At 70.9% G+C, this 112,053-nt stretch carries 105 protein-coding genes and 1 pseudogene (2 of these 106 cut by a window edge); 49 read left to right on the forward strand and 57 right to left on the reverse strand.

Annotated features, from left to right (window positions below; genetic code table 11):
• On the forward strand, positions 1 to 44 hold the 3' portion of the coding sequence (locus L3Q67_RS37665; protein WP_499186181.1) for a TetR/AcrR family transcriptional regulator. The gene continues 544 nt to the left of window position 1, outside the view; 44 of the gene's 588 nt are visible here — the last part of the coding sequence; its start codon lies off the left edge, out of view; the stop codon is at positions 42 to 44.
• Here the strand turns inward: L3Q67_RS37665 and dmpG are convergent.
• Genes dmpG through L3Q67_RS37680 form a run of 3 tightly spaced genes read right to left on the reverse strand, consistent with a single transcriptional unit; the run spans position 14 to position 2,756 of the window.
• Positions 14 to 1,057, reverse strand: a complete 1,044-nt coding sequence (gene dmpG, locus L3Q67_RS37670; protein WP_499186182.1) for a 4-hydroxy-2-oxovalerate aldolase — start codon at positions 1,055 to 1,057, stop codon at positions 14 to 16. The genes L3Q67_RS37665 and dmpG overlap by 31 nt on opposite strands.
• Positions 1,054 to 1,959, reverse strand: a complete 906-nt coding sequence (locus L3Q67_RS37675; RefSeq protein WP_499186183.1) for an acetylating acetaldehyde dehydrogenase — start codon at positions 1,957 to 1,959, stop codon at positions 1,054 to 1,056. The genes dmpG and L3Q67_RS37675 overlap by 4 nt, the downstream gene beginning before the upstream one ends.
• An 11-nt stretch (positions 1,960 to 1,970) precedes the next feature.
• Positions 1,971 to 2,756, reverse strand: coding sequence for a 2-keto-4-pentenoate hydratase (locus L3Q67_RS37680; protein WP_499186184.1), 786 nt, complete (start codon positions 2,754 to 2,756; stop codon positions 1,971 to 1,973).
• A 40-nt stretch (positions 2,757 to 2,796) separates the two neighbouring features.
• Between L3Q67_RS37680 and L3Q67_RS37685 the strand changes: the two genes are divergently transcribed.
• On the forward strand, positions 2,797 to 3,549 hold the full coding sequence (locus L3Q67_RS37685) for an IclR family transcriptional regulator (RefSeq protein ID WP_499186185.1): 753 nt from the start codon (positions 2,797 to 2,799) through the stop codon (positions 3,547 to 3,549).
• On the opposite strand, the gene L3Q67_RS37690 is transcribed toward L3Q67_RS37685, so the two are convergent.
• From L3Q67_RS37690 to L3Q67_RS37700, 3 genes are all read right to left on the reverse strand, one after another.
• On the reverse strand, positions 3,546 to 4,493 hold the full coding sequence (locus L3Q67_RS37690) for a hypothetical protein (RefSeq protein WP_499186186.1): 948 nt from the start codon (positions 4,491 to 4,493) through the stop codon (positions 3,546 to 3,548). The genes L3Q67_RS37685 and L3Q67_RS37690 overlap by 4 nt on opposite strands.
• Positions 4,494 to 4,770: 277 nt before the next feature.
• Complete coding sequence (locus L3Q67_RS37695) at positions 4,771 to 5,955, reverse strand: glycoside hydrolase family 3 protein (RefSeq protein WP_499186187.1); 1,185 nt, start codon at positions 5,953 to 5,955, stop codon at positions 4,771 to 4,773.
• On the reverse strand, positions 5,952 to 6,638 hold the full coding sequence (locus L3Q67_RS37700) for a hypothetical protein (RefSeq protein ID WP_499186188.1): 687 nt from the start codon (positions 6,636 to 6,638) through the stop codon (positions 5,952 to 5,954). The genes L3Q67_RS37695 and L3Q67_RS37700 overlap by 4 nt, the downstream gene beginning before the upstream one ends.
• Before the next feature lie 193 nt (positions 6,639 to 6,831).
• Between L3Q67_RS37700 and L3Q67_RS37705 the strand changes: the two genes are divergently transcribed.
• Positions 6,832 to 7,305, forward strand: coding sequence for a carboxymuconolactone decarboxylase family protein (locus L3Q67_RS37705; RefSeq protein WP_499186189.1), 474 nt, complete (start codon positions 6,832 to 6,834; stop codon positions 7,303 to 7,305).
• 6 nt (positions 7,306 to 7,311) lie between these two features.
• Here the strand turns inward: L3Q67_RS37705 and L3Q67_RS37710 are convergent, their stop codons facing one another.
• From L3Q67_RS37710 to L3Q67_RS37720, 3 genes are read right to left on the reverse strand one after another with little or no spacing between them, the layout of a single operon-like run.
• A complete protein-coding gene (locus L3Q67_RS37710) occupies positions 7,312 to 8,046 on the reverse strand; it encodes an FAD:protein FMN transferase (RefSeq protein ID WP_499186190.1) in 735 nt (244 codons plus the stop codon).
• Positions 8,046 to 8,444: an FMN-binding protein gene (locus L3Q67_RS37715; protein WP_499186191.1), complete on the reverse strand. Its 399-nt coding sequence runs from the start codon at positions 8,442 to 8,444 to the stop codon at positions 8,046 to 8,048. The genes L3Q67_RS37710 and L3Q67_RS37715 overlap by 1 nt, the downstream gene beginning before the upstream one ends.
• An 8-nt stretch (positions 8,445 to 8,452) precedes the next feature.
• Complete coding sequence (locus tag L3Q67_RS37720; protein ID WP_499186192.1) at positions 8,453 to 9,805, reverse strand: ferredoxin reductase family protein; 1,353 nt, start codon at positions 9,803 to 9,805, stop codon at positions 8,453 to 8,455.
• A 131-nt stretch (positions 9,806 to 9,936) separates the two neighbouring features.
• Between L3Q67_RS37720 and L3Q67_RS37725 the strand changes: the two genes are divergently transcribed.
• From L3Q67_RS37725 to L3Q67_RS37735, 3 genes are read left to right on the forward strand one after another with little or no spacing between them, the layout of a single operon-like run.
• On the forward strand, positions 9,937 to 10,635 hold the full coding sequence (locus L3Q67_RS37725) for a response regulator transcription factor (RefSeq protein ID WP_499191739.1): 699 nt from the start codon (positions 9,937 to 9,939) through the stop codon (positions 10,633 to 10,635).
• On the forward strand, positions 10,632 to 12,071 hold the full coding sequence (locus tag L3Q67_RS37730) for a sensor histidine kinase (RefSeq protein WP_499186193.1): 1,440 nt from the start codon (positions 10,632 to 10,634) through the stop codon (positions 12,069 to 12,071). The genes L3Q67_RS37725 and L3Q67_RS37730 overlap by 4 nt, the downstream gene beginning before the upstream one ends.
• Positions 12,071 to 12,451, forward strand: coding sequence for a PPOX class F420-dependent oxidoreductase (locus L3Q67_RS37735; protein WP_499191740.1), 381 nt, complete (start codon positions 12,071 to 12,073; stop codon positions 12,449 to 12,451). The genes L3Q67_RS37730 and L3Q67_RS37735 overlap by 1 nt, the downstream gene beginning before the upstream one ends.
• A gap of 660 nt (positions 12,452 to 13,111) precedes the next feature.
• On the opposite strand, the gene L3Q67_RS37740 is transcribed toward L3Q67_RS37735, so the two are convergent.
• On the reverse strand, positions 13,112 to 13,825 hold the full coding sequence (locus tag L3Q67_RS37740; RefSeq protein WP_499186194.1) for an MBL fold metallo-hydrolase: 714 nt from the start codon (positions 13,823 to 13,825) through the stop codon (positions 13,112 to 13,114).
• Between the two features lie 61 nt (positions 13,826 to 13,886).
• On the opposite strand from L3Q67_RS37740, the gene L3Q67_RS37745 reads away from it, so the two are divergent.
• Complete coding sequence (locus L3Q67_RS37745; protein ID WP_499186195.1) at positions 13,887 to 14,918, forward strand: hypothetical protein; 1,032 nt, start codon at positions 13,887 to 13,889, stop codon at positions 14,916 to 14,918.
• A 77-nt stretch (positions 14,919 to 14,995) separates the two neighbouring features.
• On the opposite strand, the gene L3Q67_RS37750 is transcribed toward L3Q67_RS37745, so the two are convergent.
• Genes L3Q67_RS37750 through L3Q67_RS37775 form a run of 6 tightly spaced genes read right to left on the reverse strand, consistent with a single transcriptional unit; the run spans position 14,996 to position 21,689 of the window.
• On the reverse strand, positions 14,996 to 16,012 hold the full coding sequence (locus L3Q67_RS37750) for an N-acetylglucosamine kinase (RefSeq protein ID WP_499186196.1): 1,017 nt from the start codon (positions 16,010 to 16,012) through the stop codon (positions 14,996 to 14,998).
• Complete coding sequence (locus L3Q67_RS37755; RefSeq protein ID WP_499186197.1) at positions 16,009 to 17,289, reverse strand: 6-phospho-beta-glucosidase; 1,281 nt, start codon at positions 17,287 to 17,289, stop codon at positions 16,009 to 16,011. The genes L3Q67_RS37750 and L3Q67_RS37755 overlap by 4 nt, the downstream gene beginning before the upstream one ends.
• The gene (locus tag L3Q67_RS37760; RefSeq protein ID WP_499186198.1) at positions 17,286 to 18,161 is read right to left on the reverse strand and encodes a carbohydrate ABC transporter permease; all 876 of its coding nucleotides are present in this window, start codon (positions 18,159 to 18,161) and stop codon (positions 17,286 to 17,288) included. Before L3Q67_RS37760 ends, L3Q67_RS37755 begins: the two co-directional genes overlap by 4 nt.
• Positions 18,161 to 19,150, reverse strand: a complete 990-nt coding sequence (locus L3Q67_RS37765) for a carbohydrate ABC transporter permease (protein WP_423583508.1) — start codon at positions 19,148 to 19,150, stop codon at positions 18,161 to 18,163. The genes L3Q67_RS37760 and L3Q67_RS37765 overlap by 1 nt, the downstream gene beginning before the upstream one ends.
• 10 nt (positions 19,151 to 19,160) lie before the next feature.
• Positions 19,161 to 20,489 carry a type 2 periplasmic-binding domain-containing protein gene (locus L3Q67_RS37770; protein ID WP_499186199.1) on the reverse strand — a complete coding sequence of 443 codons (1,329 nt, stop codon included), beginning with the start codon at positions 20,487 to 20,489 and terminating at the stop codon, positions 19,161 to 19,163.
• Positions 20,490 to 20,522: 33 nt separating this feature from the next.
• Entirely contained in the window at positions 20,523 to 21,689 is a 1,167-nt protein-coding gene (locus tag L3Q67_RS37775; protein ID WP_499191741.1) for an ROK family transcriptional regulator, read from the reverse strand.
• Between the two features lie 173 nt (positions 21,690 to 21,862).
• Here L3Q67_RS37775 and L3Q67_RS37780 point away from each other — a divergent pair, with 173 nt between their 5' ends.
• Positions 21,863 to 22,705: a hypothetical protein gene (locus tag L3Q67_RS37780; protein ID WP_499186200.1), complete on the forward strand. Its 843-nt coding sequence runs from the start codon at positions 21,863 to 21,865 to the stop codon at positions 22,703 to 22,705.
• A 113-nt stretch (positions 22,706 to 22,818) separates the two neighbouring features.
• Here L3Q67_RS37780 and L3Q67_RS37785 read toward each other — a convergent pair whose 3' ends face one another.
• From L3Q67_RS37785 to L3Q67_RS37805, 5 genes are all read right to left on the reverse strand, one after another.
• On the reverse strand, positions 22,819 to 24,456 hold the full coding sequence (locus tag L3Q67_RS37785; protein ID WP_499186201.1) for an ABC-F family ATP-binding cassette domain-containing protein: 1,638 nt from the start codon (positions 24,454 to 24,456) through the stop codon (positions 22,819 to 22,821).
• A gap of 25 nt (positions 24,457 to 24,481) precedes the next feature.
• The gene (locus tag L3Q67_RS37790) at positions 24,482 to 24,850 is read right to left on the reverse strand and encodes an ArsR/SmtB family transcription factor (protein ID WP_499186202.1); all 369 of its coding nucleotides are present in this window, start codon (positions 24,848 to 24,850) and stop codon (positions 24,482 to 24,484) included.
• A 227-nt stretch (positions 24,851 to 25,077) separates the two neighbouring features.
• Entirely contained in the window at positions 25,078 to 26,592 is a 1,515-nt protein-coding gene (locus L3Q67_RS37795; protein WP_499186203.1) for an alpha/beta hydrolase, read from the reverse strand.
• 173 nt (positions 26,593 to 26,765) lie between these two features.
• Positions 26,766 to 27,449, reverse strand: coding sequence for an anti-sigma factor family protein (locus L3Q67_RS37800; protein ID WP_499186204.1), 684 nt, complete (start codon positions 27,447 to 27,449; stop codon positions 26,766 to 26,768).
• A complete protein-coding gene (locus L3Q67_RS37805; protein ID WP_499186205.1) occupies positions 27,446 to 27,997 on the reverse strand; it encodes a sigma-70 family RNA polymerase sigma factor in 552 nt (183 codons plus the stop codon). Before L3Q67_RS37805 ends, L3Q67_RS37800 begins: the two co-directional genes overlap by 4 nt.
• A gap of 204 nt (positions 27,998 to 28,201) precedes the next feature.
• On the opposite strand from L3Q67_RS37805, the gene L3Q67_RS37810 reads away from it, so the two are divergent.
• Positions 28,202 to 30,283 carry a bifunctional diguanylate cyclase/phosphohydrolase gene (locus L3Q67_RS37810; RefSeq protein ID WP_499186206.1) on the forward strand — a complete coding sequence of 694 codons (2,082 nt, stop codon included), beginning with the start codon at positions 28,202 to 28,204 and terminating at the stop codon, positions 30,281 to 30,283.
• Here L3Q67_RS37810 and L3Q67_RS37815 read toward each other — a convergent pair.
• Complete coding sequence (locus tag L3Q67_RS37815; RefSeq protein WP_499186207.1) at positions 30,271 to 30,924, reverse strand: heme oxygenase-like domain-containing protein; 654 nt, start codon at positions 30,922 to 30,924, stop codon at positions 30,271 to 30,273. The genes L3Q67_RS37810 and L3Q67_RS37815 overlap by 13 nt on opposite strands.
• Positions 30,925 to 31,126: 202 nt before the next feature.
• Here L3Q67_RS37815 and L3Q67_RS37820 point away from each other — a divergent pair, with 202 nt between their 5' ends.
• The gene (locus L3Q67_RS37820) at positions 31,127 to 31,528 is read left to right on the forward strand and encodes an SsgA family sporulation/cell division regulator (RefSeq protein WP_499186208.1); all 402 of its coding nucleotides are present in this window, start codon (positions 31,127 to 31,129) and stop codon (positions 31,526 to 31,528) included.
• A 7-nt stretch (positions 31,529 to 31,535) separates the two neighbouring features.
• Here the strand turns inward: L3Q67_RS37820 and L3Q67_RS37825 are convergent, their stop codons facing one another.
• Together L3Q67_RS37825 and L3Q67_RS37830 are read right to left on the reverse strand one after the other, a co-directional pair.
• On the reverse strand, positions 31,536 to 32,156 hold the full coding sequence (locus tag L3Q67_RS37825; protein WP_499186209.1) for a hypothetical protein: 621 nt from the start codon (positions 32,154 to 32,156) through the stop codon (positions 31,536 to 31,538).
• Positions 32,156 to 32,920 carry a bestrophin-like domain gene (locus L3Q67_RS37830; protein WP_499186210.1) on the reverse strand — a complete coding sequence of 255 codons (765 nt, stop codon included), beginning with the start codon at positions 32,918 to 32,920 and terminating at the stop codon, positions 32,156 to 32,158. The genes L3Q67_RS37825 and L3Q67_RS37830 overlap by 1 nt, the downstream gene beginning before the upstream one ends.
• An 866-nt stretch (positions 32,921 to 33,786) precedes the next feature.
• Between L3Q67_RS37830 and L3Q67_RS37835 the strand changes: the two genes are divergently transcribed.
• The 6 genes from L3Q67_RS37835 to L3Q67_RS37860 all read left to right on the forward strand — a co-directional run bounded on the left by L3Q67_RS37835 (position 33,787) and on the right by L3Q67_RS37860 (position 42,128).
• The gene (locus tag L3Q67_RS37835) at positions 33,787 to 35,202 is read left to right on the forward strand and encodes a family 2B encapsulin nanocompartment shell protein (protein ID WP_499186211.1); all 1,416 of its coding nucleotides are present in this window, start codon (positions 33,787 to 33,789) and stop codon (positions 35,200 to 35,202) included.
• A gap of 68 nt (positions 35,203 to 35,270) precedes the next feature.
• On the forward strand, positions 35,271 to 36,686 hold the full coding sequence (locus tag L3Q67_RS37840; protein WP_499186212.1) for a family 2B encapsulin nanocompartment shell protein: 1,416 nt from the start codon (positions 35,271 to 35,273) through the stop codon (positions 36,684 to 36,686).
• A gap of 16 nt (positions 36,687 to 36,702) precedes the next feature.
• On the forward strand, positions 36,703 to 37,722 hold the full coding sequence (locus tag L3Q67_RS37845; protein ID WP_499186213.1) for a polyprenyl synthetase family protein: 1,020 nt from the start codon (positions 36,703 to 36,705) through the stop codon (positions 37,720 to 37,722).
• 140 nt (positions 37,723 to 37,862) lie between these two features.
• Positions 37,863 to 38,618, forward strand: coding sequence for an aminotransferase class IV (locus L3Q67_RS37850; protein WP_499186214.1), 756 nt, complete (start codon positions 37,863 to 37,865; stop codon positions 38,616 to 38,618).
• 43 nt (positions 38,619 to 38,661) lie between these two features.
• On the forward strand, positions 38,662 to 40,614 hold the full coding sequence (locus tag L3Q67_RS37855; protein ID WP_499191742.1) for a hypothetical protein: 1,953 nt from the start codon (positions 38,662 to 38,664) through the stop codon (positions 40,612 to 40,614).
• Positions 40,611 to 42,128 (forward strand): hypothetical protein, encoded by a 1,518-nt coding sequence (locus tag L3Q67_RS37860; protein ID WP_499186215.1) that lies wholly within the window; start codon positions 40,611 to 40,613, stop codon positions 42,126 to 42,128. Before L3Q67_RS37855 ends, L3Q67_RS37860 begins: the two co-directional genes overlap by 4 nt.
• Positions 42,129 to 42,130: 2 nt before the next feature.
• Here the strand turns inward: L3Q67_RS37860 and L3Q67_RS37865 are convergent, their stop codons facing one another.
• Positions 42,131 to 43,234 carry a J domain-containing protein gene (locus L3Q67_RS37865; RefSeq protein WP_499186216.1) on the reverse strand — a complete coding sequence of 368 codons (1,104 nt, stop codon included), beginning with the start codon at positions 43,232 to 43,234 and terminating at the stop codon, positions 42,131 to 42,133.
• Positions 43,235 to 43,388: 154 nt separating this feature from the next.
• Between L3Q67_RS37865 and L3Q67_RS37870 the strand changes: the two genes are divergently transcribed.
• Complete coding sequence (locus L3Q67_RS37870) at positions 43,389 to 44,639, forward strand: SGNH/GDSL hydrolase family protein (protein WP_499186217.1); 1,251 nt, start codon at positions 43,389 to 43,391, stop codon at positions 44,637 to 44,639.
• A 458-nt stretch (positions 44,640 to 45,097) separates the two neighbouring features.
• Here L3Q67_RS37870 and L3Q67_RS37875 read toward each other — a convergent pair whose 3' ends face one another.
• Positions 45,098 to 46,372, reverse strand: a complete 1,275-nt coding sequence (locus L3Q67_RS37875; RefSeq protein ID WP_499186218.1) for a glycoside hydrolase family 16 protein — start codon at positions 46,370 to 46,372, stop codon at positions 45,098 to 45,100.
• Positions 46,373 to 46,575: 203 nt separating this feature from the next.
• On the opposite strand from L3Q67_RS37875, the gene L3Q67_RS37880 reads away from it, so the two are divergent.
• Positions 46,576 to 47,052 carry a universal stress protein gene (locus tag L3Q67_RS37880; RefSeq protein ID WP_499186219.1) on the forward strand — a complete coding sequence of 159 codons (477 nt, stop codon included), beginning with the start codon at positions 46,576 to 46,578 and terminating at the stop codon, positions 47,050 to 47,052.
• 5 nt (positions 47,053 to 47,057) lie between these two features.
• Here the strand turns inward: L3Q67_RS37880 and L3Q67_RS37885 are convergent, their stop codons facing one another.
• On the reverse strand, positions 47,058 to 47,249 hold the full coding sequence (locus tag L3Q67_RS37885; RefSeq protein WP_499186220.1) for a hypothetical protein: 192 nt from the start codon (positions 47,247 to 47,249) through the stop codon (positions 47,058 to 47,060).
• Positions 47,250 to 47,309: 60 nt separating this feature from the next.
• A complete protein-coding gene (gene ku / locus L3Q67_RS37890; RefSeq protein WP_499186221.1) occupies positions 47,310 to 48,167 on the reverse strand; it encodes a Ku protein in 858 nt (285 codons plus the stop codon).
• Between the two features lie 263 nt (positions 48,168 to 48,430).
• Here ku and L3Q67_RS37895 point away from each other — a divergent pair, with 263 nt between their 5' ends.
• The 5 genes from L3Q67_RS37895 (at position 48,431) to L3Q67_RS37915 (ending at position 57,543) form a co-directional block, all read left to right on the forward strand.
• Positions 48,431 to 49,330, forward strand: coding sequence for a P-loop NTPase family protein (locus tag L3Q67_RS37895; RefSeq protein ID WP_499186222.1), 900 nt, complete (start codon positions 48,431 to 48,433; stop codon positions 49,328 to 49,330).
• A gap of 3 nt (positions 49,331 to 49,333) precedes the next feature.
• Positions 49,334 to 50,047 (forward strand): hypothetical protein, encoded by a 714-nt coding sequence (locus L3Q67_RS37900; protein ID WP_499186223.1) that lies wholly within the window; start codon positions 49,334 to 49,336, stop codon positions 50,045 to 50,047.
• A 13-nt stretch (positions 50,048 to 50,060) separates the two neighbouring features.
• Entirely contained in the window at positions 50,061 to 51,239 is a 1,179-nt protein-coding gene (locus L3Q67_RS37905) for a sensor histidine kinase (RefSeq protein ID WP_499186224.1), read from the forward strand.
• Entirely contained in the window at positions 51,236 to 51,934 is a 699-nt protein-coding gene (locus L3Q67_RS37910; RefSeq protein WP_499186225.1) for a transcriptional regulator, read from the forward strand. The genes L3Q67_RS37905 and L3Q67_RS37910 overlap by 4 nt, the downstream gene beginning before the upstream one ends.
• A gap of 143 nt (positions 51,935 to 52,077) precedes the next feature.
• A complete protein-coding gene (locus L3Q67_RS37915; protein ID WP_499186226.1) occupies positions 52,078 to 57,543 on the forward strand; it encodes an ATP-binding protein in 5,466 nt (1,821 codons plus the stop codon).
• Here the strand turns inward: L3Q67_RS37915 and L3Q67_RS37920 are convergent.
• The 4 genes from L3Q67_RS37920 to dinB all read right to left on the reverse strand — a co-directional run bounded on the left by L3Q67_RS37920 (position 57,518) and on the right by dinB (position 62,260).
• Positions 57,518 to 58,564, reverse strand: coding sequence for a glycosyltransferase family protein (locus L3Q67_RS37920; protein ID WP_499186227.1), 1,047 nt, complete (start codon positions 58,562 to 58,564; stop codon positions 57,518 to 57,520). The two genes, L3Q67_RS37915 and L3Q67_RS37920, sit on opposite strands and share 26 nt — an antisense overlap.
• Before the next feature lie 93 nt (positions 58,565 to 58,657).
• Positions 58,658 to 59,311 carry a transcriptional regulator gene (locus tag L3Q67_RS37925; protein ID WP_499186228.1) on the reverse strand — a complete coding sequence of 218 codons (654 nt, stop codon included), beginning with the start codon at positions 59,309 to 59,311 and terminating at the stop codon, positions 58,658 to 58,660.
• Complete coding sequence (locus tag L3Q67_RS37930; RefSeq protein WP_499186229.1) at positions 59,308 to 60,522, reverse strand: sensor histidine kinase; 1,215 nt, start codon at positions 60,520 to 60,522, stop codon at positions 59,308 to 59,310. The genes L3Q67_RS37925 and L3Q67_RS37930 overlap by 4 nt, the downstream gene beginning before the upstream one ends.
• A gap of 541 nt (positions 60,523 to 61,063) precedes the next feature.
• Positions 61,064 to 62,260 (reverse strand): DNA polymerase IV, encoded by a 1,197-nt coding sequence (gene dinB, locus L3Q67_RS37935; protein WP_499186230.1) that lies wholly within the window; start codon positions 62,258 to 62,260, stop codon positions 61,064 to 61,066.
• Between the two features lie 258 nt (positions 62,261 to 62,518).
• On the opposite strand from dinB, the gene L3Q67_RS37940 reads away from it, so the two are divergent.
• Positions 62,519 to 63,175, forward strand: a complete 657-nt coding sequence (locus L3Q67_RS37940; RefSeq protein WP_499186231.1) for a VldE C-terminal domain-containing protein — start codon at positions 62,519 to 62,521, stop codon at positions 63,173 to 63,175.
• Here the strand turns inward: L3Q67_RS37940 and L3Q67_RS37945 are convergent.
• The 6 genes and pseudogenes from L3Q67_RS37945 to L3Q67_RS37970 all read right to left on the reverse strand — a co-directional run bounded on the left by L3Q67_RS37945 (position 63,141) and on the right by L3Q67_RS37970 (position 66,392).
• On the reverse strand, positions 63,141 to 63,638 hold the full coding sequence (locus L3Q67_RS37945) for a DnaJ family domain-containing protein (RefSeq protein WP_499186232.1): 498 nt from the start codon (positions 63,636 to 63,638) through the stop codon (positions 63,141 to 63,143). The genes L3Q67_RS37940 and L3Q67_RS37945 overlap by 35 nt on opposite strands.
• 18 nt (positions 63,639 to 63,656) lie before the next feature.
• Entirely contained in the window at positions 63,657 to 64,532 is an 876-nt protein-coding gene (locus L3Q67_RS37950; RefSeq protein WP_499186233.1) for an NAD(P)-dependent oxidoreductase, read from the reverse strand.
• Positions 64,533 to 64,661: 129 nt separating this feature from the next.
• Positions 64,662 to 64,949, reverse strand: a complete 288-nt coding sequence (locus L3Q67_RS37955; RefSeq protein WP_499191594.1) for a transposase — start codon at positions 64,947 to 64,949, stop codon at positions 64,662 to 64,664.
• Positions 64,950 to 65,019: 70 nt separating this feature from the next.
• Positions 65,020 to 65,283: pseudogene (locus L3Q67_RS37960) on the reverse strand (hypothetical protein); the annotation flags it as partial.
• A gap of 50 nt (positions 65,284 to 65,333) precedes the next feature.
• On the reverse strand, positions 65,334 to 65,810 hold the full coding sequence (locus L3Q67_RS37965) for a helix-turn-helix domain-containing protein (protein ID WP_499186234.1): 477 nt from the start codon (positions 65,808 to 65,810) through the stop codon (positions 65,334 to 65,336).
• A 78-nt stretch (positions 65,811 to 65,888) separates the two neighbouring features.
• Positions 65,889 to 66,392 (reverse strand): DedA family protein, encoded by a 504-nt coding sequence (locus L3Q67_RS37970; protein WP_499191743.1) that lies wholly within the window; start codon positions 66,390 to 66,392, stop codon positions 65,889 to 65,891.
• 641 nt (positions 66,393 to 67,033) lie between these two features.
• On the opposite strand from L3Q67_RS37970, the gene L3Q67_RS37975 reads away from it, so the two are divergent.
• On the forward strand, positions 67,034 to 67,687 hold the full coding sequence (locus L3Q67_RS37975; RefSeq protein ID WP_499186235.1) for a helix-turn-helix domain-containing protein: 654 nt from the start codon (positions 67,034 to 67,036) through the stop codon (positions 67,685 to 67,687).
• A 100-nt stretch (positions 67,688 to 67,787) separates the two neighbouring features.
• Here L3Q67_RS37975 and L3Q67_RS37980 read toward each other — a convergent pair whose 3' ends face one another.
• Positions 67,788 to 68,879, reverse strand: coding sequence for a S1 family peptidase (locus L3Q67_RS37980; RefSeq protein ID WP_499186236.1), 1,092 nt, complete (start codon positions 68,877 to 68,879; stop codon positions 67,788 to 67,790).
• Between the two features lie 250 nt (positions 68,880 to 69,129).
• On the opposite strand from L3Q67_RS37980, the gene L3Q67_RS37985 reads away from it, so the two are divergent.
• A complete protein-coding gene (locus L3Q67_RS37985; protein ID WP_499186237.1) occupies positions 69,130 to 70,113 on the forward strand; it encodes a sigma-70 family RNA polymerase sigma factor family protein in 984 nt (327 codons plus the stop codon).
• Here L3Q67_RS37985 and L3Q67_RS37990 read toward each other — a convergent pair.
• On the reverse strand, positions 69,996 to 70,589 hold the full coding sequence (locus L3Q67_RS37990; RefSeq protein ID WP_499186238.1) for a DinB family protein: 594 nt from the start codon (positions 70,587 to 70,589) through the stop codon (positions 69,996 to 69,998). The genes L3Q67_RS37985 and L3Q67_RS37990 overlap by 118 nt on opposite strands.
• 368 nt (positions 70,590 to 70,957) lie before the next feature.
• On the opposite strand from L3Q67_RS37990, the gene L3Q67_RS37995 reads away from it, so the two are divergent.
• The 4 genes from L3Q67_RS37995 (at position 70,958) to L3Q67_RS38010 (ending at position 76,657) form a co-directional block, all read left to right on the forward strand.
• Complete coding sequence (locus L3Q67_RS37995; RefSeq protein ID WP_499186239.1) at positions 70,958 to 72,316, forward strand: MFS transporter; 1,359 nt, start codon at positions 70,958 to 70,960, stop codon at positions 72,314 to 72,316.
• 142 nt (positions 72,317 to 72,458) lie between these two features.
• Positions 72,459 to 73,442 carry a LysR family transcriptional regulator gene (locus L3Q67_RS38000; protein WP_499186240.1) on the forward strand — a complete coding sequence of 328 codons (984 nt, stop codon included), beginning with the start codon at positions 72,459 to 72,461 and terminating at the stop codon, positions 73,440 to 73,442.
• 78 nt (positions 73,443 to 73,520) lie between these two features.
• Positions 73,521 to 74,960 carry a S1 family peptidase gene (locus L3Q67_RS38005; RefSeq protein ID WP_499186241.1) on the forward strand — a complete coding sequence of 480 codons (1,440 nt, stop codon included), beginning with the start codon at positions 73,521 to 73,523 and terminating at the stop codon, positions 74,958 to 74,960.
• Positions 74,961 to 75,049: 89 nt separating this feature from the next.
• Complete coding sequence (locus tag L3Q67_RS38010; protein ID WP_499186242.1) at positions 75,050 to 76,657, forward strand: amidase; 1,608 nt, start codon at positions 75,050 to 75,052, stop codon at positions 76,655 to 76,657.
• 67 nt (positions 76,658 to 76,724) lie between these two features.
• On the opposite strand, the gene L3Q67_RS38015 is transcribed toward L3Q67_RS38010, so the two are convergent.
• The 5 genes from L3Q67_RS38015 to L3Q67_RS38035 all read right to left on the reverse strand — a co-directional run bounded on the left by L3Q67_RS38015 (position 76,725) and on the right by L3Q67_RS38035 (position 80,507).
• Positions 76,725 to 76,922, reverse strand: coding sequence for a PspC domain-containing protein (locus L3Q67_RS38015; protein WP_209666274.1), 198 nt, complete (start codon positions 76,920 to 76,922; stop codon positions 76,725 to 76,727).
• A gap of 556 nt (positions 76,923 to 77,478) precedes the next feature.
• Positions 77,479 to 77,946, reverse strand: coding sequence for a nuclear transport factor 2 family protein (locus L3Q67_RS38020; RefSeq protein ID WP_499186243.1), 468 nt, complete (start codon positions 77,944 to 77,946; stop codon positions 77,479 to 77,481).
• Positions 77,947 to 78,012: 66 nt separating this feature from the next.
• Positions 78,013 to 78,561, reverse strand: coding sequence for a TetR/AcrR family transcriptional regulator (locus L3Q67_RS38025; RefSeq protein WP_499186244.1), 549 nt, complete (start codon positions 78,559 to 78,561; stop codon positions 78,013 to 78,015).
• A gap of 27 nt (positions 78,562 to 78,588) precedes the next feature.
• Complete coding sequence (locus L3Q67_RS38030; protein WP_499186245.1) at positions 78,589 to 79,686, reverse strand: acyl-CoA dehydrogenase family protein; 1,098 nt, start codon at positions 79,684 to 79,686, stop codon at positions 78,589 to 78,591.
• A 20-nt stretch (positions 79,687 to 79,706) separates the two neighbouring features.
• On the reverse strand, positions 79,707 to 80,507 hold the full coding sequence (locus tag L3Q67_RS38035; RefSeq protein WP_499186246.1) for an oxygenase MpaB family protein: 801 nt from the start codon (positions 80,505 to 80,507) through the stop codon (positions 79,707 to 79,709).
• Between the two features lie 76 nt (positions 80,508 to 80,583).
• Between L3Q67_RS38035 and L3Q67_RS38040 the strand changes: the two genes are divergently transcribed.
• Together L3Q67_RS38040 and L3Q67_RS38045 are read left to right on the forward strand one after the other, a co-directional pair.
• Entirely contained in the window at positions 80,584 to 81,189 is a 606-nt protein-coding gene (locus tag L3Q67_RS38040) for a TetR/AcrR family transcriptional regulator (protein ID WP_499186247.1), read from the forward strand.
• Between the two features lie 35 nt (positions 81,190 to 81,224).
• Positions 81,225 to 82,037 (forward strand): pentapeptide repeat-containing protein, encoded by an 813-nt coding sequence (locus L3Q67_RS38045; RefSeq protein ID WP_499186248.1) that lies wholly within the window; start codon positions 81,225 to 81,227, stop codon positions 82,035 to 82,037.
• A gap of 7 nt (positions 82,038 to 82,044) precedes the next feature.
• On the opposite strand, the gene L3Q67_RS38050 is transcribed toward L3Q67_RS38045, so the two are convergent.
• The 6 genes from L3Q67_RS38050 to L3Q67_RS38075 are packed head-to-tail and all read right to left on the reverse strand — an operon-like array spanning position 82,045 to position 86,768.
• On the reverse strand, positions 82,045 to 82,356 hold the full coding sequence (locus tag L3Q67_RS38050; RefSeq protein WP_499186249.1) for a hypothetical protein: 312 nt from the start codon (positions 82,354 to 82,356) through the stop codon (positions 82,045 to 82,047).
• A gap of 36 nt (positions 82,357 to 82,392) precedes the next feature.
• Positions 82,393 to 83,610, reverse strand: coding sequence for a phosphotransferase family protein (locus L3Q67_RS38055; protein ID WP_499186250.1), 1,218 nt, complete (start codon positions 83,608 to 83,610; stop codon positions 82,393 to 82,395).
• 48 nt (positions 83,611 to 83,658) lie between these two features.
• Positions 83,659 to 84,486: a phosphotransferase family protein gene (locus L3Q67_RS38060; RefSeq protein WP_499186251.1), complete on the reverse strand. Its 828-nt coding sequence runs from the start codon at positions 84,484 to 84,486 to the stop codon at positions 83,659 to 83,661.
• A 37-nt stretch (positions 84,487 to 84,523) separates the two neighbouring features.
• Complete coding sequence (locus L3Q67_RS38065; RefSeq protein WP_499186252.1) at positions 84,524 to 85,501, reverse strand: ABC-2 transporter permease; 978 nt, start codon at positions 85,499 to 85,501, stop codon at positions 84,524 to 84,526.
• Positions 85,498 to 86,376 (reverse strand): ABC transporter ATP-binding protein, encoded by an 879-nt coding sequence (locus L3Q67_RS38070; protein ID WP_499186253.1) that lies wholly within the window; start codon positions 86,374 to 86,376, stop codon positions 85,498 to 85,500. Before L3Q67_RS38070 ends, L3Q67_RS38065 begins: the two co-directional genes overlap by 4 nt.
• On the reverse strand, positions 86,373 to 86,768 hold the full coding sequence (locus L3Q67_RS38075; protein WP_499191744.1) for a GntR family transcriptional regulator: 396 nt from the start codon (positions 86,766 to 86,768) through the stop codon (positions 86,373 to 86,375). The genes L3Q67_RS38070 and L3Q67_RS38075 overlap by 4 nt, the downstream gene beginning before the upstream one ends.
• A 369-nt stretch (positions 86,769 to 87,137) precedes the next feature.
• On the opposite strand from L3Q67_RS38075, the gene L3Q67_RS38080 reads away from it, so the two are divergent.
• The 6 genes from L3Q67_RS38080 (at position 87,138) to L3Q67_RS38105 (ending at position 96,096) form a co-directional block, all read left to right on the forward strand.
• Positions 87,138 to 87,953, forward strand: a complete 816-nt coding sequence (locus tag L3Q67_RS38080; RefSeq protein ID WP_499186254.1) for a L,D-transpeptidase family protein — start codon at positions 87,138 to 87,140, stop codon at positions 87,951 to 87,953.
• Between the two features lie 91 nt (positions 87,954 to 88,044).
• Positions 88,045 to 88,740 carry a choice-of-anchor P family protein gene (locus L3Q67_RS38085; RefSeq protein WP_499186255.1) on the forward strand — a complete coding sequence of 232 codons (696 nt, stop codon included), beginning with the start codon at positions 88,045 to 88,047 and terminating at the stop codon, positions 88,738 to 88,740.
• A gap of 99 nt (positions 88,741 to 88,839) precedes the next feature.
• Positions 88,840 to 90,309 (forward strand): alkaline phosphatase family protein, encoded by a 1,470-nt coding sequence (locus L3Q67_RS38090; protein ID WP_499186256.1) that lies wholly within the window; start codon positions 88,840 to 88,842, stop codon positions 90,307 to 90,309.
• Between the two features lie 141 nt (positions 90,310 to 90,450).
• A complete protein-coding gene (locus L3Q67_RS38095; RefSeq protein ID WP_499186257.1) occupies positions 90,451 to 93,636 on the forward strand; it encodes a tetratricopeptide repeat protein in 3,186 nt (1,061 codons plus the stop codon).
• Between the two features lie 22 nt (positions 93,637 to 93,658).
• Positions 93,659 to 93,799 (forward strand): hypothetical protein, encoded by a 141-nt coding sequence (locus L3Q67_RS38100; protein ID WP_499186258.1) that lies wholly within the window; start codon positions 93,659 to 93,661, stop codon positions 93,797 to 93,799.
• A 62-nt stretch (positions 93,800 to 93,861) separates the two neighbouring features.
• Positions 93,862 to 96,096, forward strand: a complete 2,235-nt coding sequence (locus tag L3Q67_RS38105) for a helix-turn-helix domain-containing protein (RefSeq protein WP_499186259.1) — start codon at positions 93,862 to 93,864, stop codon at positions 96,094 to 96,096.
• Between the two features lie 284 nt (positions 96,097 to 96,380).
• Here the strand turns inward: L3Q67_RS38105 and L3Q67_RS38110 are convergent, their stop codons facing one another.
• Positions 96,381 to 96,941 (reverse strand): TetR/AcrR family transcriptional regulator, encoded by a 561-nt coding sequence (locus L3Q67_RS38110; protein WP_499186260.1) that lies wholly within the window; start codon positions 96,939 to 96,941, stop codon positions 96,381 to 96,383.
• Positions 96,942 to 97,047: 106 nt separating this feature from the next.
• Between L3Q67_RS38110 and L3Q67_RS38115 the strand changes: the two genes are divergently transcribed.
• The 8 genes from L3Q67_RS38115 (at position 97,048) to L3Q67_RS38150 (ending at position 104,090) form a co-directional block, all read left to right on the forward strand.
• On the forward strand, positions 97,048 to 98,232 hold the full coding sequence (locus L3Q67_RS38115) for a cytochrome P450 family protein (protein ID WP_499186261.1): 1,185 nt from the start codon (positions 97,048 to 97,050) through the stop codon (positions 98,230 to 98,232).
• 7 nt (positions 98,233 to 98,239) lie between these two features.
• A complete protein-coding gene (locus L3Q67_RS38120) occupies positions 98,240 to 98,455 on the forward strand; it encodes a ferredoxin (protein WP_499186262.1) in 216 nt (71 codons plus the stop codon).
• Between the two features lie 157 nt (positions 98,456 to 98,612).
• Complete coding sequence (locus L3Q67_RS38125) at positions 98,613 to 99,422, forward strand: ABC transporter ATP-binding protein (protein WP_499186263.1); 810 nt, start codon at positions 98,613 to 98,615, stop codon at positions 99,420 to 99,422.
• A complete protein-coding gene (locus tag L3Q67_RS38130; RefSeq protein ID WP_499186264.1) occupies positions 99,415 to 100,122 on the forward strand; it encodes an ABC transporter ATP-binding protein in 708 nt (235 codons plus the stop codon). The genes L3Q67_RS38125 and L3Q67_RS38130 overlap by 8 nt, the downstream gene beginning before the upstream one ends.
• 27 nt (positions 100,123 to 100,149) lie before the next feature.
• Positions 100,150 to 101,001, forward strand: a complete 852-nt coding sequence (locus L3Q67_RS38135) for a branched-chain amino acid ABC transporter permease (RefSeq protein WP_499186265.1) — start codon at positions 100,150 to 100,152, stop codon at positions 100,999 to 101,001.
• Between the two features lie 3 nt (positions 101,002 to 101,004).
• Positions 101,005 to 102,126, forward strand: a complete 1,122-nt coding sequence (locus tag L3Q67_RS38140; RefSeq protein ID WP_499186266.1) for a branched-chain amino acid ABC transporter permease — start codon at positions 101,005 to 101,007, stop codon at positions 102,124 to 102,126.
• A complete protein-coding gene (locus L3Q67_RS38145; RefSeq protein WP_499186267.1) occupies positions 102,123 to 103,442 on the forward strand; it encodes an ABC transporter substrate-binding protein in 1,320 nt (439 codons plus the stop codon). The genes L3Q67_RS38140 and L3Q67_RS38145 overlap by 4 nt, the downstream gene beginning before the upstream one ends.
• Before the next feature lie 36 nt (positions 103,443 to 103,478).
• Positions 103,479 to 104,090, forward strand: a complete 612-nt coding sequence (locus L3Q67_RS38150; protein ID WP_499186268.1) for a TetR/AcrR family transcriptional regulator — start codon at positions 103,479 to 103,481, stop codon at positions 104,088 to 104,090.
• Positions 104,091 to 104,099: 9 nt separating this feature from the next.
• Here L3Q67_RS38150 and L3Q67_RS38155 read toward each other — a convergent pair whose 3' ends face one another.
• Positions 104,100 to 104,582 carry a hypothetical protein gene (locus L3Q67_RS38155; protein WP_499186269.1) on the reverse strand — a complete coding sequence of 161 codons (483 nt, stop codon included), beginning with the start codon at positions 104,580 to 104,582 and terminating at the stop codon, positions 104,100 to 104,102.
• 107 nt (positions 104,583 to 104,689) lie between these two features.
• On the opposite strand from L3Q67_RS38155, the gene L3Q67_RS38160 reads away from it, so the two are divergent.
• The gene (locus L3Q67_RS38160) at positions 104,690 to 107,338 is read left to right on the forward strand and encodes an AfsR/SARP family transcriptional regulator (protein WP_499186270.1); all 2,649 of its coding nucleotides are present in this window, start codon (positions 104,690 to 104,692) and stop codon (positions 107,336 to 107,338) included.
• On the opposite strand, the gene L3Q67_RS38165 is transcribed toward L3Q67_RS38160, so the two are convergent.
• On the reverse strand, positions 107,328 to 107,726 hold the full coding sequence (locus tag L3Q67_RS38165) for an NUDIX hydrolase (protein WP_499186271.1): 399 nt from the start codon (positions 107,724 to 107,726) through the stop codon (positions 107,328 to 107,330). The two genes, L3Q67_RS38160 and L3Q67_RS38165, sit on opposite strands and share 11 nt — an antisense overlap.
• 88 nt (positions 107,727 to 107,814) lie before the next feature.
• Between L3Q67_RS38165 and L3Q67_RS38170 the strand changes: the two genes are divergently transcribed.
• Entirely contained in the window at positions 107,815 to 108,420 is a 606-nt protein-coding gene (locus L3Q67_RS38170) for a hypothetical protein (RefSeq protein WP_499186272.1), read from the forward strand.
• 981 nt (positions 108,421 to 109,401) lie between these two features.
• Here L3Q67_RS38170 and L3Q67_RS38175 read toward each other — a convergent pair.
• Entirely contained in the window at positions 109,402 to 110,250 is an 849-nt protein-coding gene (locus L3Q67_RS38175; protein ID WP_499186273.1) for a hypothetical protein, read from the reverse strand.
• Positions 110,251 to 110,361: 111 nt separating this feature from the next.
• On the opposite strand from L3Q67_RS38175, the gene L3Q67_RS38180 reads away from it, so the two are divergent.
• Positions 110,362 to 111,348 carry a C45 family peptidase gene (locus tag L3Q67_RS38180; RefSeq protein WP_499186274.1) on the forward strand — a complete coding sequence of 329 codons (987 nt, stop codon included), beginning with the start codon at positions 110,362 to 110,364 and terminating at the stop codon, positions 111,346 to 111,348.
• A 7-nt stretch (positions 111,349 to 111,355) separates the two neighbouring features.
• Here the strand turns inward: L3Q67_RS38180 and L3Q67_RS38185 are convergent, their stop codons facing one another.
• Both L3Q67_RS38185 and L3Q67_RS38190 read right to left on the reverse strand, forming a co-directional pair.
• Positions 111,356 to 111,670, reverse strand: a complete 315-nt coding sequence (locus L3Q67_RS38185; RefSeq protein ID WP_499186275.1) for a DUF1801 domain-containing protein — start codon at positions 111,668 to 111,670, stop codon at positions 111,356 to 111,358.
• Positions 111,671 to 111,706: 36 nt separating this feature from the next.
• Positions 111,707 to 112,053 carry the end of an acyl-CoA synthetase gene (locus L3Q67_RS38190; protein ID WP_499186276.1) on the reverse strand. It continues 1,258 nt past the right edge of the window, so the window shows 347 of its 1,605 coding nt (coding positions 1,259–1,605); its start codon lies beyond the right edge, outside the window — the gene reads right to left on this strand; its stop codon occupies positions 111,707 to 111,709.

Consider the following 112,053-nt stretch of genomic DNA (forward strand, 5'->3'; position numbering starts at 1 on the left):
AGCACCTGATCGATCACTGCGTCCGGCTGCTCACCCGCGCCTGATCCCGCTCCGCCACCAGCTTCAGCGCGATGTCGATGATCATGTCCTCCTGGCCGCCGACGTACTTCGCCGCGCCGACGCGGTAGAGGATCTCGTGCGCGGGCACGCCGTAGCGCTCGGCCGCGCGTTCGGCGTGCAGCAGGAAACTCGAGTACACCCCGGCGAACCCCTGCACGATCGACGACCGGTCCATCACCGGCAACCGCGTGATGTACGGCTTCACCACGTTCTCCGCGGCGTCCATCAGCACGTCCTTGTCCACGCCGGTGCGCACGCCGAGCCGTTCGAAGGTGGCCGCGAGCACCTCGGTCGGCGAATTGCCCGCGCCGGCCCCGAGTGCGGCGAGCGAACCGTCGATCTGGCGTGCGCCGGCGCGATGGGCGAGCACCGAATTCGCCACGCCGAAGCTCAGGTTCTGGTGCCCGTGGTAGCCGACCTGCGCGTCGTCGCCGAACTCGGCGACCAGTGCGGCCACCCGCTCCGAGGCGTCCTCCAGGATCAGTGCGCCCGCCGAATCCACCACGTAGACGCACTGGCAGCCCGCGTCCACCATGATCCGGCCCTGCTTGGCGAGATCGTCCGGCGTGGACATGTGCGAGAGCATCAGGAAGCCGACCGTTTCCAGGCCGATCTCCCGTGCCGCACCGAAGTGCTGCTCGGAGACGTCGGCTTCGGTGCCGTGCGTGGCGATCCGGACCGCACCCGCACCGAGATCGGCCGCCGCCTTGAGGTCGTCGACGGTACCGAGACCGGGCAGCAGCAGCACGGCGATCTTCGCGTTCCTGGCCTCTTCGACGGCCGCCGCGATGAGCTTGCGCTCGTCGACGAGCGAGAACCCGTAGTTGAAGGTGGAGCCGCCGAGCCCGTCGCCGTGGGTCACCTCGATCAGCGAGATGCCCGCGGTGTCCAGCGCACGCACGGTGTCGCGCACGTTCGCCTCGGTGAACTGGTGCGCCATGGCGTGGCTGCCGTCGCGCAGGGTGGTGTCGACCAGCCGGACCTCGTCGGAGCTCATGCCGAGACCGCCTTCCGCTGCGCGAGCAGTTCGCCGACGCGGGCCGCGGCGGCGGTCATGATGTCGAGGTTCCCGGCGTAACGCGGCAGGTAGTCGCCGTTGCCCGCCACCTCCAGGAACACCGCGACCCTGGCGCGGTCCTGCCAGCCCGGTCGCGGATCGTCGAACTGCGGTTCGGCGGTGAGCGTGTAGCCGGGCACGTACTCCCCCACCGCACGCACGATCTCGTGGATCGAGTCGGTGATCGCCCCCCGGTCGGCGTCGGGGTCGATGGCGCAGAACACGGTGTCGCGCATGATCATCGGCGGCTCGACCGGATTGATGATGATGATCGCCTTGCCGCGGCCCGCGCCGCCGACCTCTTCGATGCCGCGGGCGGTGGTCCGGGTGAACTCGTCGATGTTGGCGCGGGTGCCCGGCCCCGCCGAACGCGACGAGACCGACGCGACGATCTCCGCGTACGGCACCGGGGTCACCCTGGAGACCGCGTGCACGATCGGGATGGTGGCCTGGCCGCCGCAGGTGATCAGGTTCAGGTTCGGTGCCGCGAGGTGTTCGGTCAGGTTGACCACCGGGCAGGTGAACGGGCCGACGGCGGCGGGGGTCAGATCGATCGCCTGGATGCCCGCTTCGGCGTAGCGCGGCGCGTTCGCCTCGTGTGCTTTCGCCGAGGTGGCCTCGAAAACCAGCTCCGGCGGCTCGTCCTGGGCGAGCAGCCAGTCCACGCCTTCGGCCGAGGTGCGCACGCCGAGCGCGGCGGCCTTGGCCAGCCCGTCGGAGGCCGGGTCGACGCCGACCACGTACCGGACGTCGAGGTGTTCGCTGCGGCGGAGCTTGATCAGCAGGTCGGTGCCGATGTTGCCGGGACCGACGATGGCGGCGGTCCGCGCGGTGGTGGCCACTGGGCGCTCTCCTAGCTGAACACGGCGCTGACCGCGCCGAGCCCGTCGATGGTGCAGGTGACGTGGTCGCCGGGGGCGACCGGGGAGACGCGGGTGATGGAGCCGGACAGGATCACGTGGCCGGACTGCAGCGCGGTGCCCATCTCGCCGAGCTTGTTGGCGATCCACACCAGGCTGTTCAGCGGCGAGCCCATCACCGCACCGCTGTCGCCGGTCTCGATCACCACGTCGTTGAGGTGCAGTTCGCAGGGCGCGGCGGCCAGGTCGATGGCGTCCACCGGGACCGGCGTGGCGCCGAGCACCACCGCGCCGGAGGAGGCGTTGTCGGCCACGGTGTCCACAATGGAGATACGCCAGTCGCGGATGCGGGAGTCGACCAGTTCCAGCGCCGGCAGGATGTGGTCCACCGCGTCGGCCGCTTGTTCCGGGGTTACTCCGGGGCCCTGCAAGGGTTTCCGGAGCACGAAGGCGATCTCCGGCTCGATCCTCGGCTGTAGGAAGCGGGCGGTCGGGATGGGCTCGCCCTCGGCGTAGAACATGGTGTCGAGCAGGTGCCCGAAGTCCGGTTCGTCCACGCCGATCTGCCGCCGGGCCGCCTCGCTGGACAACCCGACCTTGTGCCCGCGCACCGCCGAGCCACCCGCCTGCCAGTGCCGCACCTGTTCCAGTTGCACGGCGTAGGCGTCTTCGACGGTGAGTTCGGGGTGGGCGTCGATCAGCGGCGGGATCGGTTCACCGGAGACGTAGGCGGCGAGCAGGTCTTCGGCGAGCGCCAGGTGCAGGGCGGTGTCGGGCATGGGACTCACCATCCACCCGCCGATGGGGCACACTCAATGCATGTGTCCCGCTGAGCGGAACGACGAAGGGGCCACCGCGGCCCGGCTGGCTCGGCTGCTGACCGCCTTCCGGCCCGGGGACGACGCGCTGGGCGTGTCCGAGCTGGCGCGGCGCACGGGCCTGCCGAAGTCGAGCACGCACCGGCTGATCGGGCACCTCGCCGGGCAGGGCCTGCTGGAACGGGACGGGACCGCGGTCCGGCTGGGCCTGCGGTTGTTCGAGATCGGGCAGCTCGCCGTCCGGCAGCGCGGGCTGGTCGACGCGGCGCGGCCCTACCTCGCCGATCTTCGCGAAGCCACGCACAACACCGTCCACCTCGCGATCCTGGAGGGCACCGAGGTGGTCTACCTCGACGTGCTGCGGGGGCCGGACGCACCACTCCTGCCGTCGCGGACCGGCGGGCGGTTCCCGGCCCACGCGACCGCGGTGGGCAAGGCGATCCTCGCCTTCTCCCCGGACAGCCTGGTGGAACAGGTGATCGCGGCGGGCCTCGGGCGGATCAGTCCCCGCACGATCACCGCCCCCGGCCTGCTCCGGCGCCAGCTCGCGAAGGCACGGGCCGACGGCGTCGCCTACGAACGCGAGGAATCGGTGCCGGGCGTGGTCTGCGTGGCGAGCCCGGTGCTCGACGCGAACGGCATCGCGGTCGCCGGGATCTCCCTGTCCGGCTGGACGAACCGGATGGGCACGGCCCGGATCGGCCCCGCCGTCCGGACCACTTCGCTGGCGCTTTCCCGAACCCTGCGCGGCTAACCTTCCTGGGACCACCGGAAGCCGTAGGCGAGACCGGGGAGCAGGCGGCGGAACTCGCCGCGGATTTCGCCGGTGGGGTCCGGGTGGACCGGGTCCCCGGTGGCGACCGGGTCGTCGAGGTCGCGCTGGAACCCGCCGGCCACGCGCCACACCGCCGCGGGCAGCCGGTCGGCGGGAAAGCGCACGCGCAGGTCGAAATAGTCGCAGCGTTGTTTCGGCACGCACGCGTAATGCGGCTGCATTGGCGCACCGGCTTTGAAACGCACCACGAATTCATGCGTCTGCCCTCGGCGCAAAGGGGCCGGTAGACGCAATTCGAAACCGACGCGATCGGTGGCTTGTTTCCGCGTGCCCGCCAGCCGCCCGCCGCTGAAGATGTCGATCTCCGGGCCGCCGTCGGCCGAGGTCACCGTGAACGCCAGGTCCAGCGCGCCGATGCCGTCGCGGTCGGCGACTACCCGCCGCACCTCGAAGGCTTCCGGCGCGGCGGGTTCCAGGTTCACGAAGGTCCGCAGTTTCTCGGTGTGCCAGCCGGGACCGGTTTCGCCGGGCAGGCCGGGCTCCGGCGGTTCGGGAGCGCGGCCGTCCACCAGTTCGGCGAGGTGCACGATGCCGTCGTCGATCCGCCGCCGCACGGTGCGCCGGTCCCGGTGCAACTGGTCGGCTACGCGGTCGATGCGTTCCTGGTAGAACGGCAGGCGCAGCCGGGAATCCAGCGCGTAGGCGACCAGTAGCAGACCGCCGAGGTCTTCGGGCAACTCCGCGATCGCGGCCGCCAGCGTGACGGTGACCTTCTCGCGGACCTCCGACGGCCGGTCGCCCGCGCGCACCCCGCAGCAGCGCCGGATCTCCGGCCCGATCCGCTCGTCCAGCTTGCCCGCGAGCACGCCACGGCCCTTGCGCAGCGCCTTCAGCTCTTCGACGAGTGCGCTCACCGCGGTCATTCCCCCTCCGGAATCGACGCCTTCCAGCCTGGCCGGGTCCGCACCCGCGCGCAAGCCGGGACGTCCACCCGGTGGCAAGCACCACGCGTTGTTTCCGTTTCCGGAAATGACAGGAAACAGGAAACCACTCCCTTTTCCGTACCCGAGGACGGATTCTCGAATCAGGGGAGAGGAAAGGAGGTGGACAGCATGCAGACCCATTCCGTGCTCGAATCGCTCATCAGCTGGCTGACCGCGTTCGGCGGCTGATCCGCCCCGGGTGCGCGGGGTGCCGCCACTAACGGCACCCCGTGCGCAGGCGGAGCACCCGGGTGAGCGCCTCCGCCACCCGCTCGCCGGGCAGTTCCCCGGAAGCCTTGGCCCGCGCCAGCCGGTCCAGCACCGGCCCCGGCGCGTCGTGGCCGGACCACAGCGCGAGGTCCGCGCCGGCGGTCACCGCGGCCAGCACCGCGTCGGGCAGGCCGTACCGGTCGGTGATCGCCCGCATCGCGCCGAGGTCGTCGGTCATCGCCACGCCGTCGAAGTGGTAGTCCTCGCGCAGCAGCCGGTACGCGGCCGGGCTGACCGAAGCCGCCTCGCCCTGGGTCAGGCCGGGGACGTCGAGGTGGCCGAGCATCACCACGGGCGCACCGCGGGGCAGCAGGTTCGCGTACGGCACCAGGTCTTCGGCCTTCAACTCCGCCAGGGCGGGCGTGCGCACGAGTCCCTTGTGCGAGTCGCCTTCGGCGCGGCCGTGGCCGGGGAAGTGCTTGAGCACGGGGATCACGCCGGCTTCGGTGAGCCCTTCGGCGAACGCCCCGGCGTACCGGGTCGCCACCGCGGGGTCGGTGCCGTAGGACCGGTCCCCGATCACCGTGGAGGCCGACGCCTCGCTCAGGTCCGCGACCGGCGCCAGGTTGACCGTCACCCCGCGGTCCTTCAGCTGACGGCCGCGTTCGGCGCCGAGCGCGCGGACCTGCTCGGGTGTGGCGGACGCGGCCTGTTCGCGCGCGCTGTCCAGCTCACCGTCGAGGTCGTCGATCCGCTGGACCCGGCCGCCTTCGTCGTCCACGGCGACCAGCAGCGGGTGCGGCGAGGCGGCGTGCGCCGCGTTCAACCGGCCGCCGGTGAGCACCCGTGTCGCGCTGCCGCCGACGAAGATGCCGCCCACGTGGTCGTCGCGGACCACCTTGACCGCGTCGCCCTCGTCCGCCGGGTTCACCCCGACCATCAGCAACTGGGCCAGCTGGTCGCGTTCGCTCATCCCGGCGGCGAGCCCGGCGCAGTCCGGCTGTTCCACGGCGGCGGTCGGCGACGGGGAGCCCGGGGCCACCGGTGCGCTTTTCGGCTGCGCCAACGGCGCCGGTGACGGCGGTACCGCGGGCACCGGTGCGTGCGGCACCACGACCATGATCACCGCACAGACCGCCGCCCCCGCGCTGAGCGAGAGCAGCCAAGCTTGGGTGCTGGCAGAACGTGTCATTTGCGGTTCAGTGTATTTCCTGCGTATCCGCCGCTGTGGGCCAGCCGTTTGGCGTAGCAGTCGTCCTTGCCGATGCCCTGTGTCCCACACCACTCGTTCGCTGCCACACCGGTGGCGAACCGCTCCGGCACCACGGTGATCCAGAAGTCGGGGTACTTGAAGCTGTCGAAGTCACCGGACCACAGCAGCAGCGCGGCCGGGTACCGCGACTTGTTCGCCTGGTGGTCCGCCCAGATGCTGTCGTGGTCCTGGGTCACCCCGCGCACCACCAGCCCCGGCCGCTTCGACGAAAGCTGCGGCATCCAGTAGCCGACCAGGCCCGAGACCTGCGCGCGATCCTCCTCGACCTGCGCGCTCAGCAGGGACAACGCCGAATTCCGGGTGGGCTGGGTGGTCGTGGCCCTGGGCGCGGTCGTGGTCGTGGTGGTCGCCGGCGGCGCGTACCCCGGTGCCGTCGCCGCGGGCGGCACGTAGACCGGGTACCGCTGCCCGGGTTCCGCGGCCACCACGTCCGGCCGCCCCTGCCGGACGAGCACCACGGTCAAGGTGATCAGCAGGCCGGCCACCAGCGTGATGGCCACCGCGGTGAGCGACTTCATCCCGGCGGTCCAGCCCGTCTCGTACGGCGGCGGAGCGGGCCGCATCTGCCAGTTCGGCTGCTGTTGTCCTCGCCAGTCATCCACCGGGGTTCCTCCATTCGTCGGTATGACGCACCGGTGGGAGTCGGCTGGTGGTGACCGTCGTTACGAGACCCGGATAAGGCCGGGGGTGGCTTCTTACCACCCGGGTGCGACGCGGGTCACATCCGTTGCTGTCACACCCCGCCGGGCTGCGGGGTCGAAGAGGTGTAATCACCAACAACCCGAGGAGCACCACATGGAAGCGCGACTGAACATTTTCGAGATCCCCACCATGACCAAGGCGTTCAAGGGGATCGTGGCCGCCGCCCGCGCGAGCGGGGACTCGTCCGTGCCCGCCGCCACGCTGGAACTGGTGAAGATCCGCGCCAGCCAGATCAACGGCTGCGGTGTCTGCCTCGACATGCACACCAAGGAAGCCGCGCACGCCGGGGAAACCTCGTTGCGGCTCAACCTGATCGCGGCCTGGCGGGAGGCCAAGGTGTTCACCGAGGCCGAGCGCGCCGCGCTGGAGCTGACCGAGCAGCTCACCCGCATCGCCGACGCCGCGGGCGGGGTCACCGACGACGCCTGGGCGAACGCGGCCAAGCACTACGACGACGAGCAGCTCGGTGCCATCGTGCTGGCCATCGCGATGATCAACACCTTCAACCGCATCAACGTCGCGGTCCAGCAGCCCGCCGGGGACTACCAGCTCGGCCAGTTCGGCTGACCCCGCTCAGCCGAGCGGCAGGTTCGCCGAACGGATGACGCGGTCGTCTTCGGTGACCGCGAACACCTCGCAGCCCGGTTGCGCGGCGGCCCATTCCGGGCCGTCCGCACCGAGCGCGAAGGCGGCGGTGGCGGTGGTGTCGGCGATGGTGAGCGTGTCGGCGACGACCGTGATGCTCTTCAGTCCGGTGGCCGGTTCGCCGGTGCGGCCGTCGAAGATGTGGTCACCTCGTTCGTACCGGCCAGAGGTGGCCACTGCGGCGTCTTCCACCGCCAGCACCGCGCACAACTGGTCGATCCGGTCCGGGTGGCGGATGCCGACGCGCCACGGGCCACCGGCGGCCACCACGTCACCACCGGCGTTGACGCAGAACCGGCGGGCGCCGGCGTCCATCAGCGCTTCGGCCGCCCGCTGCACCGCCCAGCCCTTGACCACCGCGCACGGGTCGAGGCCGCGGCCGGGCAGGCGGACGCTGAACGCGCCGCCGGAGCGTTCCTCGTACCGGCGGCACACCGCCAGCACCTCGATGAAGTCGTCGCTGAGCTCGGCCGGGGTCAGCTCGGCGCGGTTGAGCCTGCTCACTTCGCTGTCCGCGCGGAACGGGCTGAACCGCGCGTCGACCTCCCGCAGCCAGTCGAAGGCGTGGTCCACCGCGGACCCGAGCGGGCTGGTGGTGGCGCGGATGTCGACCGAGATCGGGAAGCCCATGATGTGCTCGACCCGGCGTGGATTCCCCAGCATCAGGCGCCCTTCGCGTCGAGAGCCGCCTGCAGCGACTCGGCGTAGGCCTCACTGGTCATGGTAGCTCCCGAGACCGTGTCGATTTCGGCGCTCTGCGCGTTCAGCGCTTCCTCCCGCAGCGTGGGCAGCGCCTCCTCGGTCGGCTTGGTGGCCGGGGCACGCAGGACCTGCACCTCGGTGATCGAACCGTCGGTCAGCACCACCTGCACCTGGACGATGCCGTGCCGTCCGGCGGCGACCTCGGTCCCGGTCAGCGTCCGCGTCGCCGAACCGGCGGCCGGGGCGGGTGCCTCGGCTTGCGCCACCACGGCTGTTTCGGTGTGCGGGGTGGGTTCGTACTGCCACAGCCAGATGAACCCACCGGCGGTGAGCAGCAGCACGGGAATGGTCTTCTTCATCTCTCTCCTCAACCGGCCAGGCTGAACCGCTCGGCGTGCACCTGCGCCGCGGGCAGGCCGAGTTCCTTGAGGCCGCGCAGGGCGGCTTGGGTCATTCCGGGCGGACCGCAGACGAAGACGTCGCGGTCGGTCACGTCGGGCACCAGCGCGGCCAGGTTCCGCGGCCCCAGCACCGGCCCGGCCGGACCGTCCTGATCGGACGGACCGGTGAGCAGCCGCAGCACCGCGCCCCGGGTGCGGGCGATCGCGGTCAACTCTTCGAGCAGCACGGCGTCGGTCTCGGACCGGACGCGGTAGAGCAGCACCACATGCCCGCGCACCTCCTCGAGCAGGGCGCGGATCGGCGTGATGCCGACGCCACCGGCGATCAGCAGCGCGTTCTCGCGGGTCTGGTGCGCGGTGGTGAAAGCGCCGTATGGGCCTTCGGCGAACACGCGGGTCCCGGGCCGCAGGCCGCGCAAGCCGGCGCTGCCCTGCCCCACGGCTTTGACGGTGAGCCGAAGCGTCCGGCCGTCGGGAGCGGCGGACAGCGAGAACGGATTGGCCTGCCACCAGCGATCGCGGCTGAGGAAGCGCCACAGGAAGAACTGACCCGCCCGCACCGGCAGTTCGTCGAGCTTCTCCCCGGTGATGTAGACCGACACCACCTCCGGCGATTCCGGGACCACCGCGGACACCCGGAACCGGTGCTTGAGGTTGCGCCGCAAGGGAAGCACCACCCGCCCGGCGACCACCGCGGCGAGCGCGGCACCCCACAGCGTCCACCAGTACGCCCGCGCCGCCGGGGAGTCCACAAAGGATTCCCCGACCGCGACCTGGTGGCCGAAGGCGAGCACCACGGCGAGGTAGGTGTAGAGGTGGGCGAAGTGCCAGGTCTCGTAGGCGAGCCGCCGCCGCGCGTACCGCGCCGACAGGCCGCCGACCAGCAGGATCAGCACCAGCGCGACCACCGCGCGCAGCACGTCCTCCATGGTGGTGATCAGCGTGCCCAGCTGGTCGATCGGGCCGGTGCCCTCCACCGCCGCGTACCCGGACACGATGAACACCGCGTGCCCGGTCAGCGTCCACACCAGCCCGAAGCCGAGCAGGCGGTGCCACGAGGTCAGCCGGTCCATGCCGAGCCTGCGGTCCACCCAGGGCAGCCGGGCGATCAGCAGCAACTGGAAGGCCATCAGCAGGGCGCCGTAGAGCCCGGTCAGCCGTCCGAGTGAAACGAGCACGTTGCTCGACGGGCCGGAGGCGGCGAACAACGCGGTGACCACCACGACGTTCGCCAGGAACAGGGTGGACAGCGCCAGCCTCGCGGCGGTCCGCGGGCGCAGGGCGGTCGCCGGGGGCCCGGCGGTGGTGAACTCGGCCATGGACCCAGCGTGCGCAGCGAAGCTGAGGCGATCCTATCCGCCACCTGTCGAGATCCTGTCGGTCGCGCGCCGCGCGCCCCCCGCGCCTCGCCAGCGGCGGCGGCGTGGCGCACCATGGCAGCGTGAGCACGGTGAACGGGCAAAATCCGGTGAAGCTGCTGGTCGTCGACGACGAACCGCACATCGCCGACCTGGTGGCGACGGTGGCGAAGTACGAAGGCTGGCAGGCGGTCACCGCGGGCAGCGGCGAGGCCGCGCTGCGTGAGGCCGCCGGGTTCCACCCCGACATCGTGGTGCTGGACATCATGCTGCCCGACCTCAACGGCTTCACCGTGCTGGACCGCCTGCGCGAATCCGGCACGATGGTGCCGGTGGTCTTCCTCACCGCGAAGGACGGCACCGCCGACCGCATCGCCGGGCTCACCCGGGGCGGGGACGACTACCTGGTCAAGCCGTTCTCGGTGGAGGAGCTGATGGCGCGGCTGCGGGCGGTGCTGCGCCGCAGCACGGGCCCGGTGTGGCAGCACTCGGTGCTGCGGGTGGCCGACCTGACCCTGGACGAGGACACCCGCGAGGTCCGCCGCGGCGACCGGCTGGTCACGCTCACCCCCACCGAGTACGAGCTGCTGCGCTACCTGATGCGCCGCTCCCCCGGGGTGCTGACCAAGGCGCAGATCCTCGACCACGTGTGGGAGTACGACTTCGGCGGCAAGTCCAATGTGGTCGAACTGGTCATCTCGCACCTGCGGCGGAAGCTGGACAGCGAGGCCGAGCCGCTGATCCACACCGTGCGCGGGGTCGGTTACGTGGTCCGCCAGGCGGCCAGGTGACGCGCTGGCTCGGCGCGTGGAACCGGCTGCGGCTCGGCACCCGGCTCGCCTTCGCACTGGCCGCGCTCTCGCTGGTCGTCTTCGCCATCGTCGGCATGCTGACCGTCGGCATCATGCGGGACTACCTGCGTGACCGGCTCGACGACCAGCTGACTTCCAGCCAGCTCGACGAGAGCGAGAAGCTGCGCAAGTACCCGGCGAAGGACCCCACGCCGTTCTACTCGTGGTACTCGGTGGCCTTCGACGTCCGTGACGGGGTTGCCACCCCGAAACCGGAGGACCGGCTGCCGCAGGACGTCGACGACCTGGCACAGGTGGCGCGGGCGGCGACCGAGACCGAAGTGATCCAGACCGTGCACCTGCGCGGCGAGGGCGACTTCCGGGTGCGGGCCTGCCCGATCGACCCGGTCACCGGCACCGTCCTGGTCAGCGCGGCACCCGAGGCGGAGCTGGACAGCACGGTGCAGCAGCTGATCGCGGTCGAGGTGGCCACCTTCAGCCTGGCGCTGGCCATCCTGGTGATCACCGGCCGGATCGTGCTGCGCCGCGGCCTGCGCCCGCTCAGCGACATGGCCGACACCGCGCACGACATCACCACCCGCGACCTCACCGACTCCCCCGACCTGCCGGTGCGCGCGACCGGCACCGGCGGCGGCGTGGAGGTCGACGAGCTGCGGACCGCGCTGAACACCATGCTCGCGCACATCGACTCCTCCCTCGGCGCGCGGACCGCGGCCGAGCAGCGGCTGCGCCGGTTCATCGCGGACGCCTCGCACGAGCTGCGCACCCCGCTGACCTCGATCCGCGGGTACGCCGACCTGTTCCAGTACGCGGCGGCCAACGAGCCGGCCGAGCGCGAGGCGCACCTGGCCAAGCTGCGGCAGGAAGCCGGCCGGATGAGCCTGCTGCTCGACGACCTGCTGCTGCTCGCCCGGCTCGACGACGCCGAGGTGGAGGCGCCGCTGCGGCGCGAGGAGGTGGACCTGGTCGAGCTGGCGACCGCGGCCGGTGACGCCTTCCGCGCCGCGCACGCCGACCGCGAGCTGACCGTGGACGCCGACGCGGGCCCCATCCGCCTGAACGCCGATCCGCTGCGCCTGCGGCAGGTGCTGGACAACCTGCTGACCAACGCGGCCGTGCACACCCCGCCGGGCACCTCGGTCACCCTCGTCGCGCGGGCGACCTCGGCCGAGGCCGTGCTGGAGGTCGCTGACACCGGTCCCGGCATCCCGGCCGAGGACCAGGCCCGCATCTTCGACCGCTTCTACCGCGTCGACCGCTCGCGGGCCAGGGAACGCGGCGGCAGCGGGCTGGGGCTGGCCGTGGTGCACTCACTGGTCACCGCGCACGGCGGTACCGTGACGCTGGCCGGCGGGCCGGGAGCCACCCGGTTCACCGTCCGCCTGCCCCGCACCAGGAACGAGGGAGCCCGTTGATCGACCCGTCCGACGAACTGCGCGCGTTCTGGGCCGAACGGCACTTCCCGACGCTGACCACCCTGCGCCCGGACGGCCTGCCGCACGTGGTGCCGGTGGGCGTGACCGTGGACGAGGACTTCGCCGTGGCCAGGGTGATCACCTTCCGCGCGAGCGTCAAAGCCCGCAACGTCCGCCGCGGCGACGTCCCCGCCGCCGTCAGCCAAGCCGACGGACGCCGCTGGTCCACCCTCGAAGGCCGGGCCCGCCTGGTAGAAGACCCGGACTCCGTCCGCGACGCCGAAAACCGCTACGCCGCGCGCTACCACCGCCAGCCACGCCCCAAACCCGACCGGGTGGTCATCGAAATCCACCTGACCCACCACCTAGGCATGCGCTAACCCCGCCCCCACCCTCGCAAGCCGAACCCCACGTTCAGACACCCGAACCCCACACTCAGGCAGCCGAACCCCACGCTGACGCAGCCGAACCCCACATTCGGACAGCCGAGACCCACGTTGGAGCAGCCGAGTCCCACGTTCGGGTAGTCGAGACCCGCACTCGCGCTGCCGAGTTCCACATTCGGTCGGGTGCGCCCTCACCGAACGCGAGCCGCGGATGCACGCCGAGTTCGGACCCGAACGCGAGTTCCAAGCCCGAGCCCCGAGCCATAGCACCGAGGACCGCGCCACCAGCCAAACCACCAGAGCGCCAAAGCCGGAACTCAAGCCGCCTGAGGCTCGAGCCGCCCGATGTCTCTGAGGCCTGAGCCGCCCAAGGCTCAAAGCCCGAGCCGCCTGAAGCCACGAGCCACGAGCCACGAGCCGAAGCTTGAGCCGTGAGCCGTGAGCCAAGGGCAAGGGCAAGGGCAAGGGGGCAGAGTCCGAGGGCCTGGCCTGGCCCGGCCCGAACCGAAGAAGAAGAAGAGGAGCATCCAACCTCCCCATCCCCGGCCCACAGCCAAAAACACGGCGGGGATGCCCTTGTCAAGGCATCGTTCCCGCCTTGACAAGGGCATCCCCGCCGTCGTCACACTGAAATACCGGGGTGGACCCCAAAAATCACCCCCCGAACATCAACCGCCACTCCTCCAGCGATCGCGGCCGGTACACGAAGTTGTCCCGCCGCACATCCGACAGAGGTGACGAGGGCGCCCCCGAGTACTGGTGTCCCGGGTAGACCACCGGGTCACCGGACAGCCCCGCCAGCCACTGCAGGCTCCGGTACATCGCGTCCGCGTCGCCGCCGGGGAAGTCCGTGCGGCCGCAACCCTCCAAGAACAGCGTGTCGCCGGAGACCAGGCGGTCGTCGCCGACCAGGAAGCACTGGCTGCCGGGGGTGTGCCCGGGCGTGTGCAGCAGGCGGACCGGGATCGAGCCGACCTCCAGCAGGTCGTCGTGGTCGTGGCCGACCAGGTCCGAGTCCGAGACCCCGGTGACCCGCTTGACCCAGTCCTTCTCCTCGGCGTTGACGTGCACCGGCACCGGGGACAGCGCGAGCAGGTCGGCCAGGCCGGGCAGCGAGAAGCCCATCATGTCGCCGCCGACGTGGTCGGGGTGGTGGTGGGTGACCAGCGCGCCGGTCAGCCGCATATCGTCGGCGGCCAGCACGTCCAGCAGGTCGGCGACCCGGTAGGCGGGGTCGACCACCACCGCTTCGCGGGTCTCGCGGTCCCCGATCAGGTAGGCGAAGTTGACCATCTGGGTGGCCACCGGGTCGCCGACGGCGAAGTCGCGGCCCGAGAGCAGCTGGCGGTAGTAGAGGCGGTCCGGCATGCACTCACCGTACTGGGGACCCGACGTGCGCGTGCCCGGGCGGGGTGCCACACTTCCGCGCGTGGAGTACCAGCTCATCGCCGAAATCGTCCCGCCAGCCGACACCGCCGAACTGGACGCGCTCCAGCGGCTGGGCGTGGCGACGCTGCTCGACGAGCAGCTCGACCAGCTCGCCGCCGTCGAAGGTCCCGACGGGGTGGAGATCGAACCCGTGGACCACAGCGTCGAGGTCCGCGCCTCCGGTGCGGTGATCACCTGGGCGCTCGACGCGCCCGCGCTGGTGCTCGCCGAGGACGGCGCCCGCCACGTGCTCGACGAACTGCTCGACCGCACCCAGCTGCTCACCGACTGGACCGTGAGCCGCTGCGAGGTCTCGGCTTCCGACGAGGACCTCGCCGCCGCCTTCGGCGACGACGAGCAGCCGGTCGACGCCGACGACGAGGACGAAGAGACCGAGGAGCCGACCGCGGAGGAACTGGCCGCGGCCCGCGAGCAGTTGCTCGCCAGCGCCGACCAGCTGCGCGCGTTCGGGCTGGAGGCCTTCGGCCACGTGCCGGACGACGAGGAGTCGGTGTCCGCCGAGCAGGCCACCCTGGTCGCGGGCGCGTTCGTGCAGGGCATCGAGGTGCTCACCGACGAGCTGTTCCAGGACATCCAGGCGCTCGAAGAGGCCGAGGTGACCGCCGGTGAGCAGGACACCCTGTGGGTGCTCGACCAGCTGCCGGAGCGCTTCGCCGACCAGTACACCGCGTTGTTCGCCAAGCAGTTCCTGGTCAGCACCTCGATCCTGGGTTACCGGCTGTGCCAGCCCGGCTGGACCGCGCCGCAGAGCACCGCCGAGGCGCTCGGCCTGCACCTGATCAAGTCGGCCGCCGCGGTGCAGCTCGACCTGTCCGGCATCAGCGAAGAGCTGCCGCTGGAGGAGATCTTCGCCGCGTTCAACGAGCACGCCTTCGAGGATCTCGACCACGAGTTGCTGTTCGAGGCCGAGACCGAGGACGGCGTCAAGGGCCTCGACTTCGCCGACTGGTTCACCCCGCGCCCGCACCTCGCCGAGACGCTGCACCCGTACCTCACCGGCACCGACGACTGACCCTCCCGGCCCGCGCAGACCGCTATGAGTGGGGCATTACTAGCGTTCAACGCAAGTAATGCCCCACTCATAGCGTTTCAGCTGTCGGCGGCGTCCTGGAGGGTTTCGGAGATGACGCCGCCGGAGAGCAGTCGCAGCCGTTCCTTCGCGGGTACGTCCGCGCCGATCGCGTCCAGTCCCAGCAGGGCCGCGCCGACCACCGGTGCCACGTCGACCACGCGGAACTCCGCGTGCGGGGCCACCTTCCGGCACCGGCGCTCGATCTCGGCGATCACCGGCTCGGCCACCCCGGTCAGCACCCCGCCGCCGAAGATCACCTGCGGGGTGCCGCCGGTCAGGTCCAGCCGCCGCAGGCTGACCGTCGCCAGCACGCTGACCTCCTCGACCAGCCGGTCCACCACGCCCTGGGCGATCTCGTCCCCGGCCGCGGCGACGTCGAACAGCACCGGGCAGAGGTCGTTCAGCGCGTGCGCGGGCAGCCGGCCGAAGTGCAGGCGGTGCACGATCTCCACCACCGAGTCCACCCCGAAGTGCGCTGTCACCGCGGGCAGCAGCGCGGTCCACGGGCCGCGTCCGTCCTCCGCGCGCACCGCCCACCACAGTGCCTCTTCACCGAGTTGGGCGCCCCCGCCCCAGTCCCCGGAAATCCGTCCCAGCGCGGGGAACCGGTGCACCCGGCCGTCCGGCCCGACGCCGACGCAGTTGATCCCGGCCCCGCACACCACCGCCACCCCGGTCCCGCCTGAGGTCCCGGCGCGCAGCAGCGCGAAGGTGTCGTTGCCGACCGCCAGCGAGGGCGACCACCCGCGCGCGGCGAGCGCGTCGTGCAGGATCTCCTCCTCCAACGGGAGGTCCAGGCCCGCGAGGTAGGCCGAGGTGTGCACGCCGAACGGCCGGTCGCCGGACAGCCCGGCCCCGGCGAGCGCCGTCAGCACCAGCCGTTCCAGCGTCTCGACGCAGGCCGTCACCCCGACGTTCTGCGGGGAGGCACCGGGTCCGCGTGCTTCGCCGAGCACCTTCCCCGTCGCGTCGACGAGCAGCACGTCCGTCTTGCTGTTGCCGCCGTCGATCGCGACCACCAGCTCGGAGGTCATGCCTTGGCCCACGGCAGCAGGTCGCGGTTCTCGTCGATCAGCGCGTCCGCCAGCAGATCCGCCTGGCGGTACTGGCCGATCAGCGGGTGCGCGAGCAGCGCGTCGGCGACCCGTTCGCGGCCACCGTGCAGCGCGGCCTCCAGGGCCAGGTTCTCGTAGGCGGTCACGTGCGCGATCAGGCCGGCGAGCATCGGCTCCACCGGCGCGACCGGCAACGGCCTCGCCCCCGTTCCATCCACAGTGGACGGAACTTCGATCACCGCGTCGTCCGGCAGGAACGGCAGCGTGCCGTCGTTGCGCACGTTGACCACGTGCTCCTCCGCCGGTCCCCCACCGGTCAGCGCGTGCACCAGCTGCACCGCCGCCTCGGAGTAGAAAGCCCCGCCCCGCTGGGAAAGCTGCTCGGGCTTGGTCACCACGTCCTCGTCCTGGTACACCTTCAGCAGCTCGTTCTCCACCTCGGTGACCACGTCCGCGCGCGGCATCGAGGTGCGCTGCTGCTCCACGACCTCGTCGTGCGAGTAGTAGTACTTCAGGTAGTACGACGGCACCACGCCGAAGCGGCGCAGCCAGTCCACCGGCATGTCGAGGTGCTCGGCGACCGCGTCCGCGTGGTGCTCGATCAGCTCCGGGAGCCGATCGGTGACCGTGCCGTCCGCACCGGTCACCCGCACCCCGCGTTCCCAGCTCAGGTGGTTGAGCCCGACGTGGTCCAGCCGCAGGTGTTCGTGGTCCACCCCGAGCAGCCCGGCGAAGGTGCGCTGCAGGTGGATGGCCACGTTGCACAGGCCGACCGCGCGGTGCCCCCGGTCCAGCAGCGCCCGCGTGACGATGCCGACCGGGTTGGTGAAGTCGACGATCCAGGTGTCCTCCCCGGCCACCGCGCGCACCCGGTCGGCGATGTCGAGCACCAGCGGCACCGTGCGCAACGCCTTCGCCAGCCCGCCCGCGCCGGTGGTTTCCTGCCCGATGCAACCGCAGCGGTGCGGGAAGGTCTCGTCGGACCGGCGCGCGGTCTGCCCGCCGACCCGCAGTTGCAGCAGCACCGCCGCCGCGCCGTCCACCCCGCGCTCCAGGTCCCCGGTGGTGCGGACCTTCGCCGGGTGCCCGGCGTGCGCCAGCAGCCGCGCGCTGAACTCCCCCACCACTTCCAGCCGGTGCGCGTCCGGGTCCACCAGCACGATCTCGTCCACGTCCAAAGTGGACCTCCGGCCGGCGATCCCGTCGATCAGCTCCGGCGTGTAGGTGGATCCCCCACCGACCACTGTCAGTTTCAACCCTTGACTCCCGTGAACGTGATTCCCCGGACGAACGACTTCTGGGCGAAGGCGAACAACACGATGACCGGCGCCATGATCAGCGCGGTGGCCGCCATGGTCAGGTTCCACTCCACGTGGTGCATGCCCCGGAACGAGGCCAGCGCCAGGGAAAGCGGCCAGCCGTCCCGGTTCTCGCCGGTGTAGAGCAGCGGCCCGAAGTAGTCGTTCCAGGTGAAGAGGAAGCAGAACATGGCGGTGGCCGCGATACCCGGTTTCGCCATCGGCACCAGCACCTTCACCAGCGCGCCGAACTCGGAGCAGCCGTCGATCTTGGCCGCCTCCAGGTAGTCACGCGGGATGGTGAGGAAGAACTGGCGCAGCAGGAACACGCTGAAGGCGTCGAACAGGAAGTACGGCACGATCAGCGGCACGAGGCCGCCGGTCAGGCCGAGTCGCACCCAGAGGTCGTACAGCGGCACCACGACCACCTGCGGCGGCAGCATCATCGCGGCCACGGTCATCATGAAGAACAGGTTCTGGCCGCGGAAGCGCAGTTTCGCCAGCGCGTAGGCCGCCGGGATCGCCGAGAGCAGGATGCCCAGCGTGGCCAGCAGCGAGTAGGTCAGGCTGTTGACCAGGTAGTCCAGCAGCGGCACCTTGTCGAAGACCTCGATGAAGTTCTCGAAGTGCCATTCCTCCGGCCACAGGCTCGCGGTCATCGTCTGGTCGTCGGCCATCACCGCGGTCAGCAGCACGAAGACCACCGGCATGGTGAAGCCGATGGCCAGCGCCAGCCCCAGCGCGTGCGTGGCCACCCACTGCAGCCTGCGGTCCCACGACCGCCGGCGCCGCTCGATCGGCTTGAGCGGCCGGTCGGTCACCGCGACCATCACGCACCTCCCTCGACGGCCGACGCCTTGCGCAACTGGCGGACCAGGATCCAGGTGAAGCCGAACGAGACCACGAACAGCAGCACCGCCATCGCCGCCGCGTACCCCATGTTGAAGTAGCGGAAGCCCTGCACGTACAGCCAAACCGGGTAGGTCAGCGTCGAGTTCTGCGGGGCGCCGATGTACTTCGTGTTGCCAGCCACGTCGGAACTGCCCGAGGCGACCCCGCTGGCCACCACCGCCTGGGTGAAGAACTGCAGCGCGAAGATGATCGAGTTGACCACGCCGAACAGCAGCACCGGCGAGATCGTCGGCAGGGTGACGTGCCAGAACCGCCGCAGCGGCCCGGCACCGTCCAGTTCGGCGGCCTCGTACTGCTCCTGCGGCACGTCCAGCAGCGCGGCCAGGATGATGATCATCAGCTCGCCCGAACCCCACAGCACGAGCAGGGTCAGCGCCGGTTTCGACATCGCCGGATCGTTGAACCACAGCCCGCCGTCGATGCCGAGCAGGCGCAGGAACCGGTTCACCGGGCCGAATTCCGGGTTGAACAGGAACACGAAGGCCAGCGTCGCGGCGGCGGGCGGGGCCAGCGCTGGCAGGTAGCACAGCGTGCGGATCAGCCCGACCCCGCGCTTGAGCCGGGCGATCACCGAAGCCACCCCGAGCGCGAACAGCACCCTGGTCACGGTCAGCACGACCACCAGCCACAGCGTGTTCCACGCCGCGGTCCCGACCAGCGGTTCGGTGGTGAACATCCGGACGTAGTTGCCGAAGCCGATCCACTCCGGTGCGTTCACCAGGTCGTAGCGGGTGAACGAGTAGTACACCGTGGCGATCAGCGGGTAGCCGAAGAAGACCAGGAAGCCGATCAGGGCCGGGGCCAGGAAGGCCAGCGCGGTCCAGCGGCGGCGGCCGCGCCCCGCCGGCCGCCGCCGCGCGGGCGGGGCCGGGGGTGGCGCGACCGCGCGGCCCAGGGTGGCGGTCATCGTCGTGGCCCTACTTCTGCGCCAGCTCGTCGTTGATCTGCGCGTCGACCTTCTTCAGGCCCTCCTCGAGGTTCGGCTCGTTGCCCGCCTGCCAGCGCTCGGCGAAGTCGTTGACCGCCTTGAGGTGCGCGTCCCCGATCGGCGTGGTCGGGTTCGGCAGCAGCTTGCCGCTGGAGAACATCGTGAGGAACTCGCGGAACTGGTCGCTCACCTGCAGCCGCGGGTCCTTGAGCGCGGTTTCGGTGCTGGGTACGTTCTTCAGCCCGTTGCCCAGCTCCACCAGGGTGTCGGTGTCCAGCGACATGTGCTTGACCAGTTCCCAGGAGGCGCCGGGGTTCTTGGCGCCCTTGGGGATGGCGATGATGGTGCCGGTGGTGAACGCACCGCCGTAGCGGTCGGGTTTGCTGTCCAGTACCGGCGGCGGCGCGGTGCCGTAGTTGACCTCGGGAGCCTGGTCGGCCAGGAACGCGGTCCGGTACTCGCCGTCGAACATCATCGCAATCTTGCCGCGGTGGAAGGCGTGGTCGGTCGAGTACTCGTCCCCGAGCCCGGACTTGAACTGCTCCACCTTCTGCGGGCCGCCGTAGGAGTCGATCAGCTGCTTCTGGAACTCGAACATCGCCTTCCACTCGGGGCTGGTGGCGAGGTTCGACTTGCCGTCGGGGCCGAGCCAGTGCGCGTCGAAGTTCGGGGCCCAGATCTGTGCCTGGTTCGAGTAGAACGGCATGGAGGGCAGGAATCCGGCGACCTTGATCGAGCCGTCCGGGTTGAACTGGGTCAGCCGCTTCGACATCTCCAGCAGTTCGGTGGTGGTCTTCGGCGGGGCGGACAGCCCGGCGGCACCGAACAGGTCCTTGTTGTAGTAGAAGCCGTAGACGTCGGCGAGCATCGGCATCGCGCAGCGCTTGCCCTCGAACTCGGTGTAGCTGCGCACCGCCTCGGGGATCACGCCCAGGTCGAGCCCGTCCCGGTCGATGTAGGGCTTGAGGTCGGTGAAACTGCCGGTGGAGCACCAGGCACCGAGGTTGTCGGTGAAGAAGGAGATCGCCACGTCCGGCGGGTTGCCCCCGCGGATGGACTGGGTGAGCTTGTCGTCGTCCTGGTTGCCCTCGTGCTTGATCTGGATGTTCGGGAACTTGGTCTTGAGCTTCTCCAGCCCCTTGGTCACCACGTCGTACTCGCGCGAGGTGAACTTGCTGTAGACGGTCAGCGTGAGCGCTTCGTCCTTGCCGGGCGCCGCCCCGAGCTCACCGCCGCCCGCCGGTCCGCTCGCCGCGCCGGAGCAGGCCGTGAGCAGGGACACCGACGCGATACCGAGAAGCAGTTTGAACGCCCGCATAGGCACTCCTTGGTTGGGGATTGCTTGGGTGGTTCAGGAGATCGGGAGGGCCGCCGCCGGGGCGAGGCCGAACAGCTGCTCGCGCACCTTGGCCAGCGCCGAGTGCAGCGCTCCGGCCCGGACCGCGTTGCCCGGCACCGAAGCCAGGCCGACCGGGGTGCTGGGCACGACCAGCCGGTGCAGTTCCTCGGCGACCAGGCCGGTCAGCACCTCGCCACCGGCGCGGCTGACGTCTCCGCACAGCAGCACGGTTTCCGGGTCGACCACACTGACCACATTGGCCACCCCGAGCGCCACGCGGCGGGCGAAGGCCGACAGAAAAGCCTGGCCTTCTTGATTCTGTCCTGATTGGACACTTCGGACCGCGGACCCGACCGCCGCCCAGCCGGTCGGCTCGGTGATGCCGTGCCGCGCGGCCAGTTCCACGATGGCGGGCGAGTCGACCAGATCGCCGAAGCGACCGCCTTCGGCACCGTCCGTGCCGGGGATGCGCAGCCAGTCGATCTCGCCGCCGCCACCGGAAGCACCACGCAGCAGGCGCCTGCCGACGACCACCGCACCACCGACGCCTTCGCTGAGCCAGACGAGCACGAAGTCGCGCAGTTCGGCGGCCTCGCCGGAGATCATTTCCTCCAGCGCCACCAGGTTCACGTCGTTCTCGATGGTCACGTCGACGCCGAGCGCTTCCCCGAGCTTGCCCGGCAGGTCGAACCCGGACCAGCCGGGCAGGTGCGGCGCGGACTCGAGGTGCCCGGTCTTCGGGTTGACCGCGCCCTGGGCGCCGATCACCACGTGCTTGAGGTCCTCCAGCGCCAGGTTCGCGCTCGCCGCGGCGGCGATGGTGGCCTCGCGGAAGGCGCCTGCCACGTCGGCACCGGCGTCGACCGGCAGCGGTTCGCTGTACTCGGTGAGCACCTTGCCGGTGACGTCGGCGATGGCGAACTCGGCGGCGTGCGGGGTCAGGTCGACCGCGGCCACGTGCGCCACCGCGCCGTTGACCGACCAGAGCTGGGCTCGCGGGCCGCGCCCGCCGCCGCGCACCCCGTCCTTGACCACGATGCCGTCCTGCTCCAGGCGGGTCAGCAGTTGCGCGGTGGCCGGTTTGGACAGGCCGATCACGTACTCCAGGTCCGACCGGGTGATCGGCCCCTCCCGCAGCAGCGTGTCGATCGCGGCGCGATCGTTGATCTCGCGCAGCAGCCGTGGACTCCCTGTTCGCACTGGATGCTCCCCCGCAATTAATCTGTTAACTTTCCAGACGGTTTCCGTCAGCGTAGTGAGCCGGGCCACAGTCGTCAACGGTTCCCCGGGAGTTGGTATGAACCACCTTCCGGCGGATTCTCCCCGCCACCCGCGGCTGGTACTTGATTCCCATGCGCCTCAACAAGATTGTCGCCGCGTTCACCCTGGTCCCCGCCATCCTGCTCTCCACCGTCACCGCCGCCCAGGCCACCGGGCCGTGGCAGAAGATCGGTTCCGACGTCGCCCGCCCGCTCGACGAGAGCCAGGGCCTGGCCACCATCGAGCGTCCCGGTGGCACGACCATCCGCTACACCGGGATCGGCACCATCCCGCCGGGCGTGGCCGCCCGCGGCTGGAACCACGTCGGTGACCCGGGCACCGCGAAGGGCTACTACATCGAGCCGTACCAGCGCGACGACCGCGGCGCGAAGCTGTTCCGCGTGCAGGCGCCGGACGGTTTGTGGTCGGAGTACCAGCACGCGCTGGAATCCTGGGAGGCCAACAACAACTCCTTCGCCGCGGTCTCCCCCGACGGCGGCTGGATGGTGGCGGGCGAGTACGGCACGATGGACCGCTTCCTGGTGCACCCGACGCCGGGCATCGTCGCCAAGAACCCGTCGCAGAACCTGCCCTACGCCTTCGCGATCCGCCTCGACCGGCCGGTGCGGGACATCCAGGGCTGCGACTTCGTCACCGCCACGCAGCTGCTCTGCTCGTCCAACGATCCCGCTGGCTCCCTGTTCGGCATCACCAAGCCACTGCTCCAGGTCGACCTCGCGGGCGCGCTCAACGGCTCGGACGTGACCGGCCGGGTCAGCGCGCTGGGTCAGCTGCCGCTGGAAAGCGGGTGCTCCGGTGAGTTCGAGACCGAGGGCATCGACTTCGACGAGCGCGACGGCACGCTCCGGGTGGTCGTGCTCTCGCCCAGCATCTGCGTTGCCTTCGATAGCAAGACCTGGCGCTTCCGCCGCTGACCCCCACGCCCGGCACCGCCCGGCGCCGGCTGAATGCTATGAGTGGGGCATTACTTGCGTCCATTGCAAGTAATGCCCCACTCATAGCATTGGCGGGGCGCCGCCCGGGTGGGTCAGCGTTCGGTGACCCGGCCTTCGGCGACTTCGAGGCGCCGGGTCACCTCGACGGCGTCCAGCATTCGGCGGTCGTGCGTGACCAGCAGCAGGGTGCCGGGGTAGGTCGCCAGCGCGGCTTCCAGCTGCTCGATCGCGGGCAGGTCGAGGTGGTTGGTGGGCTCGTCGAGCACCAGCAGGTTCACCCCGCGGGCCTGCAGCAGCGCGAGCGCCGCACGGGTCCGTTCGCCGGGTGAGAGGGTGACCGCCGGGCGCAGCACGTGGACCGCCTTCAGCCCGAACTTCGCCAGCAGCGTGCGGACCTCCGCGGGCACCAGCTCGGGCACCTCGGCGGCGAACGCGTCGAGCAGGGCCTCCTCGCCGAAGAACAGCTTGCGTGCCTGATCGACCTCGCCGACGACCACCCCGGAACCCAGCGAGCACTGCCCTTCGTCCGGTTCGATCCGGCCGAGCAGCGCGGCCAGCAGGGTCGACTTGCCCGAGCCGTTCGCCCCGGTGATCGCCACGCGATCGGCCCAGTCGAGCTGGAGGTCCACCGGCCCGAGCGTGAACTCGCCGCGGCGCACCACCGCGGCCCGCGCGGTGGCCACCACCGCACCGGACCGGGGCGCGGCGGCGATCTCCATCCGCAGCTCCCACTCCTTGCGGGGCTCCTCAACCGCGTCGAGCCGCTCGATCAGGCGCTCGGTCTGCTTGACCTTCGACGCCTGCTTCTCCGTCGCGTCGGCGCGGAACTTCCTGGCCATCTTGTCGCCGTCGGAGGACTTGCGGCGGGCGTTGCGCACGCCCTTGTCCATCCAGTTGCGCTGGGTGCGCGCCCGCGCTTCGAGCCCCGCGACCGTGCCGGAGTACTCCTCGTACTCCTCGCGCGCGTGCCGCCGGGCGATCTCGCGTTCCTCCAGATAGGACTGGTAACCGCCGCCGTAGGAGTTCACCTGCTGCTGCACGAAGTCCAGCTCGACCACGCGGGTCACCGTCCGGGTGAGGAACTCGCGGTCGTGGCTGACCAGCACGGTGCCCGCGCGCAGCCCGCCGACGAACTTCTCCAGCCGGTCGAGCCCGTCGAGGTCCAGGTCGTTGGTGGGCTCGTCGAGCAGGAAGATGTCGTAGCGGCTGAGCAGCAGCGAGGCCATGCCCGCGCGGGCGGCCTGCCCGCCGGACAACGCGGTCATCGCCTGGTCCAGTCCGACGTCGAGACCCAGCTCCGCGACCACTTCGGCGGCGCGATCCTCCAGGTCGGCGCCCCCGAGCGCGAGCCAGCGGTCCAGCGCGGTGGCGTAGGCGTCGTCGGCGCCCGGCTTGCTTTCGGTGAGCGCGGCGGTGGCGTCGTCGAGCTCCTGCTGCGCCCGCGCGACGCCGGTGCGGCGGGCCAGGAACTCGCGCACGGTCTCACCCGGGCGGCGCTCGGGTTCCTGCGGCAGGTGCCCGACCGTGGCGGTCGGCGGGTTCAGCCGGATGGTGCCCTGCTCCGGCGGCACCAGCCCGGCCAGCGTGCGCAGCAGGGTGGACTTGCCGGCGCCGTTGGCGCCGACCAGGCCCACCACGTCACCCGGCGCGACCACCAGGTCCAGCCCGGAGAACAGCACACGATCACCGTGGCCGGCGGCCAGTTCCTTGGCGACGAGGATTGCGCTCATAAGGAGACCGATGGTATCGGCAGCCTCAGCCCACCTCGGCGGCCGGGAACGGTTCGCGGATCCCGAGGCGGATGTGCTCGACGTGGAAGACGGCTTCGTCGAGCAGCATCGCGACGTGGGAGTCATACAGGCTGTAGACCACGCTGCGGCCCTGGCGCCTGCCGGTGACCAGGTTCAGCGCGCGCAGCAGGCGGAGCTGGTGCGAGACCGCCGACTGCTCCATCCGCACCGCCTCGGCCAACTCGGCCACCGCACACGACCCATGCCGCAGGCGGTTCAGGATGAGCAGACGTGAAGGGGTGGCGAGCGCCTGCAGCGTCTCCGCCACCGCCGCCGCGCTCTGCGCGTCCAGCGACGCCGGAGGCGCCACACGCCCCTCCACCCCATGTCCCATCCCCCCATCCTAACCCGCCCCCGCCCGCCGAACCCCACACTCAGACACCCGAACCCCACGTTCAAACACCCGAGTTCCACACTCGGGCACCTGAATCCCGCGTTCCGGGCACCGAGTCCGCAGAAGTGAGACTGGAGTACCCAGCATTCAGGCGCGAGGCGAGGTACAAAGCCGAAACCGACGCGCACCCGGACCCTCCCCATCCCGGTCCAAAGCACAGAAAACCATCAGCTGCCAGGATGGGCACCGAATGGATGCGCATAGACCTCCGCGAAGGCGTCCTCCCGATTCCGCCGCGCCTCATCAGAAAGCCCGGCGAACGCCGACTTGTCAGCCCCACAAGCGACATCCCGGCTCGGCCGGACGCCCTCCACCAAGAACCGGTTCACCGCGTTGTTCGCGCAGGCGTTCTCCGACAGGTAGGCCCCGTGCCCGCCCTGGTCCACGGTGACCATCCTGGCGCGATCACCCAGCGTCCGCCGCATTTCACGGGCACCGGCCAGCGGGGTCGCCGGGTCGCGGCGGTTCTGCACCAGGAGCACAGTGGACGGTCCCTCACCGGTGATCCGCACCGGCGGCTCCACCGGCTCGGTCGCCCAGAAGGCACACGGCCAGACGTTCGCCGACGCCGCCCCGAACATCGGGTACCGCTTGCGGTCCTGCTCCACGTTGCGCTGGTACGCCGCGACCGACTCCGGCCAGTCCGCGTCCCCGCACAGCACGTAGAGCTGCGACGAAAGCAGGTTCGCGAAATCCTGCGCGGCCGCCGCCCCGGCGGACGGGTCCGTCCGGTCCAGCGCCTGCCACTGCTGGGCCAGCACCGGGAAGTTCCCGTCCCCGTAGAGCGAACCGAACGTGAGGTGGCGGAACAACGCGCCGTTCACGCCGGCGACCGGGTTCGCGTCCAGCTTCGCGGCGAGGTCGAAGTACTTCGCCTTGACCTCGCGCGGAGTCCGGCCCAGTTCGTAGCTGGTGTGCCGGTCGGCCGCCCAGCGGGCGAAGTCGGGGAAACGGTCTTCCATGCCCTGACCCAGGAGCCGCGCACCGGTGATGTCCAGCCCGCCGGTCCCGGTCACGCTGTCGAGCACGAACCGGTCGGTGCGGTCCGGGAACAACGTGGCGTAGACCGCACCGAGATAACTGCCGTACGAACCGCCGAAGTAGGAGATCTTCGGCTCGCCAAGGGCTTCCCGGATCCGGTCCATGTCGCGCGCGGTGTTCGCCGTGGTGATGAACGGCAGCCGCGGACCGCTCGCGGACGCGGCGCACTGCTGCGCCAGCCCCTGCGCGACCTGCGCCCTGGCCACCACGTCGGCCGCGTCCTTGGCATACGGCGGCACGTTGCTGACGATCTGCTCCGGCCGCAGATCACAGGTGACCGGCGAGCTCTGGCCGACCCCGCGCGGGTCGAAGCCGATCAGGTCGTAGGTATCGAGCACGCTCGCCGGTATCCCGGACAACACCAGCGACATCGGCATGTCCAGCCCCGCCCCACCGGGACCGCCGGGGTTGAGCAGGAGCACCCCGCGTCGCTGGGGAGCGGCACTGGGCAGCTTGGAGATCGCCAGCTCGAGCTGCTCACCGCCGGGATCCCGGTAGTCGAGCGGCACGGTGAGCGTGGCGCACAGCAGCGGGCCGCCGTCCGCGCATGGTGTCCACTGTGGACCTTGTGCGGCCTGCGCCGCCGGGGCCAGCACCGCCGCGGACACCACCGCGACGACGGCCGCCATGGACTTTCGCATCGAACCCCCAGGGGTCTCGGCAACGAGTCCGCCCCAGCCTAGGAAGCCCGGCCGCCCGGCACATCCGCCTCCGGGCTGAGCCCGCGTCACCCCATGGTCGCTCCCCCGCGCGACACGAATGTGGCTTTGGGGGCGGATTCGGCCCCCAAAGCCACATTCGTGTCCACCTCAGCTCACACCGGCACCGAGACGAACGTCTTCCCGTCGAAGTTCTCCACCTCCACGGCGGCCACCTGATCCGGCGGCACCAGTGCCGCGCCGTCCAGCTTCGTGCCGTCGCGCTCGCCCGCGGGTGAGACCAGCCAGCTGCCCGCTTCCGCACGGGTGCCGTCCTTGCCCACCACCATGATCCGGCACTTCTGCCCGGCCGGGATGCCCTTGATGTCGGTGCTGATCCGGACCCAGCCCGCCGCCGGTTTCACCGTGGCGGTCATGCTGGCGCCGGTCCCGGGATCGGTGCCCGCGCTGGTCTTCGTGCCCGGTGGCAGCGCCACCACCTCCGGCGCGTCGGGTGCCGACTGCTGGCCGACGATCACGCCGCCGCCAAGGAAGGCCGCGGCCACCACGGCCGCCGCCACGCCGACGGCGAAGCGCCGCTTGCGTTCCTGCCCACCACGCTCGGTGCGCACCTGCCGCAGCGTGCGCTGCAACAGCAGATCCCCGCCCTCGGGCGGGCCGTCCAGCAGCGCCTCCGGCGGTACCTCGCCGAGCGCGTCGTGCAACTGCCGCAGTTCGTCCAGCTCGTCGGCGCACCGCGTGCAGGCCGCGACGTGTTCTTCCACCGCGCGCACCTCCCGCTCGTCGAGCGCACCCAGCGCGTAGGCGCCGAGCAGATGCGCGTCGTGTCCCGTGTTCATCCGGCCACCCCCTTCAGCGCCAGTTGCCGTCCCAGCGACGTGTTCCGCAATGTTCGCAAGGCGTAGTGCGATCTCGACTTCACCGTGCCCGGTGCCACCCCGAGCGCCGCCGCCGCCTCGCTCACGCTGCGGCCCTCGAAGTAGATCTTGACCAGCACGTCCCGGTGGTCGGCGGAGAGCTGGTCCAGCGCTTCCAGCACCACCACCGAATCCACCACCGAATCCGCGTGGTCCCGTTGCACCGGCGGCTTCTCCGGCACCTCGGGCACTTCCGCGGGGCGGGCCGACTTCGCCCGGAACCGGTCGGTGATGATGTTGCGGGCCACGGTGAGCAGCCAGCCGCGCACCGAGCCCTTGCCGTTGACGAGCACGTCCGGATTACGCCAGGCCCGCACGAGTGTCTCCTGGACCACGTCCTCCGCGGCCGCCCGGTCCCCGGTCAGCCGCGTCGCGTAGGCCAGCAGTGCGCGCCCGTGCTCCTCGTAGACCGTTCGGATCAGTGCCTCGTCGGCCGCGGGTTCCCGTTTCCGGGACCACAACGCCGCCATCCAGCTCTCCTCCCCGCCCGTGGGCGCGTAAGTGACCGCGTAACCGTGCCACGCACCGGCAGCACAGACACGGGGCATCCGGCGGTCCGGTTCGAATCTTTTCCGACCGGCTCCACCGGTCACCCGAAGGGCTTGCCCTGTTCGGCTGACGCGGTAGCGTACGGTGACGGTTCGGCGACCCATCGCACGAAGACGGAAGAGGGCGTGGAGAAGCGCAAGTCGGCACCTGCGGCGGATCTGGTCTGGGCGTATTACCTGGTCGCGGGCGCATTCACCGTGGCCGCCTACTACACCGCCGTGCTCTCCGGCGGCCCCCCGGTGTTGCGCGTGACGCTCTACTGCCTGGTGTCCGCCTCGGCCGCGGCGGCGGTGCTGCTCGGCTGCGTGCGCAACCGCCCGCGCTCGTGGCTGCCGTGGGTGCTGCTCGGCCTGAGCCAGGTCGTCTACGCCGCCGCGGACGCGAACTTCTACGTCACGCACTTCATCCTGGGGAAGACGTCGTTCCCGGCACCGGCCGACGTGCTGTACCTGTCGCACTACCCGCTGGTGGTGGCCGGGCTGGTGCTGCTGATCCGCCGCCGCACCACCGGCCGTGACGTGCCGAGCCTGCTCGACGCCGCGCTGCTCGCGGTGGTCGCCGGCATGCTCTCGTGGCTGTACCTGATCGGCCCGCAGACCGAAGCCGACTCGCCGCTGCTGGTGAAGGTGGCGTCGATGGCGTATCCGATGATGGACCTGGCCATGTTCGCCGTGGCGGTGCGGCTGATCCTCGGGCGCGGCCGCCGCAACACCGCGTTCGTGCTGCTGTCGACGAACCTGCTGGCCTTCTTCGCCGCCGACAGCACCTACGTGTTCCAGCAGCTCGACCAGACCTACGCCGCGGGCAACTTCCTCGACGCCTTCTGGCTTTCCGGCAACCTCGCGCTCGGCGCCGCCGCGCTGCACCCGAGCATGGCGCACCTCGCCGATCCGGACGGCGCCCCGGATCGCGGCCCGGGGCCGCTGCGCATCACCGCGTTGTGCGCGGCCGCGCTCATCGCGCCGGCGACACTGCTCGTGCAGTACGCGCACGGCGCCTATTCCTCGATCCCGATCGTCGGGTGCGCCTGCGCGATCCTGTTCGTGCTGACCATCGCCCGGCTGGCCGGGCTGGTCTCCGAGCAACGCAGGCTGGCGATCACCGACGGGCTCACCGGCCTGCACACCCGCCGCTACTTCGAGGCCGAACTGCCCGCCGAGATCGCCCGCGCGCGGCGGGCCGGTTCCGCGCTGGCCGTGCTGATCGCCGACGTGGACCACTTCAAGTCGATCAACGACCGCTACGGCCACCCGTGCGGGGACCAGGTGCTGGTGGAGATCAGCCGCCGCCTGCGCAGCGCCACCAGGGACACCGACATCCTGGCGCGCTACGGCGGTGAGGAGTTCGCCCTGCTCATCCGCGGCTCCGGCGGGGAGGAACCGGCGGTGATCGGCGAGCGGATCCGCCGCGCGGTGGCCGACAGCCCGGTCGCGATCGACGGCGGGCACTCGCCGATCGAAGTGACGATCTCGGTGGGCACGGCGAGCTTTCCCTTGCACGGCAAGACTCCCGCGGATCTGGTCGGCGCCGCCGACCGCGCGCTCTACGCGGCGAAGAACCGCGGCCGCGACCGCGTGGTCGGCTGGCCCGCCGAACCCGAGCCCGACGAGGACGCCGGGCTCACCTACCTGCAGCGGATCGCCGACGAGGTGGACGGCTGGCTGTCCACCCACGAACACGGCCGGGCGGTCGGCCGGTGGGCGGCGCTGGTGGCGGGCGAACTGGGCCGGTCACCGGCCAGCGTGCGGCTCGCCGAACTCGGCGGACGGCTGCACGACGTCGGGAAGATATTGGTACCCAAGGAGATCTGGGAGAAGCGCGAGCCGCTGACCGAAGACGAGTGGAAGCAGATCCGGCAGCACCCGGTCTACGGGTACCGGCTCGCGCTGGCCGTGCCGGGCCTGGGCGGGGTGGCCGACGTGATCCGCCAGCACCACGAGCGGTTCGACGGCCAGGGCTATCCCGACCGGCTCGCCGGGACCGCGATCCGGTTCGAAGCGCGGATCCTGGCCGTGTGCGACACCTGGGCCGCCATCCTCGCCGACCGGCCCTACCGCCCGGCGCGCACCGAGGCCGAGGCCGTGCGCGAACTGCTCGACGCCCGCGGCACCCAACTCGATCCCCAGGTGGTGACCGCGTTCCTCGACCTCCACGCGCGGGGAGAGCTCGGCGCGCTCCCCCGCGCGGGCGTCACTCAGGCCGGCTGATCGGCCAGCGTGTTCCAGAACATCAGCTCGTAGCTCTGGAACAGCCGGGCGTACCGCCGGGCCTCGCGGTCGTCACGCCCGGCGTCGAGGCCGGTCTGGACCGCCGCCGCGGCCTGCTCGGCCTGGCCGGGCGCGGGCGTGGCGAAGAAGTCGAAGAAGGCGCACGCCTCGTCGTCGAAGCCGTACTGCTCGCGCATCGCGCCGGTGATCGCGGCGCAGTAACTGCCCCAGGCGGCGAAGTTCGAATAGAGCGCGACGACCACATCGGCCGGTTCGCCGTTCAGCGCCAGCCAGGCGAAGTACGCCGGGTACGCCTGACAGCCCGCCTGCGGCTCGTAGGCGTCGAGGGCGGCCTCGTCCAGCCCGACCGCGGCCGCGAGCGCGGGCAGCTTGTCCAGCGCCAGCCGCTCACCGGCGGCGAGGTCGGCGAAGAACTCCCGCACGGCGAGGTCCTCGCTGCGCGCGGCCAGGGTGAGGCAGCTGCGCCAGTCGCTGCGCACGATGCGCAGCTCCTCGGCGGCGATGGTGGCGAAGACCGACCGCGGCGCCTTGCCCTCGGTGATCAGCGGCACCAGCCGGTTCTCGCTGTCGCGGGGTGCCAGTTCCGCCTGGACCGAGGCCAGCAGTTCCGTTGCGGTCATCGCGAGGGGACTCCTTTGTTGCTGGTAGTTGCCACTTTCTGACTCCGTGTAACCAGCACCGTACACCGGATCGGGTGAGGCAGGGGGCCGTCCACCAGCGGGCCGTACACCGGTTCGCGTGAACGGCCGCCAGAACCGCGTAAGCCGGCGCGTACTCGAGCATCCCAGTGTCGACAGAAATGAAGGAAGAAGGTGGCCAGAGATGAACGACGCCGTACACCAGCACCAGTTCGTGTCCCTCAGCGACGCGGACGCGCCCGTGCTCTCCCGCTTCTCGTACTCGGCGGCCGAGCCGTTCGCGGTCTCCCTCTCCTTCCAGTCCGGCGACGGCACCTGGACCGACTGGACCTTCGCCCGGGACCTCCTGATCGCCGGACTGGCCGGGCCGGTCGGCGAAGGCGACGTCCGCATCCGGCCGGAACTCGCCCGCGACGAAGAGTTCTTCGCCGTCGAATTCGAGTCCCCCGGCGGTTACGCGCTCGTCGAACTCCTGCGCAGCGACGTGGAAACCTTCATCGAGGCCGCCTCGGGCGTCGTCCCGATCGGCACCGAAGAAGCCTTCTTCGACGTGGACGCGCTCATCGACGAGCTGACCAACGTCTGAGCCCGGCTCAGCGGTGACGGGCGGCCGCCCGCACGGCGGCACCCGCGCCGAGGGTGAGCACCACGACGGTGAGCCCCCAGCGGCGCTTCTCCTCGGTGTCCATCGCGGTTTCCGGCCTCGGTGCCGCGGCCGGCCTGATCGGCGCCGCCCGCTTCCGCGTGGAAGCGGGCGGCGCCGATTCCGGTTCCGGCGGGGTGGTTTCCGGGGGCGGCGGAACCACGGCCTGCCGGCTGGTCGGTGGTGGCTCGGTCGTCGCCTTCGGTGGCGGCTTCGGGGCGGGCGGCTTCGGCGGCGGGGTCGGGGCGGGCGCCGGCGGTTCCGGCTCCGGCGGTGGCTCCGGCGGAGGGGGTGGGGGCGGCGGAGGCGGCGGCTCGGGTGGGGGTGCCGGCGGTGGTGGCGGCGGTGGGGGCACCGGCGGTGGTGGCGGGGGCGGTGGGGGTTGTTGCGGCGGGCAGGGTGGTTTCGGCGCGCACAGCGGCCAGATGAGGCACAGGCGCAGTTCCACCTCCACCGCGGCGGAGTGGGCCGGACCGGCGGCGGGTGCGGCCGCCAGTGCCGGTCCGGCCATGCTCAGCGTGAAGCCCGCGGCCAGTGCGGCACCGTAGGCGCCGTAGTGCGCGGGCCGCATCACGCGAGCCGGTCGACGGCCCACCGGAAGGCTTCCGGCTCCACCTGCGCGCCACCCCCGAACGGGTTCTGCAACTGGTAGATGGCGAACAGCAGCAGGGTGATCGTGGCGGCCAGGGTGGACACGATGATCACGTGGGTGAGCAGTTTGGTGCCACCGAACAGGTTCGGCAGCAACACGGTGATCACGCTGCCGGCGATCAGCACGAACCAGACCACCGCGCCGACGCCGACGCTGTCGGAACCGTTCAGCCGCGCCTGCCGCGCCTGGTAGACCTCCCAGAGCTTGTCCACCGCCTCGGTCTTGCGGCCGACGGAGAAGTCGTCGTCGGGGACCTCGGCGTCGGTGATCGCCGCGCGGAGGTCCTCGAGCTGGCGCTCGGCGGTCCGCGGCACGGACTCGCCTTCGCGCAGTTTCGGCCATTCCTCGGTGGCCACCGTCGAGGCGTACTCGGCGGCGAAGCGCCGCACGTCGGCGGCGACCGGCTCGGGCAGCGAGTCCGCCGCCCAGGCCACCGCCACCAGGCCGTCGGCCTCCTCGTAGGACATGTCATTGGCCTCGTTCACCGCGTCGTACAACGAGATGAGCACGAAGGCCACCAGCACCACGTGGAGGCCGGCGACGATGGTGAACACCTGCCCGGCCGCGTCGTTGTTGCCGGGGCGGCCCTCGTCCAGCCCGAACCGCCGCACCAGATACGCGGTCACCCCCGCGACGACCGCGGCGCCGGCGACCCACAACACGCCGCTCAGATAGATGTTCATCGAACTCCTGCACTTGCCTCGGGCATGATTCGTCCCGCCGGTGGGGAATACCCCGGCGACGGCACCTGGAAATAGCGGCGCGCACGTTTCGGACCCTGCCTCCCCAAGGGTTTTCCGAACTCGAACGCACCCGGTTGAAACCGGCGACCTCCCCTTCGCGGGGCAGAGCGCGAACACAAGTTATCCACCGGCACCCTAAGTCACAAGCCAGCATGAGGCAGTTCATCCGGTTGGTGAACCGGCCCATGATCAACCACCGTTTCGGACCATCTGCCCGGCCGCCGGAGAACCGGGACGAGTACTCCGGCCCGCGTGAGCTCCCCGACCGATCGGCGATTAGGCCGACCGGGTCGCCCGCGCTCACCACCCGTCACCGAAACCACCCGCCCACCGGGCCGGCACTCCATTGGGGACAGTGGGTTTCGGCCCGCCACCCGGCCGCCGGGGGCAGCCCGTTCGGCCCAGCGGGAAGCGGCCGAGCGGCCCCACGAGGACCCGTTCAGCCGATCACCGGGTGCCCCGCTGAGCCGTCCGTGGCCCGGCGGGCGCCGGGCGCTACCGTGCGTACCGGAAAATAGTGGTCAGTGTCATTCCGGGGGATTTCTCGAGCGCATTAATACATCTGCCCGAAAGCCCTTTCGGGTGACTCCCGCGTCAGTTGAGCCGGTGCTAACGTCGCTGCTGTCGACCACCGGGGATCGACACGGCAAATCATCCTGAACCTCCAATACCGGCCGGTCCGCGAAATGGGCGGATTTGCGCCCGGTTCTTCGTGCTGCCGGTGGGTGCCGGCGACCGCCGGGGTGCCGTGAAATCCGGTGCCGAACTGTTCCGACTGTTCCGAACCAGAGATGGGTGGATTCGCAGTGACTGTGACCGAATCGGTCGAGCCGGGTGTCGGCGAGGGACGGCCCCAGTCCAGCCTGGGCACCAAGGCCGCCCGGAACCTGGCCACCACAACCAAGTCCGTGCCGCAGATGCAGGGCATTTCCTCGCGGTGGCTGCTGCGGGTGCTGCCCTGGGTGCAGGCGCAGGGTGGGGCCTACCGGGTGAACCGGCGGCTGAGCTACACCCTCGGCGACGGCCGGGTCAGCTTCACCAACATCGGCTCGGAGATCCGGGTCATCCCCCAGGAACTCCGCGAACTGCCGACGCTGCGGGGGTTCGAAAACGACGAACTGCTCGTCTCGCTGGCCGGGCGGTTCCAGCAGCACGAGTACCAGGCCGGCGACGTGATCGCCGAGGCGGGCACGCCGATGAGCCAGGTACTGCTGATCGCCCACGGCAAGGTCGAGAAGATCGGCCGCGGCCGCTACGGCGACCAGACCGTGCTGGGCGTGCTGGCCGACGGCGAGTACCTCGGCGACCAGGTTCTCGCCGGCGAGCAGGGCGAGTGGGAGTTCACCGTCAAGGCGGTCACCCCGTGCATCGTGCTGACCCTGCGGGAGCAGTCGCTCGGCGAGCTGAACGGCGGCTCGGAGCTGCTGCGCGAACACGTCCAGCGCTCGCTCAGCTGCCGCACGCGCCCGCAGAACGACCACGGTGAAGCCGAGATCAACCTGTCCTCCGGGCACGAGGGCGAACCCGAACTGCCGTCCACCTACGTCGACTACGAACTCTCGCCGCGCGAATACGAACTGAGCGTGGCGCAGACGGTCCTGCGGGTGCACAGCCGGGTCGCGGACCTCTACAACCAGCCGATGAACCAGACCGAGCAGCAGTTGCGGCTGACCATCGAGGCGCTGCGCGAGCGCCAGGAACACGAGATGATCAACAACCGCAGCTTCGGCCTCCTGCACAACGCCGACCTCAAGCAGCGCATCCACACGCGCAGCGGGCCGCCCACCCCGGACGACCTCGACGAGCTGCTCGCCGTGGTGTGGAAGGACCCGGCGGTCTTCCTGGCGCACCCGCGCACGATCGCCTCGATCGGGCGCCAGTTCAACAAGCGCGGGCTCTACCCGTCCGCCGCCGAGATCGAGGGGCACCGGCTGCCCGCGTGGCGCGGGATCCCGATCCTGCCGTGCAACAAGATCCCGGTCACCGACACCAACACCAGTTCCATCCTGCTGATGCGCACCGGCGAAGCGGCCCAGGGCGTGATCGGGCTGCACCAGACCGGCATCCCCGACGAGTACCAGCCCGGCCTTTCGGTCCGCTTCATGGGGGTCAACGAGCAGGCGATCATCTCCTACCTGGTCAGCGCCTACTACTCCGCGGCGATCCTGGTGCCCGACGCGCTCGGCGTGCTGGAGAACGTGGAGATCGGCCGCGACGGCTGATCGAGTCCGCCCGAGAAGACCCGACCAAGCCCGACCGAGGAAGCACACGCACTGAACCGGGGAGCGAAATGACAGTCACCGAACCCGATCTCGAGGTCGACACCGGCCAGCCGAGCCGGCAGAGCCTGGGCACCGCGGCCGCGCGGAACCTGGCCACCACGACCAAGTCCGTGCCGCAGATGCAGGGGATCTCCCCGCGCTGGCTGCTGCGCGTGCTGCCGTGGGCCGAGGTGCCCGGCGGTTCGTACCGGGTGAACCGCAGGCTCAGCTACGCCGTCGGCGACGGCCGCGTCACCTTCACCAACACCGGGGCCGAGGTCCGGGTGATCCCGCAGGAGCTTCGGGAACTGCCCGCGCTGCGTGACTTCGAGGACGCCGACGACGACGCGGTGCTGACCGGCATGGCCGACCGGTTCCGCCAGCAGGAGTTCGCCCCCGGTGACGTGCTCGCCGAGTTCGGCCACCAGGCCGACCAGGTGCTGCTCATCGCCCACGGCAAGGTCAACAAGATCGGCACCGGGCAGTACGGCGACCAGACCGTGCTCGGCGTGCTGGCCGACGGGGACCACCTCGGCAACTCGGTGCTGCTCGAAGGCGACGGCATCTGGGAGTTCACCATCAAGGCGGTCACGCCCTGCACGGTGCTGTCGCTCTCCCGTGCCGAGGTCGAGGCCTTCCTCGACCGGTCCGACAACCTGCGGGCACACCTGGACCGCCTCCGCGCCGATCCGAAGAAGGCGCAGAACAAGCACGGGGAAGCGCAGATCAGCCTGGCCTCCGGGCACGAGGGCGAAGCCGAACTGCCGTCCACCTTCGTCGACTACGAGCAGTCCCCGCGCGAGTACCAGCTCAGCGTGGCCCAGACCGTGCTCCGGGTGCACAGCCGGGTCGCGGACCTCTACAACCAGCCGATGAACCAGACCGAGCAGCAGTTGCGGCTGACCGTGGAAGCCCTGCGCGAGCGGCAGGAACACGAGATGATCAACAACCGCGACTTCGGGCTGCTGCACAACGCCGACCTCAAGCAGCGCATCCACACCCGCAGCGGGCCGCCCACCCCGGACGACCTCGACGAGCTGCTGAGCAGGCGGCGCAAGACCGAGTTCTTCCTGGCGCACCCGCGCACGATCGCCGCCTTCGGCCGCGAGTGCAGCAAGCGCGGTATCTACCCGGAGGGCAAAGAGCTCGAGGGCAAGCCGGTGCACGCGTGGCGCGGGGTGCCGCTGCTGCCGTCGAACAAGATCCCGATCAGCGACGGCGGCACCTCCTCGGTACTGGCCATGCGCACCGGCGAGGAGAACCACGGTGTGGTCGGGCTGCACCAGACCGGCATCCCGGACGAGTACGAGCCGGGCCTGAGCGTGCGGTTCACCGGGATCAACGACCAGGCGGTCATCTCCTACCTGGTCAGCGCCTACTTCTCCGTGGCGATCCTGGTGCCCGACGCGGTCGGGGTGCTGGAGAACGCCGAGATCACCCGCTGACCGGAAGGCGACTGCGATGTCCACTGTGGAAACCATCGGCGACGTGCGCACGGCAGGCGAAATCCTGGCGTGGAGCCGGGCCTCGGTCGAACCGGCGCTGCGGGCGGCGGTGGACACCCTGCCGGGTTCGCTGCGGCGCATCGCCGGTTATCACTTCGGCTGGCTGGACGAACGCGGCAGGCCCGCCGACGGCGACGGCGGCAAGGCACTGCGGCCCGCGCTCGTCCTGCTCTGCGCCGAGGCGATGGGCGGTGGCGACGCGATCCCCGCGGCGGTAGCGGTCGAACTGGTGCACAACTTCTCGTTGCTGCACGACGACGTGATGGACGGGGACACGACCAGGCGGCACCGGGCGACCACCTGGCACGTGTTCGGCACCGGCGCGGCCATCCTCACCGGGGACGCGCTGCTCACGCTGGCGATGGACGTGCTGGCCGACAGCGGGCAGCCCTCGCTGCGCGTGCTCAGCGCGGCGGTCCAGGACCTGGTGGAGGGCCAGATCGCCGATCTGTCCTTCGAGCAGCGCATGGACGTCACGGTGCCGGAGTGCGTGCGAATGGCCGAAGGCAAGACCGGCGCGCTGCTGGGCGCCTCGTGCGCGCTCGGGGCGCTGGCCGCGGGTGCGGAGACCGAGCGGGCGGGCGAACTGCGGTTGTTCGGCGACCAGCTCGGGCTCGCCTTCCAGTTCATCGACGACCTGCTCGGCATCTGGGGCGACCCATCGGTGACCGGGAAATCGGTGCACAACGACCTGCGCAGCCGCAAGAAGTCCCTGCCGGTGGTGTCCGCGCTGACCTCGGGCACCCCGGCCGGGCGGGAACTGGCCGAGCTGTACCACGCCGCGGAGCTGACCGAGGCCGGGCTGGTCAGAGCCGCCGAACTGGTGGAACTGGCCGGCGGCCGGGCGTGGAGCCGGGTGCAGGCCGACGACCTGCTCGGCGAGGCGAGATCGAGGCTGCGAGCGGCCCGGCCGGAGAGCCGGGCGGCCACCGGACTGGAGACGCTGGCGCAGCTGGCCACGCACCGGGACCACTGAGAACGCCCGGGTGGATGGACACGGAGGTGGCTTTCGGAGCGATTTTCGCTCCGAAAGCCACCTCCGTGTCACTTGTCACCGGCCGAAGCCGGGATCGTCCGAGCCGAGACTTTGGCGGCGCTCCCGAGTATTTTGACCTGGTGAACGATCGCCGCCGGTGGACGTGGGCCGGCGGCTTGGTGCCCACGGAAGTTCCGTCCACGGACGCTCTGGTGGTGGACTCCTGGCTGCTCGACCGGGGTGCCGTGCGTGGCCTGCGCCGGCACCGCGCCCGGTTCACCAGGGGCGCCACCACCATCGCCAGGATCCATGAGTCCTCTGTGGACAGATTCTGGGCGGCGGTGGTGGCCGAGCTGCCGCTGCGCGAGCGGTGGTTCCCGCGGGTGGAGGCGCACGCCGACGGCTCGCTGGTGTTCTGGCTGCGCCCCGCTCCCCCGCCGCGCCCGGAAACCCGCCTTTGGATCCCGGCGGAGCCGGTCGTCCGCGCCCACCCCCGGATCAAGGGCCCGGACCTGCCGATGCTCGCCGAACTTCGGGCCCGCGCGCAGGACACCGGTGCCGACGACGCGCTGCTGCTCGACGAGTCCGGCTGCGTGCTGGAGGCCGCGAACGCCGCGCTGCTCTGGTGGCGCGGCGACCACCTCTGCGCGCCCGCGCGCAACCTCCCGGTGCTGCCCTCGGTGACCGTCGCCGAGCTCGGTATCCCGCTGAGTGAGGAATGGGCGCTGCCCGCCGACCTCGAAGGCACCGAGGTCTGGGCGGTCAACTCACTGCACGGGATCAGCCCGGTCACCGGCTGGACCGGCGAACCGGGTCCCGCGCTCGCGCCGGTGGACCACGACCGGCTGACCCGGTTCCGCGACGCACTTGCCACCGCGCCGACCTATGTGGGATGAACGGTGTTCGCGAGGGTGAGGGGGGCGGTCCGGCGTGGACGGCATGGCGAGCCTGCGGCACGCGATCGAGACGGTGCCGATCCCCGGCGCCCCGCCCCGCCTGTCCCACAACGGCGCCGCGGTCGGCCTGGCCCTGCTCGACACCGCGCTGCGGCTCAACCACGTCCGGCGGCTGACCGAGCGCCTGACCGTGGTCGAGCACGGCACCGCGCGGCGCACCACCGACGTGGACATCAGCCTCAAACTGCTCGACGAGGGCCAGCGGCAGGCCACCGCGAACCTGCAGCACCTGATCGGCCGCGAACACGGTGAACGCGCGGTTTCCCGGCCCGGCGGCACCACGCTCTGGGTGCCGATCGCGCGGCTGCCACGCAGCGGGGTTTCCCCGGTCGACGTCTACGACGGCGCCGGCGAGAAACTGCCGCGCCTGACCCAGCACGAGACCTCACGGCTGCTCGCCTCCGGCCTCTACCGCCTGCTGCGCGGCATCCTGGCCAGCGACGAAAACGCGAACTCGCCCAAACAGGACCTCAGCGCGTTCCTGTTCTGGCTGCACGAACCGCGCTGGCTGATCCAGCGGGCGCTGCTCACCCTGCTCACCGAACGGGACCACCCCGCCGAGCAGTTCACCCACCCGCCCGCCGAGGGCATGGTGGCCGGGCACGGCAAGCAGTGCCGTGACATGGCGCTGGGCATCCTGGACGGCTACGCGCACCTGCTGCGGGACTACGCGCGGCTGCTCGACGTGGCCGTCCGCGACTACCTGCTGGTGATCGCGCTGGACGACGCCGTGGACGAGCACCGGCTGAACTACGAGACCCCGCTGTACGTTAGCGCCGACCGGCCACGCCGGTTCGCCGAGCACTGGCGGCGGGTACGGGCCAGCCACAGCGGCTACTTCGCCCGCTACGACACGGTCATCCCGGCCACGCTGCGGTCCTACCACCTGGTGGTGCAGACCGCGCCCGAGGTGGATCTGACCCGGATGTACCTGACCACCGACGCCGACGGCCCGCTGGCGCGCGGCCTGGCCGCCGACCTGAGGTCGCTGGGCAGGCGGCCGCTGGCCGCGACGAAGACCGCCGCGGGCAAGATCCTCGAACTGCAGACGCAGACCGTGCTGCGCAAGCTGGCCGACCTGCTGCGGCGCCGCAGGTGGGAGGCGAGCCGGTCCGGCGTCGAACTGCCGGAGTCCGCGCTGCCGGTGACCCACCGCCTGGCCGCCGCCGCGACCACCGGCGAGGCGGTGCGCCTGGCCGGCAACGACGTGGACAACGCGCTGCTGCGTCATCCCGAGGTCACCGGGGAGAACCTGCTCGCGGCGGCCGACGAGGTCAGCCGCCGCGAACTCGGCCAGGACCTGGTGGTGGTCGGCAACTTCACCGACAACCAGGCGCAGGCGTACTGGCGGCGCTCGGCGGGCGAGGGCGGCTACGGCGAGCAGGTGCGGATCCGCGCCGGGCTGGTGCTCAAGGACTCCGGCGAGGCGGGGCCGCGCAGCGTCATGTTCTACGCGCTCGCGGTCGCCGCGACCGTGTGGGTGCTGGGCTGGCTCCTCGTGGGCAGCCCGCTGCCGTACGGGCGGGAGGCGACCGAGGCGCTGGGCGAGGTCGGCGACGGGCAGTCGGTGATCACCATGCTGCTGCTGGTGCCCGGCTTCCTCTACACCCGCCTGACCCTGCCGCCCCGCCGGTCGGTGGCCGCCTACCTGCGGACCCTGCCGCGCACACTGGGTCAGCTGTGCATCGTCTCCCCCGCCGGGCTGGCCGCCGCGATCGCCGCGCAGAGCAGGGGTGAGGTGGTGCAGGTGTTCCTCACCATCGCGGTGGCGCTGCCGGTGCTCACCGCGCTCATCCTGTGCAGCCTGCGGTCGTGGCGGGACGAGCGGATGCCGCTGAGCCGCATCGGCGTGCCGAAGTGGGCCGGGAACGGGCCGATCGCCAGTACCCCGCTGCCGCCGAACGTCCGGTTCGACTCGGCGGGTGGTCTCCGATGAGCGAGCCCTCCATCCGCACCATCGCCGACCTGGCCAGGGCCGGGTTCGAGATCGCGCGCCAGTCGCTGACCCAGGTGGACTACGAGGTGCACCACGTGGCCGCGCGGCCGGGCTACCTGCACGAACTGGCGCTGTCGCCGGACTCGGTCTTCGTGGAGACCCTGTGCTCGGCGGCGAACGGCGGTGGCGTGGTGATCGGCACGCGCACCAGGGCCGCGACGGACGGGCCGGGCCAGGACCCGGCCGACGGCCCGCGCGGCGGCGCCCGGCCGGAACCGCTGGCCGAGGGCTGGCTCTTCCGCGACACCGCGCTGCCGAACCCGACGTTCATCTACGAGTCGGCGCGCACCTTCGAAGGCCTCGTGGTGATCGACCGGCTCGCCACCGAAGCGCAGGACTGGCACGGGATCGCGGTCCGCGACCTGACCAAGGAGATCTCCGAGGTCGCCACGAGGGTCGCCGGCGCGCCACTGCTCACCCTGCAGTGCCCGGCCCAGCTGCCGACCGTGGTGAAGACCCGCGGGCACGACCTGCGCACGCGCAAGGAGTCGCCGTCGCCGTGTTCCTCGCTGGCCGTGCGGTTCTCGATCGCGCTGCCGGACGCCTCCGCCGAGCGGCGGCTGGAACTGGGCGACCGGCTGCGCGCGCTGTGCGAGGACTACGGCTTCGGGTTCTGGATCGCCGACACCCGGCCGGGGCACCGGCCGGGCAACTGGTTCGAGGTGTGCCGGGACGTGCGGCGCACCGGACCGGCCACCGGCTCCAAGCCGATGAGCACCTGCCTTCCGCTGACCTGCGCCGGACCGGCCCGGGTCGGCTCCACGCACGCGATCATCGCCTTCCTCCAGCGGTATCCGCAGGTGGGCGTGGCCGGGTGCACCGGGACCTCGCTCGACGACCTGGCCTTCATCCACTTCCAGCTGTCCATCGAGGGCGTGACCGCGGAACGGCTGAACAAGATCCTCACGAAGCTGCTCTCGGCGGACACGGTGCCATCACGCCCGCACGAACTGTTGCGCAAGCTGTTCTTCCGGCTCGGCCTGCAAGCCATCCCCGACGAACCGGCCAACCGCGACCGCACCCACCCGGCCAGCGACTACCAGACCTTCCTCGGCCCGGCCTTCGACTACCGGCCGCCGCTGGCGGGCGAAATCATGGCGGTGTGGGTGTCGTGGCGGATCGCCTTCTCCGGTGACGGGCTGGCGGCGCCGCTGGACTGCCTGCACGGCGCGCTGCGCGAGGTGCTCGGCGAGGACGCGGCGGCGGTGTCGGTGGAGTACCTGATCTGCCGGGCGACCGAGCAGTCCGTGGTGCGGGCCAAGGGAAAGCTGGGCGTGCCGCGGGCGGTGGTGGAGCGCTTCGGCGGCACCGGTGTCGAACGGGGCGAGTCGCGGATGTGCGCGCTGCTCGAAGACGCCTGGAAGCACCAGTCCGACCAGTCCGAAGTGGACGGTATCGCCGAGCTGACGGTGGCCTGGCGCGAAGCCTGGCTCGGTCACTGGACCTACAGCTGAGCTCAGACGACCTGCGCCCGCAGCGCGCGGAAGGTGACCGGGTCGAGTGCCGCGGGCTTTTCCGCCAGCCAGTCACCGATCTCCCAGACGAACTGCTCGGGGGTCATCGGCGGCGCGAGCCAGTCGTCGTCCTCGGTGGTGATCTCGCCCGGCCGGTTCGGGTAGAGCACCATCGCGCCGCGCACCTCGACCTCGGGCAACAGGTCCTGGAACGCCGCGATCGCCTCGGGGAGCTTGGTGCCGCCACCGCGGAAGCGGTTGCCGTTGCGGGTCAGCTCGCCGAGGTCGTCGAGCGCGTAGTGCCCCGGCGGCCAGACCTTCGACTCGATCAGCACCAGCCGCCTGCCGGACAGGATCGCGTGGTCGGTGTCGGCGAACACCGAGCCGGGCCAGGCAAGGCTGTGGAACACGCGCAGGCCGGGCAGCCGGGTCAGGTAGCGGTCCAGGAGTTCGGCGGTGAGCCGTTCGCCGATCTGGTCGGGGTCGGTACCGGTCCGGCCGAACACCGCGGCGTCGCCGAACTCCGCGGTCAGTTCCTTCTCCGCCTTGACATCGGCGGCGTACCCGCGGACAAGCCAGGCACACGCCGCGCTGACCATGGCGGCGAGCACCACCCAGGTGACCACCACCGGCGCGGTGACGTCGAGCGGCAGCAGGATCGGCAGGCACATCGCCAGCCCGCCGGCCGCGACCAGCAGCCAGGGCGCGTGCCCGCGGCCCTCGCGCGGCAGCCGGTCCCCCGGCGCGTCGACCAGCGGCCACCACGGGATCTCGTCGGCCTCGATGTGCGGGCAGACGGGTTCGTAGTCGTCCTCGAACTCCCAGCGGCGGTAGCGGGCGGGCTGGACCGGCTCGGGGTCGTCGTCGGCCTCCCACGGGTCACCGAAGTCGTACTCCGCACGCCGATCCGGGTCGGCGAGGGTCTCGTAGGCCTCGCGCAGCTGCCGGAACGAGTCCGAGCTCCCGCCCGCGTCCGGGTGCATGGCTTTCGCCAGCGCCCGGTACGCCGACTTGATCTCCGCCGCCGACGCGCTCTCGGGAACCCCGAGCAGCTCGTAGTAGTCGACCCCTTGCACGGTCTGGCGCACCTCCTGCGATCGCGCCAACACGATATGCGGTCCGGGCGCGGCGCCCGCCGCCGGACACGCGTTGCCGCGACCGTCCGCCGACGGTGTTCGGCCGTGATGGCGGTTGACGATCATCGGCGGGCGCCGGAAAATCGTGTTCCGGAGTGCAGCCACCGGCCTTGAGGGGATCGGCATGCCAGCAGCTCGCGTTTTGTCCCGACGTTCCTGGCTCCGCCGCGGCACGGTGCTCGCGGCCACCGGAGTGCTCCTGTTCACCGCGGCGCCCGGCGCCTCCACCGCACCCGAAGGCCGGGCGGGACCGGCGTGGGTCGGCTCGTGGACCACCGGGGTCACCGTGGCTTCCGCGGGCACCGGCGAAACCGGGCTCACCGACACCACGCTGCGCCAGGTGGTGCACCTTTCCGTCGGTGGCGACGAACTCCGGCTGCGGCTGTCCAACGTGTTCGGCACCGCGCCGCTGGCGATCGGCGCGGCCACCGTCGCCGTGCAGCACGCTGAGGGCGGTTCGCGGGTGGACGAGGACACGCTGCGGCAGGTCCGCTTCGGCGGTGAGCGGACGACCACGATCCCGATCGGCGCGGAATGGGTGTCCGACCCGATCGAGCTGTCCGTGCCCGACGGCGCGAACCTGAGCGTGTCGCTGCACCTGCCGGGCCCGACCGGGCCGCTCACCCAGCACCGGTCGGCGTTCGCCACGAACTGGACCACACCCGGCGACGAGACCGCCGCCGAGGGCACCGGCTTCGCATCGCTCGGCACGTCGTGGTTCCTGCTCGACGGGGTGGACGTGCGGGCGGTGAGCGCGGGTTCGGCGGTGTTCTTCGGCGACTCGATCACCGACGGCGCGATCACCACGGTGGACCGTAACCACCGCTACCCCGACCGCGTCGCCGCCCGGATGCTGACCAGGCCGGAGCGGGCCGAGTTCGGCGTGCTGAACACCGGCATCGGCGGCGCGCGGCTGCTCACCGACCAGGGCCCGGCCGGGCAGAGCGCGATGGCGCGGTTCGACCGGGACGTCAGCGGGCAGGCCGGTGTGCGCGCGGTGGTGCTGTTGCTGGGCATCAACGACATCGGCGGCACGCGCGGCGCGGTGGCCGCCGAGGACCTGATCACGGTGCACCGCCAGTTCATCGCGCGGGCGAAGACGCTGGGCCTGCGCGTGTACGGCGCGACGCTGCTGCCGTTCGAAGGCGCCGGTTACTACACGCCGGAGGGCGAAGCGGACCGGCAGGCGCTGAACAAGTTCATCCGCACCTCGGGCGAGTACGACGGGGTCATCGACTTCGACCGGGCCACCGCGGACCCGGCGCAGCCCACGCGCATGCGAGCCGCTTACGACTCGGGGGACCACCTGCATCCGAACGACGCGGGGATGGACGCGATGGCCGCCGTCGTGCCTGTCGACCGGCTGGTGCGTTAGGAGCGGGTGTTTTGTCGGGGTCACCCCGGTTTTTCATTGTGACTACGGCGGGGATTCCGGTGTCAAGGCGGGAACGCTTGCCTTGACACCGGAACCCCCGCCGTGTTCTGGGCTTTGGACCGGGGTGAGGGAGGGGCCTGGGTGCCCCCTGGTCTTCAGGCTCCCGGGTTCGGCCTGATGAGTGTGGAGTTCGGCTGCCTGAATGTGGAGTTCGGGTGCACGAGTGTGGAACTGGGCTGCGCGAATGTGGGGTTCGGGTGCGCGAGTGTGGAACTCGGGTGCCTGAATGTGGGGTTCGCCGGGGGCGGGTTCCGGGCGAGTTCTACGTTCGTGCAGTTGAGTTCTACGTTCGGGCAGCTGAACTCCGCACTCGGGAGGCCGAGTTCCACATTCGAAGGGGGGCGGAGCAGGGTCGGGGGTTGCCCGGCCCTGCTCCTCTGCTTCCCGCGACGCCGTTGTCAGGCGGGAATGTTCCATTTCTGGTTGGCCGCACCGGTGCACGTCCAGATCTGCGTGCGGCTGCCGTTCGCCGAGCTGTTGCCGATGACGTCCAGGCACTTGTTCGCGGCGATGTTCACGATGTCCTTCGCCGCCGGGGTGGCCCAGCGCTGGGCACCGGAACCGTTGCAGTCCCACAGTTGGACCACGGCACCGTCCGCGGTGGAGCCGCCGGAGACGTCCAGGCACTTGCCGAGTGCGCGGATGCTGCCGTCGCCGCCGACCGTCCAGTTCTGCGCGGCGTTGCCGTTGCAGTCGGTGATCTGCACCGGCGTGCCGTTCGCGGTGTTCGCGCCCGCCACGTCGAGGCACTTGCCGCCGATACCGGTGATCTGCCCGCCCGGCGACCCACCGCCGCCGTCGTTGGTGACGCGCACGTAGTCGATCAGCAGCTGGTTCGGGAACGGCGTGCTGCTGTTCGGGTCACCGGGCCAGTACCCGCCCACCGCCAGGTTCAGGATCATGAAGAACGGGTGGTCGAACACCCAGCGGTTGCCGCCGAGATCGGCGGGCGTGCGGGTCTGGTAGACGTTGCCGTCGACCGACCAGGTGATCCGGTTCGGCGACCAGTCGATGGCGAAGGTGTGGAAGGCGTCGGTGAACCGGCCGCCGATCGAGTACGCCCCGCCGATGCCGCCCGCGCCCGAATACCCGGGCCCGTGCAGGGTGCCGTGCACGGTGGACGGCTCGAAACCGACGTTCTCCATGATGTCGATCTCGCCGGCCTCCGGCCAGCCGACGCTGCCCATGTTGTTGCCCAGCATCCAGAACGCCGGCCACATGCCCTGGCCGTGCGACATCTTGATGCGCGCCTCGAAGTGCCCGTAGGCCTGGGTGAACCTGCCCGCGGTGTTCAACCGCGCCGAGGTGTACTCGCACCGGCCGTACCAGCACTGGTAGTTCGCCGGGTTCTCGCGCCGCGCGGTGATCACCAGGTTGCCCTGGCCGTCGTGCACGGCGTTGTTCGTGCTGTTCGTGTAGTACTGCCGTTCGTGGTTGTTGACGTTGTCGCCGGTTTCCAGCTGCCACTTGCCGCCGTCGACCGGGGTGCCTGCCGGGAGGTTGAACTCGTCGGCGAAGGTCGTCGCCATGGTGGCCGGTGGTGCGGCGGCGGCCGGGGCGGGACTGCCGCCGGCCGGCGCGGCGACGGCGAGGCTGCCACCCGCCACGACGGCGAGCACCGCCGCGGCCCAGCGGCCGGGTCTGCGTTTGCGGGGGAGGTTTCGAACGAACATCGCGCTCACCTTTCACTGCGGTGGCACTACGGGGGGAACTACTGGGGAGGGAGAGTTCGCAGGCCAACGCACGGTGAGGCGACGATGCCTGCACGAATCACTTTTGCTGTGACTGGCGAAAGTATGCGTGTCCTGCACGAAACCTGCAAGGGTGTGGTCGGTGAGTTGCACCCGAATGCCGAGGGCGTACGGTGAGACGCATCATGAGCGACGCCCGGATCCTCATCGGCTTCGACGGCACACCCACGGCTGAGCACGCCATCCGTGAGGCAGCCACCCTGCTCGGCGCCCGGCGCGCACTGGTGGTCACCGTCTGGGAAGCCGGGCAGGCGTTCTCCCCGCTCAACCTGCCGATCAGCGGCATGGAGGGCGCTCCGGCCTCCACCGACATCCGCACCGGTCTCGCGGTGGACCAGGCCGCCTACGAAACCGCGCACCAGCTGGCCACCTGGGGTGCCCGGCTCGCGTCCGAGCACGGTTTCGACGCCACCGGCCACGCCGTGGCCGACGACGTGACCGTCGCCGACACCCTGGTACGGCTGGCCGCCGAGGTCGGCGCGGCCGCGGTGGTGCTCGGCGCGCACCGGCACGGCAAGCTCAGCAAGCTACTGCTGGGCAGCACCTCGTCCAGCGTGATCCAGCACGCTGACTGCCCCGTGGTGGTCGTACGCGGGGAGTGAGGCCCTCAGGCGCTGACCAGGTGGGTTTCCGTGCAGACGCAGTCCCCGGAGACGCTGCGGCAGTCGATGATCAGCAGGTGGCGGGCTCGGCCCAGATCGGCGCACCCCGGCTCGGTGCACTCCGGTTGTGCCTCGAAGTGCAGCACCAGCGTGCCGTGGCAGTGGTCGAGACCCGCGGAACAGGTCGCGCATTCCATCGTTCCTTCGTACCACCAGCCCGGCCGCACGCCGCCCACCACCCCGTGCTCGGCGTGTCGTCAGGCGCTCTTCTTCTTCGCCGTGGACTTGCGTGCCTTCGGCTTCTCGGCCGTCTCCGCAGGAGAGATATCGGTCTTGCGACTCTTCTTCGCCTCGCTGACGCTCGCCTGCAGCGCGGCCATCAGGTCGACGACCTCACCGTCGTCGGCGGGCGCCGCCACGGCGGTGGTCTCCTTGCCCGCGGCCTTCGCCTCGATCAGCGCCTCCAGCGCCTCGCGGTAGCGGTCGCGGTACTTGTCCTGCTCGAACACCGGCTCGGACAGCGAGTCGATCAGCGAGCCGGCCATGGCCATCTCCTGGTCGCGGATCTGCGGCTGGTCCTCGTTCAGGAACCCGAAGTCGGCGGCGCGCACCTCGTCCGGCCACAGCATGGTGGTCATCACCAGCACGTCGCCGACCACGCGCAGCAGCGCGAGCGATTCCCGCTGGCGGACCGCGACCTTGGCGATGGCCACGTGCCCCGACTTGTGCAGCGCGTCGCGCAGCAGCACGTACGGCTTGGCCATCGACTTCTGCGGCTCGAGGTAGTACGTCCGGTCGAAGAAGATCGGGTCGATCGACTCCAGCGGCACGAACTCCAGCACGTCGATCGACTTCGAAGTGGACAGTGGCAGCTCGGCGAGGTCGGTGTCGGTGATCACCACCATCTCACCGTCGTCGAGTTCGTAGCCCTTGGCGATTTCGCTGTAGGGCACCTCTTTGCCGTCGACGGTGCAGAACCGCTTGTACTGGATGCGGCCGCCGTCCTCCTCGTGCACCTGCCGCAGGGAGACGTTCTTGTTCTCCGTGGCGGCGTACAGGTGGATCGGAATCGTGACCAGGCCGAAGGACACCGAGCCCTTCCACATCGCGCGCATCGTGTCCAACCCCTCCGTAAACGGCCACCACCGGCATACCTGCCGCTCAACGTTACGCCGTAAGGGGTGCTCGGCGGAACTCCTGATCACCATGCGTATCGCACGTTCCGACCGTGCGTTCCTCATGCCGGCTCGCCCGAGCGCTGTCCTCCCCCGGTCGTACGCGGATGTCGTCTCCGCGGACGACGAGGTGCGGCCTGCACGCCGACGCGCCGGAGCCACGCCGGACGGCACGGTGTGCGTCGAGGCGGAAAGGAGCTTCGATGATCGAGACCACCGGGCTGACCAAGCGGTACGGCCCGAAGAAGGCGGTGGACGACCTGTCGTTCACCGTGCGGCCGGGCCGGGTGACCGGCTTCCTCGGGCCGAACGGCGCGGGCAAGTCGACCACCATGCGCGTCATCCTCGGCCTGGACCGGCCCGACGGCGGGCATGCGCTGGTGAACGGGCGCCCGTATAGGGAACTCAAGAACCCGCTCCGGACGGTCGGCGCGCTGCTCGACGCGCGCTGGGTGCACCCGCAGCGGTCCGCGAAGGCCCATCTGGAGTGGCTGGCGGCGGCGAACGGCATCCCGCGGCGGCGGGCGGCGGAAGTGCTCGAAATGGTCGGGCTGACGGACGTGGCGGGAAAGCGCGCGGGCGGGTTCTCGCTCGGCATGTCGCAGCGGCTCGGCATCGCGAGCGCCATCCTCGGCGACCCCGAGATCCTGCTCTTCGACGAGCCGGTGAACGGGCTCGACCCGGAAGGCGTGCTGTGGGTGCGCAAGTTCCTGCACCGGCTCGCCGACGACGGGCGCACCGTGCTGGTGTCCAGCCACCTGCTCGCCGAAATGGCGCTCACCGCGCAGGATCTGGTGGTCATCGGCCGCGGCAAGCTGATCGCGCAGTGCGGTACCGACGAGTTCATCGCCCGCGCCGCCGACAACGTGGTGCGGGTGCGCACCCCGCGCACCGACCTGCTCGGTGCCGTGCTCGGCCGCGAACGCGCGCTCTTCTCCCGGGACGGCGACGCCCTCCTCGTGTCCGGGGTGGACAGTGCGAAGCTCGGTGAACTGGCTTTCGACAACGGGATCCCCTTGCACGAGCTGAGCCCGCAGCGCGGCTCGCTGGAAGAGGCGTTCCTCCGGCTGACCGGTGACGCGGTCGAGTACCAGGCGGCGTGAACCATGAACCTGCTCGTTTCCGAACGCATCAAACTGCTCTCCACCCGCTCGCCGTGGTGGTGCCTGATCAGCGCCTTCGTCATCGTGGTCGGCACCGCGGCGTTGATGGCGACCGCCGGGGAGGGCGACCTGTCGGTGGCCGACACCCAGGGCGGCACCAAGATCGCGCTGGCGGTGGTGGTCGTGCTCGCCGCGCTGGCGGTGACCACCGAGTACCGCTTCGGCACCATCCGCGCCACCTTCCAGGCCGAGCCCGCCCGCGGGCCGGCGCTGGCGGCGAAGGCGGTGGTGGTGGCCGTGGCCGCCGGGCTGGCCGGGATGCTGGCCGGGCCGGTCGCCTGGCTGACCGCCGAACTGCTGGCGCCGGACCGCACCGCGGGCCTGGCCGGGGGCGCCGAGTGGCGGACCGTGCTCGGTTCCGGTCTGCTGTACGCGATCTCCGCGGTGATCGCGGTGGCCGTCGGCGTGCTGCTGCGGCACACCGCCGGTGCGCTCGCCCTGCTGCTCTGCTGGGTGCTCCAGGGCGAGATGCTGCTCGGCCTGATCCCGGAATTCGGCCCGGCCGTGCGCGACTGGCTGCCGTTCCGCGCCGGTGCGCACCTGGTGAGCGGCGACGGCGGGCCACTGGGGCACTGGGGGTCGGCCGCCTACTTCGCCGCGTTCGCGGTGGTGCTGTTCGGTCTCGCGATCTCGGTCGCCAAGAAGCGCGACGCGTAGTTAGGTAGCCGGAGTGCGGAGGCTGCTGTCCTGGGTGCGGGCACGCCCGGTGGTGACCGACTGGTTGCTCACCGGGCTGCTCGTGCTGCTGTCCCTGCCCGCGGTGCTGCTCTCGCCGTACGCGAACTGGCCGGTCCGGTTGCTCAGCGGGCTGCTGATCCTGCCGGTGCCGTTCCGCCGCACCCGCCCGGTGGCGGCGATCGCGTTCGCGCTGACCGTGTTCGCCGGCCAGATCGCGTTCACCGGGACGCGCGACGCCCTGCTCCCGGCGAACCTCTCGCTGGTCTTCCTGATCTACGCGCTGGTGGTCTACGGGCCGCGCCGCGCGTTCTGGCCCGCGGTCGGGGCGACCGTGGTGCTTTCGGCGCTGTGGTCGGTCAAACTCGGCGGTCTCACCCAGGCGACGCCGGTGCTGCTGGCGGTGCTGACGGTGTTCCTGATCGCGACGCTCGCCGTCGCGGACGGGGTGAGCGTGCGGTTGCAGCAACTCGGCGAAGCCCGCGAGCGCGCGCGGGAAGCGCAGGAAAAGCGGGACGCTTTGGCGCGGGCGGCGGTCGCCGAGGAACGGGCGCGGATCGCCCGCGAGATGCACGACGTGGTGGCGCACGCGGTGAGCACCATGGTGATGCAGTCCGAGGGCGCGCGGCTGCTCGGCAGGCAGGATCCGGACGCGGTCGACGAGGCGCTGAAGGCGATCAGCGGCACCGGACGCGAGGCCATCGTCGAACTCCGGCGCGTGCTCGGCGTGCTGCGGGAAACCGGGACGGGCACCGAACCGCAGCCGGGGCCGGACGCGCTCGCCGGGCTCGCCGAGCAGACCAGGATCGCCGGCGTGGCCACCCGGCTCGACGTGCTCGGCAGCACCGGCGGGGTGTCACCGGGGGCGGCGATGACCGTGCACCGGATCGTCCAGGAGGCGCTGACCAACGTGCTGCGGTACGCGCCGTCCGGCGCCCGTTGCGCGGTGACCGTGGATTTCGGGCGTCCCGAACAGGACGCGCGGGAGATCGAGGTGTCGGTGGTCAACGACGGCGGGTACGGGGTCCAGCGGGCACGCGCGGTGGACGGCAGCGGTTACGGTGTGCTCGGCATGCGTGAACGAGTGGCGATGTTCGGGGGCGAGCTCACCGCGGAACCGGCCGGGGACGGCGGGTTCCGGGTCACCGCGCGACTCCCGCTGGAGGCGTCTTGACCCACCGCGTCCTCATCTGCGACGACCAGGCGCTCATGCGCGGGGGCCTGCGCATGGTGGTTTCGAGCGCGCCCGACCTGACCGTGGTGGGTGAGGCGGAGAACGGTGAGCAGGCCGTCGAACTCGCCGGTGAACTGCGGCCGGACCTGGTGCTGATGGACGTCCGGATGCCGGTGCTCGACGGCGTCCGCGCCACCGAGCTGATCTGCGCCCGCGACAGCGAAGTCAAGGTCCTCATGCTCACCACCTTCGACCTCGACGAGTACGTGCTCGCCGCGACGCGCGCCGGGGCGGGCGGGTTCCTGCTCAAGGACGCCAGCGGCGAGGAGATGCTGGTGGCGATGCGCGCCGTGCTGCGTGGTGACCGCGTGCTCGCGCCTTCGGTGATCGACCGGATGATGGCGCGCGAACTGGGCGGGGCACCGCCGCGCGAGCCCGATCCGAAGGTCGCCCGGCTGACCGGGCGCGAGCGTGAAGTGCTGGTGCTCGTGGCGCGCGGGCTGAACAACGCCGAAATCGCCGAACGGCTGTTCATCAGCGTGACCACGGTGAAGACCCACCTCACCCGGATCCTGCCGAAGCTCGAACTGCGCGACCGGCTGCAGGCGATCGTCTTCGCGCACGACAACGGGCTCGCCGGCCTCGCTGCGACCAACCTCACACCGGAAAGTGGTCGGTCAGCCACAAAGAAATGAGCTGGCCATCGGCTGCGCTCGGGTGTCCTTTGGCGGGTTCCTACAAAAGCAGGCCCTCGCCATGCGCCGATGACGACATAGGAACCACCCGCCGGTGTGCGAGAGGCTACGGGTACTCAGCGGGACTTGGGAGGCTCAGCTCGGTGTTCAGTCGTGTCGCCATCGTCAACCGTGGAGAGGCCGCGATGCGGCTCATCCACGCCGTCCGCGAACTCGCCGTGGAAACCGGCAGGCGGATCGAGACCGTCGCCCTGTACACGGACGCGGATCGCACGGCCACCTTCGTGCGGGAGGCGGACATCGGCTACTGCCTCGGCCCGGCTTCCGCGCGCCCGTACCTCGACCTCGAAGTGCTGGGGCGGGCGCTGACCGAGACCCGCGCGGACGCCGCCTGGGTCGGCTGGGGCTTCGTCGCCGAGGACCCGGCGTTCGCGGAGCTGTGCGAAAAGCTCGGCATCACCTTCGTCGGCCCGAGCCCGGAGGCCATGCGCCGCCTCGGCGACAAGATCGGCGCGAAGCTGATCGCCGAAGAGGTCGGGGTGCCGGTCGCGCCGTGGAGCCGCGGCGCGGTGGAGAGCCTGGACGCCGCGATCGAGGCCGCGGGCCGGATCGGCTACCCGCTGATGCTCAAGGCCACCGCCGGGGGCGGCGGCCGCGGCATCCGGGTGATCAACTCGGCCGAGGAGCTGGCCGAAGCCTACGAGCGCACCAGCATGGAGGCCGAGCGCGCCTTCGGCAGCGGCGTGGTCTTCCTGGAGCGCCTGGTCACCGGCGCCCGCCACGTCGAGGTGCAGGTCATCGCGGACGGCCAGGGCACCGCGTGGGCGCTGGGCGTGCGCGACTGCTCGATCCAGCGGCGCAACCAGAAGGTCATCGAGGAGTCCGCCTCCCCGGTGCTCTCCGCCGAGCAGACTGCTGAACTGAAAGCCGCCGCCGAGCGGCTCGCGCTCGCCGTGGACTACCGCGGCGCGGGCACCGTCGAATTCCTGTACCACCCCGGCGAGCAGCTGTTCGCCTTCCTCGAGGTGAACACCCGCCTGCAGGTGGAGCACCCGATCACCGAGGCCACCACCGGCGTCGACCTGGTCAAGGCGCAGTTGCACGTGGCCGGGGGCGGCAAGCTCGAAGGCGAGCCGCCCGCCGAACTGGGGCACGCGATCGAAGCCCGGCTCAACGCCGAGGACCCCGACCGCGACTTCGCGCCTTCTCCCGGCCGCATCGTCCGGCTCGACCTGCCCGCCGGGCCCGGGATCCGGGTGGACACCGGGGTCAGCGAGAACGACACCATCCCGGCCGACTTCGACTCGATGATCGCCAAGATCATCGCCTACGGCCGCGACCGCGAAGAGGCGCTGGGCAGGCTCCGGCGCGCGATGGCGCAGACCACGGTGATCATCGAGGGCGGGGCCACCAACAAGAGCTTCGTGCTCGACCTGCTCGAGCAGCCGGAGGTGCTCGACGCCTCCGCGGACACCGGCTGGATCGACCGCGTCCGCGGCGAGGGCAGGCTGGTCACGCACAAGAACTCCGCGGTCGCGCTGGCCGCCGCGGCCATCGAGGCCTACGAAGACGAGGAAGCCGTCGCCCGGCAGCGGCTGCTGTCCACCGCGCACGGCGGCCGTCCGCAGGTGCAGCTGGAAAGCGGCAGGCCGCTGGAGCTGAAACTGCGTGGCGCCGGCTACAAGGTGCAGGTCTCGCGGGTCGGGCCGCAGCGGTTCCGCGTCGGCGTCTCCGGTGGCGACGGCGAACCCCACGCCGCCGACGTCGAGATCGACCGCTTCGACCGCTTCACCGGCCAGATCACCGTCAGCGGGCAGCGGTTCCGCCTGGTCTCGGCCAGCCACGGCCCCATCCACCTGGTCGAGGTGGACGGCGTGGCGCACCGGATCAGCCGCGACGAGGGCGGCGTCGTCCGCTCCCCCGCGCCCGCGCTCGTGGTGGCCACGCCACTGGAGGTCGGCGCCGAGGTCGAGGCGGGCGCTCCGGTGCTGGTGCTGGAGAGCATGAAGATGGAAACCGTGCTGCGGGCGCCGTTCCGCGCGCGGCTCAAGGAGTGCGCGGTCTCGGTGGGCAGCCAGGTGGAGACCGGCGCGCCGCTGCTGCGCCTGGAACCGCTCGGCGACGACGACGCCCAGGCCGACGACGCCACCGACAGCGTGGCGATCGACCTGCCGGCCGAACCGGCCGGGGTGCCCGCGCAGGACCGGGTTTCGCGTGGTCTCGAGGACCTGCGCAACCTCCTGCTCGGTTTCGACGCGGACCCGGTCGACGGCCGCCGCGTGCTGAACGGCTACCTCGCCGCCCGCGCCGAACTGGTCGCGGCGGGCGGGCGTCCGCTGGCGGGCGAGCTGGACCTGCTCACCGTCTTCGCCGACCTGTCCGAGCTGACCCGGAACCGCCCGGCGCTCGACGAGTCCACTCCGGACTCCCGGGTGCACAGCCCGCGCGAGTACTTCCACACCTACCTGCAGAGCCTGGACGTCGAACGCGCCGGGGTGTCGGCGACCTTCCAGGACCGCCTGTCCACCGTGCTCGGCCACTACGGGGTCGGCGACCTGGAGCGCACGGCCGAGCTGGAAACCGCGGTCTTCCGCGTTTTCCTGGCCCAGCAGCGCGCGGGCGCCGGTGCCGACATCGTGGCCACGCTCCTGCGGCAGTGGCTCAAGGAAGGCCCTCCCGGCGGCACCCTGCGGGACGACACCGGCCCGGCGCTGGAGCACCTCATCGCGGCCACGCAGCTGCGTTACCCCGCGGTCTCCGACCTCGCCCGCGGCGTGGTGTTCACCTGGTTCGCCCAGCCGCTGCTGCGGCGCAACCGGGCCGCGGTCTACACCTCGGTCCGCAAGCACCTTCGGCACCTCGACCAGCACCCGGACGCCCCGGACCGCGCCGAGCGGATCGCCGAGATGGTGGCCAGCACCGAACCACTGGTGCGCCTGCTCGGGCAGCGCATCGGCCGCCCCGGCGTGGACCACGCGCCGCTGCTGGAAGTGCTGACCCGCCGGTACTACGGCAACCGCGGGCTGTCGAACGTGCGCACCGAGCAGGCGGGCGGCTGCACCTTCGTGGTCGCCGAGAGCCAGCGGGCCGAAGGCGCCGCGCACGTGGTGACCACCGCGGTCGACTTCACCTCGCTGGGCGCGGCGGTCCGCGCGCTGGCGGACAAGGGTGACCTGGTCGCCGATCTCTACCTCAGCTGGGACGGCCAGCCGGAGGACGCCGACGAGATGGCCGCGGAACTGCGGAAGGTGATCGCCGCCGAGGACCTGCCGAGCCGGGTCCGCCGGGTGACCACCACGGTGGCCGGGCGCAGCGGCGCGGTGATGCACCACCACTTCACCTTCCGGCCGTCGTCGGCGGGCTTCGCCGAGGAACGCCTCATCCGCGGCCTGCACCCGCGCATCGCGCAGCGGATGCAGCTGGAGCGGCTGAGCAACTTCGACCTGACCCGCCTGCCCTCACCGGACGAGGAGGCCTACCTCTTCCAGTGCGTGGCCCCGGCCAACCCGGCCGACGAGCGGCTGGTGGCGCTGGCCCAGGTCCGCGACCTGACCCCGCTGCGCGACAGCGAGGGCAGGCTGTACGCGCTGCCCGCGCTGGAGCAGGTGCTGGCCACCTGCCTGGACGCGATCCGCACCGTGCAGTCGCAGCGCCCGGCGCGCAAGCGGCTGGGCACCAACCGGATCCTCATCTACGTCTGGCCGCCGAGCGAGCTGACCATGGCCGAGGTCGACATCATCGCCCAGCGCGTGCTGCCGACCACCGCGGGCGCCGGGCTGGAGGAGGTCCTGTTCGTCGGCCGCCGCCGTGACCCGGAGACCGGCAAGCTGACCGAGGCCGCGTTCCGGATCGGCTTCGACGCCGGGCACGGCGCGCGGATGAGCGTGGGCGTGCCGGAGACCGAGCCGATCGAGCCGATGGACAGCTACCGGCAGAAGGTGCTGCGCGCGAGCAGCCGCGGCACCGTCTACCCGTACGAGCTGACCGGCCTGCTCACCGGCGACGGCGGCAGTTTCACCGAGTACGACCTCGAAGACGGCAAGCTGGTGCCGGTGGACCGCCCGCGCGGCGGGAACTCCGCGGCGATCGTGGCCGGGGTGGTCACCACGCCGACCCGCCGCCACCCCGAGGGCATGACCAGGGTGGTGCTGCTCGGCGACCCGACCAAGTCGCTGGGCGCGCTGTCCGAGCCGGAGTGCGCGCGGGTGATCGCCGCACTCGACCTCGCCGAAGAACTGCGGGTGCCGCTGGAGTGGTACGCGCTGTCCTCCGGCGCGCGGATCTCGATGGGCTCGGGCACCGAGAACATGGACTGGGTGGCGGCCGCGCTCAAGCGGATCGTGCACTTCACCCAGGACGGCGGCGAGATCAACATCGTGGTGGTCGGCATCAACGTCGGCGCCCAGCCCTACTGGAACGCCGAAGCCACCATGCTGATGCACACCAAGGGCATCCTGGTGATGACCCCGGACTCGGCGATGGTGCTGACCGGCAAGCAGGCGCTGGACTTCTCCGGCGGGGTCTCGGCCGAGGACAACTTCGGCATCGGCGGCTACGACCGGGTGATGGGCCCGAACGGGCAGGCGCAGTACTGGGCACCGAACCTGGCCGCCGCGTGCGGCCTGCTGATGTCCTACTACGACCACACCTACGTGCTGCCGGGCGAGTCCGGGCCGCGGCCGATCGGTACCACCGACCCGCACGACCGCGACATCACCGGCTACCCGCACCAGGCCGAGGGCAGCGACTTCACCACCGTCGGCGAGATCTTCTCCCCGGCCACCAACCCGGATCGCAAGAAGTCCTTCGACATCCGCACGGTGATGCGCGCGGTGTCCGACCAGGACCACCCGGTGCTGGAGCGCTGGGCCGGCATGGCCGACGCGGAAACCGCCGCGGTGCAGGACGTGCACCTCGGCGGGCGGCCGGTGTGCCTGCTCGGCATCGAGTCGCGGTCGGTGCCGCGGCGCGGTTTCCCGCCCACCGACGGGCCGGACACCTACACCGCGGGCACGCTGTTCCCCCGGTCGTCGAAGAAGGCGGCCAGGGCGATCAACGCGGCCAGCGGCAACCGGCCGCTGGTGGTGCTGGCCAACCTGTCCGGCTTCGACGGCTCGCCGGAGTCGATGCGGAAGCTGCAACTGGAGTACGGCGCGGAGATCGGGCGGGCGATCGTCAACTTCGACGGCCCGATCGTGTTCTGCGTGATCTCGCGGTACCACGGCGGCGCGTTCGTGGTGTTCTCCAAGGCGCTGAACCCGAACATGACCGTGCTGGCCGTGGAGGGCTCGTTCGCCTCGGTGATCGGCGGTGCCCCGGCGGCGGCGGTGGTCTTCGCCGGTGACGTCAACTCCCGCACGGCCAACGATCCGCGGGTGGCCGAACTGGAGACCCGCGTGGCCGAGGCGACCGGTGCCGAGCGGGCCGCGCTGACCACGCGGCTCGCGGAGGTCCGCTCGTCGGTCCGCACGGAGAAGCTCAGCGAGGTGGCCACCGAGTTCGACCGGGTGCACAGCGTGCAGCGCGCGGTCGAGGTCGGTTCGGTGGACGCGATCATCAGCGCCGCGGAACTGCGGCCGAAGATCATCGAAGCGATCGAGCGCGCGTGAACCGCCTGCTCGGGGCCCGCACCTGGGCCCCGAGCAGGACCACCGCGGTGACCAGGTAGAGGTTGCCGGTGATCGCCACCGGCAGCGCGAACACCGGGGCGAGCAGCCGCAGCGACGGCCGGAAGGCCAGCAGCGGTACCAGCCAGACCCAGTGGTGCGTCCAGGAAATCGGGCTCACCAGCAGAGCACAGCCCGCGGTGGTGAGCAACGCGCCGCGCGCGTCACCGGCGAGGTGCAGGCGCCGGACCACCAGTGCGGAGGCGAGTACCGCCAGCACGCAGAACCCGGCGGTCAGCGGTAGTCCCCAGTCCTCCGGCGCGGTCCTGGCGACGAACCCCTGCCACGACTGGTTCCCGATCCAGCCCTTCATCTGCGCGAAGTGGTCGTTGAAGATCGCGGACGTCCAGTAGCGCACGGAATCCTTGGGTAGCACCAGGAAACCCAGTGCGGTGGCGGCGGCGAAAGCACCGAGCGACCGCAGCGCGGCCGTCCGTCGGCCGGTGAGCAGCAGGTGCCCGATGAAGATCAGCGGCACCAGCTTGATCGCGGCGGCCAGCCCGATCAGCAGTCCGCGGTAACGGGATTGCCGCAGTACCAGCACATCGGTCACGACCAGGGCCATCAGCACCAGGTTGACCTGGCCGAGCCCGATGCCCTGCCACACCGGGTACAGCGCGAACCCGCCGAGCACCAGCCACCAGCGGCGGTCGTCGGTGAAGGCGCGGACGGTCACCAGCAGCGCGGGTGCCGCCGTCACCGCGAGCAGCGACCAGCACAGCTGGACGGGCAGCGTGGCGAAGGGCGTGAACAGCAGCGCCGCGAACGGCGGGTAGGTGAACGGCAGCTCCGGGGTCCACTCCGGCAGGGCCCGCAGGTGCTCGTAGAGCGGTTCGCCGTGCAGGACGGCCCAGCCACCCGCGCGGTAGACGGCGGTGTCGACGCCGAGCGGGCGGTCGAGCACCCACCAGAGCAGCCCGGTCGCCCCCAGTCCGGCCGACACCAGTGCGATCAGTGCTTTCACGAGGCCCGACGATGCCGGAGTCCGGGGCCGCGATCGTCCGGCTGGGGAGCGGTTTCCCGGCTGCTCCCCCGGTACCGTCCCGGCGGGCGCGTACTACCCGGGTACCACCACGCCCGCTTCGTACGCGGCGATCACCGCCTGGGCGCGGTCCCGCACGCCGAGTTTGGCGAAGACGCGGCTGACGTGGGTCTTCGCCGTCTGCTCGGCGATCACCAGCTCGGCCGCGATCTCCACATTGGACAGTCCTTGCGCGACCAGCCGGAGCACCTCGGTCTCGCGCTCGGTCAGCTCGCCGACCCGCGAGCCCGCTTCGAGCGCCGGGCCGCGCGCGGTGAACTCCCGCACCAGCCGCTGGGTCACCGAGGGCGAGAACAACGCGTTGCCCGCGGCGATCACGCGGACCGCGGTGACCAGGTCGTCCAGCGGCGCGTCCTTGAGCAGGAAACCGCTGGCCCCGGCCCGCAGCGCGCCGTAGACGTATTCGTCGATGTCGAAGGTGGTCAGCATGAGCACCTTCGACGCCGGGGCGGGGCCGGCGAGGACTCGGCGCGTGGCCTCCAGCCCGTCCATGACCGGCATGCGGACGTCCATCAGCACGACGTCCGGCCGCAGCTGGGCGCAGAGTTCGACGGCGGCGGCGCCATCGGCCGCCTCGCCGAGCACGCGCAGGTCGTCCTGCGCGTCGAGCGCCGCCCGGAAGCTCTGCCGGACCATCGTCTGGTCATCGGCCACGACCACGGTGATCAAGGCTCGCTGCCCTCCCGCTCCCCCACCGGCAGCCGCGCGGCCACCCGGAACCCGCCGTCGCCGGTCGTACCCGCCTCCAGCGTGCCGCCCAGCATGGCGACCCTCTCACGCATGCCGAGCAGGCCGTGCCCCGGACCACCGCGCTCGGGCACGCCACCGCCGGCGGAGTTCCGCACGGTGACCCCGACGGCGTCGCCGTGGGCGACCAGTTCGACCACGACCCGGCTGCCGGTCGCGTGCCGGGCCGCGTTGCTCAGCGCTTCCTGGACGATCCGGTAGACCGACAACGCGACGCCGGCGGGCAGGTCGTCGAACCCGCCGCGCACGTCGAGTTCGCAGTCCATGCCGAGCGAGCGAACCCGTTCGGCCAGCTCGGCGATCTGGGCGGCGGTGGGCTGGGGTGCGGTCGGTTCGGCGTCGGCCCCTTCCGCCCGGAGCACCCCGAGCAGGCGGCGCATTTCGACCATGCCCTCGCGGGCGGTCTCGCTGAGTTCGGCGAATTCGGTCCGGACGTCGTCGGACAGCCCGGGGAAGCGGAAGCGCGCGGAGTCGGTGCGCAGGGCGAGGACCGACATGTGGTGGGCGACCACGTCGTGCAGTTCGCGGGCGATGCGGGCACGCTCGGCGAACACGGCGTTCCTGGTCGCCGAGGCCGCGCGCTGGCGTTCGGCGATCCGGCGCTGGCGGACGGTGTTGCCGAGGACCAGCAGCACGGTCATCAGCACGACCAGCATCAGCCAGTCGCGCCAGTCGCCGACGTGCAAGGGCAGGAAGGCGGCGGTCACCACGGCGACACGGGCGACGACGGCCTGGGTGTGGCTCTCGGCCACGACGTAGAGCACCAGCGCGGTGACCAGTGCCAGGCCCGGGGACCAGGCCCAGCCCCACTGGCGGACCGAGCCGGGGTGCACCAGCGGGGTGATGGCGATCAGTACCAGCACCAGCCGCCAGGCCCACAACGGCGACCGGATGGCGACGAGCGCGGGGGCCAGCACCAGGAGCGCGAGCGGGAAGACCAGCGGCGTCCCCTCCACCCACGGCGGCGCCGTGAGCGCGGCGACGAACGCGGCCCAGATCCCGATGGCGCAGTAGATCACCACCCGCAAGCGGCGCAGCGCCACCGACTTGGACACCTCGGCCTGCGGGGCGGCCCCGGTGACCAACGTGTAGCGGGTGACCTGCCACCACTCGCCCCACCGCGCTCGCGCCATGACAGCCCACCCTACGGCCCAGGCCACCTCCTGCCCCGGCAGCGCACGGCTCCCCTTGCCGGGCAACTGGGCCGGATGACCGCCGCCCAACCAGAGCTACCTCCGCATTCCCTCCACCAGCGGCCAGCACTCGCCTCGGCCACTCGTCCAGCGCCAAGCCACCGCCACCCCCACCCCGCAGCCACCCAGCGCTACCTCCACGCCCCCTCCACCAACGGCCAGCACTCGCCCCGGCCGCTCATCCAGCGCCAAGCCACCGCCACCCCCACCCCGCAGCCACCCAGCGCTACCTCCGCCTTCCCTCCACGAGCAGCCAGCGCGGCCACCCACCTCCACATCGCGGTGGTGCTGTTCGTCGAGGCCCGGGGCCAGGCACAGGGCTGCCGATGTGTGGCTCGGGCCGAGCGCTCCCCCGACTGGTTGGTGGCTGCTCGGACGGGGCGGCGGTGGTGGCACCGGGCAAGCGGCCGGGGCGGGTGCTGGCTGTCGGTGAGGGAGGGCAGATCGCCGCTCCAAGCCAGCCGCCGCAGAGCCGTCTGCGTCAGTCCGGTAGTAGCGGTACCTGCACCCCCTGGTCCTTCCCCAGCAGCACCGCTCGCGTCACCGCGGCCGCGCCGTAGCGTTCCCGCAGGTCGTCGAGGGTGGCGTCCAGTGAGCCTTCCGCAGCCTTCCCGAACGGCAGGGTCAGCTGGATCGCGTTCTCGTCGTCCAGGTTCGCCAGCGACAGGCCCAGCAGCGTGATGCCCTGCTTCTCGATGATCGGCATCGCGCCCGCCAGCAGTTCCCTGGCCGTGGACAGCACCACCTGCGTGCCGGCGGTCGCCTCCGGCAGCGTGTGCGAGCGCGTGGCACGCGAACCGTCGGCGAAGCGCAGCCGCAGCACCACCGTCCGGCACACCCGGTGCGCCGCCCGCAAGCGGCGGCCGAGCCGGTCAACGATGCCGAGCAGGATGGCGTCGAGGTCCTCCGCGGTGCGCGGCCGCCTGCCGAGCGCGCGCTGGGAACCGATCGACCCGCGTCGCTTGCCGACGCGCACCGGGCGCGGGTCGCGGTTGTGCGCCAGCGCGTGCAGGTGGTGCCCCGCCGCCCGGCCGAGCATGGACACCAGCCGTCCCTCGGCCAGGTCCGCGACCTGCGCGACGGTGGTGATGCCGCGCGAGTGCAGCCGCTCGGCGGTGACCCGGCCGACACCCCAGAGCCGCTCCACCGGCAGCGGGTGCAGGAAGTCCAGCTCACCGCCGGGCGGCACCACCAGCAGCCCGTCCGGCTTGGCCACCGCGCTGGCCACCTTCGCGAGGAACTTGGTGCGGGCCACGCCCACGGTGATCGGCAGGCCGACTTCGCGCAGCACGTCCTCACGCAACCGCACCGCGATGTCGGCGGGCTCGCCGCGCAGCCGCTTCAGCCCGGCGACGTCCAGGAAGGCCTCGTCGATGGAGATCCCCTCGACCAGGGGCGTGGTGTTCCGGAAGACCGAGAACACCGCTTTGCTGGCCGCCGAATAGGCCTTCATCCGCGGCGGCACCACGACCGCGTCCGGGCAGAGCGCCCGCGCCTGCCACCCGCCCATCGCGGTGCGCACACCGCACGCCTTGGCCTCGTAGCTGGCCGCCAGCACCACTCCCCCGCCGACGATCACCGGCCGCCCGCGCAGGCTCGCGTCGTCACGCTGCTCGACGGAAGCGTAGAACGCGTCCAGGTCCGCGTGCAGGATGGTGGCCTCGGTTCGCACGAACACATGTTCGCATCCGAACCCCGCGAAATCGACGACATTCGCTCACCTGTTCGATTCGTGTCGCGATCGCACAGAGTTGCCGGAACGTCACAGAAAACCGTTCTACGTGCGCAGACGTATACAGCACGAATGGGTTGCTCAACAGTTTTGTGGCACTCGACACTCGGACGTGACTCTGCCGTAGCCGTTTCGTAATGTTGCCGTCGGCTCTCGTGCAGAGCTACCCACCGGTACCCCCGAACCAGTGAGTGAGCAGCAGAAATGTCAGGAAGACATCGCAAGAAGGTCGCGTCGTGGAAGATGCCGGCCGGCCTGGGCGCGGGCGTGGCAGCCGTGCTCGTGGTGCCGGTGTGGCTCACCGGCGGCCCGTGGGAGTCCCCGCAGACCGGGGTCGCCCTCGCGGTCCAGCCACCACCCCCCGCCCTCCCCGCCCCGGCGCTGACCAGTCCCCCGCCCGCCCCGACGACCACGACGACCACCCCGCCCCCGTCGTCGTCGGCGGTCACCACGACCACCCCGCCGCCGGAGACCACCTCGGAGAAGAAGACCCCCGAACCCGAGAAGTGCGGCACCGCCCTGGAAGGCACCAAGCCCCACGTCGCCCAGGTCGGCAACCACATCAAGGCCAAGTTCGGCGTCGACGACATCGGTGGCGCCGCCGGGCGCTCCGGCGCCAGTGACCACCCCGAAGGCCTCGCACTGGACTTCATGGTGGGCACCGCCGAAGGCAACGAAATCGCCGACTACATCCTGCAGAACCGGAAGGCCTTCGGCGTCACCTACGTGATCTGGCGGCAGCGCTACAACGACGGCAGCGGCTGGTCGATGATGGAGGACCGCGGCGGCGAGACCGCGAACCACTTCGACCACGTGCACGTTTCGTTCAAGTCCGGCGCCGACGTCGACGTGACCTGCTGAACCAGCTCCGGCGCTTCGGTGGCTCAACGGTCGCCTCCGGCTCGGTGGCGGGCGTGACCGCCACCCGCTCCGCTCGCCACCGCTCGACCACCTCGTCGGCGTCGGCCAGGCCCACCGGCACCTGCGGCCCGGTGGGCATCCGCATCCACTCGGCGATCCGGCGGTTGAGCACCCGCACGTGGTCACGGACTTCCCGCTCGGTGCGCAGCTCGCGCACCGCTTCCGGCAGTCGCTCCAGCTCCTTGCGCAGCAGGAGCGACTCCGGAAGCAGCGCACCCGCCGAGACCCCCTCCCGGCGCAGGTAGTCCTTCAGCCACCAGTGCTCGTCGCGGGGCCCGCGCAGCCCCGGCAGCGGCTTCCCCGCGCCGGGCAGGTCGTCGAAATCGCCGCGCTCCTGCGCGGTCCGGATCTGGCGGTCCACCCAGCTCTCGAAGTCGACCCCCGGCGGTTTGCGTTCGGTCACCCCACCAGTATCACCGGCTCAGCGGCGCCGGCGCAGCTGCTCGAACAGGCTGGTCCAGCTCTTGTCGCCGTCCCCGGCCGCGATGGCCCGGTCGTACTGGTCCTTCACCGCCCGCGGCAGCCCGGTGTCGATCCCGGCCTCGTAGCTGGCCTGCACGATGTGGTCGGCGGTGGCCTTCATCATCAGCGCGTTGGCCTGGTCGCCGGGGTGGTCGCCGGTGTCGAGTTGCTTCGGCGCCTCGGCCATCATCGGCGCGATGGTGTTCAGGTTGCTTTCGGCGTAGGGCCAGAACTTCTCCGCGGTCACGCCGTGGGCCTCCAGCAGCGCGTTCGCGTGCAGGTAGGCCGAGAGCGAGGTGAGGAAGATGTCCAGCTGGGCCTGGTAGAACAGCTGGGCCAGGGCGTGGTCGGCACCCAGGTAGTCGGTGCGGCCGATCAGCGCGAGCGGCTCGCGGAACCGCTCGAACACCGCCTCCGGTCCGCTGTAGAAGACGTAGGAGCCGTCCTGCCCGACCCACTCGGCGGGCACCATCACGCCACCGGCGATCAGTTCGGCCCCGCGTCCGGCCAGCCAGTCCGCCGCCTCGCGGGTGCGGCTGGGCGTGTCGGAGCTGAGGTTGACCACCACGCGGCCCCGCAGCGCGTCGCCCACCGGGCCGAGGATGTCGTACATCGCCTCGTAGTCGGTGAGGCTGAGGATCACCAGTTCGTTCTCGGCGACCGCGCTCGCGGCGCTGTCGGCGCGGCTCGCCCCGGCCGCCACCACGCCGTCGGCCCGGCTCGCCGTGCGGTTCCACACGGTGACCGGGTGCCCGCCCTCGAGCAGCACCCGCACCATCGCCTGGCCCATCGGGCCGAGGCCGATGAAGGTGATCGGGGTGGGGTTCTTCGTCATGTTCGCTGTCCTTGTCCGTCGATCGGCTTCGATGGACCCCACGCTGCCCGCCCCCGCCCCCGGAACTCTTCGGACTCACGCACGAGGCACCAAAAGTCCCAGTTCAGCGCGCCTAGTAGAGTGTCGCGGCTAACTCGTGGGGTAGAGGTGGCGGAGTTTGACGCGTGCGTTGTCGGTGGTGAACTGCCAGCGGATTTGGCGTTGCTCGGCGTTGATGGCGTGTTGCCAGGCGGCGAGTTCGGTGTTGAGGGTGTCGATGTCGCTGATGCGGCGGTCGAGGCACTGGCGACTGAGTGCGGAGAGTTCGATCTCGGCGATGTTGAGCCAGGATCCGTGTTTGGGGGTGTGGTGGATCTGCAGGCGCTGGGCCAGGGCGAAGGCCTCGTCGGGTTCGAAGGCCTCGTAGAGCGAGGCGATGCTGTGGGTGCCCGAGGTTGTCCATGACCAGCACCACGGTCTCGGCGTCGGGGTAGTCCACGGTCAGGAGTTGTTTGACTTGCCTGGCCCAGTCGATTTTGGTTCGCTGGGCCAGGGCGCAGACACGGCGCCACCCTTGCAGGGGCTCGGTCCACACGAAGATCGAACAGGTGCCGCACCGGACATATTCGCTGTCCTCACGGGCATCGCGGCCCGGCCGGGCCGGTGACGGGTCGCGGACCTGGCCGAGTAGCTGGAAGGGCTTCTCGTCCATGCACACGACCGGGCGGGCGGGGTTGTGCGGCCGGGCATAGACGGCCAGCACGTCTTCCATGCGGGCCGCGAACTCCGCGTTTGCCCGTGGCGGGATGTTCCAGCACTTTCTCAGATGAGGGCGCAGTTCCGTTTTTTTAGGACCCGGCCGATGGTCGAGTGGTCCAGGTTCGGGATGTCCTCGGTGAGTTCGACGTGTTTTTCCAGCAGCCGCAACGACCACCGGGCATGCCCGGCCGGCGGCTGCGAGCACGCCAGCGCGATCAGCCGGGCCTCGACCTCACCGGTCACCGGAGACGGCACCGGCGGAAGGTCCCGTTTCCTGCGCGAGATCGTGGCGTGGACATCACCGCCGGTCTCAGCGAACCGCTTCGCGACCAGCCGCAGCATCTCGCCCGAGACCTCGAGCCGGGCCGCGATCACCTCCTTCGGATCAGGCTCGCCCACCGAAGTGTCCAACGCGAGCAGCACCCGAGCCCGCCTGATCGCCGACGCCGGATGCACACCCGTGACGGTCAGTCGACGCAGCTCTTCACGATCCCGCGCGGTCAATGTGACCGGCCGCTTCATCTCCGACACCACAGCCATCCTCGTCCGGCGGGATGCAGGACCCGCCGGACAACAGCCTCCCAGCCACACCCACCAACACTAAGCAGCGACACGCTACTAGGTCAGGGATGCGGCGGCGTGGCCCGCGAGGATTTCCGCGCCTGCCCACACCACTGCCGCGCACGCGCTCCCGGCCGAGAACCGCCGGTACGGCATCGCCGTGGAACCGGCCACGCGCGGCACCACGGTGCGCACCCCGGCCAGGAAGCGCCCGGCGATCACACCCGGCAGGCCGTACCGCGCGTTGAACGACTCCGCCCGGTTCCAGCGCGCGTCGCCGACTCGCCTGCCGAAGCGCGAAGACCGCAGCCGCGGCCCCCAGCGGCGTCCTTCCAGGTACGCCAGTTGATCCCCGAGCACGGCCGCGGTCACCGCCACGGCCAGCGCGAGTGGCAGGTTCAGCGTGCCCTGCTCGGCGAGCCCGCCCATCAGCAGCAGCGTGGACAGCGTCGGCAGCACGATCCCGGGAAGCAGCGCGGTCTCCGCGGTGATCAGCAGCCCGCACACCAGGTAGATCAGCGGCGGTGGGAGGTCAAGAAGCGAGCGCAGCAGACCGTCCACACCGGACCTCCCCGGCCGGTGCCAGCGGCGATGCCGCCCGGTGCACGAAGGCGGGTGGCAGGTTCGGCCACACCAGTGGTCCCCGCGTGACCACGGCGAACCGTTTCCGCAGCGACGCGGCGAACTGGCGGGCGGGGTCCACGCGGTGTAGCCGTAGGCGAAGGTGGTGAACCGGCCGTCCGGCGACAGCACCGCGGTGACCTCGTCGAGGATGCGCCCCTGCTGGGCGGCCGTCATCACCGCCCACGGCAGGCCGGAGATCACCACGTCCACCGGTTCGTCCACATAGGACTCCAATGCTTCGGCCGAGTCCCGCACCACGGTGACCGGACCGCGGCCGTAGCGTTTCCGCAGCGGAGCGGCCAGCGGGATCGCGTGCACGCCGTGGTCTCCGCCTACGAAAGCGGCCTGGTGCGGCCCGGCAACTGAAATCCCGTGCGTCCTTGTTTCGGCCGTGTTACCGGGCTCGATCAAATCGAAAACACCCCGGAAACATCCACCCGAGATCGCAATTACGCCACGCTGCACCGGGGCGGCTGATTCCCCCGAAGGGCGGGTGACACGGCGGATTCCGGCAGTAGTATGGGTCGCCTTCGAAACTGTCGCGAAATCCGCAGGCGTACTAGGCGGTCGAACGAGCAATGGGTGAACCCGAGCGGATCCCGGACGAACCGGCGGTCGGCCTGTCCGGCGCGCGCTTCCCGACGGCACGGCAACGGGCGAAGCTGGACGACGGTGACGACAGCGCGAGCACCGGCCGCGACGGCAGGAAACGACGCCACCGCCAGGACCGGGTCGGCCGCTCGGGCGCACGCTTCCCGTCCGCGAGCGCGCTGGAGAAGTACGGCGAGCCAGAGCCAGAGCCAGAGCCGGAGCCCGAACCCCCGCCGCCACCACCACCGCCTCCGCCACCGCCACCTCCGCCGGAACCGCCATTGCCACCGGAACCGCCACTGCCGGTGGACGACGGGGTCCGGGTGCGGCCGTACGTCCTCACCGGCGGGCGCACCCGGAGCAGGCGGAAGCTGGCCATCGAAACGCTGATCGCCGCGGACCCGAGGCGGACGGGGTTCACCACCCCCGAGTCCGCGCGGGTGCTCTCGATCTGCCTGCAGCCGCGCTCGGTGGCCGAAATCGCCGCGCAGCTCTCCGTTCCCCTCGGCGTGGCACAGGTCCTGATCGGCGACCTGGCCGAAGCGGGCCGGGTCACCGTGCACGCCACCGCCATCGCCGACAACGGCCGCCCCGACCTGGACCTGATGTACCGCGTCCTGGACGGCCTGCGCAGGCTCTGAAGCCCCACTGGATCCGGAGGTTGCCGGGGACACGAATGTGGCTTTCGGAGCGGAATCCGCCCCGAAAGCCACATTCGTGTTCAGCCGGCGCGAGAACAGGTCAGCCGGTGTAGAGGGTCAGGCCGTAGGCGCTGAGCGCCTCGTTGACCGGCTGGAAGAACGTCGTGCCGCCGGACGAGCAGTTGCCCGAACCGCCCGAGGTCATGCCCTGAGCCTGCACGCGGGTGCCGGAACCGGGGTCGCTGACCACGGAGCCGCCGGAGTCGCCCGGCTCGGCGCAGGCGCTGGTGCGGGTCAGGCCGTAGACGATGTCACCGCCGCCGTAGTTGACGGTCTGGTTGAACGCGCCCACGGTGCCGCAGCGCCAGCCGGTGGTCGAGCCCGAGCGGCAGATGCGGCTGCCCACCGGGCTGACCGCGGAACCGGCCACGGTCACGTCCGACCCGCTGGACCAGCGGTCCACCAGCGGGGTGGACACGGCGGCCGAGCTGGTCACCTGGATGCGGCCGTAGTCGTTGCCGGGGAAGGAACTACCGGCCACCGGGCCGATCGCGCCACCGGTGCCGGTGACGTTGCCGCCGATCTCCGTGCAGTGCCCGGCGGTGATGATGTACCGGGTACCCGAGGAGTTGCGCGCGTTGAAGCCGATCGAGCAGCGGCCGCCGCCGAAGTAGATGGCCTGGCCGCCGATCAGGTTCCACTTCGGGTGGTTGGCCTGGGTGGTCGGCTCCACCCGGACCGCCGAACCGGCCGCGTTGGCCCACGCGACACCGGCGGCGTCGTTGTGCAGGACCGAAACCACCACTTCGTTGGTGGTCACGTCCACGTACCAGCCGGTCACCGAGTCCGGCACGGAGTTCGCTCTGCTGTCCAATGTGGATTGCACATCGGCGAGCTTCGCCGCGCTGTTCTCGACCACCTTCGGCACCGCGCCTGCCGAGCGGATCTCGGCGGTGCGCGCGGCGTCGGTGGTGCCGACGACGAACTTGCCGGTGGTGCTGTCGATCCAGGAGCTCGCGTAGGCCGCGCCGAGCCGCTGGCTCAGCGACTCCTGGGCCGCGGCCAGCGCGGCGGGCTCGGCCGATGAATCCAAAATGGACACTTGAGTGGCGGAAGCTGGGCTGGCGACGGCGACCGCGGCTGCGGCGGAACCGACCAGGGCCAGGATTGTGCGCAGGGAACGTCGACTCACGAACGGCCTCCAAGGCAGGGAAGGAAAGGGCCGGGAAAAGCGACGGTGTACACCTGACGGAGGACGCTACGGCAAGCCCCAGGGCACCGATAGCGGCTATTTGAGCGCTCCATCCCACCCTGTGGACCCGCTCACCCGGTCACGCTGGGTTACTGAACCATCCTTCGGGTGCGGACGATTGGTGATTGACCCACCCCGGGTGTCGTAACGGTGCCGGTTCACCGGGCCGGAAACCTGGCAAGCTGGCGGCGTGACCGCTGGATCGCTGGAGCAGTTCGAGGCCGCCCGGCCCCGCCTGTTCTCCTTGGCCTACCGGATGCTCGGCGAGGCCGCCGAGGCCGAGGACGTGGTGCAGGAGGCCTATCTCCGCTGGGAGAAGGCCGGGCCGGTGGACACCCCGGCGGCCTGGCTGACCCGGGTGGTCACCAACCTCTGCCTCACCCGGCTCACCTCGGCCCGCGCCCGCCGCGAGCACTACCCCGGCCCCTGGCTGCCCGAGCCGGTGGTCACCGGGCCGGGGCCGTGGGAAACAACCGAACAGCGCGACTCACTCCGGTTCGGCGTGCTGGTGCTGCTGGAGCGGCTCACCCCGGCCGAACGGGCGGCCTTCGTGCTCCGCGAGGGCTTCGACTACAGCCACCGCGAGATCGCCGGCATCCTCGGCGTCTCCGAAGCGAACGCGCGACAGCTCTACCGGCGTGCGCGCGAACACGTCGGCGAGCCGCGCAAGCGGTTCGACGTCCCGGCGCGCAAGGAGATCGTGGAGCGCTTCCTGGCGGCCATGCACCAGGGTGACCTGCCCGCACTGGAGCGGTTGCTCACCGAGGACGTGGTCGCCTGGTCCGACGGCGGCGGCAAGGCCAGCGCCGCGCGCCGCCCGATCACCGGCCGCGCCAAGGTGCTGCGCTTCCTGCTCGGGCTGGCCCGCCACCCGCGCATGGCGGGCGCCGAATTCACCGTGGCACCGATCAACGGGGAACCCGCGCTGCTGCTGTTCGAGTCGGGTGCGCTGACCGCGGTCATGGTGCCGGAATTCACCGGGGGACGGCTCAGCGAGATCCGGAACGTGCTCAACCCGGACAAACTCGCTTTCGCCGCCGCCCAGCTCGCGAATGGTCAGGCAGGCACCCGCCACGACGGATCGCGCCCGCTCAAGCCGAGCAATTGTTCCAGCGCGCTCGCGTCTTCGGGCACTTCCACCACCGGGCCGAAGAGACCGGGATCACGCGGCTGATCCGGTGGCGCGATCATGCGGACGAAGCCGGTGGCCACCTCGATCTCCCCGGGATCGGCCTCGAACGGCTGCCCGGTCGCCTTCGCCAGGTCCCAGCCGTGCACGAGCAGTTCGTTCAGCGCGACCTGGCCCGCGACCGCGCCCGGCAGTTCCACCCCGCCCACCGCGGTCATCCCGTCCCACGCTCCGGGCGCCCGCCAGGCTTCGGCGAGCGCGTCCAGCTCGGCGGGGATCCGGGTGCGCCAGTCGTCCCCCAGCGCGCCCGCCCGCGGCTCCGGCGGGGCCGCGGTCAGCGGCCCGAGGTCCTTGCGCGCGGCGGCCTGGAATCCCCGTGAAAGACCGTGGATGTGGTCGAGCAGTGTTTCGATCGCATAACCGGTGCACGGGGTCGGGGCCCCGAGCTGCTCCTCCCGCACCCCGCTCACCAGCGCTTTCAGCCGCCGGACCGCCGGGCCGATGTCGAACACCTGCGTCATGAACCCTCCCGTGCCGATTGTCACCGCCACGTTAGCGCACCGCGTGATTTTCGTTGCGCCGCAGTACTTCACCTGGAATTCCATTGTGGACAGTCCGGAGCGGACTGCCGGAATTCCGCACGGTGCAAAGCGGATTATCGGCGCGTGAACTTGACAAGAACCCCTCGTTTGGCCAGGGTCCTTCCCCGACGCCATAGGCACGAGGGGACGGGGAGGAAGATCGGCCAGCGAAATCGCTGGTGAGGTGCTTGAATCGACGAGCCGTACCACACACGCGAGGGCGCGGTGAACGGCCATGAACAGCGTTCGACCGGTATCGGGGGCCGAACGACCAGCTGCACTGCTTTCCAGATTTCGGAGGATCATTCATGGTCAGCCAGCACGACGGGACCGCCGGCCCGGGGGTGGAACCGGATAAGAAAACGCTCCGGAAGGCGATCGCCGCCTCCGCGATCGGCAACGCCACGGAGTGGTTCGACTACGGTGTCTACGCCTACACGGCGAGTTACATCGCCGACGCCTTCTTCCCCAGCGAGGACAAGGCCGCTTCGACGCTCGGCGCCCTGCTCGTCTTCGCCATCTCGTTCCTGGTCCGCCCGCTGGGCGGCCTGGTGTGGGGCCCGCTGGGCGACCGCATCGGCCGCCAGCGCGTGCTCGCCACCACCATCCTGCTGATGGCGGGCGCCACCTTCTGCGTCGGCCTCCTGCCCGGGTACGCCACGCTCGGCATCTTCGCGCCGATCCTGCTGATCGTGCTCCGCATGGTCCAGGGCTTCTCCACCGGCGGCGAGTACGGCGGCGCGGCCACCTTCATGGCCGAGTACGCCCCCGACAAGAAGCGCGGCAAGTACGGCAGCTTCCTCGAGTTCGGCACGCTGGCCGGGTTCACCCTCGGTGCCCTGCTGGTGCTGATCTTCCAGAAGACGCTCAGCGCCGAGGCGATGGGCGACTGGGGCTGGCGCCTGCCGTTCCTGATCGCCGCGCCGCTCGGGCTGGTCGGGCTCTACCTGCGGAGCAAGCTGGAGGACACGCCGGTCTTCCGCGAGCTGGAGCGCAAGGGCGAGACCGCGCAGAAGACCTCGACCCAGCTGCGCGAGCTCGGTGCCTACTGGAAGCCGCTGTTGCTGCTGGTCGGGCTGGTGGTCACGCTCAACGTGGTGAACTACACCCTGCTGGCCTACATGCCGACCTACCTGGAAGGCCAGATCAAGCTGTCCGCGGACGACTCGCTGACGCTGATCATCATCGGCCAGCTGGCGATGATGGTGCTGCTGCCGTTCTCCGGCGCGCTGTCCGACCGGGTCGGCCGCAAGACGCTGTGGTGGGTCTCGATCATCGGCTTGTTCGTGCTCGCCATCCCGTTGTTCAAGCTGATGGGCACCGGCTTCGGCGCGGCGATCCTGGCCTTCGCCATCCTCGGCCTGCTCTACGTCCCGCAGCTGAGCACGATTTCGGCGATGTTCCCGGCGATGTTCCCGACGCACGTGCGCTACGCCGGGTTCGCCATCGCCTACAACGTCTCCACCGCGTTGTTCGGCGGGACCGCGCCGGCGGTCAACGATGCGCTGATCGGCGCCACCGGGGACAACATCTTCCCGGCGTACTACATGATGGCGGCCTGCGTGGTCGGCGGCATCGCGCTCATCTTCGTCCCGGAGACGAAGGGCGCTTCGCTGCGCGGCCGGGGCGTGCCGGGCGTCGACACCCTGCAGGAACCGGTCAAGTAGGACTCTCCGGCGCCGCACGCCCGTCGCGCTCCGGCACGGCGGGCGTGCGGCGTTGCTCCATCCGGCCTACGTAGCCCGCGCCCATCAGAGTGCAGTAGTCCCAGGGCTGTCGCGGCCCGCTCCTGGCACCTAACGTTGGCGTATGGAGCTGGAGCTGCGCCATTTCCGGATCATCTGCACCGTCGCCGAAGCCGGGAGCATCACCAAGGCCGCCTCGGCGCTCGGGCTGGCGCAGCCCGCGCTCACCGCGCAACTCCACCGCATCGAACGCACCCTCGGCGGGCCGCTGTTCGACCGCGACCGCCGTGGCGTGCGGCCCACCCCGCTCGGCGAGCTGGTCCTCTCCCGCGCCCGGCTGCTGCTGCCCGCGGTGTCCACGCTGAAAGAAGAGGCGGCGCGGCTGACCAACGCCACCGAGCCCGGCGACACCCCGGCGCGACTCCGGCTCGGCTCCGCCAACGGGCACGTGCTCGGCGGGCTGGTGCACCAGCTCAACTCCAGTCTTCCCGGCCTCCGCATCACCACGCACGTCTCGTGGTCGGCCGACGAACTCGCCGCGATGGTCGCCGAGGGCCGCCTCGACTTCACCCTGGCCGGGGTCTGCGGGGACGCCCCTCCCCCGGTCCAGCCCGGGCTCGTCTGGCGGACACTGGCCACCGACCCGGTGTTCGTGCTGCTGTCCGAGGACCACCCGCTCGCCGCCGCCCCGGCCGTCGACCTGGCGGACCTGGCCGAGGCGAACTGGGGGGCCACCCCGGGCGACGGCTGCTTCGGCGACTGCTTCGCCGCCGCCTGCGCCCGCGCCGGTTTCGCCCCGCGCTCCCTCTACGAGACCGACGTGAACAGCTGCATCGACCTGGTGGAATCCGGGGACGCGGTGGCGTTGTGCCAGCCGATGTTCCGCCGGATGCCGGGCGTGCGCGCGGTGCCGATCGCCGGCAACCCCCTGCGGTGGCGCAACCTGCTCGGCTGGCACCCCGATGGCGCGGCCGCGGCCTTCGCCGGGCGGCTGCTGGAACTGGCCAGGACCGCCTACCGCGACGTGACCGCGCGCAGCCCGCGGTATTCGGCCTTCCTGCGCGAGCACCCCGAGTTCGGCGTGCCGGGTCCGACGCCGGTGGTATGACGCAAACGGTATCTCCCGCCGTGTGGAAGGCGAGGTTAACGTCGCTTAACCCCACCCCTCCACCGCTAGGAGCCCAGCATGGCCAGACGCCTGGTCGCCCTGCTCGGAGCCGCCGCCGCGGCCACCAGCGTGCTCACCGCGATGACGGTCACCGCCGCCGTCGCGGGCACTTCGGACGAACTGTTCGGCGCGATGCAGCGAGACCTCGGCATCAGCGCCACCGAAGCCGCCTCCCGGCTGTCCGATGAGGACCGTGCCGCGAAGACCGACCGCCTGCTGCGCAAGAAGCTCTCCCAGGGCTACGGTGGCTCCTGGTACGACCCCGGCAAGGAGAAGCTGGTCGTCGCGGTGACCGGCGAGGCCGCCGCGCGCACGGCCCGCGCCGATGGCGCCGAAGCCGTGGTGGTCAGCCGCACCGAAGCCCAGCTGGACGCCCTGAAGTCCAAGTTGGACAGTCGCAGCGCGACCAGCCCGCGCACGGTGGCCGGGTGGTACGTGGACGTCTCCAGCAACCGGATCGTCGTGCTCTCCCGCGGTGAAGCCCTCGGTGCCGCGCACTCGTTCGTCGCGGACAGCGGTGTCCCCGCGGACGCGGTCACCGTGGTCGCCTCGGCTGAGTCCCCGCGCCCGCTGATCGACGTGGTCGGCGGCAACGCCTACTACATCGGCAGCGGCACCCGCTGCTCGATCGGCTTCTCGGTGACCGACGGCTTCGTCACCGCCGGGCACTGCGGCAACACCGGCGCGAGCACCAGCCAGCCGACCGGCCAGTTCGCCGGCTCCAGCTTCCCCGGCAACGACTACGCCCACGTGCGCGTCGCCGCGGGCAACACCCCGGTCGGCGCGGTGAACAACTACTCCGGCGGCCGGGTCGCGGTGGCCGGGTCGCAGGACGCCCCGGTGGGCTCGTCGATCTGCCGGTCCGGTTCGACCACCGGCTGGCGCTGCGGCACCATCCAGGCCCGCAACTCCTCGGTCACCTACCCGCAGGGCACGGTCAGCGGGCTGATCCGCACCAACGCCTGCGCCGAGCCCGGCGACTCCGGCGGCTCGGCGATCTCCGGCAGCCAGGCGCAGGGCGTGACCTCCGGCGGCTCCGGCAACTGCAGCTCCGGTGGCACCACCTACTTCCAGCCGGTCAACGAGATCCTGCAGACCTACGGGCTGACGCTGGTCACCGACGGCGGCGGCAACCCGCCCGGCGGCGACTGCGACGACGCCGAGAACACCTACAACGGCAACCTCTCCAGCGGTGCCAACGCCTTCCAGCCCAACGGCGGCTCGTACACCACCACCGTCACCGGTGCCCACCGCGGCTGCCTGGCCGGCCCGTCCGGCACCGACTTCGACCTGTACCTGCAGAAGTGGAACGGCAGCACCTGGGCCGCGGTGTCCAGCGGCACCACGCCCGAGGCGAGCGAGACGGTGACCTACACCGGCACCGCGGGCACCTACCGCTGGCGGGTGCACGCCTACAGCGGCTCCGGCGCCTACACCCTCGGCACCGACGCCCCCTGACCCGCGAGGGGGCACCCCCGAGCAGCCCCCTCGCGTCCCGCCATGGGTGGGGCATTCCGACCGGTGGACGACCAAGGAATGCCCCACTCATGGCCTGTTCCGTTGCTCCTGCTCTTGACGCCCGCGTGGCCGGGCGGGTTGGGTGCGGTGTGCGCTTACTCCGGCTGGTTTCGCTGTCCCTCGTCCTCGCTGTCGGCGTCGCGGTCCCGGCGCCCGCGGCCGCCACGCCGGGGCTCGATCTGGACCGCAGCACGATCCCGCAGTTGCAGCGCCTGATGGACCGCGGCGAGCTCAGCTCGATCGGGCTCACCGGCCGGTACCTCGGCCGCATCGCCACGGTGGACCGCAAGGTGCGTGCGGTGCTGGCGGTCGATCCGACGGCGATCGCGCAAGCCGCTGCCAGTGACCTGCGGCGCCGCACCGGTCACGCCCGCGGCCCGCTCGAAGGCATTCCCGTGTTGTTGAAGGACAACGTCGACACCCGCGGCCTGGACACCACAGCCGGTTCGCGGGCGCTGCGGGGCAAACCCCCGGTCGCGGACGCCACGCTCGTGCGCAAGCTGCGTGCCGCCGGCGCGGTGGTCCTCGGCAAGGCGAACCTGTCCGAATGGGCCAACTACCGGTCGACGAAGTCCACCTCCGGCTGGTCCGGCGTCAGCGGTCAGACGCACAACCCCTATGTTCTGGACCGGAATCCGTGTGGTTCCTCGTCGGGGTCGGGCGCGGCCGTCGCCGCTTCGCTGGCGCAGGTGGCGATCGGCACCGAGACCGACGGCTCGATCGTCTGCCCGGCGGGGGCGAACGGCGTGGTCGGCGCGAAACCATCGCTGGGACTGGTCAGCCGCACCGGCGTGGTGCCGATCTCGGCCGAGCAGGACACCGCGGGCCCGATGGCGCGCAACGTGGTGGACACGGCCATCACCCTGTCCGCGTTGCAGGGCCGCGATCCCGCCGATCCGCCCACCGGCGACTACCCGGCCGACCAGCCCACCGACTACGCGCGCGAGCTGCGCCCGGACGCGCTTGATGGCGCGCGGATCGGCTTGTGGCGGCAGAGCGGTGTCAACGCGGATGTGGACCGTGTCGTCGAGGAAGCCGCGGGCGTCCTGCGCACGCGCGGCGCCGAGGTGGTCGACGTCGAACTGCCGTACCAGGACCAGGTCGGCGCGGCGGAGGGCGCGGCGCTGCTGACCGAGTTCACCCGTGATCTGCCTGCATACCTCCGGACACGGCCGGGTGTGCCGCAGAGCATCGCCGAACTGGTCGAGTTCAACCGGCGGGATCCGGTGGAGCTGAGCAAGTTCGGGCAGGAACTGTTCGAGCAGGCGCTGACCGCGCCCGGAACCGACGATCCCGGCTACCGCGAACAACGCCAGACGGCGACCTCGCTGGCACGCAAGTCCATCGACGAAACCCTGGCGGCTCACGATCTCGACGCCATCGTGTCGCCCACCAACAGCCCAGCGTGGAAGACCGCGTACGGCGAGGGTGACGCCTTCGAACTGGGCTCGTCGACCCCGGCCGCGGTCGCCGGTTACCCGAACGTCAGCGTGCCCGCCGGATACGCCGGTGACCTGCCGATCGGCGTCTCCCTCTTCGCCGGCCGCTGGGCGGACGCCGACGTCCTCTCGCTGGCCGCCGCCTTCGAAGACGCAGCACCAGTCCGGCGGGCGCCAAAGTACCTGCCGGCCGGCTAGCCGGATCCGGCACCTGGCGCGGGGTCTGCCCCTCCCGTCGCCAGGTGACCGGCCGAGCCGCTGACCCTCAGTAGTTGCTCTTGGGCATCATCAGCCAGAGGGCGAGGTAGATCAGGAACTGCGGGCCGGGCAGGACGCAGGAGACCACGAACAGGATCCGCACGGTGCGGGGCTTCCAGCCCATCTTGCGGGCGATCCCCGCACAGACGCCGGCGATCACCTTGTTGTCCCTCGACCTGGTCAGTGTCCTCGTCGGTGTTGTCATACCTCCACCATGCGGCCTCGGCGCCGGGTTCGCATCGGTGAGACCCCGGAGATTCCCCCGATTCCCCCACCTCACCCCATGAGCACTGGTCTCCTTGGCCCCTCGTCAGCTCGATCCCCCAGTTCAGTCCAAACACCCAACCCCACGTCCAAGCACCCGAGTCCCACGTTCAGGCAGCCGAACCCCACATTCAGGCGCCCGAACCCCACGTCCAGGCAGCTGAACCCCACGTTCGGGCAGCTGAACCCCACGTTCAGGCACTCGAGTTCCACGTCGGGCAGCCGAACTCAGCGCTCGCAGACGTGGGTTCCACGTTGGCGGCCGCGAGTCCGGCTGCTTCGAGCGTGGGATTCGGGTGCGCGAGTGCGGGACTCGCGTGCCTGAACGTGGGGTTCGGGTGCACGAGCGTGGGGTTCGCGTGCCTGAACGTGGGACTCGGGTGCACGAGCGTGGGGTTCGCGTGCCTGAACGTGGGACTCGGGTGCACGAGTGTGGAACTCGCGTGTCCGAAGGTGGGGGTCGGGTGCTCGAGTGTGGGGGTCGGGTGTGGGGTGGGTTAGAGGGCGAGGGTGGTTAGGGAGGGGTGGGTGGTGGGGCGGGGGCCGGGGGGCCAGTGGAGTTTGCGGGCGGAGGCGGGGATGGGGAGGGTGTTGATGGAGGCGTGGCGGGTGCGCATGAGGCCGTGTTCGTTGAACTCCCAGTTTTCGTTGCCGTAGTTGCGCGTCCAGTTGCCGGCGTCGTCGTGGCATTCGTAGGCGAAGCGGACGGCGATGCGGTTGTCCCCGAAGGCCCAGAGTTCCTTGATCAGGCGGTAGTCGAGTTCCACGGCCCATTTGCGGCGGAGCAGGGCGACGACTTCGGCGCGGCCGTTGGCGAATTCGGCACGGTTCCGCCAGCGGGTGTCGGTGGTGTAGGCGAGCGCGACCTTCTCCGGGTCGCGGGTGTTCCAGGCGTCCTCCGCCAGCCGGACCTTGTGGATCGCCGACTCCAGGGTGAACGGCGGCAGCGGCGGGCGATCGGCCATGACTCCTCCAGCGATCCGGAGAACGCACGTTCTCCACGGGAAACAACCCTAGGAGAACGCAGGTTCTCAGCGCAAGAGCAAGAGCGTCTCCGCGGCCCGCCGCGCATCGGCGGCGGGCTCGGGGCCCGGGTCCATCCCGGCCACCACCATCGCGCCCTCGGCCAGCAGCACCAGTTGCGCGGCCAACGCGGCTGAGCCACCCGCCGAGGCCACGACTCCCTCCACATAGGCCCGGAAACGCCGCTTGTGCTGCCGCGAGATTTCCGCGATCCGCGCCGAAGTCGTGCCGAGCTCCCCATAGGAATTGACGAACGCACACCCGCGGAAATCAGGTTCGGCGAACCAGACCGCCAGCCAGTCGAACACCGCGAGCGGGCGATCCACCTCGGGAACCGCGGACACGAAAGCCGAAAGCCGCGCGTGCCAGCGCTCGTCCCGCCGGGTCAGGTAGGCCTCGACCAGATCGTCCTTCGACGCGAACAACCGGTACAGCCGTTTCAGCGACACCCCGGACCGCGACCGCACGGCGTCCATGCCGACCGCCTGGATCCCGCGCCCGTAGAACAGTTCTTCGGCGGCATCGAGGACCAGCCCGGCCGCGACCTCGTCTTCCACAACAGCGCAGGCTACACCGGCGCGCGCTCACAGCCCGTAGGTCTTGCCGATGATGTCGCGCTGGATCTCGCTGGTGCCGCCGTACACAGTGGACACGACCGCCGACCGCAGCAGCGCCTCCATGCCGTATTCGGTGGCGTAGCCGTACCCGCCGAGCATCTGCATGCCGTCCAGCGCCATCGCCTTGGCGAATTCGGTGGCCTTCAGCTTGGCCATGGACGCCTCACGCGGCAGGCTGGTGTCCGGGTTCTCCTCGATCTTGCGCGCCACGTCGTGCACCAGCAGCCGCGTGCACTCCAGTTCCGTGGCGTGGTCGGCGAGCCGGTGCCGCAGCGCCTGGAAGCTGCCGATCGGCTTGCCGAACTGACGGCGTTCGCGCACGTAGTTCAGCGCGTCCTCGAACGCCCGCCGAGCGGTCCCGAGCATCACCGCGGCCAGGATCATCCGCTCCAGGTTCAGCCCGGTCATCAACTGGCGCCAGCCGTGGTCCACGCGCCCGACCACGGCGTCGGCGGGCAGTACGCAGTCGGTGAAGTAGAGGTCGTTGACCTCCTTGCCGCCCATGGTGTCGATGCCGTGCACGGCCAGTCCGTCGATGCCGGCGGGCACGGAGAACATGGTCATGCCCTCGTGCTTGCCCTGCCCAGGCGAGGTGCGGGCGACCAGCAGGATGTGGTCGGCGTAGTGCGCGTTCGAGCACCAGGTCTTCTGGCCGTTGATCACCCAGCTGTCCCCGCGGCGCTCGGCCCGGCAGCTCAGCGCGCCGACGTCGGAACCGGCCTCCGGCTCGGACATCGAGATCGCCAGCACCGAGCCGCCCACGACCGCGGGCAGGATCTCCCGCTTCTGCTGTTCCGAGCCGAACTTCTCGTACGCGGCGGCGGCGATGATCGTGGTGGCGAACCCGCCGATCGGGGCTCGCCAGAACGCGGTTTCCTCCAGGAAGAGCACCAGGTCGGACATGCCGCGGCCGCTCCCGCCGTACTCCTCCGGCAACGACAGGCCGAGCCAGCCGAGATCGGCGAGCTTGCCGTACAGCTCGTCGCTGTGCGGGCCCTGCTTGCGGTCCACCTCGCGGCGGCAGAACTCACCGATCGCCTGGACGAAGTCTTCCTGGTCGGTCATCGGGCACCTTTCGGGGTTGATCAGACGAGCGGACGGCCGGCGGCGAGGCGACGGCGGAGGTCCCAGAGGCAGAGGTTGTACGGGAACCGGCGCAGCGGTTCCGGTGAAAAGCGGACCACCACGGCGAACGCGCGCATCAGCGCGTCGAACCGGCGCTGGTCGCGGGCGGTCCACGGCAACCGCATCTCCTCGCGGAAGCGCCGCGGGAGGAAGCCCGTGGTGACGAACCGGTGGTACGGCGCGAACACGCGCGCGAACCGGGGCAGGAAGCGCAGTTCGACCAGGTCGGTCAGGTAGGCGCGGATCCGGTCGTCGATGTCTACCCGGTCGAGGGACTTTTCCCAGTATTCGGTGAACGCGGCCCGGTCGGCGGGCCAGCTCTCCTGCCGCACCTGGAGCGTGGTGCCGAAGGTGGCGGCACCGCGGTACAGCTCGTCGGCGGCCTCGTCGTCCAGCGGCCCGCCGAACACCGTGTACGTGTCCTCGAAGCCCTTGTACAGGCAGGCCGCCACCCACAGCTGCAGGTCTTCGTCGAAGGCGTTGTACCGCACCGGGCTCGATTCGGTGGACCGCACCTGCGCGTGCGACCGGTTCACCCCGCGCCGGTAGGCACGCCGTTCCTCGTCGGTGCCGAGCGTGGCCACGGCGAGGTAGGTCAGCGTGGTCCGGGTGCGCTTGACCGGGTGCTTAAACACGTTCCCGCTGTGCACCCGGCTCTCGGCCACGCCGTAGCCGACGCCGGGCCTGCCGAGCTGCATGATCACGTTCGCGGTGCCCGCCATCAGGCCCGCACCGAGCACGGCGTCCGCCAGTTCGGGCATGATCGGCTCCAATTCTGCTCACGTCCGTTCGCAGATATCAGACCGCCTGGCGCCGGAACCTGTCAAGATGGGGGCCATGGAGAGTTCGTCCTTGCGCGTCTACGGCGGGGTGGCCGGTGGCGACCGCCGGGCCGAACGCCGCGCGCAGTTCGTCGCGGCGGGGCTCGACCTGCTCGGCACCGAAGGGGCGCTCACCGTGCGCGGCGCCTGCAAGGCCGCCGGGCTCGCGGCCAGGTACTTCTACGAGAGCTTCGCCGACCGGGACGCGCTGGCCGCGGCGGTGTTCGACCACGTCGTCGGCGAGATCGCCGAGACCACGCTCGCGGCGGTCCAGGCCGCCCCCGCCGAGGCCCACCCCAAGGTGCGGGCGGGGCTGGCCAACATCGTGCGGCTGGTCGCGGAGGATCCCCGCCGGGGCCGCCTGCTGTTCTCCCCGAAGCTCAACCTGCCGGTGCTCGCCGAACGGCGGGCGGCGTCGGCACGCATGTTCGCCGGCCTGCTCGGTGCGCAGGTGCGCGAGTTCTACGGCGCCAGCAAGGACGCGACACTGGCGCTGGACACCGAATTCCTGGTCGGCGGCCTGAACCAGACCCTGACCGCGTGGCTGGACGGCGACCTGGACTTCACCGAGGAGCAGGTGGTCGACCGCTGCACCCGGATCTTCGTCACGCTCAGCGGGTAAACTCGGCGGGACGTCCCCGGAAGCTGGAGCCTGTTTTGCCCGATCTCGACCGCGGCAGCCTGCGTGCCGACTGCGCGCGCTGCTTCGCCCTGTGCTGCGTGGCACCGGCCTTCGCGAAATCCGCCGATTTCGCCATGGACAAGCCCGCCGGCCGGGCGTGCGTGAACCTGCGCGAAGACTTCCGCTGCGGCGTCCACACCGAACTGCGCCCGCGCGGCATGCCCGGGTGCACGGTCTACGACTGCTTCGGTGCCGGGCAGAAGGTCTCGCAGATCACCTTCGGCGGCCGAGACTGGCGCCGGGCACCGGAGACCGCGAAGCTGATGTTCGAGGTCTTCCCGGTCATGCGGCACCTGCACGAACTGCTGTACTACCTGACCGAAGCGCTCGACCTGCCCCAGGCACATTCGGTCCACAAAGGATTGAGCGAGCTCCGCGAGCGGATCGACCTGCGCACCAAGGAAGATCCGGCCGAACTGCGGGAGATGGATGTCGACGGCCTGCGCGGAGAAGCGAACGCGTTGCTGCTGCGGGCCAGCGAACTCGCCCGCGCTTCGGTGAAGGGCAAGAAGAAGAACCACCGTGGCGCGGATCTCATCGGCGCCAGGCTGAAGAACGCGAACCTCACGGGCGCGAACCTTCGCGGCGCCTACCTGATCGCCGCCGATCTGCGGAGTGCGGACCTGCGGCTGGCGGACGTGATCGGCGCCGACTTCCGTGACGCGGACGTGCGTGGCGCCGATCTCACCGAGAGCATCTTTCTCATCCAGTCCCAGTTGGACGCCGCCAAGGGCGACGGCAGCACGAAGCTGCCGCCGTCCCTGGCCCGGCCCGCGCACTGGGGTTGATCCCGGATCAGTGGGGGCTGTCGGCCGTGTTCGCGGTGTCGTCGCCCTGGTCGGCCGCGCCCGGCTGCGCCGGAGCCGCGTCGTCCGGCGAGTCCGCGGCGGAATCGGCCGAGTCGACCGGCGAAGCCGCGGGCGAGTCGGCGGATTCCGGCGACTGGTCCACCGCCGCCGGGGGCGCCGGGGGCGCGTCGACCTGCTGCACCACGGGTGCTTGCTGCGGGTCGTTGAGCGTCGGGCCGCCGTCGGCGGTGGCCACCGCCGTGCCGAACCCGGCGAGCGCGATGGTCGCTCCGGCGATGAGCCACGGTCGCTTGTTCATCTCTGACTTCCTTTCCTCGCTGACAAGATCCAGTTTTCAGGCCGAAGATGAAATGGCCACCCCATTGCGGGTGAAGGACTTTTCATCCAGGAGCCGTTCGGCGAGCGCGAGGCGCCGCCCGGTCTGGTGCCGCCAGTCGGGTTCCTGCACGCGGTGCGGTCCGGTGGCCAGCGACAACACCACCGCCGCCGCACGCAGAGCCAGCACCTCGGGGTCGAGGTCCGCGGTGAACCGTTCCTCCAGAGTCGCACCCACGTCCAAAATGGACTTTTCACGGAGTGGCCGGAGCTGGGCCAGCACGGCGAGGTGACCGAGCAGGCAACCGGCGTCGTCGAGCCGTTCGCCGCGCCCGGCCCCGTCGATGTCGAGCAGGCCGGTCACCCGGCCGTCGCGCACCATCAACTGGTTCTCGTACAGGTCACCGTGCACCGGCACGTCCGGCCCCTGTGGACGGTCGTGACCGACCGCGCGAGCCACCGCCCTGGCCCGTCCGGCGAATTCCGGTGCCGCGGCGGCGATCACTTCGGCGTAGTGACCGGCTTTCTGCCCCCAGGTGCGGCGTCGGGGCCCTGTCGCCAGTTCCGGCGGAAGACTGTCCAATGCCGACACCACACTCTCGGCGTCCAGGGTCACCACGTCCTCTGAAAGCAGTTCCTGGCGCAGCGTCCGGCCGGACAGCCCGGCCAGCAGCACCAGTCCGCCGTCGGTCCAGCCCAGTGACTGCGGAACCGCGGCCGAGGCCGCCAGACGGTGGCGTTCGTGCAGGTCACGGGCCCGGGATGGCCGCACCACCTTCACGAACACGCGCCGCCGGTCGGGCGTGGTCACCTCGATCACCGCACGACGCCGTGGCCGGTACGACCGCACGCGCAGGTGGACCTCGCCATCGCAGCGGAGTCCGGCGTTCTCGACCAGGCGCCGCATGCCCACGGGGTCGAAGGCGGTGCGCAACGCGGGCAGTTCCGGATCGAACGGGAACCGCCAGACGCCGATGTCGGTGACCCCGTCGCTCAACCGGACCACGCCCTCGGGCAGCGGCCCGGAACACGCGCCGAAGGTCTCGCCGGTCTCGGTTCCGTCGCCCCACCGCACGCGGGCGGTGTAGCCGACGGTGGTCCGGCCACGCGGCTGGTGGTCGACCTGCGTGGCGGCCCAGTCCAGCAGGGTCCCGCCCGCCTGGCCGACCACCGCGGTCAGCAGTTCACCCGCCGGTTCCCCGGTGAGCAGGCTCAGCTCGGTTCTCACCCGTTCCACCGTCCTGACCTCGCATGACGGCCTGGTGAGCGGCAGATGAGAGAACCTTCATGCCCCCGCGGACGCCTCCAGGGCCTCCAGGAGCGCGTAGCCCTGCTGCGCGAACTTCGGCAGGTCCCGCGCGAGCGCGTAGACCAGCACACCGGTCGCGGTGTGCAGGCGGACCAGCGACATCGCCTCCGGCCACGGGTACACCGGCTCGGCGTGCCGGTGGTACCCGCGCAGGAAGGAGTCGCGGACGGCCGGTTCGGACAGCGGGAAGTCCGTCAGCTCACCGAAGTCGAGCAGCGGGTGGCCGTAACCGGCGTCCTCCCAGTCGAACCACCAGATCCGGCCGTCGGCGTCCACACCGAAGTTCTTCCAGTGCACGTCTCCGTGCAGCAGCACCGGTTCCCCGGTCAGCTCGACGCCGTCGAACCGGTCGCGCACCTTCCGCACCCGGTCGGCGGCCTCGCCGTCGATCCGGTCCAGCACGGCCAGCCGGTGCTCGATCTCGGTGCGCAGCTCCAGGCGGTCCAGCCGGTCGTCCGATCCCATGCCCGCTGTCGCCCGGTGCAGGTGGCCGAGCATCTCCCCCGCCGTCTCGACCGCCGCCGGGGTCGGTTCGAACGGGGCCAGGTCGATCCACTCGTAGGACAGCCACCAGCGGTCCGGGCCCAGCTCGCCGTGCCCGAGCAGCCGCGGGGTGCGCCGCACCAGTTCCTCGGCGAGCGGCGCGGCCTGGACGGCGTGCCGGTGGCACTCCGGATTGTCGAGGACCTTGATGAAGATCCCGTCGGCGCGGTAGTGCAGGTTGTGGAACTCCCCGGCCCGGGGGCAGGCGGTGACCGGCATGCCGAGCGCGCGTTCCAGCTCCCGCTGGTCGGAAGACGACATGCGCTCACCAAACCACGCCCGCCGCCGGGCCGCAGTGCTAACCCCGGGCCGCCCGCCGGATCACCCGCCAGGTCACCACGAACAGCGACGCCGCCAGCGCGGCGAAGACGCCGAACTCGATGAGCTGGAACACCGGTATCCGGCCGGCCGGCTGGTAGTCGTAGAAGACACCCACGATCCCCTGTCCCCGCAGGCACTCCTCACGCCCGCCCGGAACGCCGACGCCGGAGATCAGGTTCTGGCACGCGGGCGGGAACTCGACCTGCGTCCCGCCGGCGTTCTGGTAACCCGCGTCGAGCGAGATGTCGTGCTCGGCGACCGGCCGGCCGGACTGGCCGATCGGCTGGAACACGCGCTCGGGCGTCAGGTAGTACGGGCGAGCCGGGATCAACGCGAACCGGACCACCGCGAAGATCCCCAGTGTCAGCGCCATGGACAGCACCGTGCGGCGGGTGATCGCGCTCAACGCCAGCCCGAGCGCGAAGCCGAACCCCGCGAAACCCACCTGGAGCAGTGGCGAGGCCTCGAAGACCGCCGCGTCGAACTGCCGGAAACTGTCGTCGTGGTGGTAGTAGTCGGCCACCACCTTCCCGGCGAACCCGACCGCACCGGCCAGCACCAGCGCCATCGGCAGCAACAGCGCGACCTTGCCGGTGAGCCAGCGCACCGGGGACACGTCCTGGCTCCACGCGAGCAGGTTCGTCCGCCGCTCGTACTCCGCGGAAACCAGGGGTGCCGCCCAGAACACCGCGATGAACACGCCGAACCCCTGCTCGGCCAGCAGCACCCACCGCGCCGGTGTGGTCAGCGCGTCGAAGCCGAGGAGGGAGACCACCGGATCCTGCCTGGACGCGAGCAGCCCGGTCATCGACAGGGCCAGCGCGATCCCCGCCAGGGTCAGCAGGATCGAGGTGAGCAGCAGCGCGCGGTGCTGCCGCCAGGTCACCCAGAGCAGGTCCGGCCAGCCGATTCGGCTCCGCGTCCGCGGCGCGGCGCTTTCGATGATCACGCTCATCCCCGTTCCCCTCGCCGCGCCAGTCGCGCCAGCACCAGTTCTTCGACGTTGACCGGCCGCGAGGTCCACGGCTCGGCGATCCCGCGCGGCACCCCGCCGGCGGGCAGTTCGACCAGGAAGCTCGACTGCCGTTCCTGGTGGTTGGCCTCGATCACGGTCCCGGCCACCGGTGGCGCCTCCGCCCGCGGCCCGGTGCAGCGGACGTGCCCGGCGAGCAGGTCGTCGAGCTCGCCTGCCAGCACCAGCTGCCCGTGGTCGAGCAGCAGCAGGTGATCGGCCACCCCGCTGAGCTCGCCGACCACGTGCGTGGACAGCACCACGGTCATCCCGGTTTCCTGGGCTTCGACCAGCAGGTCGGCCATCACCTCGCGGCGGACCAGCGGGTCGAGCTCGGCCAGCGGCTCGTCGAGCAGCAGCACGTCCGGGCGCGAACCCAGTGCCACCGCGAAGGCGACCTGCGTGCGCTGCCCGCCGGACAACCTGCCGCCGGGCCGGTCCAGCGGCACCCGGAAGCGGTCGAGCCAGCCCCGCGCCTTGTCCTGGTCCCAGACCAGGTTCAGCCGGGCGCCGACGCCGAGCATGTCCAGCGCGGTCAGGTGCCGGTACACCGGTTTGTCCTGGGCGACGAACGCGATCCGGCCCGCGACCGCCACCTCTCCGTCGTCCCCGGCCAGCAGGCCGGCGAGCACGGTGAGCAGCGTCGTCTTGCCCGCCCCGTTCGCGCCGACGAGCGCGGCCACCTCGCCCGCGGGCAGGTTGAACGAGCAGCTCCGCAGCGCCTCGTTCACCCCTCGCCGCGGCAACGGGCCGCGGAAGCTCTTCGCCAGCCGGTCCACGCTGATCGCGGTACCCGGCCGGTCCACCACGGCGGTCATGCGCCCTCCACTCGGTTCGTCTCGCCCGCGAGCACCGCTCGCATCAACGCGTCCACGTCCTCGTCCTCCAAACCGGCCGCGCGGGCCGCTGTCACCCATTCGGTGAGGCGGTCGCGCAGGCCCGCCATCACCGCGGCGTCGACCGAACCGAGCGAGGCGCGGACGAAGGTCCCCGACCCCTGACGGGCTTCGACCAGCCCCGCGTGCTCCAGTTCGCGATACGCCTTGAGCACGGTGTTGGCGTTGACGCCACTGCTGGCGACCACGTCCCGCACCGTCGGCAAGCGGTCCCCCGGCCGCAGCCAGCCGAGCCGCAGCGCCTCCCTGACCTGCCGGACCAGCTGCAGGTACGCGGGGAGGCCGAGCGCCCGGTCCACCCGGAACTCGATCACGGCCACCTCCAGATTGTTCTACTCAACTAAGACACTAGATGACCGTAGCACTTCGGTGGCACCCGCCCGCCCGGGGGCGGCCGACCGGCGGCCACTCCGCGTGATCGGACCCGCCGGGCAATTTCCGTGTGCTCTCCGGAATGGACGCACGGGCCGACACTCAGAGTGTGTTTCCCGGCACGTTACGGAAATAGGAATTCCGCCCCGAAAGGATGAATTCGACGACCTGGGAAAACGCCGGTAAACCGCAGGCCGGAGCGGTTGCCCGAAAATCGGCGGCCATTGATCGGTACCGGGTGCCGGTGTTAGCAATGGCCGTCCCGGATCCGCCACCCCGATGCGGATGACTCTGCGCAAGGACAGACCCTGATGACCGAATTGCCGACCACCTGCGGCCGAGCGCGTCTTCGTGCGGTTTTCGCGTTCGCCGCACTGGTGCTGGTGCTGCCGCTCTCGGGCTGCGGCAGTGCCGACGGTGGCGGGGCCGCCGCCCCTGCGGTCCCGCCACCGCCCTCCCCCGAAGTGCTCGCCGCACTGCCCGAGGCCACCACCTTCGGCGAACTCGCCACCGCGCCCGCCGACCCGTCCCCCACCATCCCCACCGGCGGCGAAGTGCTGCACCCCAAGGCCGACGCGGTGATCTACCGCGCACCCGGCGCGGAACCGATCGCCCGGCTTCCGGTGACCCAGGTGGGCTCGCCGACCTGGGTGCCGGTGCTCGCCCGGCAGGGCGACTGGGCGCAGGTGCTGCTGCCCACCCGCCCCAACGGCGCCACCGGCTGGCTGCACGCCACCCCGGAAAACGTCGAATCGGCGCAGAACGATTTCCAGGTCGATGTCGACCTCGCCGAATTCCGGCTGGAAATCCTCGAATCCGGCAAGCCGACCGGTTCCTGGAGCATCGGCATCGGGAAACCCGAACACCCCACCCCCACCGGCCGGGCGTTCATCCTCGCTTCCATCGCGGAGAGCGTGAACACCTACAGCCCGATCGTGTTGCCGCTGAGCAGCCATTCCGATTCCCACGAAACCTTCGGCGGCGGCCCCGGCACGGTCGGGCTGCACACCTGGCCGGACGACAGCTTCGTCGGCAAGGCCACCAGCGACGGGTGCCTGCGGGTCACCCGCGAGGCGCTCGACCGCCTCGTGGAACTGCCGCTCGGCACCGTCGTGCTCATCTCCTGAGGTCCACAGCGTTCGTTCCCCACAGCGTTCGTTCCCCACAGCGTTCGTTCCCCACAGCGTTCAACCTGCGTCCAACCTGGAGGTTCTTCCCTTGTCCCCACGCACTACCGGCGTGCTCGCCTGCGCGGTGGCGGCCGGACTGGCCCTCACCGCCTCGCCCGCCTCGGCCACCCAGGCCGAGTCCGCGTACGCGATCGCCGCGTCCGGACTGGCCAAGATCCCCCGCACGCCGTCGATCGCCGGGCCCGGTCAGGAGTCGATCGCCTCGGTGGCGCTGCCGGATTCCGGTCCGTCGCTGGTCAGCGCGAAGGCGCTCAACGCCGAGGTGAAGCCTTCGCACGCCAAGTCCAGCGTCGCCGGCCTCGCCCTCGACCTCGGCGCGCTCCCCGGCGCGGCGGCCCTGCCCGGGCTGAGCGCCGAGGTGGTCAAGGCCGAATGCCGCGAGGGCAAGGGCTCGGTGTCGATCGCGAACCTGAAGGTCGGCGGCAAGGCGGTCGAACTGGGCCAGGTGCCGCCGAACACCACCGTGCCGCTCGCCCCGCTGCTGGAACTGGTGGTGAACAAGCAGGCCAAGAACGACGACGGCACCCTCACCGTGACCGCGGTGTCGGCGAAACTGCTCGGCAAGGCCCAGTCCCTCGACATCGCCTCGGCCACCTGCGCCAAGGCCGGCGCCGGCGGCCCCGAGCCGAGCACGCCCCCCAAACCGGCCGGGGACAAGCCGCAGGCGGGCGGCAAGGCACCGAAACCGACCCCGGTGCCCGCCCACCTCGACGTCACCGGCTGAGCCGGCGCGGGAACGGTCCGGCCGGTGACGGACCGTTCCCGCTCGGTCACCACCCCATCTCGCCGTCACACCGGCGCACGCGCACGCGACTCAGCGGGTGTGAACGCGTCAGTCGACCACGTCATCGTGCTGATGATGGAAAACCGGTCCTTCGACCACCTGCTCGGGTTCCTCGACCACCCCGACCCGGGTTTCGAGTCCGCGGCCGGAGCGCTCTGCCCGATCGATCCCGCGGCACGCCGCTCGGCGCTGGTACCCGCCACCGCGGACGCGACCGCCGCACTCGGCGTCGACCCGGGACACTCGCACGAAGCCGTCCGGCAGCAGATCTACGGCAACACACCCGGCCTGCCCCGGATGCGCGGCTTCATCCAGTCCTATGCGGACACCCTCGGCCGCCCGGCGCCCACCGGCCTGCCCGCGCTGCTCGCAGGGTTCTGGCGCTGGCTCACCGGGGCGCCGGCACCGATCCCGGCCCGCGCCACCGACATCATGCGGTGCCTGCCCGAATCGCAGACCCCGGTCCTGTCCTCTCTGGCCAAGGAATTCGCCGTGCTCACCCGGTGGTTCGCCGCGGTGCCCGGGGAGACCTGGCCGAACCGCAACTTCGCGCACGCGGCGACCTCGGACGGCACGGTCGACATCGAGGCCCGGTTCTACGGCAACCGCACGATCTTCGAACAACTGTCCGAGGCGGACCGGGACTGGGTGGTCTACCACGACGGTATCGCCCAGGTGTGGGCCTTCTGGAAATTGTGGACCGACCAGCGCGACAACTTCCGCGGAATGAGCGCTCTGCTCGAAGACATCGAGCAGGACACGCTGCCCGCCTATTCGTTCGTCGAGCCCGATCACGGTTATGGCCTGGGCCCCGGCAACAGCCAGCACCCGGCGAACAACACCACCGGTGATGCCGGGTTCACCGGCGGCGAAGCGCTGATCGGGCGCATCTACAACGCGCTCGCCGCCCGTCCCGAGGTGTTCGAGAAGACCCTTTTCCTGATCACCTACGACGAGCACGGCGGCTTTTTCGACCACGTACCGCCGCGCCAGCACCTCAGCCCGCTGCCACCGGCGGAGAACGGTTTCGACTTCCGGGTCAGCGGTGTCCGGGTGCCCGCGGTCGCGGTATCCCCGCTCATTCCGAAAGGCACGGTCGACGACACTTTCTACGACCATTCTTCCATTCCGAAGACCGTGCGCAACCGGTTCGCCCCGGATCTCCCGCCACTGACCGTCCGTGACCGCGACGCCAACGATCTGCTGGCTTGCCTGCCGCTGTTGTCCCACCCGCGCACCGACTACCGCCCGGTTCCTCTCCCCGCACGGGTGATGACCGCCGCCGAGGTTCCCGAGACGCTGAACGACTTCGAAGCCAGCCTCCTGCGGCTCGGCGGCGCCGTGAAAGCCCGCCTGGAGCAGCCTTTCAGCACCGAGACCACCGAAGAGCCCGCCTTCCGGCCGGATCCCGAACTGGCTCAGGCCGCTCAGGCCCGGCGCCTGACCCCGGCCGCGGGCGACGCGATCAAGACCGTACTCGGTCACTTCCACGCACCGGCGGATTCCTGAACCGGGTGCAGTTCGCGTTACGACATCCGGATGACCTTCGGTACCCGTGGGTGGAATCCGGGGAGGAATTGGCTCCGCCCCCGAGTCCTTGCTAGGTTTCGCACTCAGCGTAGGCACCGAGGGGAAATCGAGGGGGCGCCTGTGGACGCCGTGAACGCGGACACCGGCCCGGAACGGGAAACACCACGAATATTCGTTTCCTATGCGCACGATAGCACCGAGCACCAGGAACAGGTGCTCGCGTTCTGCGCACTGCTGACCCGTTCCGGCGTCGAAGTGCACGTCGACGCCTGGTACACCGGGCAGCGCCGGGATTGGTACGCCTGGATGCACGAGCAGATCGATCTCGCCGACTTCGTGGTGGTGATCGCGTCACCCGGATATCGGGGGGCCGGGGACGGGACCGGCGCATGCCACCGCAATCCCGGCGTCCGCAGCGAGGCCGCCGAACTGCGTGACCGGCTGCACCAGGACCGTGAAACCTGGGTGCGGAAACTGTTCCCGGTCGTACTGCCCGGTCGGTCGATCGACGAAATCCCGCGCTTTCTGCAACCGCGCTGCGCCGACCATTTCCTGGTCGCCGAACTCACCGAGGCCGGGATCGAAGAACTGCTGCGGCTGTTCCACGGCGTGCCCACGCACCCGCGCCCGGAACTGGGGCCGCGCCCCGGCCTGCTGCCGGTGCCAGGCACCGCGCCGCAGCCGCTGCTGGCCACCACGGTCACCCTGCCGCGGGACATCCCCGCCTTCACCGGCCGGGCGGACCAGCTCGAGGAACTGATCGCCCCGGACGGGCGCGCGGCCGACTCGGTGACCATCTACGCCATCGACGGCATGCCCGGCGTCGGTAAAACAGCTTTCGCCGTCCACCTGGCCCACCAGCTGGCCACCGACTACCCCGACGGCCTCTACTTCTTCGACCTGCACGGGCACTGCGCCGCCCAGCGCCCGGTCGATCCCGCCGACGCGCTGCAGGCTTTGCTGCTGGGCTGCGGGGTGGCCGCCGAGCAGATCCCGGCCGGGCTGGACGAGCGCGCCGGCATGTGGCGCGACCGGATGGCGGGCAAGCGGGTGCTGCTCCTGCTGGACGACGCGGCCAACCACGACCAGGTGCGCCCGCTGCTGCCGGGGGCGCCGGGCGTGCTCGTGGTGCTCACCAGCCGTCAGCGGCTCGCGGGGCTGGACGACCTGCACCCGCTCACCCTGGGCCTGCTGCCGGTCGACGAGTCGGTGGCGATGTTCTCCCGGCTGACCAGGACCCCGCCCAGCGGGCACCACCCCGACGCGGTGGCCCGGCTGATGCGGTTGTGCGGACGGCTGCCGCTGGCCATCGCGCTGACCGCCGGGCGACTGCGCAGCCATCCCAGCTGGACGGTGGACTACCTGGCCGAGCAGCTGACCGGGTCCCGCGACCGGCTGGGCGAGCTGTTCGCGGGCAGCCGGTCGGTCCGCGCCGCCTTCGAGCTGTCCTACCGGGACCTCACGCCCGGCCAGCAGCGCCTGTTCCGCCGCCTCGGCCTGCACCTGGGCACCGAGTTCGACCTCTACGCCGCCGCCGCGCTGGACGACGCCGACCCGGACGAAACCCGGTTCAACCTCGACGCGCTCTACCTGAACCACCTGGTCGAGGAGCCGAGCCCGGGCCGCTACCGGCAGCACGACCTGATCCGGCAGTACGCGGTTTCGCTGGCCGGCGAGGACGCCGCCGCGATCGGCCGCCTGCTCGGGTACTACGCCCACACCGCGGCCGAAGCCGGGACGGCCATGGCCGCGCACCGCAAACCGCCGTACGTCATCGCCTTCGACCGGCCCGCCACCATGCCCGACCTGAGTTCCGACCGCCGCGCCGCCGAATGGCTGGCCACCGAGCTGGCCAACTTCACCGTCTGTGTGGACCACGCGGCGATGCACGGGTACGCCGAGTACGCGATCAGCCTCTCGCACGCGCTGCACCCGTTCCTGCGCCGCCACGGGCACTGGGACCGCGCGCTGGCGATCCACCAGACCGCGGCGCAGGTGGCCCACCGCAAGGGGTGCGCCGCGGGTGAGGCGTGGGCGCTGACCGACCTCGGCGCCATGCAGTTGCTCACCGGCGACTACGAACCGGCGATGACGAACCTGACGCGGGCCTGCGAGCTGTTCGGCGAACTCGGTGATCCGCTCGGGCACGCCCAGGCGCTGACCGAACTGGGCCGCGCGCACTTCCGGCGGGGTGACTACCCGGCGGCCATCGCGAACCTGACCCACGCGCTCAAGCTCTTCGACGAGCACCGCGAACGGCTGGGCACCGGGCACGTGCTCACCGAACTGGGGCACGTCTACTACCGCGTGGAGAACTTCGACGCCGCGACCACCTGCCTGACCGAGGCCTACACGCTGTTCGGCAGGCTCGGGCACCACCTCGGGCAGGCGCACTCGCTGGACCGGCTGGCCAACGTGCGGGGCCGCAGCGGCGACTACGCCGAGGCGGGCGCCGGGGTCACCCGGGCCTACCACCTCTACCTCGAACTGGGTGATCGCCAGGGCCTCGCGCACACGCTGGCCACGATGGGACGGCTGCAGCACCGCACCGGCAACTTCGACATGGCCATGGAGCACCACCGCCACGCCTACGGGTGCTACCGCAAGCTCGGCGACCGGCTGGGGCAGGCGCAGTCGCTGAACAACCTCGGCCGAGTGCTGCATTCGGTCGGTGAGTACGAGGACGCCGTGCGGAAGCACCACCGGGCGCTCGCGCTGCACACCGAACTGGGCGACCGCATCGGCCGGGCGCATTCGCTGTGCAACCTCGGCCGGACCGCGGTGGCACTGGAGGACTACCCGGCCTCGATCACCTGCCTGAGCGAGGCGTACGAGATCTACCGCGAGGTCGGCTCACCCAACGGCCAGGCCAACGCGCTGACCTACCTGGGCGGGGCGCGGCACGCGACCGCTGACATCGACGGCGCGCTCGCGGCACTGGGGCAGGCGCGGCGGCTGTTCGGCGGCGACCGGGCCGGGCACGCCGAGGTGCTGTGCCGGCTGGGCAGCATCCACCTCGACCTGGGCGATCTGGCCGCGGCCGAGGGCTATTTCACCGAGGGGCTCGACATCGCCGCGGAGATCGGCGCGGTGATGTCCATCGCGGACGCCCAGTCCGGGCTCGGGCGGTCCCTGGTGATCACGGGCCGCGTCGAGGAAGGCCACGCGCTGCTGGGGGACGCGGTGGCCACCTACCGGCGCCTCGGCCTGCTCGGCCGTGCCCGTTTCCTGTCCGGCTGGAAACACGAAACCCCTTCTGGGCCGGCCCCCGCTGACCGCACGCTGGGATCGGAAGAAGATCCGTGATCACGCGCCGGCTGGAGTAGTGATGAAGATACTGTGCCCGTTGCCCGCCCTGTTCCGGCTCTGTGCCTGGCTGACCGCGTTCGGCGTGGTGCTGGGCGTGGCGATGGCCGGGGAACCGGCGTCCGTGCCCGTGGAGACCACCGCGGTGCACCGTGCGCGTTGAGTACCGCTGTCGCCCGCACCGCCTGCCCGCCATACTGGGCGGCGGGCGAGGGTGGGGGTGGCATGGCGGGCGATCCGGCGTTCGGCGCGGAACTGCGCAGGCTGCGGCAGGCAGCCGGGTTGTCGCTGACCGAACTCGCGTCCCGGGTGCACTACAGCAAGGGCTACCTGAGCAAGGTCGAAACCGGGGTGGCGAACCCGAACACCGCGCTGGCGGCGTTGTGCGACACCGAACTCGGCTCGGGTGGCACGCTGGCCGCGCTGGTACCCGTCGCGGCTCCACCGGAACCCGCGTTGTCCACCCTGCCACCGGCCACCGCGCAGTTCGTCGGGCGCACCACCGAACTCGCCGCGATCGAGGCGGCGCTGCGGGAGCCGGTTTTCGGCGGGCCGTCGGTGTGCGTGGTGCACGGCATGGCCGGTGTGGGCAAGACCGCGCTCGCGTTGCGGGCGGCACACCGGATCCAGGGCGATTTCGCCGGTGGCACGTTGTTCCTGGACCTGCGCGGGCACACACCGGGTGCGACGCCGGTCAGCGCCGGCGAGGCACTGGACCGGTTCCTGCGCCTGCTCGGGGTGCGCGGCGAGCGGATTCCCGCCCACACCGACGATCGAGCCGCGCTTTTCCGCGACCGCACCCGCGGCCGGGCGCTGCTCCTGGTGCTGGACAACGCTCGCAGCGCCGAGCAGGTCCGCCTGCTGGTGCCCGCGGAACCGGCTTGCCGCGTGCTGGTGACCAGTCGCCACCACTTGGCGGCATTGGACGAGGCGAGCCACATCGCGCTCGACCTGCCGTCACCGGACGAAGCCGCCGCCCTGTTCCGCGCGGTCTGTGCCAGGGACGAGGCGAGCCCCGAGGTCGACTCGGTGGTCGAGCGCTGCGGCAGGCTTCCCCTGGCGGTCCGGATCGCCGCGGCCAAACTGCGCTCGCGGCCGTCGTGGCGGGTGGCCGACCTGAACCGGCGCTTGGCCGACGAACCCGCGCGGATCGCCGCCCTCGACGACGGCGAACGTGACGTCGCGGCCGCTTTCCGGGTGTCCTACGACGATCTCCCGGCGCCACGGCGGCGCCTGCTCGCGCTGCTCACCCTCCACCCCGGTGCCGACCTCGGTCACTGGTGCGCCGCCGCGCTGGCGGGCGGCGAGGTGGAGGACGCGCTGGAGCACCTGCTGGCCGGCAACCTCCTCAGCGAACTCGACGGGCGGTACCGAATGCACGACCTGCTCCGGACTTTTGTCCGCACCCAGGCCGAAACCGAAATCAGCGACCGGGAACGGGAGGCCGCGCTGCTCCGCTTGCTCGACGCGGCCCTGTTCTCCGCGGTCCGCGCTGACCAATTCATTGCTCCGCAACGCTTCCGCCCGGACTTCGCCTTCACGGAGAAGCCCAGGGAACCGGAAATCCACGACGAATCCGGTGCCATTTCGTGGCTGCGCGAGGAATGGCCGCACCTGGTGGCCCTGTGCCTGCTGGCCGGCGACCGCGGCTTCCACTCGCACTGCTGGAAACTCGCGTTCACGCTCCGGAGCTATTTCTTCCTCGCGAAGTTGTGGGATCCTTGGATCCGGACCTGCGAGCGGGCGACCGCTTCCGCTCACGCGGACGGCGACGCCTGGGCCGAGGCGACCACCTTGCACAACCTCGGTATGGCTTTCAGCGACCGGGGCGACCTCGACGACGCCGCCGCCACCTACCGCCGCGCACTAGCGCTCTATTCGCGTTTGGACGATCAACACGGTGTCCACACCGGACTGAGCAACCTGGCGTGGGTCGAGCACTACCGCGGAAACCACGACGCGGCACTCCACGGCCTACGTACCGCCCGCGACTTCTACAAACGCACCGGCAGCGAGCGCAACGCGGCCATCACCACGCGTGGCCTGGCGATCGTGAAAACCGCACTGGCCGACTACGCGGGTGCCCTGGGAGACATCTCCTTCGCCCTCTCGGTGTTCGATCGCCTCGGCTTGGACATGGACGCCGCCATGGCACTGAACACCGAGGCGCGGATCCACCACCTGACCGGCCACCTCGCCGAGGCGAGCGCCACCTACCTCGCCGCGCGCGACCGCAGCCTGGAATGCGGCAGCACCTACGAAGCCGCCCGCGCCGAAACCGGCCTGGGCAACGTGGCCCACGACGACCACCGTCCACAGGACGCCGCCGACCACTGGACACGTGCCGCCGACCTCCACCCCACCCTGGACCCCGCCATGGTCCCCGAAGCCCAAACCCACCACGCCACCCAACCGCCGACCCCAACCACCCCAACGCGGACCTCAGGCACCCCAACGTAGAACTCGGCTACCCAAACGTAGAACTCAGGCACCCCAACGCGGAACTCGGCTACCCAAACGTAGAACTCAGGTGCCTGAACGTAGAACTCGCATGCTGGAGGGCGAGTACCCAGGTCCGGCACCCAGGCAGTGAGCCCCACGTTCAGACAGCCGAATCCCACACTCGCGCACCCGAGTTCCACGTTCAGGTAGCCGAATCCCACGTTCAGGCAGGTGAGTTCCACACTCGCGCACCTGAGTTCTGCGGTCGGGTGGGTGGGGCCGAGGGGCGCGCGAGGGTGGGGTTAGCTTGAGCGTTCGAGGAGGGAGCGGACTGAGGCCAGTACCAGGTCGACGACCTCATCCGGGTCCGCGTCGGCCAGGGGGTCTTTGGGGGCGATGTGCCGTAGCAGGCCGATTCCCAGGATCCAGGCCAGGACCAGATCCGCTCGTAGGTCGGCGTTCGGGGCGTCGGTGAGGGCGGCCAGCGCGTGGCTGTACTCCTCCCCCACCTCACGCCGGATCGTCGCGGCCGCGTTGTCGTTGCCGGTGGAGCGGAGCAGGGTTTCCAGCGAGTGGTACGCGGTCGACTCCGGCACCAGGATGCCGCGCAGCGTGTCCTCCACCAGCGTTTCCGGCGCCCCCTTCGCCAGTCGCTGGCGTCCCCGGCGCGCGACGACCGCTTCGAACAGGGCGTCTTTCGAGCCGAAGTAGCGGAACAGCAGCGCCTGGTTCGTGTCGGCCTGGCGCGCGATCTCGCGCACCGTGGTGCGGTCGAAACCGCGCTCGGCGAAGAGCACCTCGGCCGCGTCGAGCAGGGCCTGCCGGGTCGCCGCCGCGTCCCGGCGCGGGCGTCGTCCGGTCACCGCCCCACCGTAACGCCTCTGCGCGCAGTGATCACGTTGACGCGATGAGTGACCGGGTCGTACGTTGTGAGCAAGTGCTTACAACAACGATCAACGGGGGTCCCGGATGACCAGCGCCGAACCCGTCACCTATCCGTTCAACCAGACCGACGGCCTCGAACTCGACAGCGCCTACACCGAGGCCCGCGAGCGCGAAGGCCTGCTCCGGGTCAAGCTGCCCTACGGCGAACCCGCCTGGCTCGCCACCCGCTACGCCGACGCCCGCCTGGTGCTCGGCGATCGCCGGTTCAGCCGCGCGGCAGCCGAATCCCACGACGCGCCAAGGAGTTCACCCTCCCAGCGCAACAACGGCATCCTCGCCATGGAGCCGCCGGACCACACCCGGCTGCGCACGCTGGTGGCCAAGGCGTTCACCAAGCACCGCGTCGAAGCCCTCCGCCCCCGCGTGCGCGAACTCGCCCACTCCCTGCTCGACGACATGGTCGCCATGGGACCGCCCGTCGACCTGGTCGAGCACTACGCGCTGCCGATCCCGGTCGCCGTCATCTGCGAACTGCTCGGCGTGCCGGCCGAGGACCGGCCGCGCTTCCGCGTGTGGAGCGATCGCCTGCTCTCCACCGCCGGGCTCACCCTCGAGCAGTTCGACCGGAACCAGGAGGAGATCCGCCGGTACATGGCCGGCCTGCTCGCCCAGCACCGCGCCGAACCGGCCGACGACCTGATGACCGCGCTGATCGAAGCCCGCGACGTCCGGGACCGGCTGTCCGAACTGGAACTGGTCGACCTCTGCGTCGGCATCCTGGTGGCCGGCCACGAGACCACCGCCTCGCAGATCCCGAACTTCGTCTACGTGCTCTGCGAGAACCCCGGCGAACTCGCCAAACTGCGGGAAAATCCCGAGCTGCTGGACAACGCCGTCGAGGAGCTGCTGCGCTTCGTCCCGCTCGGCGCCGGTGCCGCGTTCCCGCGGTACGCCACCGAGGACGTCGAGGTCGGCGGGATGCTGGTCCGCGCGGGTGAACCGGTGCTGGTCGCGGTCGGCGCGGCCAATCGCGACCGGCTGCGCTTCGGTTCCCCGGACGAGCTGAAGGTCGACCGCGAAGTCGGCCAGCACCTCGGCTTCGGCCACGGCGTGCACCACTGCCTCGGCGCGCAACTGGCCCGGCTCGAACTGCAGGAGGCACTCGGCGCGCTGCTGACCCGCTTCCCCGGCCTGCACCCGGTGGGTGACATCGCCTGGAAGAGCCAGATGATCGTCCGCGGCCCGCGCACGATGCCGGTGGGCTGGTGAGGCGCCGATGAGCTGGCGGATTTCGGTCTCGGGCGACGACTGCATCGCCTCGGGCATGTGCGCGGCGCTCGCGCCGGAGTACTTCGAACTGGAAACCGAGCACGCCGAGCCGGTCGCGCCGGAGGTGGAACCCGACGAACTCGTGCTCGATGCCGCCGATTCCTGTCCGGTGCAAGCGATCCTGGTCCGCGACGGTGATCGGGAGGTGGGCCCGCGCCCCTGAAGCACCGCGTTTTCCCCGCCACCACGGCACACTCCGGTCACGACCGGGACCCCAGGGGTTGACACGCCGATGCCCGGTTCCGCATAGTTTCGCGTCATACCGACCGCGCGGTATCGGGTGTTCCACATATTGGGATCCCGTGTCGTGGAGGAGACCAATGACGATCGCTTCCCCCTCGCCGTTGCTGGCGCTCGACCGGATCACCGTGCGCTTCGGCGGCCTGGTCGCGCTGAACGAGGTCACCATGGCGGTACCGCCGGGGACGGTGGTCGGCGTGATCGGCCCCAACGGGGCGGGCAAAACCACGCTGTTCAACGTGATCTGCGGGTTCGTCCGCCCCCAGGAGGGGTCGCTGCACTGGCGTGGCGAGCAGTTGCACAGCCACAGCCCGCGGGAACTCGCCGGCCTCGGCATCGCGCGCACCCTGCAGGGGCTCGGCCTGTTCGCCGGGCTGTCCGTGCTGGAAAACGTGATGGCCGGAGCGCAACGACACGCCCGTGCGAAGGGGTTCGCCACCATCTTCGGCACCCGCAAGGCCGCGCACGACGAGGCCGCGCTCACCGACCGCGCGATGCACGTGCTGCGCGAACTCGGCGTCGACCAGTACGCGAAGGCGATTCCCCGGATGCTGCCCTACGGCGTGCAGAAACGCGTCGCGCTGGCGCGGGCGCTGGTCGCCGAACCGGCCATGCTGCTGCTCGACGAACCGGCGAGCGGGTTGTCCGCCGCGGAGATCGACGAACTGGCCGGGCGCATCCGCCGCTTCACCGAGACCACCTCGGTCGTGGTGGTGGAGCACCACATGGACCTGGTCATGCGCGTGTGCGACCACATCGTGGTACTCAACTTCGGCGAGCTGATCGCCGAAGGCACCCCGGCCGAGGTCCGCGCCGACCCGCTGGTCACCGAGGCCTACCTGGGTGCCGATACCGATACCGCCGACGTCTCGGGGGCGCGCCGTGCTTGAGGTCGAGGACCTGGTCACCAGCTACGGCGCGGTCCGCGCGCTGGACGCGGTCAGCCTGTCCACAAAGGACGGATCGATCACCGCGGTGCTGGGCGCGAACGGGGCGGGCAAGACCACCCTGCTGCGCACCATCGGCGGGCTGGTGGCCCCGGACAGCGGGCGGGTGCGCTTCGACGGCACCGACGTGACCGGCTGGCCCGCCGACCGGCTCACCCGCAACGGTCTGGTGCACGTGCCCGAAACCGGTGGCGTGATCACCGAGATGACCGTCGAGGAGAACCTGCGCCTCGGCGCGCTCTGGCGCCGCGATCGCGCGGACCGCGCGGTCGCCCTGCGTGAGGTGCTGGAGCTGTTCCCGCCGCTGGCCGAACGGCGGAACAAGCTCGCGGCCACGCTTTCCGGCGGTGAACGGCAGATGCTGGCGATCGGCCGGGCGCTGATGAGCAGGCCGCGCCTGCTGCTGCTGGACGAACCGTCGCTCGGCCTCGCGCCGCTGATCACCCTGCGGATCCTGCAGGTGATCGAAGACCTGCGCGCGGCGACCGGGCTGACCGTGCTGCTCGTCGAGCAGAACGCCCGCAGCGCGCTTTCCGTGGCGGACCACGGTTTCGTGCTCTCCCTCGGCAAGGTGGTCGCCACCGACCGCGCCGAGGACCTGCTGGCCGACGACCAGCTCCGCCACGCCTACCTCGGCTTCTGACCCCCCGACCGAACGGAACCGCAGTCGATGAACGGTTTCCTGGCCCTGACCGTGAACGGCGTCGCCACCGGCGCCGTCTACGCCGCGCTGGGGCTGTCGCTGGTGATCATCTACCGGGCCACCCGGGTGATCAACTTCGCGCAGCCCGCGCTGGCGCTGATCTCCACCTACCTCGCCTACTCGGTGAACAAGGCCACCGGTAGCTACTGGCTGGCCTTCGCCGTGGCACTGGCGGCGGGCGCGGTGCTGGGCGCGCTGACTGAGCGGCTGCTGATCCGCCCGCTGCGCAACCGCACCGAGCTGAGCCCGGTGATCGTCACCCTCGGCCTGCTCATGGTGCTGCAGGCGATTTCCGGGATGATCTGGACCAACGAGCCGCAGTCGTTCCCGTACGCCTTCGACTTCCGCGGCCTGTTCTCCGCCTCGAACCTGTTCACCGTGGTGGCGGTGCTCGTCACCGCGGTGGGCATCCTGGTGCTGTTCCGGTTCACCTCGCTGGGCCTGCGGATGCGGGCGGCGGCGTTCAAACCGGAGGTGGCCAGGATGCTCGGCGTCCGGGTCGGGCTGATGCTCACCGTCGGCTGGGCGCTCGCCGCGACCGTCGGCGCGCTGGCCGGATTGCTCGCCACCCCACCGTTCCTGTTCCCCACCGTGCTCGACGGGGTGTTCGTCTACGCGCTGACCGCGGCGGTGATCGGCGGGCTGGACAACCCGGCGGGCACCGTGCTCGGCGGCTTCGCCGTCGGGATCGGACTGTCCTATGTGTCCGGATACCTGGGACCGGAGCTGGTGACCGTCGCCGCGCTGGCGATCCTGGTGCTGGTACTGGCCCTCCGTCCGAACGGCCTGTTCGGCCAAGCCGTCGCCAGGAGGGTCTGACCCATGCCCGAGAAATCCACCGCCCTGCGCGACCGGCTCCGGCCGGGCACCCCGGCCCCGGTGCGCACCTCGGCCGGCCTGCCGCCGCTGGTGCGGCACCTGCTGCTCGCACTGGCCGCGCTCGCCGTGATCGTCGCGCTGAGCTTCGTGGTCGATCCGTTCACCAACGTCCGGCTGGCCACCGTCGGCTACTACCTGATCGCGGTGGCCGGGCTGACCCTGCTCACCGGCTTCAACGGGCAGGTCTCGCTCGGGCACGGCGCGTTCATGTTCATCGGCGCCTACACCGTGGCGCTGCTGGTGATCTACGCGCCGGGCCTGCCGTTCTGGGTCGACCTGCTGCTCGCCGCGGCGGCCAGCGGGGTCGCGGGAACGCTCGCCGGGGCCGCCGCCGCCCGGCTGCACGGGCCCTACCTCGCCGGGGCCACGCTCGCGCTGGCGGTCGGCCTGCCCGCGGTGACCCAGCGCTTCCCCGAGGTGCTCGGCGGCAGCAACGGCCTGGGGTTCACCGTGAACAGCAGGCCCGCTTCGCTGGCGGGCACCGTCTCCACCCCGCAGTGGCAGGCGTGGGTGGTGTGGACCACCGTGCTGCTGGCGCTGGTGGTGCTGGCCAACCTGACCCGCTCGCGGTTCGGCCGCATGCTGCGCGCGGTGCGCGACGACGAGGTCTCCGCCGAACTTTCCGGAATCCACACCGGACGGACGAAGATCTTCGCCTTCGTGATCAGCGCGATCTGCGGCGGGCTGGCCGGTGGCCTGCAGGCGTTCCTGCTCGGCACCGCCGCGCCCGGCTCGTTCAGCCCGGTGCTTTCGCTGAGCCTGCTGGCTGCGATGGTGCTCGGCGGTATCGGCAGCATGTGGGGCGCGCTCTGGGGCGCGCTCGCCCTCGTCTACTTCCAGGCGTGGTCGGAGGATTTGACCCACGCGCTCGACCTCGGCACCGACATCGCCAACAACCTGCCGCTCGCGGTGTACGGCGTGGTGCTCATCGTTGTGGTTCTCGCTTTCCCGCAAGGGATCCAGGGTGGTGTCCGAGCACTATGGACTCGTCTGTCTCGTCTGTCTCGTCTGTCTCGTCTGTCTCGACTCTCTCGTCTCCGAAGCACGGAAGAAGGTCACCGATGAAGAGAACGACCCTTGTCGCGACGGCACTGGCCGCGGCACTGACCCTGGCGTCCTGCAGCGGGGCCGGTGAACAGCAGACCGGCGACGCCGGCGACTCGGCGACCTCGCCCGGCGTCACCGACACCAGCGTGCTCGTCGGCACGCACCAGCCGCTGACCGGCCCGGCCGCGCCCGGGTACAGCCGGATCTCGGTCGGCGCCAGGGCGATGTTCGACTACATCAACGAAAACGGCGGCGTCAACGGGCGCAAGATCGAGTACCGCGTCGAGGACGACGGCTACAACCCGACGCGCACGGTCGAGGTGGTCAAGAAGCTCGTCCTGCAGGACCAGGTGTTCGCGCTGCTCGGCGGCCTCGGCACGCCCACGCACTCGAAGGTGATCGAGTTCCTCAACACCGAGAAGGTGCCCGACCTGCTGGTCTCCTCCGGCGCGCTGATGTGGGACGACCCGCAGAAGAGCCCGATGACCTTCGGCTACCAGGTGGACTACACCCGCGAGGGCAAGATCCAGGGCGACTGGATCAAGAAGAACCTGGCGGGCAAGAAGGTCGGCCTGATGTTCCAGAACGACGACGTGGGCCGCGACTCGCAGAAGGGCCTCGACCAGTTCATCGCCGACCAGATCGTGTCGCGGCAGGGTTATGACCCCGCCAACACCGACGTGCTGCCGCAGATCTCCGCGCTGCGCGACGCCGGCGCCGAGGTCATCGTCTGCTCCTGCGTGCCCGCCTACACCGCGCTGTCCATCCTGACCTCGGCGAAGATCAGCTACCGGGCGCAGTTCGTGGTGAGCAGCATCGGCGCCGACCCGGCCACGCTGACCGGCCTGCTGCAGGAGTTCGGCAAGCGCGGCGGCACCGAGGTCTCCGCCCCGCAGTTGCTCAACGGCCTGGTCGGCACCGGCTACCTGCCCGACGTCAGCCGCGCCGACGACCCGTGGATCAAGCTGCTGCGCGAGGTGCACCAGAAGTACATCCCGAACGAGCAGCTGACCAACACCGTGGTCTTCGGCATGGTCCAGGCGTTCACCTTCGCCCAGGCGCTCAAGGCGGCAGGCCGGGACCTCACCAGGCAGAAGCTCGTCGACGCGATGAGCTCCGGCGCGCTGGAAGGCCCCGGCCTCACCCCCTTCGGCTTCACGCAGCAGTCGCACTCCGGCTACACCGGCGCCTACGTGTTCAAGGTCAACCCGGACACCACCACCACCGAGATCCAGGCACCGGTGGTGACCGACCGGGAGAACGGGCCGATCACCCCGGGCAACCTCCAGCGCAAAACCCCGCAGGAGATCAACCTGTTCGGCGGTACCAGTTAACATGTGATCATCTACAACCGTGGAAAGGAGCCCGGCATGACCGGCACGACCGCCGAATCGGGCACCGGAGCCACGGTGCGCGACCGGGTGCTGCGCGCCGCCACCACCCTGTTCGCGCAGAAGGGGTTCGAAGGCACCTCGGTCCGCGAGATCGTCCTCGCGGCCGGGGTGACCAAGGGCGGGCTGTACCACTACTTCGACTCGAAGGACGACCTGCTCCACGAGATCTACACGCGGATGCTGCGGGTGCAGACGCAGCGGATGGAGACCATCGCCGCGTCCGACCTCCCCCTCCCGCAGCGCATCCACGCGATCGTGGTGGACGTCGTCGCCACCAGCATCGCCCACCTGGACGAGGCGGTGGTCTTCTTCCAGTCGATGCACCTGCTCCCCGAGCAGAAGGTGGCGCAGGTGCGCGCGGAACGCAGGCAGTACCACGAACGGGTCCGCGAGCTGGTCGAAGACGGCCAGCGCGCGGGCCTGTTCCGCACCGACGTGCCCGCCGACGTCGTGGTGCAGTACCACTTCGGCGCGATCCACCGGCTGGGCCAGTGGTACCACCACGACGGGCCGCTGAGCGGCGAGCAGGTCGGCCACCACTTCGCCAACCTGATGCTGGCCAGCCTGCTCGGCGACTTCAGCCTGTGACCCCGCCGGTCACGGCAGCACGTCGGTGACCGTGTCCTTGATGACCTGCCACTTCCCGCGCTCCTTGACCAGCGTCAGGCTGACCGTGTAGTGCCGGTCCACGTTCTGCGACGGCACCCGGTAGTACGCGTCGAGGATGGCGAACCCGGACTTGCAGCCGTTGACCACGGTGTGCGTCACCGTCCACGGCATGCTCCACTCGTACGGCAGCTTGAACGCCTCGAGCACCGGCTGGATGTTCGCCTCGTAGCCGATGAACAACTGTCCCTTGCGGCCGACGGTGACCATGTCGCGGTGGATGATCGCCCGGTAGCGGGCCTCGTCCCGCTTGTTGTAGCTGTCCATGTCCTCCCACACGGCCCGGTCGAATTCCCGCTGGCAGACCTGGTTCGCGGCCTGCTCGTCGGTGGCCGAGGCCGTGCTCACCGCCGGCACCGCCGCGACCACCCCCACGGCCGCGGTGGCCAGTACCCCAGACACCCATTTGCGCATTTTTCGCCCTCCCGTTCTGGCTTCGATGGACCGAACCTGGCCGGGCCGCGCATCATCGCCGCATCACGCGTGCATCGCCGGTGCCGAGCTGGTTAGCTGGGAAAACCATGGAGTTTCGGATACTGGGGCCGGTGCGGGTGCGTGCCGGGGTCCGGCCGGTGCCACCGGCCGGACCGCGTCAGGAACGCATCCTGGCCGCGCTGCTGCTGGCGGCGGGCCGGGTGGTGCCGGTCGACCGCCTGGTCGACGTGGTGTGGGACGGCGAACCGCCCGCCACCGCCACCCGGCAGGTCCGCAACGTCACCACCGCGTTGCGCCGCGCCCTGCTCGACGCGGGGTTCGCCGACGACGTGCTCACCGCGGAGGGGCCGGGGTTCGTGCTGCGCCCGCCGGCGTTCGACCTGCACGAGTTCGAGGCGCACGCGGAGCGCGGCGAGTACCGCGAGGCGCTGGCGTGCTGGCGCGGCCCGGCGCTTGCCGGGATCGCCAGCGCGGCGCTCGAAGGTGAGGTGGCCCGGCTGGAGGAACGCCGGCTGTCCACTTTGGAGTTCTGTTTGGCCGGGGAACTGGCCGACGGCGACGACGTGGTGGCCGAGCTGACCGCGCTGGTCGCCGAACACCCGTTGCGCGAGGGCTTCACCGGGCTGCTGATGCGCGCCCTGCACCAGCGAGGGCGGCAGGCGGATGCGCTGCGCGTGTACCAGGCGACCCGGCGGCGGCTGGTGGACGAACTCGGCGTCGAACCCGGGCCAAGGTTGCGCTCGCTGCACGAGCAGGTGCTGCGCGAGCCGCCGGAGGACCCCGCCGGGCCGTGTTACCTGCCCTTCGACCTGCCGGACTTCACCGGGCGGCAGCACGAAGTGGACCGGCTGGTCAGCCTGCTGCCCGAGGGGGCACCGGTGGTGGTCGACGGCATGGCGGGCGTCGGCAAGACCGCGCTCGCCGTGCGCGCCGCGCACCTGGCTGCACCGGCCTTCGGCGACGGACAGCTCTTCGTCGACCTGCACGGGTTCACGCCCGGCCGGGCGCCGCTCAGTCCGGAAACCGCCCTGGAGGCGTTGCTCGTACAACTGGGCGTGCCCGCGAACCGGCATCCCGATGGTCTGGACCGGCGCGCGGCGCTGTGGCGGGCACGCACGGCGGGCCGGAAACTGTTGGTGTTGCTGGACAACGCGCTGAACGAGGACCAGGTGCGCCCGCTGCTGCCGGGCACCGGCACGGTCGCGGTACTGGCCACCAGCCGCCGTCACCTCACCGCGCTGGATGGTGCGGTCCCGATCTCGGTGGACATCCTGCCGCCCAGCTCTGCATCGGCGCTGTTCACCGCGGTGTCCGGGCGACAGGACTCGGGCGTGGCGAAGCGGTGCGGATACCTGCCACTGGCGATCCGGATCGCCGCCGCGCGACTGCGTCATCGTCCGCAGTGGACGGTCGAGGAGCTGGCCGGGCGCCTGGGTTCCGAGCACGACCGCCTGGCCGAGTTGCGCGCCGGAAGTCGTGATGTGGCCGCCGCTTTCACTTTGTCCTATGAGGACCTTTGCCCGGTGCGGCGCCGAATGTTCCGGCTGCTCGGCGGTCACCCCGGCACCGTACTCACCACCGGAGCAGCGGCGGCCATGGCTGGTCTGTCCGAAAGGGACGCCGATCGACTGCTGGAAGAACTACTGGACGCGCATCTGCTCACCCAGCACAGTCGTGGCGGATACGGTTTTCACGACCTGCTCGCCGAGCACGCCCGCGGTCTCGCCGAGCCGGATGAGGCCGCCGTCGCCCGCTCTCGGCTGCTCGACTACTACCGCGATGGTGGCGACGAACGGTGGTATGCCGGGGAAACGCGCAATCTGGTCGCCGTCACCGAACACGCGCTGGCCCACGAGCGGTACGACCACGCGTGGCGGATCGCCGAGCACACCACGGGTCACCTGCAGCAACGCGGTCGGCGTGACGAGTTCCTGACCGTGGCGCGAGCGGGCAACACCGCCGCGCGACGGCTCGGTGACCCGGACGCCATCCAGCGCAGTCTCGGCTATCTCGCCGACGCCTACTGGGAATCCGGGGAACTCGGTGCCGCGATGGCGTGCGCCGAGGAACGCCTCGACCTGGCCGAATCCGCTGTCGACCGCGCGGCCGCGTTGTCCCGGCTGGGTGCGCTGCACGGGATGTTCAGCCGGTACGACAAGGCTTTCGCCTGTTACCGGGACGCCTTGCCGCTGGCCGCGGCGGACGAGTCGCTGACCAGCCTGATCCTGGCGAACGTCAGCCACAACGAGGTCATGCTCGGCCGGTCGGACGACGCGCTGGCGTCCGCACGCCGCGCCACCGAGATCCGGCGGCGCGCCGGTGACGAGCGAGGCGCCGTCCTCAGCGCGGCGCAGGAAGCCGTGGTGCTCTCGCACCTGGGCCGGTCCGGCGAGGCGTTGTCGCTGGCCGAACGTTCGGTGCGGGCGGCGGTCGAGCTGGCTTATCCGTTCGGCGAGGCGTGGAGCCGGATCGACCACGCCGACGTCCTGCTCGCGGCGAAATTGCCCGCGCAGGCGCGTGAGCAGGCCGAACGGGCGTGCGAGATCCTGGCCGAACTGAACCACCCGCTCCTGCTCGCGATGGCGGCGAACAGCCTCGGCGCCGCCTGCCGCGCGACCGGCGACCCGGAAGCCGCGCTGCGGCACCACCGGCTGGCGCGGGACACCGCCCGGCGGATCGGTTACCTGGCCCAGGAAACCCGCGCCGACCACGGCATCGCCCTGCTCATGGAGTGAGCGTCTCGCGCACGTGCGGCAGCAGGTCGAGGTCGGCGGCGCGCTCGGGCGTCAGCCAGGCGAACTCCTGGTGCTCGCCCGGATTGAGCACCACATCACCGGTGCCGTCGGCGACCTCGTAGATCCGGGCGTGCACCCGCAGATCGCGGCCGGTGACGTCCATCCAGGTGTGCCGGCTGCGTTCCGCGGTGACCTGGACGGCCAGCCCGGTCTCCTCGGCGGCCTCGCGCACGGCGGCGCTCTCCATCGGCTCGCCCGGCTCGACCGTGCCGCCGGGTAGCTCCCAGCGGCCGCCGTGGAAAGTGCCGTCGACGCGGCGGAGGAACAACGCCGCGCCGTCGCGCTCGATCCAGCAGTACACCAGGTGCTTCTCCGCCGTCCCGCCCATCGGGGCATTCTCGCGCACCCCCAGGGTTCGGTTTCGGGCGGCGCGGGTAAAACCCCATGCGTTCCCCACCGTCGCGAGGGAGTCCCGCATGAAGCTCTACGCCGATCGGCCGTTCCGCTGGGGTCTGCAGGTCGCCGCCGACCTGTTCGCGGTGTGCCTGACCGCGTTCGCGATCTGGCTGGCGATGGAGGTGCACGAGCAGGTGATGCGCCTGCGCGCCCCCGGCGACGGGCTGATCGACGCGGGCAACGGCCTGCGGGGCACCTTCGACTCGGCCGCCGACAACGCCGACGACGTCCCCCTCGTCGGCGGCGCACTGGCGGACGCCCTGCACACCGGCTCCGACGCGAGCACGAAGCTGAGCGAAGCCGGGCAGTGGCAGGTGGAGGCGGTCACGGACCTGGCGTGGTGGCTGGCCGCGGTGCTGATCGCCATGCCGGTGCTGTTCCTGCTGGTGACCTGGCTGCCGCTGCGGATCCGGTTCATCCGCAAGGCCACCGCCGGCGCTCGCCTCCGCCGCCTCGGGGAGAGCGGCCAGGACCTGCTGGCCCTGCGAGCCCTGGTCACCCAGCCACTGCCGCGCCTCGCCGCCGCCGGGGAAGTCACCGAAGGCTGGCGAGCCCGAGACCCCGAAGTCCTCGCCGAACTGGCCCGCTGGGAACTACACCGCCTAGGCCTACGCCCCCACCCCTAACCCACCCGACCCCCAAGTCCACGTTCAGGCAGCCGAACCCCACGTTCAGGCACCCGAATCCCGCATTCAGGTAGCCGAGTGCCACGTTCAGAACCACGAGTTCTACGTTCAGGCACCCGAGTCCCACACTCAGGCAGCCGAGTGCCACATTCGGGCGCAGAGTCCTGCACTCAAGCATCAGATCCCACGCCCAGACAGCGAGTCCCCCACTCAAGCAGCCGAACCCCACGTTCGGGCAGCCGAACCCCACGTTCGGGCGCCGTGTCCCACACCCGGGCAGCCGAGTTCTACATTCAGGCGGCCGGGGCTCACGTTCCGGCCCGAGTTCTGCGCTCGCGCAGCCGAAACCCACATTGGCGACGACGAGTTCCACGTTCCCGCAGCCGAAACCCACGTTCGCGAGCACGAGGCCCACACCTGCGATGTCGAATGCCACCTGGGCGAGCGCGAGGCTCACACTCGGGCAGCCGAGAGCTCGCCTGCCCGAGTGCTGAACTCGGCTACCTGAACGTGGGGCTCGGCTGCCCGACTGTCGAACTCGGCTACCCGAGCGTGGGACTTGCGCGCCCGAAGTGGGGTTCGGCTTCCTGAAGGTAGATCTCGGCTACCCGGACGTAGAACTCGTGGTACTGAACGTGAGTTTCGGCTGCCTGAGCGTGGGCTTCGCCTGCCTGAGTGCGGGACTCGGCCGCCTGAACGTGAGGTTCAGGTACCTGAACGTGGGAGTCGGCTACCTGAGTGCGGGCTTCGGTTGCCCGAACGTAGGACTCATGGTCCCGAACGCGGCACTCGGGTACCTGCATGTGGGGAGTCGGCTGCCTGAACGTGGAACTCGGCTGCCTGAACGTAGAACTCGTGGCCCCGAACGTGGGAGTCGGCTGCCTGAGCGTGGGGTTCGGGTGCCTGAGTGTGGAACTCGGGTGCCTGAGTGTGGGTCTCGGCTGCTCGTGTGGGGGTCGGGTGTGTGAGCGTGGGGTGGGGTTAGGAGGGGGTGGGGGTTTGGGTGGGTTGGCGGGCTACGGCGGCGTAGTGGGCGGCGCCGATGGCGCCGGCGATGGCGAAGATGAAGCCGGCCACGGCGGCGCCTCCGAAGCCCACGCGGACCCCGTCGTCGAGGTAGACCAGGCCGATCAGGGACGACAGCGCCGAGTTCGTGGTGAACATGATGGCGGTGACGGCGGTGGCCCCGCTTCTCTGCAGTGCCATCGCCAGCAGGACCGCGGCGGCGATGCCGTTCAGCGGGATGGCCCACGCCGTCGGGTCGAAGACGATGGGCCAGATCGAGTCCGGGATGTGCAGGGTCCGCGCCGCGATGCCGACGAAGCTGTAGCCCAGCCCGGCCCCGAAGGCGAGCATGGGCGCCGCCCAGAAGCCGGAGCGGCGGCGGGCGTAGAAGGCGATCGCCAGCACCGGGACCACCGTCGCCACCAGCGCCCAGCGCCAGCCGGTGTCCAGGACCTTCCCCGGGCCCGGGTCGGCGGACACGCCGAGCAGCACGAGCCCCAGCGCGCCGAGCCCCAGCGCGCTCCAGCCCGCCGGCGCCAGCCGGGTGCCGAGGATGGCGGCGATGATCGCGGTGACGCCGACGCTGAACGCCAGCACCGACTGCACCAGGAACAGCGGCAGCCGGTGCAGCGCGGCCGCCGCGAACAGGAATCCGAGCACGTCGACACCGAGCCCGAACCAGTAGAACGGCTGCCTGCCGACACCGATCAGGTCCCGTGACCGGCCCGCGTACGCACCCGCGCGCCGGATGCCGATCGACGCCAGGATCGACCCGCTGCCCGACGCCACCGCCGCCAGCACGGCGAACACGTATCCGAGGATCACCCCCGAAGTGTTTCATCCGCGCTGTTCACCACCCGGATAGGGCCTTGACCACGCAGGTCGGCCCGCCGATCGGCGGTATCCGGCCGCCCCCGGTGCCACGACGATGAACACGTGACCCGTGCCACATCCGCCCTGGTCCTGGCGCTGCTGCTGACCGCGTGCCAGGCCGCGCCGAGCGCGCCCGCGCCGCCGGGGTCACCGGCGCCGTCCGACGCGCAGCTCACCCTGGCGAGTCTGCGCCGGGTCGACGACCACCCGCTCTGGACGATGACCTTCCACGGCGCCTACGACCGCTACACCGGCATGGCGCAGGACCCCGCGCGGCCAGGGTCCGGCTGCTCGCTGTTCACCGCGCACGGCGACCCGGCCGCCCCGCTCTTCGGCCGCAACTTCGACTACCCCCAGCAGCCGGTGCTGCTGCTGTTCACCACCCCGCCGGCCGGCTACGCCTCGGTGTCCCTGGTCGACACCTCCAACCTCGGCCTGCCCCGAGAGGTCGACTTCGCCACCGAGACGGGCAGGCAGGCGCTGCTCAACGCGCCCCTGCTCCCCTACGACGGGATGAACGCGAAGGGGCTGACCATCGGCATGGCGACCACCCCGGAAGCCGAGCCCACCCGGCACCCCGGCCGCGGCAAGGTCGGCGGGATCCGCGTCATGCGCCTGGCGCTGGACGAGGCGGCGACCGTCGACGAGGCGATCGCCGTGTTCGAGCGGTACAACGTCGACTTCACCGCCGGGCCGCCGCTGCACTACCTGGTCGCGGACGCGCACGGGCAGGCCGCGGTGCTCGAGTTCGTCGAAGGCACCATGGTCGTGCACCGGCAGCACGGACCGTGGCAGGCGCTGGTCAACTTCGAGCTGACCGGCACCGACGAGGCGACCCGGCAGGCCGACCCGCGCTACGCCACCGCCAGCCGCGTCCTGACCGGCTCAGCCGGGCGCCTGGACCCCGGCCAGGCCATGGACCTGCTCTCCCAGGTGCACCAGGGGCACACCCAGTGGTCGGTGGTCTACGGCCAGAAGACCGGCGAGGTGCGCGTCAGCACCGGGCGCCGTTACGACACCGTGCACACCTTCCATCTGCCTCTCTCGTGAAACCCTCCTAGTCCAGTAGTTCCGTCTGATGCGTGATGGCCTCTCGCACCAGTGCGCGCACCTGCTCCGGGTGCGCCAGAGCCGCGCTCGCCGTCAGTTCCCGGACGTACCGGCCCGAGCCGGTGAGCAGCCCGGCCGGGTCGTCCAGCAGCACGCCCTTGTGGAAGACCAGGCGCACCCCGCTCTTCGGCGCGGCGATGGCGCAGAGCCAGTGGTGCCAGTCGCCGTCCAGGGTGAAGGTGAGCCGCCCCCACTTCGTCGCCTTCTCCAGTCGCGCGTCGGCCGACGCGACCAGGTCGGTCAGTTCGTCCGCTTCTGCCATGGAGACAGGGTGGCGCGGGGGTACGACAGTTTCGGCTCAGGACCCCTGACCGAGGGTGGCGTGCTGGGCCCGCAGTGCGCGCTTGAGGATCTTCCCGCTGGGGTTCTTCGGCAGCGCGTCGGCGAAAACCACGTACTTGGGGCACTTGTAGCCCGCCAGGTGGCCGCGGACGTGCGCGAGCACCTGCTCCTCGGTCAGCGTCACGCCGTCGCGCGGCACCACCACCGCCGTCACGGCTTCGATCCAGTGCGGGTGGCTGATGCCGAACACCGCCACCTCCGCCACGCCGTCCAGCAGGTAGATGGCCTCCTCGACCTCCCGGCTGGCCACGTTCTCGCCGCCGGTCTTGATCATGTCCTTCTTCCGGTCGACCACGGACAGGT

It is taken from the genome of Saccharothrix sp. AJ9571 (assembly GCF_021725495.1).
GTDB classification, from domain to species: Bacteria; Actinomycetota; Actinomycetes; order Mycobacteriales; family Pseudonocardiaceae; genus Amycolatopsis; species Amycolatopsis magusensis.

What these genes read in the sequence shown, in the direction of transcription:
- L3Q67_RS37875 (WP_499186218.1), bottom strand. Translation starts at nt 46,372, where the DNA reads ATGTTCGTTCGAAACCTCCCCCGCAAACGCAGACCCGGCCGCTGGGCC.
- L3Q67_RS38115 (WP_499186261.1), top strand. Translation starts at nt 97,048, where the DNA reads ATGACCAGCGCCGAACCCGTCACCTATCCGTTCAACCAGACCGACGGC.
- L3Q67_RS38125 (WP_499186263.1), top strand. Translation starts at nt 98,613, where the DNA reads ATGACGATCGCTTCCCCCTCGCCGTTGCTGGCGCTCGACCGGATCACC.
- L3Q67_RS37885 (WP_499186220.1), bottom strand. Translation starts at nt 47,249, where the DNA reads ATGGAATGCGCGACCTGTTCCGCGGGTCTCGACCACTGCCACGGCACG.
- L3Q67_RS37765 (WP_423583508.1), bottom strand. Translation starts at nt 19,150, where the DNA reads ATGACCGCCACCCTGGGCCGCGCGGTCGCGCCACCCCCGGCCCCGCCC.
- L3Q67_RS38040 (WP_499186247.1), top strand. Translation starts at nt 80,584, where the DNA reads ATGGAGAGTTCGTCCTTGCGCGTCTACGGCGGGGTGGCCGGTGGCGAC.
- L3Q67_RS37790 (WP_499186202.1), bottom strand. Translation starts at nt 24,850, where the DNA reads ATGGGACATGGGGTGGAGGGGCGTGTGGCGCCTCCGGCGTCGCTGGAC.
- L3Q67_RS38005 (WP_499186241.1), top strand. Translation starts at nt 73,521, where the DNA reads ATGGCCAGACGCCTGGTCGCCCTGCTCGGAGCCGCCGCCGCGGCCACC.
- L3Q67_RS37720 (WP_499186192.1), bottom strand. Translation starts at nt 9,805, where the DNA reads ATGGCCGAGTTCACCACCGCCGGGCCCCCGGCGACCGCCCTGCGCCCG.
- L3Q67_RS38185 (WP_499186275.1), bottom strand. Translation starts at nt 111,670, where the DNA reads ATGGCAGAAGCGGACGAACTGACCGACCTGGTCGCGTCGGCCGACGCG.
- L3Q67_RS37815 (WP_499186207.1), bottom strand. Translation starts at nt 30,924, where the DNA reads ATGACCGCAACGGAACTGCTGGCCTCGGTCCAGGCGGAACTGGCACCC.
- L3Q67_RS37845 (WP_499186213.1), top strand. Translation starts at nt 36,703, where the DNA reads ATGTCCACTGTGGAAACCATCGGCGACGTGCGCACGGCAGGCGAAATC.
- L3Q67_RS37750 (WP_499186196.1), bottom strand. Translation starts at nt 16,012, where the DNA reads ATGACCTCCGAGCTGGTGGTCGCGATCGACGGCGGCAACAGCAAGACG.
- L3Q67_RS38020 (WP_499186243.1), bottom strand. Translation starts at nt 77,946, where the DNA reads ATGGCCGATCGCCCGCCGCTGCCGCCGTTCACCCTGGAGTCGGCGATC.
- L3Q67_RS38100 (WP_499186258.1), top strand. Translation starts at nt 93,659, where the DNA reads ATGAAGATACTGTGCCCGTTGCCCGCCCTGTTCCGGCTCTGTGCCTGG.
- L3Q67_RS37785 (WP_499186201.1), bottom strand. Translation starts at nt 24,456, where the DNA reads ATGAGCGCAATCCTCGTCGCCAAGGAACTGGCCGCCGGCCACGGTGAT.
- L3Q67_RS38060 (WP_499186251.1), bottom strand. Translation starts at nt 84,486, where the DNA reads ATGTCGTCTTCCGACCAGCGGGAGCTGGAACGCGCGCTCGGCATGCCG.
- L3Q67_RS37995 (WP_499186239.1), top strand. Translation starts at nt 70,958, where the DNA reads ATGGTCAGCCAGCACGACGGGACCGCCGGCCCGGGGGTGGAACCGGAT.
- L3Q67_RS37870 (WP_499186217.1), top strand. Translation starts at nt 43,389, where the DNA reads ATGCCAGCAGCTCGCGTTTTGTCCCGACGTTCCTGGCTCCGCCGCGGC.
- L3Q67_RS38010 (WP_499186242.1), top strand. Translation starts at nt 75,050, where the DNA reads ATGGCCTGTTCCGTTGCTCCTGCTCTTGACGCCCGCGTGGCCGGGCGG.
- L3Q67_RS38170 (WP_499186272.1), top strand. Translation starts at nt 107,815, where the DNA reads ATGAAGCTCTACGCCGATCGGCCGTTCCGCTGGGGTCTGCAGGTCGCC.
- L3Q67_RS37855 (WP_499191742.1), top strand. Translation starts at nt 38,662, where the DNA reads ATGGCGAGCCTGCGGCACGCGATCGAGACGGTGCCGATCCCCGGCGCC.
- L3Q67_RS38150 (WP_499186268.1), top strand. Translation starts at nt 103,479, where the DNA reads ATGACCGGCACGACCGCCGAATCGGGCACCGGAGCCACGGTGCGCGAC.
- L3Q67_RS37900 (WP_499186223.1), top strand. Translation starts at nt 49,334, where the DNA reads ATGAACCTGCTCGTTTCCGAACGCATCAAACTGCTCTCCACCCGCTCG.
- L3Q67_RS38015 (WP_209666274.1), bottom strand. Translation starts at nt 76,922, where the DNA reads ATGACAACACCGACGAGGACACTGACCAGGTCGAGGGACAACAAGGTG.
- dmpG (WP_499186182.1), bottom strand. Translation starts at nt 1,057, where the DNA reads ATGAGCTCCGACGAGGTCCGGCTGGTCGACACCACCCTGCGCGACGGC.
- L3Q67_RS37690 (WP_499186186.1), bottom strand. Translation starts at nt 4,493, where the DNA reads ATGACCGCGGTGAGCGCACTCGTCGAAGAGCTGAAGGCGCTGCGCAAG.
- L3Q67_RS37705 (WP_499186189.1), top strand. Translation starts at nt 6,832, where the DNA reads ATGGAAGCGCGACTGAACATTTTCGAGATCCCCACCATGACCAAGGCG.
- L3Q67_RS37695 (WP_499186187.1), bottom strand. Translation starts at nt 5,955, where the DNA reads ATGACACGTTCTGCCAGCACCCAAGCTTGGCTGCTCTCGCTCAGCGCG.
- L3Q67_RS38140 (WP_499186266.1), top strand. Translation starts at nt 101,005, where the DNA reads ATGCCCGAGAAATCCACCGCCCTGCGCGACCGGCTCCGGCCGGGCACC.
- L3Q67_RS37795 (WP_499186203.1), bottom strand. Translation starts at nt 26,592, where the DNA reads ATGCGAAAGTCCATGGCGGCCGTCGTCGCGGTGGTGTCCGCGGCGGTG.
- L3Q67_RS38035 (WP_499186246.1), bottom strand. Translation starts at nt 80,507, where the DNA reads ATGCCCGAACTGGCGGACGCCGTGCTCGGTGCGGGCCTGATGGCGGGC.
- L3Q67_RS37780 (WP_499186200.1), top strand. Translation starts at nt 21,863, where the DNA reads ATGCGCCTCAACAAGATTGTCGCCGCGTTCACCCTGGTCCCCGCCATC.
- L3Q67_RS38030 (WP_499186245.1), bottom strand. Translation starts at nt 79,686, where the DNA reads ATGACCGACCAGGAAGACTTCGTCCAGGCGATCGGTGAGTTCTGCCGC.
- L3Q67_RS38165 (WP_499186271.1), bottom strand. Translation starts at nt 107,726, where the DNA reads ATGGGCGGGACGGCGGAGAAGCACCTGGTGTACTGCTGGATCGAGCGC.
- L3Q67_RS37930 (WP_499186229.1), bottom strand. Translation starts at nt 60,522, where the DNA reads ATGGCGCGAGCGCGGTGGGGCGAGTGGTGGCAGGTCACCCGCTACACG.
- L3Q67_RS38145 (WP_499186267.1), top strand. Translation starts at nt 102,123, where the DNA reads ATGAAGAGAACGACCCTTGTCGCGACGGCACTGGCCGCGGCACTGACC.
- L3Q67_RS37770 (WP_499186199.1), bottom strand. Translation starts at nt 20,489, where the DNA reads ATGCGGGCGTTCAAACTGCTTCTCGGTATCGCGTCGGTGTCCCTGCTC.
- L3Q67_RS37830 (WP_499186210.1), bottom strand. Translation starts at nt 32,920, where the DNA reads ATGAACATCTATCTGAGCGGCGTGTTGTGGGTCGCCGGCGCCGCGGTC.
- L3Q67_RS37685 (WP_499186185.1), top strand. Translation starts at nt 2,797, where the DNA reads ATGTGTCCCGCTGAGCGGAACGACGAAGGGGCCACCGCGGCCCGGCTG.
- L3Q67_RS37860 (WP_499186215.1), top strand. Translation starts at nt 40,611, where the DNA reads ATGAGCGAGCCCTCCATCCGCACCATCGCCGACCTGGCCAGGGCCGGG.
- L3Q67_RS37800 (WP_499186204.1), bottom strand. Translation starts at nt 27,449, where the DNA reads ATGAACACGGGACACGACGCGCATCTGCTCGGCGCCTACGCGCTGGGT.
- L3Q67_RS37940 (WP_499186231.1), top strand. Translation starts at nt 62,519, where the DNA reads ATGTCAGGAAGACATCGCAAGAAGGTCGCGTCGTGGAAGATGCCGGCC.
- ku (WP_499186221.1), bottom strand. Translation starts at nt 48,167, where the DNA reads ATGCGCGCGATGTGGAAGGGCTCGGTGTCCTTCGGCCTGGTCACGATT.
- L3Q67_RS38120 (WP_499186262.1), top strand. Translation starts at nt 98,240, where the DNA reads ATGAGCTGGCGGATTTCGGTCTCGGGCGACGACTGCATCGCCTCGGGC.
- L3Q67_RS37950 (WP_499186233.1), bottom strand. Translation starts at nt 64,532, where the DNA reads ATGACGAAGAACCCCACCCCGATCACCTTCATCGGCCTCGGCCCGATG.
- L3Q67_RS37990 (WP_499186238.1), bottom strand. Translation starts at nt 70,589, where the DNA reads ATGACGCAGGTGTTCGACATCGGCCCGGCGGTCCGGCGGCTGAAAGCG.
- L3Q67_RS37710 (WP_499186190.1), bottom strand. Translation starts at nt 8,046, where the DNA reads ATGCTGGGGAATCCACGCCGGGTCGAGCACATCATGGGCTTCCCGATC.
- L3Q67_RS38135 (WP_499186265.1), top strand. Translation starts at nt 100,150, where the DNA reads ATGAACGGTTTCCTGGCCCTGACCGTGAACGGCGTCGCCACCGGCGCC.
- L3Q67_RS37895 (WP_499186222.1), top strand. Translation starts at nt 48,431, where the DNA reads ATGATCGAGACCACCGGGCTGACCAAGCGGTACGGCCCGAAGAAGGCG.
- L3Q67_RS38160 (WP_499186270.1), top strand. Translation starts at nt 104,690, where the DNA reads ATGGAGTTTCGGATACTGGGGCCGGTGCGGGTGCGTGCCGGGGTCCGG.
- L3Q67_RS37880 (WP_499186219.1), top strand. Translation starts at nt 46,576, where the DNA reads ATGAGCGACGCCCGGATCCTCATCGGCTTCGACGGCACACCCACGGCT.
- L3Q67_RS37975 (WP_499186235.1), top strand. Translation starts at nt 67,034, where the DNA reads ATGGGTGAACCCGAGCGGATCCCGGACGAACCGGCGGTCGGCCTGTCC.
- L3Q67_RS37680 (WP_499186184.1), bottom strand. Translation starts at nt 2,756, where the DNA reads ATGCCCGACACCGCCCTGCACCTGGCGCTCGCCGAAGACCTGCTCGCC.
- L3Q67_RS37840 (WP_499186212.1), top strand. Translation starts at nt 35,271, where the DNA reads ATGACAGTCACCGAACCCGATCTCGAGGTCGACACCGGCCAGCCGAGC.
- L3Q67_RS38000 (WP_499186240.1), top strand. Translation starts at nt 72,459, where the DNA reads ATGGAGCTGGAGCTGCGCCATTTCCGGATCATCTGCACCGTCGCCGAA.
- L3Q67_RS38070 (WP_499186253.1), bottom strand. Translation starts at nt 86,376, where the DNA reads ATGACCGCCGTGGTGGACCGGCCGGGTACCGCGATCAGCGTGGACCGG.
- L3Q67_RS37965 (WP_499186234.1), bottom strand. Translation starts at nt 65,810, where the DNA reads ATGGCTGTGGTGTCGGAGATGAAGCGGCCGGTCACATTGACCGCGCGG.
- L3Q67_RS38065 (WP_499186252.1), bottom strand. Translation starts at nt 85,501, where the DNA reads ATGAGCGTGATCATCGAAAGCGCCGCGCCGCGGACGCGGAGCCGAATC.
- L3Q67_RS38080 (WP_499186254.1), top strand. Translation starts at nt 87,138, where the DNA reads ATGACCGAATTGCCGACCACCTGCGGCCGAGCGCGTCTTCGTGCGGTT.
- L3Q67_RS37825 (WP_499186209.1), bottom strand. Translation starts at nt 32,156, where the DNA reads ATGCGGCCCGCGCACTACGGCGCCTACGGTGCCGCACTGGCCGCGGGC.
- L3Q67_RS37760 (WP_499186198.1), bottom strand. Translation starts at nt 18,161, where the DNA reads ATGGTCGCGGTGACCGACCGGCCGCTCAAGCCGATCGAGCGGCGCCGG.
- L3Q67_RS37740 (WP_499186194.1), bottom strand. Translation starts at nt 13,825, where the DNA reads ATGCCGGACCGCCTCTACTACCGCCAGCTGCTCTCGGGCCGCGACTTC.
- L3Q67_RS37820 (WP_499186208.1), top strand. Translation starts at nt 31,127, where the DNA reads ATGAACGACGCCGTACACCAGCACCAGTTCGTGTCCCTCAGCGACGCG.
- L3Q67_RS38050 (WP_499186249.1), bottom strand. Translation starts at nt 82,356, where the DNA reads ATGAACAAGCGACCGTGGCTCATCGCCGGAGCGACCATCGCGCTCGCC.
- L3Q67_RS38105 (WP_499186259.1), top strand. Translation starts at nt 93,862, where the DNA reads ATGGCGGGCGATCCGGCGTTCGGCGCGGAACTGCGCAGGCTGCGGCAG.
- L3Q67_RS37715 (WP_499186191.1), bottom strand. Translation starts at nt 8,444, where the DNA reads ATGAAGAAGACCATTCCCGTGCTGCTGCTCACCGCCGGTGGGTTCATC.
- L3Q67_RS37805 (WP_499186205.1), bottom strand. Translation starts at nt 27,997, where the DNA reads ATGGCGGCGTTGTGGTCCCGGAAACGGGAACCCGCGGCCGACGAGGCA.
- L3Q67_RS38155 (WP_499186269.1), bottom strand. Translation starts at nt 104,582, where the DNA reads ATGCGCAAATGGGTGTCTGGGGTACTGGCCACCGCGGCCGTGGGGGTG.